This is a genomic window from Mesobacillus harenae (genome assembly GCF_013343715.1).
Classification (GTDB): domain Bacteria; phylum Bacillota; class Bacilli; order Bacillales; family Cytobacillaceae; genus Mesobacillus_A; species Mesobacillus_A harenae.
On the sequence record NZ_JABUNR010000017.1, the window covers coordinates 1 to 90,834 of the forward strand.

Here is a 90,834-nt window from a genome sequence, read left to right on the forward strand (position 1 = left end):
CGGTGGAGCATGTGGTTTAATTCGAAGCAACGCGAAGAACCTTACCAGGTCTTGACATCCTCTGACAACCCTAGAGATAGGGCGTTCCCCTTCGGGGGACAGAGTGACAGGTGGTGCATGGTTGTCGTCAGCTCGTGTCGTGAGATGTTGGGTTAAGTCCCGCAACGAGCGCAACCCTTGACCTTAGTTGCCAGCATTCAGTTGGGCACTCTAAGGTGACTGCCGGTGACAAACCGGAGGAAGGTGGGGATGACGTCAAATCATCATGCCCCTTATGACCTGGGCTACACACGTGCTACAATGGATAGAACAAAGGGTAGCGAAGCCGCGAGGTGAAGCCAATCTCATAAATCTATTCTCAGTTCGGATTGCAGGCTGCAACTCGCCTGCATGAAGCTGGAATCGCTAGTAATCGCGGATCAGCATGCCGCGGTGAATACGTTCCCGGGCCTTGTACACACCGCCCGTCACACCACGAGAGTTTGTAACACCCGAAGTCGGTGGGGTAACCTTTTGGAGCCAGCCGCCTAAGGTGGGACAGATGATTGGGGTGAAGTCGTAACAAGGTAGCCGTATCGGAAGGTGCGGCTGGATCACCTCCTTTCTAAGGATATTGTCGTAAAGACAATCGGAACACTGTCCATTTGGTCAGCGATGTTGTACGCTTGTTTGTTTAGTTTTGAGGGAGCAATTCCTCAATTCTATGTTTGCTTCTGCGCCGCAGTAGTTCGAGGAGGTTACTTCTCAGCTCGTCGCAAGGCAGCATGAAGTTAAGCCGAGATGCAAATCACGATGTGATTGAAATCAGAGGCCTTGTTCTTTGAAAACTAGATAATCGTAATGAAGAAGGCAAAAGAAAGAACCGAGTAATCGCCATTTNCCTAAGGTGGGACAGATGATTGGGGTGAAGTCGTAACAAGGTAGCCGTATCGGAAGGTGCGGCTGGATCACCTCCTTTCTAAGGATATTGTCGTAAAGACAATCGGAACACTGTCCATTTGGTCAGTGATGTTGTACGCTTGTTTGTTTAGTTTTGAGGGAGCAATTCCTCGAAAGTTTGTTCTTTGAAAACTAGATAATCGTAATGAAGAAGGCAAAAGAAAGAACCGAGTAATCGCCATTTTAGTTTTCTCTCTTATTGAATAAGAGAACAACCAGGTCAGTGATGACCACATGGTTAAGTTAGAAAGGGCGCACGGTGGATGCCTTGGCACTAGGAGCCGATGAANCGGAACACTGTCCATTTGGTCAGTGATGTTGTACGCTTGTTTGTTTAGTTTTGAGGGAGCAATTCCTCAATTCTAAGTTTGCTTCTGCGCCGCAGTAGTTCGAGGAGGTTACTTCTCAGCTCGTCGCAAGGCAGCATGAAGTTAAGCCGAGATGCAAATCACGATGTGATTTAAATCAGAGGCCTTGTTCTTTGAAAACTAGATAATCGTAATGAAGAAGGCAAAAGAAAGAACCGAGTAATCGCCATTTTAGTTTTCTCTCTTATTTAATAAGAGAACAACCAGGTCAGTGATGACCACATGGTTAAGTTAGAAAGGGCGCACGGTGGATGCCTTGGCACTAGGAGCCGATGAAGGACGGTACTAACACCGATATGCTTCGGGGAGCTGTAAGTAAGCTTTGATCCGGAGATTTCCGAATGGGGAAACCCACTGTTCGTAATGGAACAGTATCTTTACCTGAATTCATAGGNATGAAGAAGGCAAAAGAAAGAACCGAGTAATCGCCATTTTAGTTTTCTCTCTTATTGAATAAGAGAACAACCAGGTCAGTGATGACCACATGGTTAAGTTAGAAAGGGCGCACGGTGGATGCCTTGGCACTAGGAGCCGATGAAGGACGGTACTAACACCGATATGCTTCGGGGAGCTGTAAGTAAGCTTTGATCCGGAGATTTCCGAATGGGGAAACCCACTGTTCGTAATGGAACAGTATCTTTACCTGAATTCATAGGGTATTGAAGGCAGACCCGGGGAACTGAAACATCTAAGTACCCGGAGGAAGAGAAAGCAAACGCGATTCCCTGAGTAGCGGCGAGCGAAACGGGATTAGCCCAAACCAGAAGGCTTGCCTTCTGGGGTTGTAGGACACTCTATATGGAGTTACAAAGGAACGGGGTAAATGAAGAGGTCTGGAAAGGCCCGTCAAAGAAGGTAAAAACCCTGTAGTTGAAACTTCGTTCCCTCCAGNATAGGGTATTGAAGGCAGACCCGGGGAACTGAAACATCTAAGTACCCGGAGGAAGAGAAAGCAAACGCGATTCCCTGAGTAGCGGCGAGCGAAACGGGATTAGCCCAAACCAGAAGGCTTGCCTTCTGGGGTTGTAGGACACTCTATATGGAGTTACAAAGGGACGGGGTAAATGAAGAGGTCTGGAAAGGCCCGTCAAAGAAGGTAAAAACCCTGTAGTTGAAACTTCGTTCCCTCCAGAGTGGATCCTGAGTACGGCGGAACACGTGAAATTCCGTCGGAAGCAGGGAGGACCATCTCCCAAGGCTAAATACTCCCTAGTGACCGATAGTGANGGCTTGCCTTCTGGGGTTGTAGGACACTCTATATGGAGTTACAAAGGAACGGGGTAAATGAAGAGGTCTGGAAAGGCCCGTCAAAGAAGGTAAAAACCCTGTAGTTGAAACTTCGTTCCCTCCAGAGTGGATCCTGAGTACGGCGGAACACGTGAAATTCCGTCGGAAGCAGGGAGGACCATCTCCCAAGGCTAAATACTCCCTAGTGACCGATAGTGAACCAGTACCGTGAGGGAAAGGTGAAAAGCACCCCGGAAGGGGAGTGAAATAGATCCTGAAACCGTGTGCCTACAAGTAGTCAGAGCCCTGTGCATATTTCTTAGGAGATATGCCGGGTGATGGCGTGCCTTTTGTAGAATGAACCGGCGAGTTACGATCCCATGCAAGGTTAAGTTGAGAAGACGGAGCCGCAGCGAAAGCGAGTCTGAATAGGGCGTCATAGTATGTGGTCGTAGACCCGAAACCAGGTGATCTACCCATGTCCAGGGTGAAGTCCAGGTAACACTGGATGGAGGCCCGAACCCACGCACGTTGAAAAGTGCGGGGATGAGGTGTGGGTAGCGGAGAAATTCCAATCGAACCTGGAGATAGCTGGTTCTCTCCGAAATAGCTTTAGGGCTAGCCTCATGTAGAAAGAGTCTTGGAGGTAGAGCACTGTTTGGACTAGGGGCCCTCATCGGGTTACCGAATTCAGACAAACTCCGAATGCCAAAGACTTATCCATGGGAGTCAGACTGCGAGTGATAAGATCCGTAGTCGAAAGGGAAACAGCCCAGACCACCAGCTAAGGTCCCAAAGTATACGTTAAGTGGAAAAGGATGTGGAGTTGCTTAGACAACCAGGATGTTGGCTTAGAAGCAGCCACCATTTAAAGAGTGCGTAATAGCTCACTGGTCGAGTGACTCTGCGCCGAAAATGTACCGGGGCTAAACGTATCACCGAAGCTGTGGGTGGACACCATCTGGTGTCCGCGGTAGGAGAGCGTTCTAAGGGCGTTGAAGCTAGACCGTAAGGACTGGTGGAGCGCTTAGAAGTGAGAATGCCGGTATGAGTAGCGAAAGATGGGTGAGAATCCCATCCACCGAATGCCCAAGGTTTCCTGAGGAAGGCTCGTCCGCTCAGGGTTAGTCGGGACCTAAGCCGAGGCCGAAAGGCGTAGGCGATGGATAACAGGTTGATATTCCTGTACCACCTCTTTATCGTTTGAGCAATGGGGGGACGCAGGAGGATAGGGTAAGCGCGCTGTTGGATATGCGCGTCTAAGCAGTTAGGCTGGTAATGAGGCAAATCCCGTTACCGTAAAGGCTGAGCTGTGACAGCGAGGGAAATTAAGTACCGAAGTTCCTGATTCCACACTGCCAAGAAAAGCCTCTAGCGAGATAAATGGTGCCCGTACCGCAAACCGACACAGGTAGGCGAGGAGAGAATCCTAAGGTGAGCGAGAGAACTCTCGTTAAGGAACTCGGCAAAATNAGCAGTTAGGCTGGTAATGAGGCAAATCCCGTTACCGTGAAGGCTGAGCTGTGACAGCGAGGGAAATTAAGTACCGAAGTTCCTGATTCCACACTGCCAAGAAAAGCCTCTAGCGAGATAAATGGTGCCCGTACCGCAAACCGACACAGGTAGGCGAGGAGAGAATCCTAAGGTGAGCGAGAGAACTCTCGTTAAGGAACTCGGCAAAATGACCCCGTAACTTCGGGAGAAGGGGTGCTCATTTGGGTGAATAGCCTAGATGAGCCGCAGTGAATAGGCCCAGGCGACTGTTTAGCAAAAACACAGGTCTCTGCGAAGCCGCAAGGCGAAGTATAGGGGCTGACGCCTGCCCGGTGCTGGAAGGTTAAGAGGAGGGGTTAGCGCAAGCGAAGCTCTGAATCGAAGCCCCAGTAAACGGCGGCCGTAACTATAACGGTCCTAAGGTAGCGAAATTCCTTGTCGGGTAAGTTCCGACCCGCACGAAAGGCGTAACGATCTGGGCACTGTCTCAACGAGAGACTCGGTGAAATTATAGTACCTGTGAAGATGCAGGTTACCCGCGACAGGACGGAAAGACCCCGTGGAGCTTTACTGTAGCCTGATATTGAATTTTGGTACAGCTTGTACAGGATAGGTAGGAGCCTGAGAAGCCGGAGCGCTAGCTTCGGTGGAGGCGTCGGTGGGATACTACCCTGGCTGTATTGACATTCTAACCCACGCCCCTGATCGGGGCGGGAGACAGTGTCAGGTGGGCAGTTTGACTGGGGCGGTCGCCTCCTAAAGAGTAACGGAGGCGCCCAAAGGTTCCCTCAGAATGGTTGGAAATCATTCGTAGAGTGTAAAGGCAAAAGGGAGCTTGACTGCGAGACCTACAAGTCGAGCAGGGACGAAAGTCGGGCTTAGTGATCCGGTGGTTCCGCATGGAAGGGCCATCGCTCAACGGATAAAAGCTACCCCGGGGATAACAGGCTTATCTCCCCCAAGAGTCCACATCGACGGGGAGGTTTGGCACCTCGATGTCGGCTCATCGCATCCTGGGGCTGTAGTCGGTCCCAAGGGTTGGGCTGTTCGCCCATTAAAGCGGTACGCGAGCTGGGTTCAGAACGTCGTGAGACAGTTCGGTCCCTATCCGTCGTGGGCGCAGGAAATTTGAGAGGAGCTGTCCTTAGTACGAGAGGACCGGGATGGACGCACCGCTGGTGTACCAGTTGTCTTGCCAAAGGCATCGCTGGGTAGCTATGTGCGGACGGGATAAGTGCTGAAAGCATCTAAGCATGAAGCCCCCCTCGAGATGAGATTTCCCATAGCGCAAGCTAGTAAGATCCCTGAAAGATGATCAGGTAGATAGGTCTGAGGTGGAAGCGTGGTGACACGTGGAGCTGACAGATACTAATCGATCGAGGACTTAACCAAATATAAGGCGATACTCAGCTTTCTTCTTCTTTATTACATTATCTAGTTTTGAGGGAACAAACCTCAAAATAGTCTGGTGGCGATAGCGAGAAGGTCACACCCGTTCCCATACCGAACACGGAAGTTAAGCTTCTCAGCGCCGATGGTAGTTGGGGTTTTACCCCTGTGAGAGTAGGACGCTGCCAGGCATACGAAGAACAGCTAATAGAGCTGTTCTTTTTTTTGTTTCTTTGTCCGGGAGGATCAGACAATTTTTTGACTATGATAAAAATAGAATGTATGAAGATGGAAAGGTAGTAGGTCAGGGAAGCAAGTTAGAGAGGCCTGGGTATACGATGTACACTAGAACCTGATCGAAGGCGGCTGTAGAAATCCACCGCTAATTTCCGTCAAATCCAAGGCATTTGAATCCCTCCCTGTACGGGCAGGCAGATAAAATTCTTGTCAGCGTGAGAATTCATATACCAATTGATGTGCTAAAAATGATTCGACTACTAGGGGTTTTAGTTGTGGAAGATTTGGTGTTGATGTTGTTGATGGTATACAGGGAGTACGGATAAATAAACATTCTTTCTTATCCTTAATTCAGTAACCAGTAATCTGTACAATAAGCGGAGGATTTACCGTTATGCTGCAGAATAGAGAGCTCAGTTCGGGATATAAGCGGAAGTTTTCCCGTTAAGTAAGCCAAAATGATCGGTTTTCATGTTTCTGACTTAAATAGGCGGAATCTTTCCCTTTATTTAAGCTAATTTCCGTTCTTTTTTCTAAATAAGAGGAATTTCTCCGCTTATTTATTAACCATGCAGATTCCAATCGCTAGCCGTGCGAGTCCGCTCTTTTATGGTAGGGGTTAAGCAGACTATTGAAGAAGAGAATGAACCGCTATTAAACAAGGAATAAATTAGCTGAAGAATCGCTAATGGACTACCGGGATGCTGAACTCCATAATATTGGTATAAGATATGTCTCCGAGTTTTGCTAATTAACTTACCAATTTGCTTTTTAACGGTAGTGCGAATTACTATACGAATTCGTATTTTTACTTCAAAACAAAATCAGATATATATGACTTTAACAAGCTTTGTAAGCAAGGAGATCACTAACAGGTAATTTCTATATACGAGATGAAAATAAGCAGTTGGGTTTTACCCCTGTGAGAGTAGGACGCTGCCAGGCATACGAAGAACAGCTAATAGGGCTGTTCTTTTTTTTGTTCTTTGTCCGGGAGGGCAAGACGATAGTGAACAGCTAAGATAGCTGTTCTTTTTTATATTCACTTTTTTAAAGATTCATTTAAAGACTTTCAGTAAAAAATTATCAGCACAAACGAAGCGCAGACAAACTGACCTTGCCTTATTTTATTCAGTACAAGATTTATTACTTTTAGATATTATGGCCAATCCCTTGATTTCCACCGAAAAATTTTTACAGAGAGTTTTAGTTTTTTTCAGGAAAAATAAGGGTAGAAAAGATAAATACAACCTTATTGCGGGTTTTGACAATAATGTATTTGGAGAGAATAATACTGATTTGCTTTCATTGCATCATGAAAAAAAATTATGTATAATTAAAGTCAAAGATAGTCAAAGTCAGATAGGGGGAGGTTAAGTGAGAAATATATCGGATATCATAGAGAGATACTTGAAGGAAGTTCTCGAGATGAATGAACAAGAAATCGTTGAAATTAAAAGAAGCGAAATCGCCGATAAATTTCAATGCGTGCCATCCCAGATTAACTACGTAATCAATACCAGATTTACTATAGAGCGAGGCTATATTGTAGAGAGCAAACGTGGAGGCGGCGGCTACATAAGAATTATGAAGGTCCATATGCACGATCACGCCCATTTAATCGATCAGCTGTTGTCCTTAATAACACACAGGATTCCGCAAAATAGCTCGGAGGATGTAGTCATTCGCTTAGTCGAGGAAGAAGTTATAACACCAAGAGAAGCGAAAATTATGCTGAGTGTACTAGATCGGTCGGTCATTTATATAGACCTGCCACAACGTGATGAACTGCGCGCAAGAATGCTAAGAGCCATGTTAATGGCTTTAAAATATAAATAAAGTAGATAGCACGCTGGAGAGGTGAGAGGATGATCTGTCAGGAATGTAATGAAAGACCGGCAGCCTTGCATTTTACTAACTATACAAACGGTGAAAAAACGGAAATGCATTTATGTGAACGCTGTGCACAGGAAAAGGGCGAATTGTTTATGATGAATCAGGGAGATGGTTTCTCAATTAATAATTTATTAGCCGGACTTCTAAACATAGAGCCTGCTTTTCCAAAAACAAAGCAGAGCACGTTTCATCAGGAGGAAGTTATCCAGTGCCATGAGTGTTCGATGACTTTTCCCCAATTTGTGAAGATCGGAAGGTTTGGATGTGCTAATTGTTACGAAACGTTTAAAGAGCATTTAAGTCCAATTATTCGAAGGCTTCATAGCGGAAACGCCAAACATAATGGGAAAATACCAAAGCGAATTGGCGGAAACCTGCATTTAAGAAAGAAGATTGAGGAGTTAAAGCTGAATCTGAAGGATTTGATATCCCAAGAGGAGTTTGAACAAGCAGCAGAAATGCGTGATCAAATTCGTTCCTTAGAAAAAGAGTTGACCGATTACCAAGGGGGAGGGAATTAAGATTGTCTTTAGAGCGCTTTATTAGTCAGGCTGTCAGCTCATGGATGAGTGCAGACGGTCCAGACTCAGATATCGTTCTGAGTTCCCGGATTCGATTGGCGAGAAATTTAAGTGAATTTACATTTCCGACAGTTTTTAAAAATGAAGAGGCCAAACAGGTCAGTGAGACCATTGAAGAAAGATTAAATAATGAAGCCTTTTCAGATAAGAGTCAACTGGAGTTTTTAAAAATGGATGATATTCAGCCTCTGCAAAAAAGAGTGCTTGTCGAAAAGCATTTAATTAGTCCCCATCTGGCGGAAAACTCAACGCATGGAGCTTGCTTATTATCAGAGAATGAAGAGTTTAGCATCATGGTGAATGAAGAAGATCACATCAGGATCCAATGTCTGTTTCCAGGCCTTCAGCTATCAGAAGCATTGAAAGCAGCCAATAAAATTGATAACTGGCTGGAAGAACAAGTTAACTATGCGTTTGATGAGCAATACGGATATTTAACTTCCTGCCCTACGAATGTGGGGACTGGCATGAGGGCTTCTGTGATGATGCATCTCCCAGGACTTGTATTAACACAGCAAATGAACCGTATCGTTCCCGCGATTAACCAGCTCGGTCTAGTTGTAAGAGGAACATATGGAGAAGGCAGCGAAGCGCTTGGGAATATCTTTCAAATTTCAAATCAAATTACGCTAGGTAAATCGGAAAGCGATATTGTTGAGGATTTGAATAGCGTAGTCAGCCAGATCATCGCACAAGAAAGGTCTGCACGGGAAGCATTAGTAAAAACTTCAAACATACAATTAGAAGATAGAGTATACCGTTCATACGGGGTCCTCGCAAATAGCCGAGTCATTGAAACGAAGGAAGCTGCGAAATGCCTTTCCGATGTCAGGCTGGGTATTGATATGGGTTATATAAAAAATATATCCAAAACAATTTTAAGTGAATTAATGACCTTAACACAGCCCGGATTTTTACAGCAATATGCCGGCGGCCCTTTGAGGCCGAATGAAAGGGATGTTAGACGGGCTGCTTTGATAAGAGAACGAATTCAAATGGAAACTCAAAACGAATTGGGAGGATAAGCACATGATGTTTGGACGCTTTACTGAAAGAGCTCAGAAGGTATTGGCATTGGCACAGGAAGAAGCAATTAGGCTAGGACATAATAATATTGGAACGGAGCATATCCTGCTCGGTCTCGTTCGAGAGGGCGAGGGAATTGCAGCCAAAGCTCTATACGGCTTAGGTTTAGGTGCAGAAAAAATTCAAAAAGAAGTTGAAAATTTAATTGGAAGAGGCCAAGATGCCTCACAAACAATTCATTATACCCCACGTGCTAAAAAGGTAATTGAATTATCAATGGATGAGGCAAGAAAATTAGGCCATTCCTATGTGGGTACTGAGCATATCCTGCTTGGATTGATTAGAGAAGGCGAAGGAGTTGCAGCCCGTGTACTAAACAACCTCGGGGTAAGCTTAAATAAGGCACGTCAGCAAGTTCTTCAGCTTCTTGGGAGCAATGAATCTGGGGGCCATCAGGGTGGCGGGGCTGCTAATGCAAATACGCCAACGCTAGACAGTCTTGCCAGAGATTTAACAGCGATCGCAAGGGAAGGCAGTCTCGATCCTGTGATAGGACGGAGCAAGGAAATTCAAAGGGTAATTGAAGTGTTAAGCAGACGGACAAAAAACAACCCTGTGTTAATCGGTGAGCCTGGGGTCGGTAAAACAGCAATTGCTGAAGGTTTGGCCCAGCAAATCATTAACAATGAGGTTCCTGAGATTCTTCGGGATAAGAGGGTAATGACATTGGATATGGGTACCGTTGTAGCAGGTACAAAATATCGTGGTGAATTTGAAGACCGGTTGAAAAAGGTAATGGATGAAATCCGGCAGGCTGCAAATATTATCCTCTTTATAGATGAGCTCCATACATTAATCGGGGCAGGCGGGGCAGAAGGTGCAATTGATGCTTCGAATATTTTAAAGCCTTCTTTAGCTCGTGGAGAACTGCAATGTATTGGTGCAACAACTCTAGATGAGTATAGAAAATATATTGAAAAAGATGCAGCCCTTGAACGGCGTTTCCAGCCGATTACAGTAGATGAGCCTTCATCTGAAGAGTCTGTTCAAATATTAAAAGGACTTAGAGACCGGTATGAAGCCCATCACCGTGTATCAATAACAGATGAAGCAATTGATGCAGCGGTAAAACTTTCAGATCGTTATATTCCGGATAGATTCCTGCCGGACAAAGCGATAGACTTGATTGATGAGGCTGGTTCTAAGGTACGGTTAAGGTCCTATACGACTCCTCCAAACCTGAAAGAGCTCGAGGTTAAGCTGGAAGAAGTTCGAAAAGAAAAAGATGCTGCTGTCCAGAGCCAAGAGTTTGAAAAGGCGGCTTCATTAAGAGATACAGAACAGCGATTACGTGAACAGCTTGATGGCACGAAAAAAACTTGGAAAGAAAAACAAGGCCAGGAAAATAGTGAAGTAACTGTTGAAGATATTGCGAGCGTAGTCTCAAGCTGGACTGGAATTCCTGTTTCCAAGCTAGCACAGACAGAGACGGATAAGTTGTTAAAACTCGAAGAAATATTACATTCTCGAGTAATTGGGCAATCAGAAGCGGTTGTAGCTGTTTCCAAGGCTGTAAGGCGTGCGCGGGCAGGGCTTAAAGATCCGAAGCGCCCAATTGGGTCCTTTATCTTCCTCGGACCTACGGGTGTAGGTAAAACTGAATTGGCGAGGGCATTGGCAGAGTCAATGTTCGGTGATGAGGATGCAATGATTCGCGTCGACATGTCCGAGTATATGGAAAAACACTCGACCTCCCGTCTTGTTGGTTCTCCTCCCGGATATGTAGGATTTGATGAGGGCGGTCAATTAACAGAGAAAGTACGCAGAAAGCCTTACTCCGTTGTTTTACTCGATGAGATTGAAAAGGCCCATCCGGACGTTTTCAATATTCTTCTTCAAGTGCTTGAAGATGGACGTTTAACGGATTCTAAGGGCCGTACCGTTGATTTCCGGAATACAATTGTGATTATGACATCGAATGTAGGTGCCGAGGCGTTAAAGCGGAATAAATATGTAGGGTTCAATATTCAAGATGGTGCCCAGGATTATAAAGATATGAAAGGCAAAGTAATGGAGGAGCTAAAAAAATCATTCCGGCCGGAATTCCTTAACCGGATTGATGAAATAATTGTATTCCATTCACTTGAAAAGCCGCACTTAAAAGAAATTGTTACATTAATGTCTGAACAGTTGAAAAAGCGGTTGAAGGAACAAGATATTACCCTTGAATTAACAGAAGCTGCTAAAGAGAAAATTTCTGTTGAAGGCTATGATCCTGAATATGGTGCAAGGCCGCTCCGCAGAGCGATTCAAAAGCATATTGAAGATCAGCTTTCAGAAGAGCTGTTAAAGGGAACAGTCCTAACAGGGCAAAGTGTGACAGTTGATGTTGAAGGTGGAGAATTTGTGGTGAAAACTCCTAAAGAGGTTGCTAAACAATAAGCATTTTGAGTGCTAGAAAGGGGGGTATACGTGATTTAAATCCGTGTACCCCTTTTTATAGTTATGAAGAGAAGATTTTTAAACAGGCTGTTCTTAAAAGAAAGTTCCGGTGTTCAATTTTTTAAAAAAAGGATTATTATAAGGATTAACGGGAATGTTTCTTTAGGGTGTAAAATATAATGAGATTCGTGAAACTATAAGAACAGCACTACCGTATTATAGATACGTACAACTTAAGCAAATTTGTCACGCAGGTAGACCGTTCTACAGTGCTGCATTTTTGGCCTTATATCTAATCTGCTAGAAGGCTGGGATTATTAACCAGCTGTTCGCTTTTCTATATGAAAGGAAGAATATTAATGGCTAAACGAAAAACAAAATTTATGTGCCAGGAGTGCGGATATGAATCTCCGAAGTGGATGGGAAAATGTCCTGGGTGCAGCCAATGGAATAAAATGGTGGAAGAAACAGAGGTAACTGGAAAAACACGAAGAGGGGCCTTTGCTCATTCTGGGGGTACTACGGTTGCAGTCAAACCCACACCGATTACATCCATTGAAACAATAAGTGAACCACGTATTAAAACAGATTTAAATGAGTTTAATAGGGTACTTGGCGGAGGGGTGGTACAAGGATCGCTCATATTAATTGGCGGAGATCCTGGAATTGGGAAGTCAACGCTTCTGCTGCAAGTGTCTTTTCAGCTCGCAAAAAGGGAACACTCTGTCTTATATATTTCCGGGGAAGAGTCAATGAGACAGACGAAATTGAGAGCTGACAGGCTTGGAGCGACCTCAGAACATTTGCTCGTATATTCCGAGACGAATTTAGAGGAGATTAATCGCACAATTGAAAGTACAGATCCTGACTTTGTCATTGTTGACTCAATTCAAACTATTTATCATCCAGATGTAACCTCTGCTCCAGGGAGTGTATCACAGGTTCGAGAATGTACGTCAGAGCTGATGAGAATTGCGAAAACAAAAGGAATTGCAATTTTTATCGTAGGGCACGTTACAAAAGAAGGCTCAATTGCCGGGCCGCGTTTATTGGAACATATGGTGGACACGGTTCTTTATTTTGAGGGAGAACGGCACCATACATACAGAATTTTACGGGCTGTTAAAAACCGCTTTGGATCTACAAATGAGATGGGTATTTTTGAAATGAAAGAGCTAGGCCTTGAAGAAGTAGCCAATCCGTCTGAAATATTTCTGGAAGAGCGATCTCAAGGAGCAGCCGGTTCAACGGTTGTTGCTTCAATGGAGGGTACGAGGCCGGTTTTAGTTGAGATACAGGCTCTGATATCCCCGACCAGTTTCGGTAATCCAAGACGAATGGCGACAGGGATCGACCATAACCGAGTCTCCCTTCTGATGGCGGTCTTGGAAAAACGAGTTGGTTTGCTTTTACAAAATCAAGACGCCTATTTAAAAGTAGCTGGGGGTGTAAAGCTTGATGAGCCGGCAATTGATTTAGCGATTGTTGTCAGTATAGCTTCAAGTTTTAACGATAAACCAACCAGGGCTACGGACTGTATCATAGGCGAGGTTGGTCTTACTGGAGAGGTTCGAAGGGTTTCGAGGATTGAACAAAGGGTTCAGGAGGCTGCGAAGCTCGGTTTTGAACGAGTTATTTTACCGGAAAATAACCTTAGCGGCTGGAGCGGACCAAAAGGAATAGAACTGATTGGTGTTTCATCTGTCAGCCAAGCGCTAAAAGTCACACTAGGGGGATAATAGATTGGAAAATAAAGGGCTGAATGAAAAAACAATGACGGAGATACTTCGATTTATAGCCCCTGGAACACCGCTGAGAGAAGGAATTGATAATGTTCTTCGGGCCAATACAGGAGGCCTTATTGTTATAGGATATAACGATAAGGTTAAGGAAATTGTCGATGGCGGTTTTCAGATTAACTGTACGTTTAGCTCTAATTTTTTATATGAACTGGCGAAAATGGATGGAGCGATTATTTTAAACGAGACAGGGGACCGCATATTAATTGCCAATGCACAACTTGTTCCCAATTCAATCATTCCGTCCTCTGAGACCGGAATGAGGCATAGGACTGCTCAAAGAACAGCGAGACAGACAAATGCTCTGGTAATTGCAATCTCACAGCGCCGTAATGTAATTACCCTTTACCAAGGAAGTTTTCGATATGCACTAAGAGACATTGCCGTTATTTTAACTAAAGCTAATCAAGCCCTTCAAACACTTGATAAGTATAAAATGGTACTTGAGCAAAGTGTAACGAATCTGGGTATTCTTGAATATGAAGAGCTTGTTACTTATAATGATCTTCTCCAAGTCATTCATCGTTTTGAGATGGTGTTAAGGATAAAGAACGAACTAAATGGCTATTTGAGTGAGCTTGGAACTGAGGGCAGGCTTGTTCAGCTGCAAATGCAGGAGCTTTTAACGACTCTTGAAAAAGAAGCTGTCCTCATGATCAAAGATTATGCCTATGACAAAGATGTTAACCCGGCAGAAATTGTTGCTAGCTTTCAAGCAATGTCAACAAAGGAAACTATAGAGGATTCCGTCATTCTGAAACTTTTAGGTTACCAAGGATATGTCCAGCCAGAAGAGTTCATCTCTCCAAGAGGGTACCGCATACTCTCCAAGATTCCTAGACTGCCTCTTATCATAATTGAGAACTTAGTTCAGCACTTTGAGAAATTTCATTTCGTTTTAAGCGCATCTGTTCAGGAACTTGATGATGTAGAGGGTATTGGAGAGGTTAGAGCGAGAAAAATAAAGAGCGGATTAAAGAGTATTAAAGATCAGCTGATTGCGGACCAACATATGTAACGGATAGAAACAAAAGAGAGCTCTTCTTTTACCTGTAGATAGCCAAATGGGTATAATTTGACACCCCTCCCCCATGGTGCTACTTTTAAGGTAGATAGTCACATTCCCAACATAAGTATATAGAAACTCTTTTGTTACAGCTTGTTTTAAATCATTTCAGAACGGCAACAATTATTTTAAAATCTATTTAATAGTAGGTTTCAATTTTTGGAAATTGTTTATAATGATTAGAAGGAGGTGAAGGAATGCTAAGACGTATCATTCAAGCCTGCTTCCTTATTATCGGAGGTACGCTTGGTATATTCTTAATTCCTGATTTATTGTTGTTAATTGGTACAGAAGATATCGTGTTAATTAATAATCCGTATGTTTCTGCTGTCCTGGGTGCACTTATATTTTATTTTATTACGTTCTGGGCAGTTGATTATGTTACAAACTTCATAAAATGGGCAGAGGAATCCCTTATTAAAGCACCAATAACGGATGTCATCTTCGGCAGCATAGGACTGTTCTTTGGTCTGCTAGTTGCCTTTTTGATCGGCTTTGCCTTAAACGCCATTCAGGTTCCGATCGTTAATACGGTTGCACCTACATTGCTTACTCTTCTTTTTGGGTATCTTGGGTTTCAAGTTGGCTTTAAGAAAAGAGACGAACTTTTGAACTTATTTTCAAACAAGATAGGAAAGAAAAAGTCTGGTGAAGAAGAGTCCGAAGAAGAACGTGCCGGAGATCTGAAGATTTTGGATACAAGCGTTATTATTGATGGCCGAATCGCTGATATCTGTCAGACGGGTTTCTTAGAAGGCACGATGGTGATCCCGCAGTTTGTTTTAGAAGAGCTTCAGCATATTGCTGATTCATCAGATGTGTTAAAGCGAAACCGTGGACGCCGCGGCCTGGATATATTAAACCGGATTCAAAAAGAACTGGCCATTAAAGTAGAGATTTATGAAGGTGACTTTGAAGAAATTCAGGAAGTAGACAGCAAGCTTGTTAAACTTGCAAAAATAACAAGCGGAGTTGTTGTTACCAATGACTTTAACCTGAACAAAGTATGTGAACTTCAGGGAGTAGCTGTATTAAATATTAATGATCTAGCAAATGCCGTTAAACCAGTTGTTCTTCCTGGTGAGGAGCTAAATATTCAGGTCATCAAAGATGGAAAAGAGCATAATCAAGGAATCGCCTATCTTGATGATGGGACAATGATTGTTGTTGAGGAAGGCCGTGATTATATCGGCAAACGAATAGACGTGCTAGTAACAAGTGTATTGCAAACCTCTGCTGGCCGTATGATTTTTGCAAAACCAAAACTATTGGAAAAAGCTTTATAAGTAGATAGGAGTTTTTATATGGCTTATCAGGTCATTATTCCGGCGGCTGGACAGGGGAAAAGAATGGGGGCGCAGAAGAACAAGCTGCTCCTCAAATTGGATGGCATTCCGGTTCTTATCCATACCCTTAGAGTGTTCGATCGAGATCCAGAATGCGGTGGAATTATCCTTGCAATTCATCCTCATGATAAAGAGGAACTTTTAAAACTGTTGGATGAATACAGCATTCAGCAGGAAATCAGCCTTGTTGCCGGCGGAAAAGAGCGGCAGCACAGTGTATATAATGCCGCAAAAGCAGCGAAGCCTGAAGGAATAATCTTGGTTCACGACGGTGCTAGGCCGTTTATTGAAACAAACACGATTCATGAGCTTATCAATAAAGCATCCAGCATGGGTGCAGCGGTGGCGGCTGTTCAGGTGAAGGATACAATGAAAATCGCAAAGAACGGCTTAGTTACAGAAACGGTGGAGCGATCCAGCTTGTGGGCAGTCCAAACCCCACAAGCTTTTCGTGTTTCCACTCTTATAAAAGCCCATCAGGCGGCCGAACAAGAAGGTTTTTCAGGAACCGATGATGCGAGCCTTGTGGAGCGCCTCAACATAGACGTAGCCATTGTTGAAGGAACATATGACAATATTAAGCTGACTACACCTGAAGATCTTTATTTTGCGGAAGCAATAATTCAAAAGCGCCGGAGGGTGGGCAACAAAATATAATGGGGGAATTTGAATATGTTTCGAATCGGACAAGGCTTTGACGTACATCAATTAACGGAAGGCCGTCCGCTGATAATTGGCGGAATCACAATTCCGTATGAAAAGGGACTGCTCGGGCATTCAGATGCGGATGTGTTATTGCATACTATTTCTGACGCCTGTCTCGGTGCAATTGCAGCTGGAGACATTGGCAAACATTTTCCAGATACTGATCCGGAGTTCAAAGATGCTGATTCAGCTAAGCTTATGGAACTGGTATGGGAGTTGGTAACGAACAAGGGCTATGAACTAGTAAATATCGATTGTACAATAATGGCCGAAAAACCTAAGATGGCACCTTATATAGAGTCTATGCAAGCTAGGATTGCCGAGCTCCTGAAAGCGGCTCCCGAGCAGGTCAATGTAAAAGCAACCACAACCGAAAAATTAGGCTTTACGGGCCGTGGCGAGGGAATCGCAGCACAGGCAGTTGTTTTACTTAAAAAGTCCTTATAAAAGTGGAATGACCTTTATTAAGAGGTCTCGGCATGGTAAAATAACCAAGTTATATTAGTTTTTAAAGGAGGATTCCCATGTCAGAAATTCGTGTACGATATGCACCTAGTCCTACCGGGCATTTACATATAGGGAATGCGCGCACAGCGTTATTCAATTATTTATATGCAAGAAATCAAGGCGGGAAATTTATTATTCGTATTGAAGATACAGATAGGAAAAGAAACATTGCAGGCGGAGAGGAAAGTCAGCTCCGTTATTTAAAATGGCTTGGGATTGATTGGGATGAAAGCATAGATATAGAAGGCGAGTATGGTCCGTACAGACAATCCGAGCGTAATGACCTTTACGAGAAATATTATAAAGAGCTGTTGGCGAACGGCAAGGCGTACAAATGTTACTGCACGGAGGAGGAGTTAGAGGCGGAGCGTGAGGCACAATTAGCTAAAAATGAAACTCCGCAATATTCCGGGAGATGCCGTTCCTTGACTCAAAAAGAGCAGGAGGCTCTAGTACAGGAAGGACGCCAGCCAAGCATTCGGATCAAAGTCCCTCAGGGTAGATCATTTGAGTTTGAGGACATGGTTAAAGGGATGGTTTCTTTTGAATCTGAGGGAATAGGCGATTGGGTAATGGTGAAAAAAGATGGTACACCAACTTACAATTTTGCGGTTGCCGTTGATGATCACCTCATGAAAATCTCACATGTTCTGCGCGGAGATGATCATATCTCCAACACACCTAAACAGCTGATGGTTTATGAGGCTCTTAATTGGGACATACCTGTATTTGGCCATATGACATTAATAGTGAATGAGAGCAGGAAAAAGTTAAGCAAACGGGATGAATCGATTATCCAATTTATCGAGCAATACAAGGATCTCGGTTATCTTCCTGAAGCATTATTCAACTTCATTACCCTGCTTGGCTGGTCTCCGGCCGGGGAAGAGGAGATTTTTTCTAAGAACGAACTGATCGATATCTTTGATCCTGAACGTTTATCTAAATCTCCAGCATTATTCGATCAGCAAAAGCTAAGCTGGATGAACAACCAATACATGAAAAAGGTAGAGCTTGAAAGAGTGGTTGACCTTGCTCTCCCTCATCTAGAAGAGGCGGGAAGAGTGAGCCGTAGCCGTACGGAAGAGGAAAGCAGATGGGTTAAGAGCCTGATTTCTTTATTCCAGGAGAAAATGAGTTACGGTGCAGAAATTGTTGAGATGACAGATATGTTCTTTAAGGATGAGATCAGCTATGAAGCAGAAGCTGACGCTGTTTTAAAAGAAGAACAGGTTCCGGAAGTACTGGAGGCATTCCTCACCGAAATTGAAGCATTACCTGAATTTAATGCTGCAGGTATTAAAGCAGCATTAAAAGCGGTTCAAAAATCTACTGGCTATAAAGGAAAACAGCTATTTATGCCTGTTCGTGCTGCGGCTACTGGGCAGACACATGGGCCGGATCTTCCTCTAGCTATGGAGCTCCTCGGCAGAGAGAAGATAAAAAAACGTCTAAATAACTTACTTCAATAATATTATTTCGATTTTTTTGGTTAACAGATCGGAAAAAGTATAATATAGTAAGAGTAATTCATTTTTATAATTCAAAGTGTTGAAGAGGATAAGTAAAAAAACAAAGCTTTTTAGAGAGAACCATCATCGGCTGAAAGTGGTTTAAGCCCCTTGTTTTTTGAAATGCACCTCAGAGCCCCTGGCCGAAAGGAAGCTATCTTCCAAGTAGATCAGGGCGGGACCGCCCGTTACCAGGTTTAAGTTGAGGCAATGCAATAATGGCCTAAACAGAGTGGAACCGCGCATTCAGCGTCTCTGTCATTTGACGGAGGCGCTTTTTATTATGTTTAAAACTTTTAACCCAGCCATAAACCAACCTAGCCCTCGGGTCATAAGCCAAACCCCTTCAGAAGTCACAAAACGACTTCCTGCGGTGTTCGTCTTATGCCAGTCTAGTGGCGCCGCCTAGCTTCTCGAGATTGCTTCGGTCCAGCCGATGAAGTCAAAGAACGACTTTAACTTCTGGCCCTGCAGCACTTGTCGAAGCTAACCAGGCGGCTCTACATTTCGGGCAGTCGGGGCTGATCGAGGCGCTTGTGCTTTTGTTATATCTAGCTTCAGCGCCTAGCCCCTCGGGTCATAAGCCAAACCCCTTCAGAAGTCAAAAAACGACTTCCTGCGGTGTTCGTCTTATGCCTGTCAGGGCTGATCGAGGCGCTTGTGCTTTTGAGGGAGGAGGAGGAGAAGTATGTTCAAGTTGATAAAGGAAGACATTGAAGTTGTTTTTGAACAAGACCCAGCGGCTAGAACATCTCTTGAGGTCATTTTGACTTATTCGGGGCTGCATGCAATTTGGGCTCATCGGTTTGCACACGCATGTTATAAACGAAAATTCTTTTTTATAGCCCGTTTAATCTCTCAAATTAGCCGTTTTTTTACGGGTATAGAAATTCATCCAGGTGCTAAAATCGGCCGAAGGCTTTTTATCGATCATGGCATGGGAGTAGTTATTGGGGAAACATGTGAAATCGGCGATAATGTAACTATTTTTCAAGGTGTCACACTTGGAGGGACGGGCAAAGAAAAGGGCAAGCGCCATCCGACCGTAATGGATAATGCTTTGATTGCTACGGGAGCGAAAGTACTAGGTTCGATCACTATTGGGGAAAATTCGAAGGTAGGGGCAGGTTCTGTTGTGCTAAAAGATGTACCGCCAAACTCCACCGTCGTTGGAATACCTGGAGAAGTGGTAGTTCAGGACGGAGTTAGAAAGCGGATTGATTTAGATCACTGCAATCTTCCTGATCCTCGCGGCGACCGGTTTAAAGAAATCGAGGCAGAATTGCAGAAGTTAAACAAAGAACTTAATGATTTGAAGGCAGAAAGGAGTAAAGTAAATGCCAATTCAAATTTATAATACACTCACTAGAAAAAAAGAAGAATTCACTCCTCTTGAAGAGGGAAAAATCAAAATGTATGTTTGCGGGCCAACCGTATATAATTATATTCATATCGGTAACGCTCGTCCTCCTATTGTATTCGATACAGTCCGTCGTTATTTTGAATTCAGAGGGTATGATGTTCAATATATTTCTAACTTCACAGATGTGGATGATAAATTAATCCGCGTCGCTAACGAATTAGGTGAGGATGTGCCTTCCATTGCCGAACGGTTTATCAATGCCTACTTTGAAGATGTTTCGGCACTAGGCTGCAAAAAAGCAGATGTTCACCCCAGGGTAACAGAAACGATGGACATAATCATTGACTTTATTGCTGCACTCATTGAAAAAGGCTATGCATATGAATCAGGCGGAGATGTCTATTATCGGACGAGAATGTTTAATGGATACGGTAAACTTTCTCATCAATCAATAGACGAATTAAGGCTTGGCTCCCGGATTGAAGTGGGTGAGAAAAAGCAAGATGCTCTAGACTTTGCACTATGGAAAGCGGCAAAGAAAGGTGAAATATCGTGGGAAAGTCCTTGGGGAAGCGGGCGCCCAGGCTGGCACATTGAATGCTCTGCGATGGCTAGGAAATATCTCGGTGATACGATCGATATTCATGCCGGCGGCCAGGATCTAGCGTTCCCGCATCATGAAAATGAAATTGCCCAGTCGGAAGCGCTGACAGGAAAACCATTTGCGAAATATTGGATGCATAACGGTTATATTAATATTGATAATGAAAAGATGTCCAAGTCACTTGGCAACTTCGTAATGGTTCACGATATTATAAAGAATCATGATCCGCAGGTGCTAAGGTTTTTCATGCTCTCTGTTCATTACCGCAATCCGGTTAATTACAGTGAAGAGCTGCTGAGTACCACGAAGGCTGCATTTGATCGGCTGAAAACATCGTACCATAACTTAAAGCACAGGCTGGAGGCAAGTTCAGGGCTGACTGACAACAACCAGGAGTGGGGAAAAAAGATCACTGCTTTGCACGAACAGTTTATTGCTGCAATGGATGATGATTTTAATACTGCAAATGCTATTTCTGTTTTATTTGATCTTTCTAAACTGGCAAATCTGTATTTATTGGAGAAGAATACAGCTGAGTCTGTGATTAAAGAATTTATTAATGAATACGAACAGCTATTTAGTGTACTCGGTTTATCTTTAGAAACAGAAACTGAGTTGCTTGATGAAGAAATTGAGGCATTGATTGCTAAGCGAATTCAAGCTAGGAAAGAACGTAACTTTCAGCTTGCAGATGAGATCCGTGATCAATTGAAGGAAATGAATGTGATTTTGGAAGATACTCCTCAGGGCATCAGATGGAAAAGAGGCTGACCGAATGCTTCCTTATGAAAAAAATGTTGATGAAAAACAGCTGAACAGTCTGGCTCTAGCTTATATGGGCGATGCCGTGTATGAACTGCATATACGGCACCACCTACTGCAATCCGGCAGAGTCCGTCCAAATGATCTCCATCGAAAAGCAACGTTGTATGTTTCTGCAAAAGCACAATCCCGTATCCTGTTTCAGCTGATGAACAGCGGTAGATTGTCAGAGCAGGAAATAACAATCGCCAAAAGGGGCCGCAACGCCAAATCAGGTACGATTCCTAAAAATACGGATGTACAAACTTATCGGCACAGTACTGCGTTTGAAGCACTAATTGGTTATTTATATCTGGGTGAGGAACATGAACGGCTGGAGGAATTGATCACTGCTGCTATTGCTATTGTTGAAGATGAAAAGGGAGGAACAACTAGATGAATGAAGAAACTATTATTGGAAAAAACCCTGTAATCGAAGCTCTTAAATCCAGCCGGGATATTAATAAAATTTTAATCGCTGAAGGGTCCCAGCGTATGCAGCCAATCGTTGCCCTTGCAAAAGAAGCAAATGTAATTGTGCAATTCGTCCCTAAGAAAAAAATTGATCAAATGTCAGAGGGTAACCACCAGGGTGTTATAGCGCATGTTGCAGCCTATCAATATGCAGAATTAGATGACCTATTTGCAGCGGCAGAAAAGAAAAATGAGTCACCATTCTTCTTGCTTCTTGATGAGATAGAGGATCCGCATAATCTCGGCTCAATTATGAGAACGGCCGATGCCACCGGAGCTCACGGAATCATTATTCCTAAACGCAGGTCTGTTGGCTTGACCGCTTCTGTAGCGAAAGCTTCCACAGGGGCTATAGAATATATACCGGTCGTCCGGGTTACAAATATGGCCAGGACAATCGAGGATTTGAAAGAAAGAGGAGTATGGATCGCAGGAACAGATGCGTCAGGCAAAGAAGATTATCGAACCTTCGATGGGACACTTCCGCTTGGATTAATAATTGGCAGTGAAGGGAAAGGAATGGGCAGGCTTGTCAGAGATAAATGTGACTTTCTTATCAATCTGCCAATGGCTGGCAAGGTAACCTCGTTAAATGCCTCAGTTGCTGCGGCTTTGCTGATGTATGAGGTTTACCGAAAGCGTCATCCTATAGGAAAATAAAATGGATATCCTCCTTGTAGACGGATATAACATTATTGGAGCTTGGCCAGAGCTTTCCCAATTAAAAGTCAGGGATTTATCAGCGGCCAGAGATCGTCTTATTGAAAAAATGGCAGAATACCAAGCGTACACTGGTTATCGAGTCATTGTCATTTTTGATGCCCACTTTGTTACGGGTACAGAAACGAAATATAAAAATTATAAGGTTGATGTTATCTTTACTAAAGAGGGAGAAACGGCTGATGAGCGAATTGAGAAATTGGCAATTCAGCTGAATAACCGGGTGACACAGATCCATGTAGCCACTTCAGACTTCACTGAGCAATGGGCCATTTTTGGACAAGGCGCCTTAAGAAAGTCTGCCAGGGAACTGCTGACAGAAATAAATATTGTTGAAAGCAGGATTGAAAAAAGAGTTCGCCATATTCAGCAGAAACGTCCTGTTAGCAAGATTCCTCTGAGTGATAAAGTGGCAGAAACTTTTGAAAAATGGCGCAGAGGCGATAAATGAGCAGTTGACGCCTAAAAAATTCCTGCTGTATAATATTTCTATCTATGGAAGCGGCGGGGGGATCTGTTTGAATATTGACTTCAGGGCTAAAACCAATTCAAAGTACGCTGAATTAGAAGACGAGTTTATTGTGGAAGCAGTTCACAAAGGAGAAAGTGAAGCACTAGATTACTTGATACATAAATACCGTAATTTTGTGCGTGCCAAAGCAAGGTCATATTTTTTAATCGGAGCAGATAAAGAAGATATCGTTCAGGAAGGCATGATAGGATTATACAAAGCCATTCGGGATTTTAAAGAGGACAAGCTCACTTCTTTTAAAGCGTTTGCAGAACTATGTATCACTCGACAAATTATTACTGCGATTAAAACAGCCACTAGACAGAAACATATTCCGCTCAACTCCTACATCTCACTGGATAAGCCTATTTATGATGAAGAATCGGACCGAACCCTGATGGACGTACTGTCAGGAGCAAAAGTAATGGATCCTGAAGAACTAATAATTAACCAGGAAGAATTCGACCAAATCGAGGTTAAAATGGCGGAGCTTTTAAGTGATCTTGAAAGAAAAGTTTTGGCGCTTTACCTTGACGGACAATCCTATCAGGAAATTTCCGAAGAATTAAACCGGCATGTAAAATCAATTGATAATGCTCTTCAGCGAGTTAAACGAAAACTCGAAAGATACCTGGAAATAAGAGAGATCTCCATTTGATTTATGCCTAAACCCGCCATGAAACAGCCTTTTAAACAGGCTTGCTCTTATTGACACGTAATATCAGCCATGTTAAAGTTTTATAGATATAAATGATAGAATAAAGGTTAGTTATCGGCTTTTGTTTTCCGCTGCTATGCTAACTGTAAGCAGGTGTCATATGAGAGTAAAAGTTATTCTTGCTTGTGTGGAGTGCGGGTCTCGCAATTATACTTCTAATAAAGAGAATCTCGCAGAACGCTTAGAGCTTAAAAAGTTCTGCAAGACTTGCAATGCTCATACAGTCCACAAGGAAACGAAATAACAACACACCATTATAAATAGATCATTTGGTATCCCCATAAGTTGGAGGTTTGAACATGCAACGCATCACAAAGTTTTTCCCTGAAGTTGCTCGCGAAATGAGAAAAGTCAGTTGGCCGAAACGCAAGGAATTAACACGTTATACGATCATTGTTTTAATCACTGTCATTTTCGTAGCTGTATTCTTTGCTGTAATTGACCTAGGCATCTCTAATTTGATTCGTTTTATTCTTGAATAACACCTGCCATCTCATGGTATAATGGAGAATAATGCAGGAATTGTTCGTAAAGCCCGGATAACGGGTTTTTTCATTTGGTTTAAATTTACGAATTTTGTTATTTTGCGTTTGTCTTAAAGCAGGCCTATGAATGCATGACAATCCGCAAAATTAGGTCTGCTTACTGTTTAATTATCATGGAACAAAATTTGTTCCGAAGGCGCTTGCGCTTAATAACAATTGTGTAGGGAGGGAAGGACGCTTAGTCCTCTTGAATGGAAAAGAATTGGTATGTTGTTCATACGTACTCAGGTTACGAAAATAAAGTTAAGGCAAATCTTGAAAAGCGTGTAGAATCAATGGGAATGCAGGATAAAATTTTTCGGGTTATTGTACCTGAAGATGAAGAGACTGATTACAAGAATGGCAAAAAGAAGGTAGTAAAACGAAAGACATTCCCAGGGTATGTTCTAGTCGAGATCGTGATGACAGATGATTCATGGTATGTTGTCCGGAATACGCCGGGTGTAACTGGGTTTGTTGGATCCGCTGGATCAGGCTCCAAGCCAACAGCACTTCTTCCAGAGGAAGTTGCTATGATTCTGAAGAGAATGGGTGTTGAAGAAAGACGGACTGAACTCGACTTTGAATTAGGCGAGACGGTTCAGGTTAGTGAAGGACCGTTTACAAACTTTACAGGTACGATTGAAGAGATTGACAATGACAAAGCAAAACTAAAAGTTCTCGTCAATATGTTTGGCCGGGATACCCCGGTTGAACTGGAGTTTGCACAGATCAAAAAAATATAACTCGAAAAAACTTGAAATCAAATTTAAAAAGTGGTAATATTTCATAGGTCAGTATCTCTCGATAAAGAGAAGAACATTTGACTAGTTCTTTATTTCATATAAAGACTCATATGAGTGGGAGGGTAAAAACCCTATTACCACATCACGGACTTTAAGGAGGTGTGTCTCGTGGCTAAAAAAGTAATTAAGTTGGTTAAATTGCAAATTCCTGCTGGTAAAGCAAATCCAGCGCCGCCGGTTGGTCCAGCATTGGGTCAAGCAGGTGTTAACATCATGGGATTCTGTAAAGAGTTTAATGCTCGCACAGCTGATCAAGCTGGTTTAATTATTCCTGTTGAAATCACGGTATTCGAAGACCGTTCATTTACATTTATTACGAAAACTCCTCCTGCTGCCGTTCTTCTTAAGAAAGCAGCTGGTATTGAGTCTGGTTCTGGTGAACCTAACCGTAATAAGGTAGCAACAGTAAAGCGCGACAAGGTACGCGAGATTGCTGAAACAAAAATGCCTGACCTAAATGCTGCCAGCGTTGAAGCTGCTATGCTAATGGTTGAAGGTACTGCACGCAGCATGGGAATCGTTATCGAAGACTAATTGCGTGTTTCTGATGCAAGGGACTGATTGAGGTTGCGGTGCTGAATATGATTCACTCGCAACCTTTATTCTGTCCAAGGGCACGGCGCTAAAAAACGCGCCTGCACTTTTCGTATAGGTCTAGCAGCGAGGCGGTCGGTTTGTAATAAAGCCGATGGTCCTCAATGCTTTTCGTATGTCTAGCTCCGATGCCTGTACACAGGCATCTGCGCTTTACATCGTGGGAGGTTATTCCGCTAAAACCACAATCAAGGAGGAAATATCGAAATGGCGAAAAAAGGTAAGAAGTATATCGAAGCCGCTAAGCTTGTAGATAACACGAAAGCATATGCGATCAATGAGGCAATTGACCTTGCGAAAAAGACAAGCATTGTTAAATTTGACGCAACTGTTGAAGCAGCATTCCGTTTGGGCGTTGACCCTAAGAAAGCTGACCAGCAAATCCGCGGAGCAGTTGTGCTTCCAAACGGAACTGGTAAAACTCAACGTGTACTTGTATTCGCTAAAGGCGAAAAAGCAAAAGAAGCAGAGGCTGCTGGTGCAGACTATGTTGGAGATGCTGAATTTATCAATAAAATCAACCAAGGCTGGTTTGAATTTGATGTAATCGTTGCTACTCCGGACATGATGGGTGAAGTTGGTAAGCTTGGCCGTACATTAGGGCCTAAAGGCTTAATGCCAAACCCTAAAACTGGAACTGTTACATTTGATGTAACTAAAGCAGTTAACGAAATCAAAGCCGGTAAAGTTGAATACCGCGTTGATAAATCTGGTAACATCCATGTTCCAATCGGAAAAGCATCTTTCGAGGACGCTAAGCTTGTTGAAAACTTTAACACGATCTATGATACGCTGTTAAAAGTAAAACCTGCTGCAGCTAAAGGAACATACATGAAGAACGTAACAGTTGCTTCTACAATGGGCCCTGGTGTAAAAGTTGACCCATCAACAGTAACTGCGAAATAACTGATTGACACAACGATTTGCATTATGTATAATGTATCTTGTTGCTAAAATAAAATAACATTTGTACCGCAGACAGCAGGAGCATCTATGCTTAATTCCCTGCCGAGGTCATACGATAGATAACAAGTCAAATTGACTATTGTATACTGCCTCTGTGTCTGTATGGACACAGAGGTTTTTTATTGCCTGGTATGAATGAGAGAATCTACAGGAGGTGTAAGGATGAGCAGTGCTATCGAACAAAAGAAACAAATCGTAGACGAGATCTCTGAAAAACTAAAAACTAGTGTTTCAACAATTGTTGTTGATTACCGTGGTTTGAACGTTTCAGAATTGACAGAACTTCGTAAGCAGCTTCGTGAAGCTGGGATCGAGTTCAAAGTTTACAAAAACTCAATGGCTCGCCGCGCGGCTGAAGCTGCAGAGCTTGCTGGATTAAACGAATCTTTTACTGGCCCAAATGCTATTGCATTCAGTAATGATGATGTAGTTGCCCCTGCTAAAATTTTAAACGACTTCGCAAAGAAGCATGAAGCGCTTGAAATTAAAACTGGTGTAATTGAAGGAAACCTTGCAACAGTTGAGGAGATTAAGGCTCTTGCAGATCTGCCATCACGCGAAGGTTTGCTGTCTATGCTACTCAGCGTTCTTCAAGCTCCTATGCGCAACCTGGCTCTTGTTACAAAAGCCGTTGCAGAACAGAAAGAAGAACAAGGCGCGTAAGTTAAATTTATCGGTTATACAATAAATGAAAACATTATCTAAGGAGGAACATTAATCATGACTAAAGAACAAATCATTGAAGCAGTTAAAACTATGACTGTTTTAGAACTTAACGACCTAGTAAAAGCAATCGAAGAAGAATTCGGAGTAACTGCTGCTGCTCCTGTAGCAATGGGTGGAGCTGTAGCTGGCGACGCTGCTGCTGAGCAAACTGAATTTGACGTTGTTCTTGCAAGTGCAGGCGACCAAAAAATCAAAGTTATCAAAGCTGTACGTGAAATCACAGGTCTTGGTCTTAAAGAAGCAAAAGATCTTGTTGACAACACTCCAAAGGCAGTTAAAGAAGGCGTTTCTAAAGAAGAAGCTGAAGAAGTTAAAGCTAAGCTTGAAGAAGTTGGAGCAAACGTTGAAGTTAAGTAATAAATTTGTAAAAAAGCTCGCTATATAAGCGGGCTTTTTTTCACTTTTTAAAAATAGACTGTTTAATAGTGAAGGTTTTAAGCAATAAATAGAATAGCTGCATGCTATTTTTAAAACGTTGCTTGATTTTCTTTAACGGGTCATAGATTCAGCCTAATCAAAAGATTTAAAGAGCTTCCCTTGTAAAATGTCTCTGTGGAGGTGGCTTCATGCCAGACCATTACTATACCCGGAACCCAAATACCGAGAGTGATCCGCTGTATTGGGAGTTTCAACTGAAAGGTTCAAACCTTAGGTTTAAAACAGATAATGGGGTTTTTTCAAAAAAAGAAGTAGACTATGGTTCTCGTTTGCTTATCGAAACCTATGAAGCCCATAAGATGGACGGTTTGTTACTGGATGTAGGCTGCGGGTATGGACCGATCGGTCTAAGCCTGGCAAAGGCGTATCCAAACGCTAAGGTTCATATGGTAGATGTAAACAGCCGTGCATTGTCCCTTGCAAAAGAAAATGCCGAAATTAACCGTATTAATAATGTACAGGTTTACGAGAGTGACCGGTTAACCGGAATAGCTGAATCAAACTTTGATGCTATTCTCACGAATCCGCCAATCCGAGCCGGGAAACAAACAGTTCATGAGATTTTTGAACAGAGCTATGAACATCTAACAAGTGAAGGTGAACTTTGGACTGTGCTTCAAAAAAAACAAGGGGCCCCTTCTGCAGTGGATAAAATCACTGAGATTTTCGGTGATGCACAAATTGTGCTAAAAAAGAAGGGTTATTTTATCATTAGGGCTAAAAAAGTTTGACGAAGAAAATCCACTATGTTAACATTATAAAATGCCAATATATTATATTCTGGATAAATTGCTAAAAACGACGAAAGTTGTATAATTTTGGTTGTATAAGGCAATGCTAACAAAATATAGTTCGTTTAGAAAAATGTGGTTTTTGAGTTAAAAACCCTTTTTCTTTTTGTCTTATGAAATGGCAGCAATTCCATGGGTAAGGCAGATAGATGCACCAATAACGCTTGATTTGAGGGGTGAATCAGTTGACAGGTCAACTAGTTCAGTATGGACGACACCGCCAACGGAGAAGTTACGCTCGTATCAGTGAAGTTCTGGATTTACCAAACTTAATTGAAATCCAAACAGCTTCCTACCAATGGTTTCTTGATGAGGGACTTAGGGAAATGTTTCAGGATATTTCTCCAATTGAGGACTTCACTGGTAACTTATCGCTGGAATTTATCGATTACAGCCTTGGCGAACCGAAATATCCAGTTGAAGAATCGAAAGAAAGAGATGTTACTTTCTCTGCGCCTTTACGTGTAAAAGTCCGTCTTGTAAATAAAGAGACAGGCGAAGTGAAGGACCAGGATGTGTTTATGGGAGACTTCCCATTAATGACAGAAACAGGTACCTTTGTGATCAATGGTGCCGAGCGGGTCATCGTTTCACAGCTAGTACGTTCACCGAGCGTGTACTATAGCGGAAAATTGGATAAGAACGGTAAAAAAGGCTTTACTGCTACTGTGATTCCAAACCGCGGCGCCTGGCTTGAATATGAAACAGATGCCAAAGAGGTTGTATATGTAAGGATAGATCGTACGAGGAAACTGCCTGTTACGGTTCTTTTGCGTGCACTTGGGTTTGGGTCCGACCAAGAAATTATCGATCTTATTGGGGATAACGAGTACATTCGTAATACCCTTGAGAAGGATAATACCGAAAGTACGGAAAAAGCACTGCTCGAAATTTATGAGCGTTTGCGCCCTGGTGAACCGCCAACCGTTGAAAATGCGAAAAGTTTAATGCTATCAAGATTCTTTGATCCAAAAAGATATGACCTTGCTAGCGTTGGACGTTATAAAATAAACAAAAAGCTTCATATTAAAAACCGTTTATTTGGTCAGCGTCTAGCGGAAACGCTTGCTGATCCAGAAACAGGGGAAATTATCGCTGAAAAAGGCGTGACTCTTGACCGCCGTACGCTGGATAAAATCCTTCCGCATCTTGAAAAGAATGTAGGGTTTAAGAGTTTCAACCCTGCCGGCGGCGTAATTAAAGAAGATATTCCTCTTCAATCTATAAGGATTTATGCACCAGAGGGTGATGGAGAGAAAGTAATTAATGTGCTTGGAAATGCTTTTGTTCCTGAGCAGATTAAGAATATTATGCCTGCAGATATCATTTCTTCTATCAGCTATTTCTTTAACCTCCTACATGGGGTTGGAGATACAGATGATATCGACCATTTGGGTAATCGTCGCCTTCGTTCAGTAGGTGAGCTTCTCCAAAACCAATTCCGTATCGGGTTATCCCGTATGGAGCGTGTTGTACGTGAGAGAATGTCCATCCAGGATACAAACACGATTACACCACAGCAACTAATTAATATTCGCCCGGTTATTGCATCCATTAAAGAATTCTTTGGAAGCTCTCAGCTTTCTCAGTTCATGGATCAAACAAATCCGTTGGCAGAACTTACACATAAACGGCGTTTATCTGCATTAGGGCCCGGTGGACTAACACGTGAGCGTGCCGGATTTGAAGTGCGTGACGTTCATTACTCCCACTATGGCCGTATGTGTCCTATCGAAACGCCAGAGGGACCAAACATTGGTTTGATTAACTCACTTTCTACCTTTGCAAAGGTTAACAGGTTTGGTTTTATTGAAACTCCTTACCGTCGTGTTGATCCTGAAACAGGTAAAGTGACAACCCAATTCGATTACTTAACAGCTGATGAAGAGGATAACTATGTAGTTGCCCAAGCTAATGTCGTTTTATCAGAAGACGGTTCATTTGTGGATGATGAAGTTATCGCTCGTTTCCGGGGTGAAAACACCGTCGTTAGCCGCGATCGCGTTGACTACATGGATGTATCACCTAAACAGGTCGTATCAGCTGCAACAGCTTGTATCCCTTTCCTTGAAAATGATGACTCTAACCGTGCACTTATGGGCGCGAACATGCAGCGTCAGGCTGTGCCTTTATTGCAGCCGGAAGCACCTAGAGTAGGAACAGGAATGGAACATGTCTCTGCAAAGGATTCTGGAGCTGCTGTAATTTGTAAGCATGAAGGTATTGTTGAGCATGTACAAGCACGTGAAGTTAGAGTTCGCCGTATCAGTATTGTTGATGGACAAGAAGTTAAAGGTGATCTTGATCGGTATCGCTTGCTTAAATTTATTCGTTCCAACCAGGGAACTTGTTATAATCAACGCCCAATTGTCAGTGTTGGAGACCGTGTAGTTCAAGGTGAAATCCTTGCTGACGGACCTTCGATGGAAAAAGGTGAGCTTGCCCTAGGAAGAAATGTTCTTGTAGCCTTTATGACGTGGGATGGTTATAACTACGAGGATGCCATCATTATGAGTGAGCGCCTAGTCAAAGATGATGTCTATACTTCTATCCATATTGAAGAATATGAGTCTGAATCGCGCGACACTAAATTAGGGCCAGAGGAAATTACTCGAGACATTCCAAACGTTGGTGAAGATGCGCTTCGCAACCTGGATGATCGTGGAATTATCCGAGTGGGCGCAGAGGTAAAAGACGGAGATTTGCTTGTCGGTAAAGTAACCCCTAAAGGTGTAACTGAATTGACGGCTGAAGAACGTCTTTTGCATGCAATCTTCGGTGAAAAAGCGCGTGAAGTGCGTGATACTTCACTCCGTGTCCCACATGGCGGCGGCGGAATTGTTTTGGATGTAAAAGTGTTTAACCGGGAAGATGGCGATGAACTTCCGCCAGGTGTAAACCAGCTTGTCCGCGCCTATATTGTTCAGAAGCGTAAGATTTCTGAAGGAGATAAGATGGCCGGACGCCATGGTAACAAAGGGGTTATCTCTAAAATCCTTCCTGAAGAAGATATGCCGTACCTTCCAGATGGTACACCAGTTGATATCATGTTAAATCCACTGGGAGTTCCATCACGTATGAATATCGGACAGGTGCTTGAACTACACCTCGGAATGGCTGCACGTTACCTTGGCATACATGTTGCTTCACCTGTTTTTGATGGAGCAACAGAAGAAGATGTCTGGTCGACTATTGAAGAAGCAGGTATGGCAAGAGACGCTAAAACTGTTCTTTACGATGGCCGTTCAGGTGATGCCTTTGATAACCGTGTATCCGTCGGGGTAATGTATATGATCAAGCTTGCGCACATGGTAGATGATAAGCTGCATGCCCGCTCTACAGGACCGTACTCATTAGTAACGCAGCAGCCACTAGGTGGTAAAGCCCAGTTTGGCGGACAGCGTTTTGGTGAGATGGAGGTTTGGGCACTTGAGGCGTATGGAGCAGCTTACACCTTACAAGAAATCTTAACAGTGAAGTCTGATGATGTTGTTGGCCGTGTGAAGACTTATGAAGCAATTGTTAAAGGGGAAAATGTTCCGGAACCTGGTGTTCCTGAGTCCTTTAAAGTATTAATGAAAGAATTGCAGAGCCTTGGCATGGATGTAAAGATTCTATCAGGCGATGAAAAAGAAATTGAAATGCGCGACCTGGAAGATGATGAAGAACTGCAGCACGCTGAATCGTTAACTATTTCACCTGAAACAGAGGGTGCTGATTCAGAAAAGGTTGGTACAAGGGAATAACATTTAACTAGCAGTTTCTGCCCGCCCGAGAAACCGATCTTTGGTGGGCGTAACTCTAGTATTTATAGCAAGTGTTTTGCCGATAGGCAGGCGCTCTGCGCTTTAAGTATATCTAGCTCCAGCGTCAAGCCCCTCGAGTCGCTTCGGACCAGCCGAGGAAGTCAAAGAACGACTTCCCCCTCTGTTCCTCCAGCGCTTGTCGGGGCTGATCATGACGCTTGTGCTTTTAGTTTATCTAGCTCCGAGCGCCATCGGCTCGAGATCTTAAGCCAATCGCTTCTGAAGGCAAAGAACGCCTTCTGTCAGCGCTCGTCTTAAGCTTGTCGCCGATAGGCAGGCGCTCTGCGCTTTAATGGTTAGCAATAAGGGTAAAACCTGAGACGAAAAGGGAGGTAGGCCCCTTGCTGGATGTTAATAATTTTGAATACATGAAGATAGGCCTTGCTTCACCGGATAAAATCCGTTCATGGTCATTTGGTGAAGTTAAAAAGCCTGAAACAATCAACTATCGTACCTTAAAACCCGAAAAAGACGGTCTGTTCTGTGAGCGTATTTTCGGGCCGACCAAGGACTGGGAATGCCACTGCGGTAAATATAAACGAGTTCGCTATAAAGGCGTCGTTTGTGACCGCTGCGGAGTAGAAGTTACCCGTGCAAAAGTTCGCCGTGAGCGCATGGGCCACATTGAACTGGCTGCTCCTGTATCTCACATTTGGTACTTTAAAGGTATTCCGAGCCGCATGGGACTTGTTTTAGACATGTCTCCACGAGCTCTTGAAGAAATTATTTATTTCGCTTCTTACGTTGTCACTGAGACAGGCGATACTGCTCTTGAAAAGAAACAGCTTCTTTCTGAAAAAGAATTCCGTGCATATCGTGATAAGTATGGAACTAAGTTCCAGGCATCCATGGGTGCGGAAGCTATTAAAAAACTTCTTTCAGATATAGACCTAGACAAAGAGGCTGATATGCTGAAAGAGGAACTTAAAACTGCTCAAGGACAAAGACGTACCCGTGCAATTAAGCGTCTTGAAGTACTTGAAGCATTCCGTGGTTCTGGAAATGAGCCTGATTGGATGATACTAGATGTTCTTCCGGTTATCCCGCCAGAGTTGCGCCCAATGGTTCAATTAGATGGCGGCCGGTTTGCTACATCAGATTTGAATGACCTCTATAGACGTGTAATCAACCGGAACAACCGTCTAAAACGTCTTCTTGATCTTGGAGCTCCAAGCATTATTGTCCAAAATGAAAAGCGGATGCTTCAGGAAGCAGTTGATGCCCTGATAGATAACGGTCGCCGCGGCCGTCCGGTTACTGGACCTGGTAACCGTCCATTGAAATCTCTTTCTCATATGCTGAAAGGTAAGCAAGGACGTTTCCGTCAGAACCTGCTCGGAAAACGGGTTGACTATTCAGGCCGTTCGGTTATCGTCGTTGGGCCAAACCTGAAAATGTACCAGTGCGGACTTCCAAAAGAAATGGCTTTAGAGCTGTTTAAACCTTTTGTTATGAAAGAGTTAGTTCAAAAGGGACTTGCTCATAATATTAAATCTGCTAAACGTAAAATCGAGAGAGTCCAGCCGGAAGTTTGGGATGTTCTTGAGGACGTTATCAAAGAACACCCTGTACTGCTTAACCGCGCACCTACCTTGCACAGGCTAGGGATACAGGCCTTCGAACCGACTATTGTTGAAGGACGTGCAATTCGCCTTCATCCGCTTGTTTGTACAGCTTACAATGCTGACTTTGACGGTGACCAGATGGCTGTTCACGTGCCTCTTTCAGCAGAAGCACAGGCAGAAGCACGCTTGTTAATGCTTGCTGCCCAAAACATTTTAAACCCTAAAGATGGCAAGCCAGTAGTAACACCTTCACAGGATATGGTATTAGGAAACTACTACTTAACGCTTGAAAGAGAAGGTTCGGTTGGCGAGGGAATGATCTTTAAAGATACAAATGAAGCCTTGGTTGCATACCAAAATGGATATGTACACCTTCATACTAGAGTAGCTGTTCATGCTGGTTCATTGAACAACCAGACATTTACGGAAGAAATGAATAAAAAGCTGTTATTAACAACAGTAGGCAAACTCATTTTTAATGAGATTCTGCCATCTTCATTCCCGTATATTAATGAACCTACAAAAGAGAATCTTGAAATAGAAACACCTGCGAGGTACTTTGTTGAAAGTGGAACCGATGTTAAGGAACACCTTAAAACAAGTCCAATAGTAGATCCTTTTAAGAAAGGTATACTCGGAAATGTCATTGCAGAAGTGTTTAAGCGTTTCAAGATTACAGAAACATCAAGAATGCTTGACCGAATGAAGGACCTTGGATTCCGCTACTCCACCAAAGCTGGAATTACAGTAGGGGTTGCAGACATCGTAGTTCTTCGTGAAAAGAAGAAAATTATTGAAGAGGCTCAAACAAAAGTAGATAACGTTCTAAAGCAATTTAGACGTGGTCTTATCACAGAAGATGAACGTTATGATAGAGTGATTTCGATCTGGAGCGCCGCTAAGGATACTATTCAGGCTATGCTCATGAAATCATTGGATAAAACGAACCCGATCTTCATGATGAGTGATTCAGGTGCTCGTGGTAATGCATCCAACTTTACACAGCTTGCTGGTATGCGTGGACTTATGGCTAACCCGGCTGGCCGAATCATTGAATTGCCTATCAAATCTAGTTTCCGTGAAGGTTTAACTGTATTAGAATACTTTATTTCGACGCACGGTGCTCGTAAAGGTCTTGCTGATACAGCACTTAAGACTGCTGACTCAGGTTACCTGACTCGTCGTCTTGTCGATGTAGCCCAGGATGTCATTGTTCGTGATGACGATTGTGGAACAGACCGCGGCCTTAAGGTCAGGGCGCTTAAAGATGGCACTGAGGTTATAGAGGAACTGGATGAGCGTTTAATTGGACGTTATGCAAGAAGAAATATTGTGCATCCAGAAACGAATAAAGTTATCGTTCATGAAAATGACCTAATCACAGAAGATCTTGCTAATCAAGTAATGGAAGCTAATTTAGAAGAAGTATGGATTCGTTCTGCATTCACTTGTAACACTCGCCATGGTGTATGTAAAAAGTGTTACGGACGTAATCTTGCAACAGGCCAAGAGGTTGAGGTCGGCGAAGCAGTTGGAATTATCGCAGCCCAGTCGATTGGTGAGCCAGGAACCCAGCTGACAATGCGTACATTCCATACAGGTGGAGTTGCCGGGGATGATATCACTCAGGGTCTTCCACGTATTCAGGAATTGTTTGAAGCCCGTAATCCAAAAGGGCAGGCTGTAATCACTGAGGTTGAAGGCGTAGTTGTCGGAATTAACGAAGGACGTGATCGTCAGCATGAGATTATTGTTCAAGGTGAAGTAGAGAGCCGTACTTATACAGCCCCATATACAGCAAGAGTAAAAGTTGCTGTTAATGAAAAGGTAGCTCGCGGACAGGAACTGACAGAAGGTTCTATTGATCCGAAAGAACTACTGAAAGTAAAAGACGTTAATTCTGTTCAAGAGTACCTGCTGCGTGAAGTACAAAAAGTATACCGCATGCAAGGGGTAGAAATTGGCGATAAACACGTAGAAGTAATGGTACGTCAAATGCTGCGGAAAGTAAGGGTTATCGATGCGGGTGAAACGGAAGTCTTACCAGGAACTCTACTCGAAATCCATCAATTTACTGATGCCAACAGACAAGCACTGCTTGAAGGGAAACTTCCAGCAACAGGCAGATCTGTGCTGTTAGGTATTACCAAAGCGTCACTAGAAACAGATTCATTCTTGTCAGCCGCATCATTCCAGGAAACAACAAGAGTCCTTACTGATGCAGCAATCAAAGGCAAGCGCGATGAATTGCTCGGCTTGAAAGAAAATGTTATTATCGGAAAGCTTGTTCCAGCAGGAACTGGTATGCCGCGTTACCGCAGAGCTGAACCTTATTTAAAGGATGCAGAGACTGAGGAGCCAATGACAGTCGAATAAAAAGCTCAATTAAACTAAAAAGTTGCGGTACCTTCTTATGAACGCATGTTGAAGGTACCGCATTTTTAAATAATGTTGGTGCATATCTGAAATGGATTGCTAGAGATAGAAATTGTAAAATCCTTTTCTATAAAAAAATAGTTGTGTTGTTGACATTGTTTATGTGAAATGGTAATATATCAAAGGTGCTCCTATTTACCTGTTGCTTTGGAGGATATCGAAATGTCTTATGAAAAAGTATCGCAGGCACAAAATATAATAGTAGGAACAAAGCAAACGGTAAAAGCCCTAAAGGCTGGGGATATCATTGAACTGGTTATTGCGGAAGATGCTGATCCAAAGGTGACGGCGAAAGTTCTTCAAGCAGCCAAGGAAGTGAAGGTTCCTGTAACGCGTGTTGACTCGATGAAAAAACTCGGGAAAGCTTGCGGGATAGAAGTCGGGGCAGCTACTGTAGCTATAACTAAGTAAAAAACTGTTTTTGCGGAACGATCTCTGCAAGGACTTTGTTTTTATTTAAAAATGAACCACCTGGATGTGTGGGCTTACCAAAAAAGTGAAGGGAGGAAAAATCATGCCTACAATTAATCAATTAGTGCGCAAGCCTCGGAAATCTGCTGAGGAAAAGTCAAAATCACCTGCGCTTAATAAAGGTTACAACAGCTTCAAGAAAGCACAGACTAACGTTACTTCTCCACAAAAACGTGGTGTATGTACACGTGTTGGTACTATGACTCCGAAGAAGCCTAACTCGGCATTACGTAAGTATGCTCGTGTACGCTTAACTAACGGAATTGAGGTTACAGCTTACATTCCTGGTATCGGACACAACCTTCAAGAGCACAGTGTTGTTCTTATTCGTGGAGGACGTGTAAAGGACTTACCGGGTGTACGTTACCATATCGTACGTGGAGCTCTTGATACAGCTGGTGTTAACAATCGTATGCAAGGCCGTTCTAAATACGGTACTAAGAGACCAAAAGCAGCTAAGAAGTAACAATAAAACATTCAATCAGTTTTGCTGAAAGGAGGAAAAAATATGCCACGTAAAGGTCCAGTTGCAAAGAGAGACGTTTTACCTGATCCGATATATAACTCAAAGTTAGTTACTCGTTTAATTAACAAAATGATGATCGATGGTAAAAGAGGTAAGTCTCAAACCATTTTATATAATGCATTCGATATCATCCGTGAGCGTTCAGGCAAAGAGCCTATGGAAGTGTTCGAACAAGCTCTTAAGAATATCATGCCTGTTCTAGAAGTAAAAGCACGCCGTGTTGGTGGTGCAAACTATCAAGTACCAATTGAGGTGCGTCCTGATCGCCGTACCACTTTAGGTCTTCGCTGGTTGGTAAACTATGCTCGTCTTCGCGGTGAGAAGACAATGGAAGAGCGTTTAGCTAATGAAATTTTAGATGCTGCTAACAGTGCAGGAGCATCCGTTAAGAAGCGTGAAGATACACACAAAATGGCTGAAGCAAACAAAGCGTTTGCTCACTATCGTTGGTAATCTAACCTTCAACTATAAAACACTCATACTAGGAAGGAGAAAGACCCAATGGCAAGAGAGTTCTCCTTATTTAACACTCGTAATATCGGTATCATGGCACATATTGATGCTGGTAAAACAACAACTACAGAGCGTGTCCTTTATTATACTGGCCGTATCCACAAGATCGGTGAAACACATGAAGGTGCGTCTCAAATGGACTGGATGGAGCAGGAACAGGAGCGCGGAATCACTATTACATCTGCAGCGACAACTGCTTCATGGAAAGGCCATCGCGTTAACATCATCGATACTCCGGGACACGTAGACTTCACAGTAGAAGTTGAACGTTCCCTTCGTGTTCTTGATGGAGCAGTAGCTGTACTTGATGCACAGTCCGGAGTTGAGCCGCAAACTGAAACAGTTTGGCGCCAAGCAACTACTTACGGTGTACCACGTGTAGTTTTTGTAAATAAAATGGATAAAATTGGTGCAGATTTCTTGTACTCTTTGAAAACTCTTCACGATCGTCTTCAGGCAAATGCTGCTGCAATTCAATTACCGATTGGTGCTGAAGATCAATTCGAAGGCATTATTGATCTAATTGATATGACAGCTACATTCTATGGTAACGACCTTGGAACTGATATTCAGGTTGGAGAAATTCCAGAGGATTATAGAGCACAAGCTGAAGAATACCGTGAGAAGTTAATAGAAGCAGTTTCAGAGTTTGATGAAGAATTAATGGAAAAGTATCTTGGCGGAGAAGAAATCTCTAACGATGAACTGAAAGTTGCGATTCGTAAAGGTACTGTAAACGTTGAATTCTATCCAGTTATCTGTGGATCTGCTTTTAAAAACAAAGGTGTTCAAAAAATGCTTGACGCTGTTATTGATTACCTTCCATCTCCGCTGGATGTTCCTGCTATCAACGGCACACTACCAGATACAGAAGAAGCTGTAGAGCGTCATGCCGATGATTCAGAGCCATTCTCAGCACTAGCGTTTAAAGTTATGACTGACCCTTATGTCGGTAAATTAACGTTCTTCCGTGTATACTCAGGTACATTGAACTCAGGTTCTTATGTTCAAAACTCTACTAAGGGCAAGCGTGAGCGTGTAGGACGTATCCTGCAAATGCATGCAAACTCTCGTGAAGAGATTTCAGTAGTATATGCTGGGGATATCGCAGCTGCAGTTGGACTGAAGGATACAACTACTGGTGACACTTTATGTGATGAAAAGAGCCTAGTTATTCTTGAATCAATGGAATTCCCTGAACCGGTAATTTCCCTTTCGATTGAGCCTAAATCGAAAGCTGACCAAGATAAAATGACAACAGCTCTACAAAAATTACAAGAAGAAGATCCAACTTTCCGTGCACATACTGACCAGGAAACTGGACAGGTTATCATTGCAGGTATGGGTGAGCTTCACCTTGACATCCTTGTTGACCGTATGCGCCGTGAATTTAAAGTAGAAGCAAATGTAGGTGCTCCTCAGGTAGCTTACCGTGAGACTTTCCGTGGATCTGCTTCAGTTGAAGGTAAATTCGCACGCCAATCTGGTGGACGTGGACAATATGGACACGTTTGGATCGAGTTTTCTCCTAACGAAGAAGGTAAAGGATTTGAGTTTGTAAACGGCATCGTTGGTGGGGTAGTTCCTCGTGAATATATTCCTGCTGTACAAGCGGGCCTTGTAGACTCACTAGATCGCGGTGTTCTTGCTGGATACCCACTTGTTGATATCAAAGCAAGACTATTTGACGGATCTTACCATGATGTTGACTCTAGTGAAATGGCGTTCAAAATTGCTGCTTCTATGGCACTGAAAAACGCTGCCTCTAAATGTAAGCCAGTAATTCTTGAGCCTGTTATGAAGGTTGAAGTTGTCATTCCAGAGGAATACATGGGAGATATTATGGGAGACGTTACTTCCCGTCGTGGACGTGTAGAAGGTATGGAAGCACGCGGAAATGCACAGGTTGTACGCGCAATGGTTCCACTTTCTGAAATGTTTGGTTACGCTACATCCCTTCGTTCTAATACACAGGGACGCGGAACTTTCTCAATGCATTTTGATCACTACGAAGAAGTACCAAAGTCGATCTCTGAAGAAATCATCAAAAAGAATAAAGGCGAATAATTGATTTTCGTCCTTTAATCCAGTATAACTACTAATGTAAGCATGGAAGCTGTGCAGAGTGTATATCATTTTGCACAGTCCAAAATATACTTAATTTTATTTTTTTTTAAAAAAAAGGAGGAAATTCCTAATGGGTAAAGCTAAATTCGATCGTTCTAAGCCACACGTAAACATCGGTACTATTGGTCACGTTGACCATGGTAAAACAACTTTAACTGCTGCTATCACTACTGTACTTTCTAAGTCTGGTGGCGGAGAAGCACGCGGATATGATCAAATTGACGCGGCTCCAGAAGAAAAAGAGCGCGGAATCACTATCAACACTTCTCACGTTGAGTATGAAACTGCTAACCGTCACTATGCACACGTTGACTGCCCAGGACACGCTGACTATGTTAAAAACATGATCACTGGTGCTGCACAAATGGACGGCGGTATCCTAGTAGTATCTGCTGCTGATGGCCCAATGCCACAAACTCGTGAGCACATTCTTCTATCTCGCCAGGTAGGTGTACCTTTCCTTGTTGTTTTCATGAACAAGTGCGACATGGTTGACGATGAAGAGCTTCTTGAACTAGTTGAAATGGAAGTTCGCGATCTTCTTACTGAATATGAGTTCCCTGGTGATGACCTTCCAGTTATCAAAGGTTCTGCTCTTAAAGCTCTTGAAGGAGACGCTGCTTGGGAAGAAAAAATCGTTGAGCTTATGGCTGCAGTTGACGAATACATTCCAAACCCAACTCGTGACACTGACAAGCCATTCATGATGCCTGTTGAGGATGTATTCTCAATTACAGGACGTGGAACTGTTGCTACTGGCCGTGTTGAGCGTGGAAAAGTTAAAGTCGGTGACGTAATCGAAATCATCGGTTTAACTGAAGAGCCAAAATCTACTACAGTTACAGGTGTAGAAATGTTCCGTAAGCTTCTTGACTATGCAGAAGCTGGCGACAACATTGGAGCTCTACTTCGTGGTGTTGCTCGTGAAGAAATCCAGCGTGGCCAAGTTTTGGCTAAGCCAGGCTCTATCACTCCACACACTAAGTTCAAAGCTGAAGTTTATGTTTTATCTAAAGAAGAAGGTGGACGTCACACTCCATTCTTCACTAACTACCGCCCACAGTTCTACTTCCGTACAACTGACGTAACTGGTATCTGCAACCTTCCTGAAGGCGTAGAAATGGTTATGCCTGGCGATAACATCGAAATGACTGTTGAACTGATTTCTCCAATCGCTATCGAAGAAGGAACTAAGTTCTCTATTCGTGAAGGTGGCCGTACAGTAGGCGCTGGCGTTGTAGCAACTATTCAAGAGTAGTAATAATGAAAAAACGGATGGGTGACGACCCATCCGTTTTTTTTTTTGCAGAGAATTATAAAACAACTCCTGTGTAAATATAATCTAACGTTTTTTCCCCTTTCATCCACAAGTATAAAATATCTCAAAATATCTTTGTCATTTTGATATCAATCCTGTATATCAGCAAAATATTATTGAAATAAGTTGAAAATATTTACAGTAAAATTCACTAAATGTTCATATTTAACTTGACGGCTTTGCACTAGCATAATATTCTTGTATTAAATGGATAAAAAATTCTGAAAATAAAATAAAGGAACGAGGAGAGTGGCAAGCTTGATTATTTCACTCAACAGCCAAATGAACCAGCTGATCGGGCAAGCAGCTTCCATTATCCAACTGCATAAGGAAGAGATACAAAAAGAGTGGGATCAAATTTTTTTTCGATTGAAACAAAACGAGACGCTTATCGACTGTGGTCCTGAAGCGCCAGATCAGCTTCAGTTAATTTCAAACCTGTTTTGGAAACATCTTTCAAGCTTTTCCTCATCAGAATCTGATAATGCATTCAGCGGCCTCCAGGATGATTGGGCTTTACAATTAGAAGAGCCATTTAGCTCCCATAAATTAATTTTAATTTTTACCATGCTTGAGAATGCCATTCATAAAGTCATTGGCAAAAATAGCAATGTGGATTACCAAGTTCATCAATCTGTTCAGCATTTCTTCTCATTAATTGTCCAACGTTTTTTCACAAAAACCAAGCTCGAACTGTTAGATGTCGATTATTTTATATCTCAAATATTTAGTAAAGATGAAAATCTGTTTTTATGGGCTGCAAAAATTAATAACGAAGATAACAGTATATTTAAGATTTCAAGCTTTACCCCTCATCGAAAGCTAGTCATTGACCATGAATGGATAAACATGGTCAAGACTCTTCAGGGCCCCTCACTTAGTCTCTTGTCAGATGCTGTTCTACGTCTGTTAATGGATTCGCTTCCATCTGATCAACTTGATGTATTTCCCCTTAATATGGGGCCTGACACATATTTGTTTTGTATCAATAAAGAGGATGCTGAACAAATAAAGCCTTTTTTCACGTTATCCTTGGAACTGTTGAAACAAAACGAAGTAGCACAGCAAAATATGCAGGTGAAAAGTGACTGGAAGGATTCGCTGATTCTTTTTGATGAGTGGATTATGCTGGCGAGAAACTTTGAGGAAGCGGTCGACAAGGTTGTGAGCGGTTTTGTTCATTACCTCCCTTTTAAAAGGGCGGCTTTATTCTATTATACCGAAACAGAAAATGGTGATGAAGTTGGCCTTGGGGTAATGGGCCATAAAATTGATACGACGGATATACGAAACATTCGAGAGAACTTGAATAATATTCCTCAGATCAAAAAGACGATGACCAGAATCCAGCCATTATATGTGCCTAGTGCACAGAATATACTGCCCGAGAAATTTGTGGAGCAATTCGAACTAAAATCATTAGTAGTTGTACCGATTTATAGTGCATCCAATAATCAAGTATGGGGTGGTGTTTTCCTCGACCAAGGAGAAGGGAAAGCATTTGAAGTGCCTGAAATGATTTTATCAGTCATTACTAAGTTCGGACAGCATGCAGGGGAGGTATTATCTAAATATTCCCCACATATTAGTCAGTCCCTGTCCGCCCCTGATAAAGGGAAGCTAACAGCGAGAGAGATTGAAATATTAAGGCTGATGGCAGAAGGGAAAACTATTGATGAGGCTGCTGATAAACTGTTTTTAAGCAAATATACAGTAAGGGACTATATATCTTTTATCATTAAGAAGCTGGATGCCCAAAACCGTACTCAGGCAATTGCTAAAGCTATTCGGCAAGGGATTATCTAAAGGAAGCCAGAGGGGTTAACCCAATGGCTTTATATATATGATTTAATAGTTATGGATTTGTTAAAATCCCTGGCTCCTAATGATGCGGTTAGTCATTGATTCATTGTTATTTTGTGAATTATTCGCATCCTCAAGGAGGGTGACGATTTTTCCGATGTTGTTTTCCAGGTTTACTAAGCGCTGCTCCAGTTGTGCAAGTTTAATATTATCGGATACAGAGGGTTCTTTATCTGAAGTCATTTCCTCTGCTGCTGCTATTTGATCCATTGTCTTACCGACAATCAATTCCTGCCAGCGGTCACTAATGTCATATTTAGCTTTAAGCAGCCACATGACAATATCTTTAGTAGAATAATCATCAAGGAAAACCTCAAGCATTGCGTCTTTAAAGGTTTCCCTTTTTCCTGGAACACCGTGGTCCTTGCCATAAAGGAGATGTTTTTCAATGATCGTTTCGATTTGGGGATTATTTGGACCACCGCTTTGTTTATAAAAGGCTCGGATCCGTTCGTTCATTGTCTTTTTTTCTTGATCGTCTCTCATATTTTTACCTCCTTTCATGCACTATTAAAATAAGGATCGTACTTTCCTAGTCCGCCAGATCCTCCACAGTAAAAAGAAACCTAAAATACCGCCCAATGCGAGACCAGAACTAGCAATTGTTTGCTTCGTTATTCCAAAAAATTCAGTTTGTGGCATGTTGCTCATAATTAAGCCTGTTGCAATAATAATTGAAGAAACAATCATAGTTAAGGCAAGCCTGTTCATAATTTGATTGGCCATAGTTGCGGTTCGTTTATCTACTCGCATTTGTACGCTCATTCGGAAATCATTATGATAGAAGTGCTCTAGGATTTTATTTATTCGGCGTGGCACTGTACCAAATAGCTTAACTACTTCAGTAATCCACGTGGCGTTTGCCCGGTAGTTAAACCTCCGTCCGATTACCCCCTTCATTACCGAGGTATCAGCTGATTCGACGACATGATGGTAGGATACTTCTGGGCAAATCCAGCGCGCAGTCCCTTCTGTAGCTGAAAATGCTTTTGCCCAAAGGGCTAAGCCATTAGGGATCTTACAGTAGTTCAACATTCCAATGTTGATAATCTCAAGCACTAGTCTGCCCCAATTGTATTTATCCGCCTGGGTACTATTCACATAGTTTAGAAACATTGCTCTGTATTGATCCCTTAATTTTACAGTATCGGTATAGATTGTAGGAATTACGACATCAAGGGCGCATTCAGCTGCATCTTCTGCCTGGTTTAAGCGTGTGTGCATTAAGAATCGAAAGATGGCCTGGGTGTGCATTGTATCCATCTTCCCGACCATGCCCCAATCGATAGGAACTGCCTTTCTCGTATTTTTACAAATAAGAATATTGGACCCATGTGCATCAGCGTGATAATTGCCGTTCATGAAAGATTCAATATAATAGTGGGCCAGGTCCAGCATTATAGAAAGACGCTCTTCAAAGGTAAAAAAGTCAACGGGAAAATCTTTGATTGTCCAACCGTCAATAAATTCCATAACTAAAACGTTTTTAGTAGAGAGGTAGACCTCAGAACCGCGGAGCCACTCAAAGCGTTCGCCGGCTATGCTGCGATGATGCTGCATTGTCTGAGCTTCCCGTTCCAAGTTTAATTCATTCATTGAACCGCTGTAATAATCAGTAACAAGCTCAATTAGATCCAGTGACGCAGCAATCTCTACTGGAAGCTGCTTTTGTAACCGTTTAGTCCACTTTTTAATAATAGAAATGTCGGTTTGGAATAAGTTCTCCACAGTAGGGCGCAATACTTTAACGGCTACGATCTCACCCGTTTTTAATTGTGCTCTGTATACCTGGGCAAGGGAAGCTGAACCGATTGGTTTTGTATCAATCCACGCAAATGAGTTGAGGCCCTCCGGAAGTTCATTTTCCAGTGTGTATTTGATATTGTCAAAAGAAATAGGCGGAACGCTATCAAGGAGCTTTTCTAGCTCAAGGGTAATTTCTTCAGGCAGAATATCGTTTCTGGTAACAAGTACTTGGCCGAGCTTAATAAATGTTGGCCCTAGTTCCTCAAAAGCCATTCTCATGCGATTACCGATCTTTCTGAGTTTGTCACTTTCTTTGGGAGTTCGGACCTGATGGCGAAACAATTTAAATAAACTAGAATCTTTAAAGATGTAACCAAGTCCATGTTTGGCGATGGTGCCAACTATTTTTCTTTCTCGCCTCCCTTTGGTGATCTTAGCTTTTTCTTCATCTATTTTTCTTTTTATGGCTTTAAGCTCCCGGCTGGAAGACTCCAATAGATATGTTTCAGTAACAGCCATTTCAAACCTCCTTATAAACAGTTAACAGCTTCACGTATTTAGCGTGTAATTTTATGTGTTCTATGCCTGTCGGGGCTGACCAGGCGCTTCCGCTTTTTTTATCCAGCTTTGCCTCCTAGAAACTCGGAAAACTTCAGCTCCTCCGTCAGAAGCACAAAACGCTTCTTTGTCAGAGCCTCCAGTTTTCTCGTTTCTGGAAAGTCGGCTCCGCTTTTTTTATTATCCAGCTGCAGCGCCTAGCCCCTCGAGTCGCTTCGGTCCACCTGTTGAAGTCAAAGAACGACTTCACCTGGTGGCCCTCCAGCGCTTGTCGGGGCTGACAAGGCGCTTCCGCTTTTTTTATTAAAAATAGGTTAGGGGTTGTTCGTTTAGGTCTGCGATAACTGACTTTGTTTCTAGGTATGCGTCTAGAGCATTTGGACCTAGCTCGCGTCCCAGTCCACTTTGCTTATAGCCGCCAAAGGGGGCGGTCGGTGTAAGAACTTGATATGTGTTCACCCAAATGGTGCCTGCCTGAATTTCCTGAGCCATTTTTAAGCCGCGCTTAAAATCCTTTGTCCAAACGGCTGCAGCAAGTCCATATATTGTGCTATTAGCTATTTCAATTGCATCATTTTCATCCTTGAAGGAAATTATGGCTCCAACAGGGCCGAATATTTCCTCCTGTGCAATCTGCATAGTTGGCTTAACATCAGCAAAAACAGTTGGATTAATAAAATAGCCTTCCTCCCGGCTGCTTTTACCGCCAGTTATCATTCTGGCACCTTCCTTCAGTCCGCTCTCAATATACTGAAGAATTTTATCATGCTGCTCTTTGCTGATAACTGGTCCAAGGTCATTACTCATATCATCCCCTGGGCCAACTGTTAGCTGGGCTGCCTCTTTCGAAATCAGGGTGACAAACCTCTCATATACACTCTCTTGAACTAAAATTCTGGACCCGGCTTGGCATACTTGGCCAGAATTGAGGAATAAACCGAACAGGGCACTTTTAGCTGCCTGCTCCAGGTCAGCATCTTCAAAAATAATATTTGGAGACTTTCCTCCAAGCTCTAGGGTTACTCGCTTAATATATGGTGCAGCAGCAGCGAGTATCTTTCTGCCAGTAGATGTTTCTCCGGTAAATGCAATTTTAGGAATATCAGGATGACTGACAATTGCTTTTCCGGCTGCATCAGCTCCAGGTAGAACTTGCAAAACACCTTCAGGGATACCGGCTTCATGACAAATCTCAGCAAGTTTTAAAGCTGTTAGTGGTGTTTCAGGGGCAGGCTTTAAAAGCATGCTGCAGCCTGAGGCAAGAGCAGGAGCTACCTTCCATGCAGGCATAAGAAGGGGGAAGTTCCACGGGGTAATTAGCCCTGCAACACCAATTGGTTCTTTTACGGTGTAAACGAAATGGTTAGGAGGCGCTCCTGTTGCTGAGAAGGGCTGTGTCAGTCCAAGCGGCTGAGCAGCTAGAGAGGCCATATAATCAAAGCATTCGATTACCATTGGTATCTCAACAAAAAGCGCGGTATTTAGAGGCATCCCATTTTCTAACGTCATGATCTGGGCAATCTCCATCTGTTTCTCATTTATTAACATCGATACCTGCCTGAGAATTCTCCCTCTTTCAAGCGGTGACATACCTCGCCAGCGCTTATCCGCAAAAGCCTCTTTTGCACCTTCAACAGCTCTGATTATATCTCCCTCACTAGCTTCACTGACTTCAGTGATTACTTTTCCAGTAGCAGGATTATATACTTTGAAGGTATGGCCACTTTCAGAATCACACCACTCACCATTAATAAAGAGTTGTCTTCGGTTAATCCCGGAAGTAATAGTAGTCATTAATAGATACACCGCCTTAATTATAATTAGAGCGTTTCCTGCCCGTTAGCCTGGTTAGGAAACGCTTACATAAATATCAGACTGCTATTTCTTCTCGTCCTGTTTTAATGAGATATTCACGGTAAAGCGGATACCATTGCTGAAGTTGGGGAACGACCTTTAACGATTTTGATAGAGGTCCGGTGGCCTTCATTTGCTGCCGTGCAAGAGCTTGGGTCAAATCTACTTTGCCAAGCCAAAACTTATGACCGATATCAGCAGTCATTTCAAATGTTAATTCAGGGTTTAAATCAGTTTCGCCATAAATAACATCAATGCTTCCTTGATCATTAGGCACCCAAGTCATCTTCGCTTCTGGTTTATGATAAATGTATTGAACAAGTGCGTCATGCTTATCTGATTTCACATAGGATTTCATAATTGCCTTTGATTGTTCCGAATCCTTCACTTCTTGAAAAAACCCTTCAAATACCTGATATAGTTCCTCTGCGGATTGAAAATACGGCATAGATAACTCCTCCTCATTTTTTATCGGTTAAAATTCAACTACACTTCTTGCCACTTTTCCTTCCTTTATATCCTGGAATGCTTCGTTAATCCCATCGAGAGACTGGTAAGTTTTTGAGATTAGTTCATCAAGCTTTATTTTATTTACCATGTACAAATCGAGTATTTTAGGAACATCTACAATTGGATTGCTTTGTCCATACCAAGATCCAGTTATCGTTCTGCTTTGAGCAGGTATTGAAAAAGCGTTTATACTGACGTCGAGGTGGGGTGGTGCTATTCCAACAACAACAGCTGTGCCACCTTTACCTAAGCAGTTGTATGCTTGGGCAATCGTGTTAGGGTTACCGATGACTTCAAATGCGTAGTCAGCGCCTCTGCCGCCAGTTAGCTCAATGACTTGGTCAATCACGTCATCTTCGCTGGCATCTATCGTGTCAGTAGCGCCAAACTGCATTGCTAAGTCGAATTTCCTGGGTGAAAGATCAACAGCAATTATTTTTGCAGCTCCTGCAAGCTGGGCAGCTTGAATAATGTTAAGTCCGACTCCGCCGGCGCCGATTATAACAACACTGCTTCCGGGTTTAACTTTAGCAGTATTTACTACAGCACCGTAGCCAGTTAACACACCACATCCCACTAATGCTGCTTGAGCAAAGGGAACGTCTTTCCTTATTGGGATTACTCCATTCTCGGGTACAACTGTAAATTCACTAAAAGTGCCAGTCATGCTGAATTGAAAGATTTCTTCCTCATTTAAGTGAAACCTTGTTGTTCCGTCAGGCATTGTCCCTGATTGGGCAGTTGCTTGGGCTTCATCGCACATATCTTTTCTGCCGATGTTGCAGTAGTAACAAGTTCCACATTCGGGTACCCAATTCAAGACAACATGATCTCCTTGCTTAACTCTGGTAACACCTTCCCCTACATCTTCCACGATTCCAGCGCCTTCATGTCCGAGTACCATGGGGACTGGCAGTGGAAGATCAGCAGATACAACGTGAAGATCACTGTGGCATATTCCCGCTGCTTTAATCTTTACGAGAACTTCTCCTTTCTTGGGAGGTCTAAGTTCCACATCTTCAATTGTTACAGGTTGGCCATAATCTTTTAATACGGCAGCTTTCATACTGGTGGTGCCTCCTTTTCTTAGGATAGTGTATATAAACCCATTATATTATTCAGAATATTTAAACAACATACCGTATTTATTCGGTACTCATTTTCGTAATTGGAGAAACTACCCGAAGAATGTAGGTTTATTTTACCGACGATTTACGAACTTTTGTAATCGCTTTCACTTAGAGTACTGTATAGCTATTAAGTTTTTAAAAAATAGGGAGGCGGGAAGGAATGAATAGTTTACCGAAGGTGCATACCGGATTTCAATCTTCTACTGAGAAGCTGTTAGATTGGAATCACCCAATGTATAAGCTTTATGAGAAAGCGAAAAAATTTGGAGGATGGAATCCAATAGATATTGATTTTTCGGTCGATAGACAAAGTGTATTAAATTCGGGGCCAAAAGAACGAGAGTTGGTGGCTCAGCTTGTAGCATTATTTGGTGCTGGCGAGGAGGCAGTCACACTTGACTTTTTACCAGTCCTTTATACGATGGCTAACGAAGGCCGGCTCGAAGATACAATCTATTTGACTACCTTCTTATATGAAGAAGCAAAACATACCGAGTTTTTTGCGAGGTGGCGTCAAGAAGTAGGGATGACAGAGGATCTGTCAAAATACCATACTGATAATTATAAAAAGGTTTTTTATGAGATGCTGCCACAGGCTATGAATGCTCTCTATACTGACAATTCCCCGGAAGCCCAGGTACGAGCATTGACAACCTATCACATGGTCGTGGAGGGAATGCTTGCTGAATCAGGCTATCATTCTTTTAGGCTGGGGTTTCAAGCGACTGGATTACTCCCAGGAATGATCGAGGGAATTAAGAACTTAGGCCGGGATGAAGGACGTCATATAGGGTTTGGTACATACACCCTTAGGCGTCTCATATCTCAGGATCCAAAGCTGTACGATGTTTTTACTGAAACGATGGATGGCCTTCTCCCTTATGCAATTGGCCTGATCAATGACACGATTGCTATTACGGAGGGAGAAGAGATGTATGGGGTTGACTGGACTATAATGACGGACTATGCAATAAAGCAGTACAATACCAGAGAGGCAAGTATATCAAAAGCAAAGGATCATTTTGATGCCTACCTGGAAATCGAAGAGGAAGCAGAAGCAATAATTGAGTAGCTGATTTAAACCAATTTGGTTTTTATCATAAATGAAGTACCCTTTTCTCTGCTAGTTTCAAATCTCCACCCCCAATTTGGGATGGCACCTGCCATCCTTTTTTTGTTTGTGTATTATTAACCTGTAGAAAGTGGTAACATTTATCGGACCACGGTCCTGTTGTTCATAGACTACCTCACACCGGTATAAATCAGGCCGGGATGTTCAGCGATGAAGAGTCAGTATCAACAGGAAGATCTTCCGACGCTAAGATCTATCTATATATATAGAAGAAACTGGTTGAGCAGAGGGTTCCAATATAAAATTAGGCTAGTAATTAACATGTTATTTTAAGAGTTGATAAATAAGGAAGAAACAAAAAGTAAATCTTCTCTTGTAAACTGGGAGATGAGCCGCTATAATAGTAAAAGTGTGTAAAACATATATAAAGTGCAAAGAAAAGTTGCACTCCAATTATGTTTTCTGTATAATAGACAATGTTGGTCTCTGACTGCGATGATGCGGAAGGTTGCTGACACACCCGGCCGCTTTGCCATGGCGAGTGTGTGGGAAATTTCCGTTGAGAAAGTCTATTTTAAAATAGGCGAAAAGGAGGGAAAATAATGGCAAAACAAAAGATTCGTATCCGTTTAAAAGCGTATGATCACAGAATTCTTGACCAATCTGCAGAGAAAATTGTTGAAACAGCAAAGCGTTCTGGGGCGGCTGTATCTGGCCCAATCCCATTACCGACTGAAAAGACTATTTATACTATCCTGCGTGCGGTTCATAAGTACAAAGATTCGCGTGAGCAATTTGAAATGCGCACACATAAGCGTCTAATCGACATCATCAACCCAACGCCACAAACGGTTGATTCACTTATGCGTTTAGATCTGCCATCAGGTGTAGATATCGAAATTAAACTTTAATAATAAATAATACAAATCTTTAGGAGGTGTGACTGAAATGACCAAAGGAATCTTAGGAAGAAAGATCGGTATGACTCAAGTGTTTGCTGAGAACGGTGATCTTATCCCGGTAACTGTAGTTGAAGCTGCTCCAAACGTTGTTCTTCAAAAGAAAATTGGAGAAACTGATGGATATGAAGCAATTCAATTAGGTTTTGAAGACAAGCGTGAAAAGCTTTCAAACAAACCGGAAAAAGGCCATGTCGCAAAAGCTAACACTACTCCTAAGCGCTTCGTTCGTGAATTCAACGGAGTAGACTTAGCAGAGTACGAAGTTGGTCAGGAAGTCAAGGTAGATGTTTTCGCGGAAGGCGATTTAGTAGATGTAACAGGAGTATCTAAAGGTAAAGGTTTCCAGGGTGCAATCAAGCGCCACGGACAATCTCGCGGGCCAATGGCTCACGGTTCCCGTTACCACCGTCGTCCAGGTTCAATGGGACCTGTTGCTCCAAACCGTGTATTTAAAGGTAAATTATTACCTGGACGTATGGGTGGAGAGCAGATCACTGTTCAGAACCTTGAAATCGTAAAAGTGGACACAGAGCGCAACTTGCTTTTAGTTAAAGGTAACGTTCCAGGTCCTAAAAAGGCATTGCTTAAAATCAGAAGCGCTGTTAAAGCGAAGTAACTTCTAGGGAAAGGAGGAAATTGGAATGCCGAAAGTAGCATTATTCAACCAAACCGGATCTCAAGTTGGCGATATCGAACTGAATGATTCAGTGTTTGGGATTGAACCTAATAACCACGTAATGTTCGAAGCTGTCATCATGCAAAGAGCTTCATTACGTCAAGGTACTCATAAAACTAAAATTCGTTCTGAAGTAGCTGGCGGCGGACGTAAACCATGGCGTCAAAAAGGTACTGGACGCGCACGTCAGGGTTCGATTCGTTCCCCACAATGGCGCGGAGGCGGTACGGTATTTGGACCGACACCACGCAGCTACAGCTATAAATTACCTAAGAAGGTTCGTCGTTTGGCAATTAAATCGGCGTTATCATCTAAAGTGTTGGATGAAAACATCTTAGTATTGGAAAACCTTGCATTCGAAGCTCCGAGAACAAAGGAATTCGCAGGCGTATTAAAAGGCTTAGCGGTTGACTCGAAAGCACTAATCGTAACTGCAGGGGTAGACGAAAATGTAGCTTTATCAGCACGTAACCTTCCTGGTGTAACGGTTGTTGCAGCTGATGGAATTAACGTTTTAGATGTTTTAAATCATGATAAATTAATCATGACTAAAGCAGCTGTTGAAAAAGTAGAGGAGGTGCTTGCATAATGGATGCACGTGATATCATTAAGCGCCCCGTAATTACTGAACGCTCTTCTGACTTGATGGGTGAAAAGAAATACACTTTTGAAGTTGATGTTAGAGCAAACAAGACTCAAGTAAAAGACGCTATTGAACAAATTTTTAGTGTTGATGTTGAAAAAGTAAACATCATGAACTATAAAGGGAAGTTCAAGCGTATGGGCAAATTCGGCGGATACACTAACAAACGCCGCAAAGCTATCGTAACTTTAACTGAAGACAGCAAAGAAATCGAATTCTTTGAGGTTTAATCACTTTAATTAGAAGAGGAGGGAAATGAAATGGCGATTAAAAAGTACAAACCTACCTCTGCCGGTCGTCGCGGCATGACAGCTTCTGATTTCGCTGAAATCACAACTGACAAGCCGGAAAAGTCTTTACTTGCACCGTTAAAAAGAAAAGGCGGCCGTAACAACCAGGGTAAGTTAACAGTTCGTCATCAAGGTGGCGGTCATAAGCGTCAGTATCGTGTTATCGATTTTAAACGTAACAAAGATGGCATTCCTGGACGCGTTGCCACAATCGAATATGATCCAAACCGTTCAGCAAACATTGCGTTAATCAATTATGCAGACGGAGAAAAGCGTTACATCCTAGCTCCTAAAAACCTAGTAGTAGGAATGGAAGTTATGTCTGGTGCTCAAGCCGACATCAAAGTAGGAAACGCACTTCCACTTATCAACATTCCTGTTGGTACTGTGGTACACAATATCGAGTTAAAGCCTGGCAAAGGCGGTCAATTGGTCCGTTCAGCTGGTACATCAGCACAGGTTCTTGGTAAAGAAGGTAAATACGTTCTTATCCGTTTAAATTCTGGTGAAGTTCGCATGATCCTTTCTGAATGCCGCGCGACTGTTGGTCAAGTTGGAAATGAACAGCACGAACTAATCAACATTGGTAAAGCAGGACGTTCACGCTGGTTAGGCAAGCGCCCAACTGTCCGTGGTTCTGTAATGAACCCTAACGATCACCCACACGGCGGTGGTGAAGGACGTTCGCCTATCGGACGTAAATCACCAATGTCTCCATGGGGTAAACCAACTCTTGGATTCAAAACTCGCAAAAAGAAAAACAAATCAGATAAATTTATCGTGCGTCGCCGCAAAAAATAACGGGATTGAGCTACGGTTCAACAGTAGAACCGTAGGACAATCACGAAGGGAGGTTCAATCATGGGTCGCAGCTTAAAAAAAGGACCTTTTGTTGATGAGCATTTGATTAAAAAGATCGAAAAGTTAAATGAAACGGAAGGCAAGCAAGTAGTAAAAACTTGGTCACGCCGTTCTACGATCTTCCCACAATTCATCGGACACACAATCGCTGTTTACGACGGTCGTAAACATGTTCCTGTATATGTTACTGAAGACATGGTAGGTCACAAGCTTGGAGAATTTGCTCCATCTCGTACTTACAAAGGTCATGCCAGTGATGATAAGAAAACAAGACGCTAATGAGAGGAGGGCATTCATATGCAAGCTAAAGCTGTTGCAAGAACAGTTCGTATTGCTCCTCGTAAAGTTCGCTTAGTAGTAGATTTAATTCGAGGAAAGCAAGTTGGTGAAGCGGTAGCTATTTTAAAACTTACTCCAAAGGCTGCTTCTCCAGTCGTGGAAAAAGTATTAAATTCCGCATTGGCAAACGCTGAGCACAACTACGATATGGACGTGAATAATTTAGTAGTTTCTCAGGTATTTGTAGACGAAGGACCAACTTTAAAACGTTTCCGTCCCCGTGCTATGGGCCGTGCTAGTCAAATAAACAAACGCACTAGTCATATTACAATCGTGCTATCAGAAAAGAAGGAGGGATAATCAGTGGGTCAAAAAGTAAATCCAGTTGGATTGCGCGTCGGAATCATTCGTGATTGGGAATCAAAATGGTACGCAGGCAAAGACTATGCAGATCTTTTACACGAAGACCTTAGAGTTCGTGAATACATCGCAAAGCGTTTGAGTGATGCTTCTCTTTCTAAAGTAGAAATCGAACGTGCAGCAAACCGTTTAAACGTAACAATCCACACTGCTAAGCCAGGAATGGTTATTGGTAAGGGTGGTACAGAAGTTGAAGCACTTCGTAAGGCGCTTAACCAGTTAACTGGCAAACGCGTACACATTAACATTCTTGAAATTAAAAGAGCCGATATGGATGCGAAATTGGTTGCAGAAAACATTGCACGCCAATTAGAAAACCGTGTATCTTTCCGTCGTGCTCAAAAACAAGCTATTCAACGCTCAATGCGTGCTGGAGCTAAAGGGATCAAGACAATGGTTTCCGGTCGTCTAGGCGGCGCAGACATCGCTCGTTCTGAACATTACAGCGAAGGAACTGTTCCACTTCATACTCTTCGTGCTGACATTGATTATGCACATGCAGAAGCGGACACTACTTATGGTAAGCTTGGCGTAAAAGTATGGATTTACCGTGGAGAAGTCCTTCCTGCTAAGAAGAAATCTGAGGAAGGAGGCAAATAATTATGTTATTGCCTAAACGCGTTAAGTATCGTCGTGTACACCGCGGCAAAATGCGTGGAAACGCAAAAGGCGGCACTGAAGTGAACTTCGGTGAATACGGCCTTCAAGCTCTTGAAGCTTCTTGGATCACAAACCGTCAAATTGAATCTGCCCGTATTGCAATGACTCGTTACATGAAACGTGGCGGTAAAGTTTGGATTAAAATTTTCCCTCATAAGCCTTATACTGCAAAGCCTCTAGAAGTTCGGATGGGTTCCGGTAAAGGTGCTCCTGAAGGATGGGTTGCTGTAGTAAAACCAGGCAAGATCATGTTTGAACTTGCTGGCGTTTCTGAGGAAGTAGCACGCGAAGCATTACGCTTAGCTGCACACAAACTTCCAGTTAAATGCAAGTTTGTAAAACGAGAAGAAATTGGTGGTGAAACTAATGAAAGCTAATGAAATTCGTGACCTTACCACTGCCGAAATCGAACAAAAAGTTAAATCCTTAAAAGAAGAGCTATTCAACCTGCGCTTTCAATTAGCGACTGGACAACTTGAAAACACAGCTCGCATTCGTGAAGTTCGCAAAGCGATTGCTCGCATGAAAACTGTGATTCGTGAAAGAGAAATCGGCGTTAACAATCGATAATATAGGGGAGGTTCTCGCAAAATGAGTGAACGCAACCAACGCAAAGTTTATACTGGACGCGTCGTTTCAGACAAGATGGATAAAACCGTAACAGTTCTTGTTGAAACTTACAAAACGCATTCTTTATACGGCAAGCGTGTGAAATACTCTAAAAAGTTCAAAGCTCATGATGAGCAAAATGAAGCAAAAATTGGCGATGTTGTTCGCATTATGGAAACTCGCCCGCTTTCTGCAACAAAACGCTTCCGCTTACTAGAAGTGGTTGAAAAAGCAGTTATTATTTAATTGTTCGGATTAAGGTTTATTCCGAAGGGAGGTTACTCGCATGATCCAACAGGAATCACGTTTAAAAGTTGCTGATAATTCAGGTGCTCGTGAAGTGCTTACAATTAAGGTTTTAGGTGGCTCCGGACGCAAGACAGCTAACATTGGTGATGTTATCGTTTGTACAGTGAAACAAGCAACACCAGGAGGCGTTGTTAAAAAAGGTGACGTAGTTAGAGCGGTTATCGTTCGTACGAAGAGCGGCATGCGTCGTAAAGATGGTTCATATATCACTTTCGATGAGAATGCATGTGTTATCATTCGTGACGATAAGAGTCCGCGCGGAACTCGTATCTTCGGACCGGTTGCTCGTGAACTTCGCGACAACAACTTTATGAAAATCGTATCACTAGCTCCAGAAGTACTATAATTTAAATTCAATGCCTTTTAAGGAGGTGCACACAGATGCATGTAAAAAAAGGTGACAAAGTAATGGTCATCTCTGGCAAGGATAAAGGCAAGACAGGAATCATCCTTGCAGCCTACCCTAAATTAAGCAAAGTCCTTGTCGAGGGAATCAATGTTGTTAAAAAACATTCAAAGCCTTCTCAAGTTAACCCACAGGGCGGCATTATCAGCCAGGAGGCATCTATTCATGTATCAAACGTTATGCCTATCGACCCTAAATCAGGTGAGCCAACACGCGTTGGTTACAAACAAGAAGATGGGAAGAAAGTACGCGTAGCAAAAAAATCCGGTGAAGTTCTAGATAAATAGTTCATAGATGAAGGGAGGTACAATCGATGAACCGCCTAAAAGAAAAGTTCAATAAGGAAATTTCTCCTGCTCTAGTGAGCAAGTTCAACTATAAATCCGTTATGGAAGTACCAAAACTAGAGAAGATCGTAATCAATATGGGTGTTGGTGATGCAGTTGCCAACGCAAAGGCGCTCGATGTTGCTGTTGAAGAGCTTACAACTATTACTGGTCAAAAACCTGTAGTCACTCGTGCGAAAAAGTCAATCGCTGGTTTCCGTCTTCGTGAAGGTATGCCAATCGGTGCTAAAGTTACACTACGCGGAGAGCGTATGTATCAATTTCTTGATAAGTTAATTTCTGTTTCACTTCCACGTGTACGCGATTTCCGCGGTGTTTCTAAGAAGTCATTTGACGGACGTGGAAACTACACACTTGGTGTTAAAGAACAGTTAATCTTCCCAGAAATTGACTATGATAAAGTAAATAAAGTTCGTGGCATGGATATTGTAATTGTAACGACTGCTAATACTGACGAAGAGGCTCGCGAGCTACTAACACAGTTCGGCATGCCGTTCCAGAAGTAATCTCTAAATAGAGGGAGGCGAAAACGTGGCTAAAAAATCAATGATTGCGAAGCAAAAACGCACGCCCAAACACAAGGTACAAGAGTACACTCGCTGTGAACGCTGCGGCCGTCCGCACTCTGTATACCGTAAATTTAGGCTTTGCCGTATTTGTTTCCGTGAATTAGCATACAAAGGGCAAATTCCTGGTGTGAAGAAAGCTAGCTGGTAAACCCCAAGTCTGGGAAGGAGGTAAAAATAATGGTCATGACAGATCCGATTGCAGATATGCTTACACGTATTCGTAACGCGAATATGGTACGTCACGAAAAGTTAGAAGTACCTGCTTCTAACATTAAGAAGGAGATCGCAGAGATCCTTAAGCGTGAGGGCTTCGTTCGTAACGTTGAATATATCGAAGACAACAAACAAGGTACTATCCGTATCTTTCTAAAATATGGTGCGAACAATGAACGTGTTATCACTGGTCTTAAACGCATCAGCAAGCCAGGCCTTCGTGTATATGCGAAGTCTACAGATGTACCGCGTGTACTTAACGGTCTAGGTATTGCACTTGTGTCAACTTCTCAAGGTGTCTTAACAGACAAAGAAGCACGTGCGAAACAAGTGGGCGGAGAAGTTCTAGGATACGTTTGGTAATATAGCTTTTTAATGAATGGAGGTGCAACAAATGTCTCGCGTAGGTAAAAAACCAATTGAAATTCCATCTGGAGTAACAGTTACTCTTTCTGGCAGCACTGTAACGGTAAACGGACCGAAAGGCGAACTTTCCCGTACTTTTAACCCAGATATCGAAATTAAGATAGAAGACAATATCATTACCATTACTCGTCCTTCAGACGCTAAAGACCATCGTGCATTGCACGGCACAACACGTGCTGTTCTTTCCAACATGGTAGAAGGTGTATCTAAAGGATTTGAAAGATCTCTTGAGTTAATCGGTGTAGGTTACCGTGCGTCTAAACAAGGTACTAAGCTTGTTCTTAACGTAGGTTACTCTCATCCGGTTGAAATTGAGCCTGAAGAAGGCGTTGAGGTTGAGGTACCAGCTAACACAAAGGTTATTGTAAGAGGTGCTGATAAGGAACGTGTTGGAGCATTAGCTGCTAACATCCGTGACGTTCGTCCGCCTGAGCCGTATAAAGGCAAAGGGATCCGTTATGAAGGCGAATATGTACGCCGCAAAGAAGGTAAAACAGGCAAGTAATGCCTCATAGGTAAAACGAAAGGAGTGACGTAAATGATCACGAAAGCTGATAAAAACGCTGTTCGCAAAAAGAGACATGGCCGTGTGCGTGCGAAACTCAGCGGAACTGAAGCTCGTCCTCGTTTAAATGTGTTCCGTTCAAACCAACACATTTATGCTCAACTGATCGACGATGTAAATGGAGTAACTGTTGCAAGTGCTTCTACTTTAGATAAAGAGCTTACTCTTGAATCAACTACTAATGTTGATGCTGCGCAAAAAGTTGGCGAACTAATCGCAAAACGTGCAGTTGAAAAAGGCCTACAGTCTGTAGTATTCGACCGTGGGGGATACCTTTACCATGGCCGCGTAAAAGCTTTAGCTGAAGCTGCCCGCGAAAACGGATTACAATTTTAATAGGAAAAGGAGGGACACATACAGATGCGTCGTATTGATCCAAACAAACTTGAACTTGAAGAACGCGTAGTTACAGTTAACCGAGTAGCTAAAGTTGTTAAAGGCGGACGTCGTTTCCGTTTTACCGCTCTAGTAGTAGTTGGCGATAAAAACGGTAATGTAGGATTTGGTACTGGAAAAGCTCAAGAGGTTCCAGATGCTATCCGCAAAGCAATTGAAGATGCGAAGAAAAACTTAATCGAAGTACCGATGGTAGGAACAACAATTCCTCACCAGGTTATTGGACACTTCGGAGCTGGCGAGATCTTCCTTAAACCTGCATCAGAAGGTACTGGAGTAATTGCCGGTGGTCCTGTCCGTGCGGTTCTAGAGTTAGCTGGTGTTGGTGACATCCTTTCTAAATCATTAGGGTCTAACACTCCAATTAACATGGTCCGTGCTACTATGGATGGATTAAAACAATTAAAGCGTGCTGAAGACGTAGCTAGATTACGTGGCAAATCAGTAGAAGAACTGTTAGGATAAGGAGGGAAATCAAATGGCTAATAAACTAGAAATTACCCTCACACGCAGCGTGATCGGCCGTCCGGCTGATCAGCGTGAAACAGTTAAAGCCCTTGGCTTACGCAAAATGCATCAAACCGTCGAACAGCAAGACAATCCCGCTATCCGTGGAATGATCAATAAAGTGAGTCATCTTGTAACAGTTAAAGAACAGTAATCTATTCTTCTTTAAAATAAGGAGGTGCCAACATGAAACTACACGATTTGAAACCTGCTGAAGGTTCTCGTCAAGAACGCAAACGTAAAGGGCGCGGTATTGGATCCGGTACTGGTAAAACTGCCGGTAAAGGTACTAAAGGTCAAAACGCTCGTTCCGGCGGCGGTGTTCGCCTTGGATTCGAAGGTGGTCAAACACCTTTATTCCAACGTTTGCCAAAGCGCGGCTTTACAAATATCAATCGAAAAGAATATGCTGTTGTTAATCTGGACGCGTTAAACCGTTTCGAAGACGGAACAGAAGTAACTCCAGAACTTTTGATTGAAACCGGTCTTGTCAGCAATGAACGTTCAGGAGTAAAAATCCTGGCAAAAGGTAACGTAGAGAAAAAACTAACAGTTAAAGCTCATAAGTTCTCCTCTGCAGCCAAAGAAGCTATTGAAGCTGCCGGCGGCAAAACTGAGGTGATTTAATGTTTCAGACAATCTCCAACTTTATGCGCGTGGGTGAAATTAGAAGCAAAATCTTATTCACCCTTTTAATGTTGATTGTATTTCGCATTGGGGCATTTATTCCAGTCCCCAATGTAAATGCTGATGTATTAAAAGCACAGGATGACTTAAATGTGTTCGGTGTACTTAACACTTTCGGCGGAGGAGCTCTACAAAACTTCTCAATACTTGCTATGGGAATCATGCCTTATATAACTGCATCCATCATTGTGCAGCTTTTACAAATGGATGTTGTTCCTAAGTTCACTGAATGGTCCAAGCAAGGAGAAGCAGGGCGCCGTAAATTAGCTCAATTTACCCGATATTTCACGATAGTGCTAGGATTCATTCAAGCACTTGGAATGTCTTATGGGTTTAACAACATGGCCGGGGGATTGTTAATTACTGAATCCGGTATTGGTACTTACTTGCTTATAGCCGTGGTTTTAACTGCCGGAACTGCATTCTTAATGTGGTTAGGTGAGCAAATTACAGCAAAAGGTGTAGGTAATGGTATTTCGATTATTATCTTTGCTGGTATCGTTGCAGGAATGCCAACAATGGTTAATCAAATATATGCGCAGCAGTTTGAGGGAGCTGGAGATCAGCTGTTCCTGCGAATTGTTACCATTCTATTAATTGTTTTAGCTGTTATTGCCATTGTTGTTGGGGTTATTTTCATTCAACAGGCAATCAGAAAAATTCCAATTCAATATGCGAAACGCATGGCAGCCGGCCGAAATCAAGTAGGCGGGCAATCAACACATTTGCCGTTAAAGGTTAATGCTGCTGGAGTAATCCCGGTTATCTTTGCGATTTCGTTTGTTGTAACGCCACCGACAATCGCCCAGTTTTTTGGTACGAATGACGTGACGATCTGGATACAAAGGACGTTTGATTATACACAGCCGATCGGTATGATCGTTTATGTGGCATTAATCATCGCGTTTACGTATTTCTATGCGTTTATCCAGGTGAACCCTGAGCAAGTTTCTGAGAATTTAAAGAAACAAGGCGGGTATATTCCCGGTATTCGTCCGGGACAAAATACTCAGGAATATCTTACAAAAGTCCTCTACAGGTTAACTTTTGTAGGAGCAATCTTCCTGTCCGTTATATCAATTTTGCCTGTCTTTTTTATCAAATTCGCAGGACTTCCGCAGACTGTTCAAATTGGCGGAACTAGCTTGCTGATCGTTGTCGGAGTTGCACTCGAAACAATGAAGCAGCTTGAAGCACAGCTTGTTAAACGCCATTATAAAGGTTTTATTAAATAAAAGGATTGGGGAACACAGCTGTTCCCTAAATCTTAATTGGATACTGGGGGGAATTCTTGTGAATTTGGTATTAATGGGACTTCCAGGTGCAGGTAAAGGCACCCAGGCCGAAAAAATTGTTGCAAAATACAATATTCCTCATATTTCTACTGGGGATATGTTCCGTTCTGCTATAAAAGAAGGCACAGAGCTTGGCATAAAAGCCAAATCATTCATGGACAAAGGTGCACTCGTTCCTGATGAAGTTACAATCGGGATTGTCCGTGAACGTTTAAGCAAAGAGGACTGTGAAAAAGGATTTCTCCTTGATGGATTTCCGCGTACGGTTGCTCAAGCTGAAGCGCTTGAATACATGCTCGCTGACTTAGGCAAGAAAATTGATTATGTGATCAATATTGATGTCGATTCAGATATTCTGATGGAACGGTTAACAGGCCGCAGGATTTGTAAAAATTGCGGAGCGACTTATCATTTGGTGTTTAATCCACCTTCACAGGAAGGTATTTGCGACCGCTGTGGCGGAGAATTGTACCAGCGCGCAGATGATAATGCCGATACAGTCCAAAACCGCTTGGATGTTAATATCCAGCAAACAAAGCCACTGTTAAACTTCTACGAAGAAAAAGGCTACTTGCGTAACATCAATGGCCAGCAGGATATTAATATCGTGTTTACTGCTATTGATGAACTGCTTGGGGGCTTACAATAATGATCATTTGTAAAACCGCTCGTGAAATAGAAATTATGCGTGATGCGGGACGTATCGTCGCCTTGACTCATAATGAATTGAAGAAGCACATTGTTCCAGGCATAACTACTGCAGAGCTTAACGCAATAGCGGATAAGTTCATAACGGGCTCTGGAGCTATACCTTCTTTCAAAGGCTATAATGGGTTTAGTGGCAGCATCTGTGCATCCGTAAACAATGAACTAGTTCACGGGATTCCTGGTGAACGCATCCTTAATGATGGCGATATAATCAGTATTGATATTGGCGCTAAATACAACGGATATCATGGCGATTCAGCCTGGACATACGCCGTTGGTGAAATTAGTGAAGAGGCAAAGCAACTGTTAGCTGTAACAGAAGAGTCTCTATTTGAAGGCCTTAAGGAAGCTAAGCCAGGTGAACGCTTATCGAATATCTCCCATGCGATTCAAACATATGTTGAAGCAAATGGCTTTTCAATTGTTCGTGAGTATGTCGGCCATGGAATCGGGCAAGAATTACATGAGGACCCGCAAATTCCTCATTATGGACCGCCTAACAAAGGGCCTCGCTTGAAGCCTGGAATGGTGCTTTGTGTTGAACCGATGGTGAATGCAGGAAGCCGTTATGTTAAAACATTAGCCGATGACTGGACTGTAGTGACAGTCGATGGAAAAATGTGCGCCCATTTTGAGCATACGATAGCTGTTACAGAAACTGGTTTTGAGATTCTTACAAAAGCCTGAATGTAGGTGATCTAATTGATAGAATCGGATGTTATTCCGCAAATCGGTCAAATTGTAGTAGTTACCCGCGGACGCGATGCGGGCCAGTATGCTATAATTATCGGGTTAGTTGATGAACGGTATGCTCTTCTTGCAGACGGTGATAAACGAAAGTTTGACCAGCCTAAAAAGAAGAACATTCAGCATCTGCAAACAGTTGGATGTGTATCACCAGAAGTAAAAAACAGCATTGCCGATACCGGCCGGGTAACGAACGGGAAGCTTCGCTTTGCTTTAGCAAGGTATATGAATGAAAACGCACTTGATAAGAAGAAGGGAGACGATGTTGATGGCGAAAGATGATGTAATTGAAGTGGAAGGCACAGTACTTGAAACTTTGCCCAACGCTATGTTTAAGGTAGAATTAGAGAATGGTCATACAGTGCTAGCTCATGTTTCAGGTAAAATTCGAATGCACTTTATTCGTATTCTGCCAGGAGATAAAGTAACAGTTGAGCTTTCTCCATATGATTTGACTCGCGGAAGAATCACATACCGCTTTAAATAATTAGGCACTCCGTACTATCAAGGAGGTTAGTGTAATGAAAGTAAGACCATCTGTTAAGCCGATTTGCGAAAAGTGCAAAGTCATCCGCAGAAAAGGCAAAGTCATGGTGATCTGTGAAAACCCTAAACATAAACAAAAACAAGGCTAAAAACAAGGAGGTGCATTTTAGATGGCACGTATTGCTGGTGTAGATATTCCCCGCGAAAAACGCGTAGTAATCGCATTAACATATATTTTTGGAATTGGCAGCCCGACTGCTCAAAAAGTTCTAGCTGAAGCTGGAGTGTCCGAAGATACTCGTGTGCGTGATCTTACAGAAGAAGAATTAAACAAAATTCGTGATATTATCGATAAGTTAAAAGTAGAAGGTGACCTTCGTCGTGAAGTTTCCCTTAACATCAAACGTCTAATGGAAATCGGTTCATTCCGTGGTCTTCGTCACCGTCGCGGCTTGCCTGTTCGCGGTCAAAACACCAAGAACAACGCTCGTACTCGTAAAGGACCTCGTAAGACAGTAGCTAACAAGAAAAAATAATCGGTAAGGGAGGTAACCAATAAATGGCTCGTAAAACTAATACACGTAAACGCCGTGTCAAAAAGAATATTGAAGCGGGTATTGCTCATATTCGTTCAACGTTTAACAATACTATCGTAACAATTACTGACGTTCATGGTAATGCTATTTCCTGGTCAAGTGCAGGTTCACTTGGATTCAAAGGATCTCGTAAGTCTACACCATTTGCAGCTCAAATGGCAGCAGAGACAGCAGCTAAAGTTTCTATGGAACATGGCTTAAAAACTCTTGAGGTAACTGTTAAAGGACCTGGTGCAGGACGTGAAGCTGCTATTCGTGCTCTTCAAGCTGCAGGCCTTGAAGTTACAGCAATTAGAGACGTAACTCCAGTTCCACATAACGGCTGCCGCCCGCCAAAACGTCGCCGTGTTTAATTTTTCTGTATAGAATTTGTATCCATGTCTATAATGGGATATGATACAAATTTTTGATATACGGAAATAATTAGTCCAGTTGTTGTGCACATACGGGAACGTATACATGGGAAAATTTCGGTTAGGTGAGAGCCAGCCGGGGTTTCGACGTTTTGAAGGAGGGTATATTTGATGATCGAAATAGAAAAACCAAAAATCGAAACGGTTGAGATCAACGATGATGCCAAGTACGGCAAGTTTGTCGTAGAACCGCTTGAGCGTGGATATGGTACAACTTTGGGTAACTCCTTACGTCGTATCCTATTATCCTCACTCCCAGGTGCAGCTGTCACATCGATCCAAATCGATGGAGTACTTCATGAATTCTCAACAATTGAAGGCGTCGTAGAGGATGTTACATCCATTATTTTGAATGTAAAAAAACTGGCATTAAAAATTTACTCTGATGAAGAAAAAACACTAGAGATTGACACACAGGGTGAAGGTCCAGTTACAGCCGGTGACATTACTCATGACAGTGATATAGAGATTTTAAATCCTGATCTCCAAATTGCAACTCTATCCGGAAAAGGCCAGCTTCGCATGCGCCTTACTGCGAAAAGAGGTCGTGGCTATACACCTGCAGTTCAAAATAAACGGGAAGACCAGCCAATCGGTGTCATCCCAATTGATTCAATCTTTACTCCGGTATCACGTGTATCCTACCAGGTTGAAAATACACGGGTTGGTCAAATGACTAACTATGATAAACTAACTTTTGATGTTTGGACTGACGGAAGCACAGGACCGAAAGAAGCGATTGCTTTAGGAGCGAAAGTTCTAACAGAGCACTTGAATATTTTTGTCGGGCTTACGGACGAGGCTCAAAATGCAGAGATCATGGTAGAAAAAGAAGAAGATCAAAAAGAAAAAGTTCTTGAAATGACGATTGAAGAACTAGATCTTTCTGTTCGTTCATATAACTGCCTAAAGCGTGCTGGTATCAACACCGTTCAAGAGCTTGCTCATAAGACGGAAGAAGATATGATGAAGGTTCGCAATTTAGGACGCAAATCTCTTGAAGAGGTTAAAGCAAAACTAGAAGAGCTAGGCTTAGGCTTACGTAAAGATGACTAGTTAACTATTGCTTAACTAGGCATTTTACTGTCAGCTTCTTGCAGCTAAAAGAGGACTTCAACAAAGGAGGGAAACACTCATGGGATACAGAAAGTTAGGACGTACAAGTGCCCAACGCAAAGCTATGCTGCGTGACTTAACAACAGACCTGATCATCAATGAGAGAATCGAAACAACTGAAACTCGTGCGAAAGAGCTTCGTTCCGTTGTAGAAAAAATGATCACATTGGGAAAACGCGGTGATTTACATGCTCGCCGTCAGGCTGCTGCTTGGGTTCGTAATGAAGTAGCTAATGCTGAAACAAACCAAGATGCTTTACAAAAGTTATTTGCTGATATCGCTCCACGTTACCAAGAGCGCCAAGGTGGATACACTCGAATTATGAAACTTGGACCACGCCGCGGTGACGGTGCACCAATGGTCATCATCGAGCTAGTTTAATAACCTTAAACACTCAACAAGGGCGATGGACAGTTTTATACAAACTTGTTTCATCGCCCTTTTTAAAAAAATTTTTTAATACTAAAGTACCAGTACCAAGCCAAAGCGAGCGTTACGATGAGCATACAACTTTATCTTGGAAATGCATGTTCTATTAGGCAGGTTCCTTATGCGTCTGCTCAAATAGTTCCTTCCTAAGATGAAGCTTCTAACTATCATCTCTGGACCTCAGCGATTATCGTTATTACAGCGGTCTTCGCGCGCATATCTGGTATGTCTCGTCTAGCTCATGCACTTCCTCCCACTCCGTAAGGACAGATTTTTCGCGGGTCTCCCGCATGGAGGAGGTGCAGGCTTTTTTTATTATTGAAGAATTAACTGGTTTAAACATCGGATGTCTAGAGTCGAGCAGAGAGGAGATCTTCATGAATAAAGCACTTGTCAGCATTAATAACGTAAAATATAAGTATCCAGGCCAGGAAGTCTATGCATTATCAAATATTTCTTTTGATATTTTTGAAGGAGAATGGCTGGCGATTGTGGGGCACAACGGGTCAGGGAAATCTACTTTGGCAAAGCTGTTAAATGGCCTTCAGTTTCCTGAAGAAGGTACTATATTCGTAGATGATCTCAAGCTCAATGAAGATACAGTATGGGATGTTCGGAAAAAAATCGGCATGGTCTTTCAAAATCCTGATAATCAATTTGTTGGGACAACAGTAAAGGATGATGTGGCTTTTGGTTTAGAAAATCACGGCATACCAAGAGAGACAATGGTCGAGCGTGTAGAAGATTCTTTAAAAAAAGTAAAAATGGAATCCTTTCTGGATCAAGAGCCGCACCATCTGTCCGGAGGGCAAAAACAACGAGTTGCCATTGCTGGAATATTAGCGTTGCGCCCTGATATTATCATATTGGATGAGGCTACCTCTATGCTTGACCCTCGCGGAAGAGAAGAAGTACTAGAAACAGTGCGTAAGCTAAAAAATGAAGCGAGAATCACGGTAATATCTATTACACATGATCTTGAGGAGGCCGCGAAGGCGGACCGTATCATTGTCATGAATAAGGGTGAACTGTTCCGCGAAGGCATACCAGAGGAAATTTTTCAAATGGAAGAGGAACTTATCAAGCTTGGCCTTGACATACCGTTTCCCGTTAAAATGAATAAGCAGCTCAGACAAAGGGGGATTCAAGTGTCGAAGCATTATTTAACCGAAGAAGAGTTGGTGGCTGAGTTATGGACATCTTACTTAAAGACGTAGAATATCGTTACCAGGCAAATACCCCATTTGAGAGGCTCGCAATAACAGATGTTACCATTGATATCCCGGCGGGGACCTATATGGCTTTAATTGGGCATACCGGTTCTGGCAAATCAACGGTTTTGCAGCATTTAAATGCTTTGCTGAAACCAACGAGTGGTACTGTTAAAATAGGTGACCGAGAAATTATCGCCAACCGCAAGGAAAAAAATTTAAAATCAATCCGGCAAAAAGTCGGCATCGTATTTCAGTTTCCAGAGCATCAGTTATTTGAAGAGACAGTGGAAAAGGATATATGTTTTGGTCCGATGAATTTCGGTGTGTCTGAAGCTGTCTCGAAGGAACGTGCCAAGGCTTGTATTCAGCAAGTTGGCTTAACAGAAGATATTCTGCAGAAGTCACCATTTGAGCTGTCAGGCGGCCAAATGAGGCGTGTGGCTATTGCGGGTGTTTTGGCAATGGAACCAAGTGTACTTGTGTTAGATGAACCAACCGCCGGGCTTGATCCAAGAGGCCGAAAAGAAATTATGGATATGTTTTATAATCTGCATAAGGAACGAAATCTTTCCACGGTGCTTGTAACCCATAGCATGGAGGATGCATCCCAGTATGCTGACCAAATTCTTGTTATGCACCGGGGACAAGTGCTGAAGAGAGGAACAGCTGAGGAAATCTTTTCTGAACCTAAAGATTTAATAGAGTTAGGTCTAGATGTTCCTGAAGTAGTCCGTTTCCAATTGAAGTTTGAAAATACCTTCCAGACAAAGTTTAAAAAGATCTGCTTAACCACTGAACAAATTACTGATGAAGTGGCAGCCTTTCTAAAAGGGAGGGATTCATAATGATGGAGAAAATGATTTTCGGGCGGTATGTTCCCGCTGAATCGGTCATTCATCGAATGGATCCGCGCTCAAAGCTGTTGATCGTCTTTTTGTTTGTTTGTGTAGTATTTATCGCCAATAATTTTTGGACTTATACTCTTTTAGCAATTTATACATTTGGTATGGTTGGATTCTCTACAATTTCGCCGAGGTTTTTATACGCTGGATTAAAACCAGTCCTTTGGCTCGTTATATTTACGTTAATTCTCCATGTGTTTTTTACTAAGGAGGGTGAATTAATATTAGACCTTGGGCTTATTAAGATTTATGAAGAAGGACTTAGGCAGGGGATATTTATTTCCTTGAGGTTTTTTCTACTCATCCTAATGACATCTTTACTAACTCTGACCACCACCCCTATTGAGATAACAGATGGTTTGGAGAATTTGCTAAATCCATTAAAAAAGATAAAGTTTCCCGTACATGAGCTTGCCCTTATGATGTCGATTTCTTTGAGATTTATTCCTACTCTAATGCAAGAAACTGATAAAATAATGAAGGCACAAATTGCACGAGGTGTTGAGTTTTCTTCAGGACCAATAAAAGAACGTGTACAAGCAGTTGTACCTCTTCTAATCCCGCTGTTTATCAGTTCTTTTAAACGGGCAGAGGAACTTGCAATCGCCATGGAGGCTCGCGGATATCGTGGCGGAGAGGGGCGGACGAAATACAGGCAGCTAAGCTGGACCTCTCGTGACACGGTGATGATAATTGTTTTAGCTCTTATGTCTGTTCTGCTGTTCTTACTAAGGGATTAAAGAGGGTATGTTATGCAAAGGTATAAATGTACAATTGCCTATGATGGTTCAGGATTTTCTGGTTATCAAATCCAGCCAAATAAACGGACGGTTCAAAACGAGATTGAGGAAGTTCTTGCTAAGATCCATAAAGGTACATCGGTTAAGATAACTGCCTCAGGGCGTACCGACGCTGGAGTTCATGCAAAGGGCCAGGTAATTCATTTTGATTCGCCCTTGAAAATTCCTGTTAACAAATGGGAGAATGCGCTAAATTCTATGCTTCCCTCGGACATAGCATTCAACAGAATTGAAAAAGCCGAAGATGGCTTTCATGCTCGATTTGATGCAGCTGGTAAAGAGTATCGCTATTTTGTATACCCTTCAAAAAAACGTGATCCTTTTACGCGGAATTATGCTTTTCAATTTCCATACAAGCTTGATTACATCGCCATGAAGGAAGGATTAAAATTTTTGGTGGGCACTCATGATTTTACAAGCTTCTGTTCAGCGAAAACTGAAGTGGAAGACAGGGTCCGGACTATAAAGGAAATCGAGTTTTTCGAGGAAGACGAAATGTTAGTATTTCGATTTGTCGGCAACGGTTTCTTGTATAATATGGTCCGTATCCTTATGGGGACGCTTTTGGAAATTGGCGGGGGCGACCGTGATCCGTTCAGCCTGCCAGAAGTCCTTGAGAAAAAGGACCGAAGGCTGACGGGGAAAACGGCGCCTGGACAGGGTCTTTATTTATGGGAGGTATTTTACTAGTTCGCTTTTTAAATATCTTTCCGTAATTGTTCTTTAAAATAATTTTCAAATTCACTATGACAACTAATCCTGGTGTTGACAAGATGCCAATAAAGTTATATTATATCATATGGTATGTATTTTAACCCCACGATGAGCCCCGGAAAGCAACTCGTGCAAAATATATGAAACCAACATCAAAATGGATTTTTATTTTCTAGGAGGGAAACTCATGCGTACAACGTTTATGGCAAATGCCAATAATATTGAGCGTAAATGGTACGTAGTTGATGCTGCTGGAATGACTCTTGGACGTCTTTCAAGCGAAGTTGCATCAATCTTACGTGGTAAACATAAACCAACTTTTACACCACATGTGGACACTGGTGACAATGTTATCATTATCAACGCTTCTCAAATCGAATTAACAGGCAACAAGATCAATGACAAGATTTACTACCGTCACACAAATCACCCAGGCGGATTAAGACAAAGAACAGCTCTTGAAATGCGCACTAACTACCCAACAAAAATGTTAGAGCTTGCAATTAAAGGCATGCTTCCAAAAGGATCTCTTGGACGCCAAATGTTCAAAAAGTTACATGTATACGCTGGAAATGAGCATCCGCATGAAGCTCAAAAACCTGAAGTTTACGAACTTCGTGGATAATTATTAAGGAGGTTATTATCTTGGCACAGGTTCAATATATTGGTACTGGTCGTCGTAAGAGCTCCGTTGCTCGTGTTCGTTTAGTACCTGGCGATGGTCAAATTGTTATCAACGGTCGTGAAATTGAAGATTATATCCCATTCGCAGCTTTACGCGAAGTAGTAAGACAGCCACTAGTAGCAACTGAAACTTTAGGAAGCTACGATATCCATGTAAACGTATCTGGCGGTGGCTATACAGGCCAAGCTGGCGCAATCCGTCACGGAATTTCCCGTGCATTGCTGCAAGTTGACCCAGAATACCGTCCAACACTTAAGCGTGCAGGACTGTTAACTCGTGACGCTCGTATGAAAGAACGTAAAAAATACGGTCTTAAAGGCGCTCGTCGTGCACCTCAGTTCTCAAAGCGTTAATATATCTACGTTTCAAGGCTCTCAACCATTTTGGTTGGGGGTCTTTTTAATGCCTGAAAAGTGCTTTTGACCACATTTTGACCACGAAAATCTTTTTGACCACATCTGACCACACATTATAGCTCAATGTACCTTTGAGATTTTTGTACGGTTTGCTCTTTTAGCGTATCTGTTACGTGTGTATAGATGTTCATCGTCATTTGTATATCAGAGTGTTCTAGCCGCTCCTGAACCTCCTTTATACTTGCTCCTGCTTCAAATAACAGGGAAGCATGGGTATGACGTAAACCATGAATAGTAATTCTGTGAGTCTTGTGTTGCTTAATTACAATATCGAGCTTTTCATTTGGATAAGCTAAGCGGAGAGGAGTACCGTCATCCCTAGTAAAAACCATTTTATTACCATCAGCGTTATTCACATTAGCTAATTCCGCTTCTATTTGCCGTATACGCCATTGTTTGAGTAAAGATAGGGTTTTAGTATCTAAACTAATTAAACGCTTAGATTCCTTTGTTTTAGACGTTTGAAAGATAAATTTACCTTTGTTGTGAAAAAGTGTTTTTGTAAAGCGGATGGAACCTGCTTCAAAGTCTATATCATCCCATGTAAGAGCTAATATTTCACCTTTGCGTGCACCAGTATAAATTAAAAGGTGAAATAGTACATGATCACGAAACGATAATTCCTGTTTTGTTATTGTTAAGAATTTTTTTATCTCATCCTTTTTCCAGTAATTCCGCTCATCCGCTTCACTTTCGTCATTGATCAATTCCTTTTGGTGTCTAGGTATACTTACATGCTCTAATGGGTTCTTTTGTATAATATCCATTTTTAAAGCGTATTTGAAAACTTGGTTTGCTTGAATCTTTATATTGTTAACAGATGTAATTGATTGAGCTATTTCATTAATCATTTTTTGGCAATAAGCTCTTGTTATTTCTTTTATTTTTAATTTACCGAAGCGGGGCAATATATGCTTATTGAATTTTGATTCAATAGCTTTCTTTGTGCTCAGCTTAATTGTTTTGGAATGATTCAAAAACCACTGATTGAATACATCATGAAAAGTAAGGTTGTCATTCTTTATTGATATACCGCTAGCTATTTCTTGTTCAAGCTTAGCAGCTGCTATTTGAGCTTCTTTTTTGGTTTTAAATCCCCTACGTGTTGTAGTTTGTCTTTTTCCCGTCTCTGGATTTATTCCAGTGTCCAGTGTCCGTTTTAAATAACCACATTTGGCCTTGTTTCGTTGAATATTTTTGATATGATGCCATTTTTACACCTCACATATTTAATTAAATTCAGATATAAAACGAGTCTATATTAATTGAACCACTTCCTTACTTCTTCTAAAGGTCTCCCTATTGACTTAGCTACTTCCTCAATAGTCTTTTTCCTTGATAGAACAGCTTTTCTTGCACGACTTTTCATTTGATTATAGCTATTTTGACATGAACTATGCTTACCAAATTGGAGCGGTGGACAAAACTTTGCATTTGGTTTCCTGGGAACAAATAACGACCCACATTGCAAACAACGGCGAAATTGCTTTCTTTGAGTAATGGCTTCATAAAGTTGATGGTAAACAGCATCTAATAACGAAACAGAGGTATAGGAGGGTAAGTATTCGTTGTTTTCCCCCAAGTTTATACTTGGTGATACCAGCCTTAAACCTCTGTTAACAAACCTTGTAGCCCCTTTTCTGAGAGTCTTTAATTCCTCAAGTTTATTATAATCATTTGTTCTTGCATATTCTTTTTTCAAGTGAAGGTATTTCGTCAAAGAAAATTTTTATAATGTCTTGTAAGGAGGATGTATTTTCAAAAAAATAATCCACTTGGGATACATCCTACAAATATAACCATGGTAGAACGTGAACACCGCAGAGCATGGCCAAAACTGAGAAGGCAAATTGCAGAGGAACTCGGAGTTGTAGAGGATTTGTTATTTGATGAAAAAGGCAACTTGAAAAGGAGCATGATTAAAATTAACTGTTTATAACTTAAAAAAATGTACTGATTAGGGGGAGGGCTAATTGAATTTCAAATTGGAATTACCAGAAGGCACAATCCTAATTAATCGAACTGAATTGAAGGAGTAATACAAGAGATGTTTTTAGAGATTAAGGATGAAGATGAAAAGGAGGAAATTATGACCATTCGTGAAGCTGCCGATTATTTGAAAGTGAGTGTTCCCACGGTTCGTAACATGATAGCAAGTAAAGAAATTCCCTTTTTTCAAAGAGGCCAAGTCATCCGCTTAAATCGTTGGGATGTAAAGGAGTGGTTGCGAAAAAACTCCTACCAGTAAATATCCGAAGCATAAGCAGGTGAATGTGATATGGCAGGATGGGTTAAAGTTCATCGGAATTTATTGGATAAACCAATATGGTTAGAATCTACACCCGAACAAAAAACAATCTTAATTACGCTTCTTACGATGGTAAATCATCAAAATAGAGAGTGGGAATGGCAAGGAAAACCCTACAGTGTTGAGCCTGGACAAGTTATAACTAGTTTGGATTCTATTGCAAAAAAATGTGGTAAAGGTATTTCAATTTAAAATGTAAGAACTGCTTTAAATCGTTTTTAGTAAAACACTGAACCAGTTAAAACAAGAGGAAATAGAAATCAAATTTAAAGGTGAAGGCGATACACTAGAGGACTTATTAGCAGTAGCTACAAACACAGTTACATGGAAACCATAACAAGACCAAAATAAGACCAATTTTAGCCGTGCTATTAGTACGGCTGTGCTGTTTTAATCAGTAAAAGAATGTAGGGGCCGGTTTTTTGTTTTTTTATAATCATCCTGTTTTCGTTTTGAACGGTTTTTCCAGTTCCGTGAAATTAGGCTTTTGTATCAGTAACAATACCCATCTACTGGACATAATTTGTTGAGGAGTATTCGAAATATTTAATGTATCTTCTGGTACACAGTTCTTTTTCGATTTAACTCGGCTGTCCCGTTTCAAGTTTCTGGCACCCCTGGTTAATTTGTTTGAGGAGGAAAGAAAATGAATGATTTCCAAAGTGAACTTCAAATGTTGAATGTTGGCGATTTCCAAGCGACTCAGGCAGTCCCTTGGGATCAAAATCAGTACTATACCGATCAGGATCGACAATTCATTGGTTTGGGATTAGGTTTTGGCCGATGCTTTAGTTGTTTTAGCTGTTTTAGATGCTTTAGCTGTTTTAACTGCTTTAATTGCTTTAGTTGCTTTAACTGCTTTAACTGTTCTCGATGCTCACGTTGCTCACGTTGCTCCAGATGCGGTGGCGGGGGCCGTTGTGGTGGCGGCGGTCGCTGCGGCGGTGGAGGCAGCTAAGCCGGTTAATAGTTTTGTTTTTTAGGTGGGAAGGTCCCCTGCATTGTTGCAGGGGTCTTTCTCTATAATATAAGACATAACGGACAAATTGCTCTACATACGATGGTAGCAGTGACATTGAATAGTTATGGCACATGGGGTAAGGAGGAAAGAGATGGCAAATTTGAACCCTTCTATGCGTCTGAAAGTGAAAAGGGACACGTTTTATCTCCCTGAACCAAACAGAGGTGTGTATTTTCGAAACAACTTAAGTTCATTCCGTATCGAAGGCAGTGGGATCGATCAGTGGGTTGAAAAGCTGTTACCGATGTTCAATGGGGAGTATACGTTAGGGCATTTGACTAACGGATTGCCTGGCCCCTACCGGGATCGGGTATTTGAAATTGCAGAAGTGCTATATACGAATGGGTATGCTCGAGATTTAAGCCAGGACCTTCCGCATCAGTTGTCAGATAATATTCTTAAAAAGCATGCATCCCAAATTGAATTTGTGGACAATTTAGTTGGTTCTGGGGCGGCCCGTTTTCAAGTTTTTCGTCAGGCCAAAGTGCTGGCAGTTGGATCTGGTCCTATTTTAAATTCATTGGTTTCTTCGTTGATTGAATCCGGATTGACTAAGGTCCAAGTGCTAATCACAGATGAGGTTCCGACCAATAAACACAGGTTAAAAGAACTCGTGGAACATGCACGGCAAATAGACCCAGAGGTTGACTTAAAGGAGGTTCCGCAAAAGAAGGAGGGTTGGCGAGAAATAGTGAAGCCCTTTGATACGATTTTGTATGTGAGTCAGGAGGGAGAGCTAGAGGAACTTAGATATCTTCATACAGTTTGCAGAGAAGAGAAGAAAATGTTTCTCCCCGCTATATGCCTGCAGCAGGTAGGTTTAGCAGGTCCATTAGTACATCCAGATTCCGAAGTGTGTTGGGAGACAGCATGGCGCCGTTTACACCGTTCTGTCTTATTCAAAAATGAGCAATACCCTGCCTTCTCTGCCACTCCGGGATCATTGTTAGCCAATGTGATCGTATTTGAGTTGTTTAAAGAGGTTACAGGAGTAATGGGGTTGGAACAGAAGAATAGGATTTTTCTTTTAAATTTGGATACTTTGGAGGGAAACTGGCATTCATTTTTGCCTCATCCACTGGTAACAAGCGGTATATCTGCTGAATGGGTTGAAGATGTCGAAAGCCGGCTCCAAATAGGCTTAGAGAAAGTTGAATCAGGTAAATTACTTCTTTATTTCAACCAGTTTACATCAGAGGAATCAGGAATCTTCCATATTTGGGAGGAGGGAGATTTAAAGCAGCTTCCGTTAGCTCAGTGTCGCGTTCAGGCAGTCGACCCGTTGTCTGAGGGGCCAGCTGAGTTGATGCAAGACATTGTCTGTTCAGGTTTGACTCATGAGGAGGCACGAAGAGAAGCAGGACTAACTGGAATTGAAACGTATGTGTCGCGAATGGTCAGTTTGATCGTTAGTACTCTGCCACCCAATAAAAATGTTGATGGAAGTGCAGTAGTACCGGAGGAAATTGTCGGGGTTGGAGCTGGTGAATCGTTTGTGGAAGGTGTTGGCCGTGGGTTGCAAAAGTGTTTGGCAGAGGAGCTTAGCAAGCAACTACTTAATCAGAAGTATTCTGTTTCTCGAGTACAGTTGAGTTTTATAGAAGATGAGAGATGCCGGTTCTATTTAGAGGCACTAACTACGATTCAGGGAGCACCAATTATCGGAACAGGAAAGGAAGTATCCGGTTTTCCTGTAGTATGGGTAGGTACGAAAAATGGATGGTATGGCAGTGCAGATTTAAATATAACAATGGCGTTACAGAAGGCATTACAGCAGGTACTTATCAAAGTGCAAAACAAATCGGATTCCTCTAATGAACTAGCCTGTGAGGTAACGTCCGTACTTTTGGAAGAGAAGATGCCGGTTAGTCTTAGCATTCCTGCGTGTGAAGAGAGGATACAAGCGGACACCCTACAGGGAGCCATGGAAATATTGGAACGGAATGGAAAACGGGTCTTAGTATTCGAATTAGGGCTTGAACCTGTTTTTAAAGAGCAACTAGATGGAGTGTTTGGTGTTTTGCTGCGAGAGGAGGAATCACATTGAGTTCCTTCGTGTTGGTTGTCGGAGAAGGGGTGCTGGCGGACCGTGTAAGCGAAGAACTGTCAGCACACCATCTAGTTATTCGTAAGTCCAATTTTGAGGAAGGAGTTCCAAAAAATACTGATTTGGCCCTTTTTTTGGATGATGGTTGGGAACCCTCTGTTCATCAAAAGGCGGAAGAAGTGTTACGAAAGACTGGTACTCCCTGGCTCAGAGGCTTCGTTTCATTTGGAGAAGGTGTAGTTGGTCCGCTCGTACGACCAGGTGCAGCAGGTTGCTCTCAATGTGCGGACATGAGACGTCTCATGGGCGGACGTGACCGCACAGAGATGTGGGAGGTGCAACAGAGGCTGGCTGTGGCCGGAGGAATGGGAAGTGACCCGTGGGCTTCAAGTACCGGACTATTACAAATGGCTTACCTGATTGGGGTTGAGGTACAGAATTTATTACAAGGTGATCAGGCTTATTCGGAAGGTAAGGTATATCTAATTGACTTGAAAACACTGAAGAGCTCATGGCATTCTTTTCTGCCCAACCCGTTGTGCCTATTCTGTGGTGAATTACCCGACGATTCACAGACATTAGCCCGAATTTCACTGCAGCCAAGTCCGAAAATCAGTTCCAGCAGTTTCCGCTGCCGTCCGTTGGATGATATGAAAAAAGTTATTGTCAAAGACTATCTGGATAATCGTACTGGCCTTTTGAATAGTAAAATGTATGACCTAGTACCTCCATTTGCTGATGCGAGTGTCAATCTGCCTATGTTTGCCGGGGACGAGGGAACAGCTGGCCGGACTCATTCATACGCAGAAAGCGTGTTGACAGCCATTTTAGAGGGATTGGAGCGGCACTGCGGTTTAGAGCCACGTGGCAAACGGACAGTAATCCATGATAGTTTTCGTAACCTGGAAAATCAAGCGCTCAATCCATTGAAGGTAGGCGTACACGCAAAGGAACAATATGCGCAGCCTGGTTTTCCATTTAAATCGTTTGATCCTGACCGTTCTATTAATTGGGTATGGGGTTATTCGTTGATAGAAGAGCGTCCAATTCTGGTTCCAGAGCTCCTTGCCTATTACAGTGTTGGATGCGGGTCACAAGGTTTTGTCTATGAAACTTCCAATGGATGTGCGCTAGGAGGAAGTTTAGAGGAGGCCATTTTTTACGGAATTATGGAAGTGGTCGAGCGTGATTCATTCCTGATGACTTGGTACGCGAAGCTGAACCTTCCGCGACTGGATCCTTTTACAGCTGACGACCAGGAGTTGGAATTAATGGTCGAACGGATGCGAGCGGTCGCTGGGTATGATTTGTATTTGTATAACTCCACGATGGAACACGGTATTCCAAGTATTTGGGCAATGGCTAAAAACAAAAAGGAAAAGGGATTGAATCTCATCTGTGCGGCCGGAGCTCATCTGGATCCGGTACGGGCGGTGAAAAGCGCGGTTCACGAGCTTGCTGGCATGATGCTGAACCTTGATGAAAAATTTCAGGCGAACCAGGAGGAGTATGAAAGAATGCTGCATGATTCTTCCCTGGTGCGGCAGATGGATGACCACGGCATGCTGTACGGTTTGCAGCAAGCAGAAGAGCGCTTAAGCTTTTTGCTTGACGACAATGGCCCAATGCGAACTTTTAAAGAGGAGTTTAAGTGGAAGTCGAATCATACGGATCTTACCGATGATTTGCAAGACATCCTTCAGGTGTTCCGTCAGTTAAACCTTGAAGTATTTATAGTAAACCAGACGACACCGGAAACGATACGAAACGGATTGTATTGCGTAAAAGTACTGATTCCGGGGATGCTGCCGATGACATTCGGGCATCACCTTACCCGCCTGACAGGGCTTGAGAGGGTACTCCGAGTCCCTATGGAGCTTGGGTATACGAATAAACCATTGACATCAGAACAACTCAATCCACATCCGCATCCGTTTCCTTAAGCAGTGATTAGGAGGTAGAGGATGAGTCTGGAAGAATTTCTGCACAATTTGCATTTTGATATTGATAAGGCAAATCAGCCGAACTGGGAAGCGGATTGGGAGGATGCACCGCTTGCATATAAACTCTACCGTGGATTACCGGTTGTTCCATTGTCCACGGAAGTACCGCTGACGCTTACTGGAGGAGAACCTCCCGCAAGACTGGACCTTAATAGAGTCGGTCATTTTCTCTGGTATGTATTCGGTTTTACTCAATTGAGCCAATCAGTCTTTCCATTGGATTCCACAGAGCAAGATTCCTACCCTTTGCAGTCGTATCGGCGGTTTGCTCCTTCTGGTGGAGCGTTGTACCCTAACGAATTGTACGTGTATTTGAAGGTAGAGGGACTCCCTGATGGAGTCTACCATTATGATGTAGCACACCATAGCCTGGTATTGCTGCGGGAAGGGAATTTCGATTCCTATTTAGCCAGGGCTCTGGGCAATCGGTGTGACATCTCCTCGTGTTTTGGTATTGTCTTTGTGTCGACAATGGTTTGGAAAAATTTCTTTAAATACAACAACTTTGCGTACCGACTCCAAGGGTTGGATGCTGGTGTGCTGATTGGACAGTTAATGGAGGTAGCGAAACGGTTTGGCTTCGCCTCAGGGGTGTACTTTCAATTTCTTGATACCGCAATCAATCATCTGCTTGGACTATCCGAACAGGAGGAGAGCGTATATAGTGTAATCCCACTATCGGTGGAAGCCACCATCTGGTCTACTAACGGAAGGGACCTTTACGAAAATGTTAGATCGGAGGAATTGAGACAAGAGCTGCCAACGATTCAACCAGAACATTTCGAGAGGTCACTTAGTGTCAAAGAATATCCGATGATAACTGCGATGAACGAAGCTTCTAAGCTGGATTCCACATGGTCATTTCGGGTGATCGAGGGGAGGGGAATTGTGGAACGTGTGGATCCCGCGGTGGCATTGCCTCATAAAGAGCCCCTGTCGTATGATCTAGCCGAGGCCTGCGGAAACCGGTTTTCTCCCGACATGGATTTCGTTTTGGGGATGGTGAGTCAACAACAACTGGCCACCCTTTTCCTAGAAGCAACGGCTTCTTTTTCATACCGAAATGATTTGGATGAAGCATATAGGAGTAACGTCCCTCGTGTAACAATTTACAGCTGTTTATATAATGTTGAAGGTATTTCAAATGGGGCGTATTATTATGACAGCACAGAACACACGTTAAGAGAAATATGCCCAGGAGACCATCGACTCCATTTGCAGACTGGAATGTCTCTGGATAATGTGAATTTGCTCCAGGTACCACTTTGCCTGCATGTGGCTGGTGACAAGGAATTCTATAAAACAGAACTAGGATACAGGGGCTACCGAATCCAACAGATGGAAGCAGGCATGCTCGTGCAACGATTGCTTTTGGCTGCATCAGCTCTCGGGATGGGAGGGCACCCGCTTCTTGGATTTGACGCGAATTTGAGTGATGAACTTTATAAAATGGATCAACAAGGAAAGACCAGCCTAATCCAAATCCCAATTGGTCCCTATCGCCCTCGTCCTTGGCTGAGGGGAAGTTTGCACAGCTAATTAAGGTATATGGCAATATGTACTTAGTTATAGGTTAGGAAAAACTACTCTGATCATCATTCCATTAAAGTGTCCATATACTCAACATAAGATGAAATGACATCCATATTTAAAACAGCACTCCACCATCTGGCGAGTGCTGTTTCTTTTTAACTTGGTTTTAATAGGGAAAGACAGTGGAGTTATTTAGGACAAACGATTATGTCAGTAGATTTATAGGGGATTGACTAATTGTCAATGAAAAAACTGATCAGCAATCAATCCTAATTAACGGATAAAATCGAATTCTCTTAAAAATACTCTGTTAAAGTAGAATGTTGATTTCTTGTTAAACTATCGCACCCGTTTAAGTGAAATCGTTCACAATTTTCCTATCATAAGTAAAAAATGTTGCTTTTAAAAATCCCTATGTAACCTTTTATAACGAGTACCCAGTACTCAATTCATTACTGCACCAGTAAGTTGAAGAAAAAATTAAAAGGATAAACAATTGGTTTATCCTTGATGTCATTTTAATACTCTTTTTAGAAAAAAACCTAGTATTAATCCAGGCATAACACACAACATAGGAAACCACACCGACCCCAATAATATCCCAAAAACTTTCGCTTGTGCTGAATACATAATTCCTACAGTCACAAGGAATGCGGAACAAAAGAAGGGAAGATAGGAATAAGGGTTTTTTCCTCCTCCTGCATCTTTAAAGGCATCCCACATCGCAAAGAAGTATAAACAGGGATAAAACATAAGCCACTGATAATCTGTTTGTGAAACCGCACCCTCTATATCTCCAATAAAACTCATACGTATAATTTCATTAAAGTTTGCCATTACGTTGATAACAAACTCCATTCCAATAAATAAAAAGCCTTTTATAAGCCGACCATTTAATATTTGTGAAAAGCCAGGCAAGGCTATGCTCCACAAAATACTCTCAATTATTTTATCTTTTTTTTCCATCTCCTTACATCATTTATTTTTTGCCAAGTCCTCATGATCTGTTGCTAGAGGGGGCTGTTCCATCCACTCATTTTCTATTAATAGATTCATGCCGTCTTCAGCTAACAATCCAATCTCTGCAATCATTTTTGCGTAATCAGCTGCTAAATCCCTTCGTTGGCTTATTGCCATTGCCTCACCGTAATAACCAATAGCAGAAGAGAGTAGTGATGATACATGAAACATCATAAGCTTATCTGAAAAAGGCGGAATTGTTGAATCAGTCACCTCTGACTCAAATGTCCTAGGAATGTGTAAATTTTCTTCAATTAACATTGAAGATAGGATTTTAAAGTGGTCGTTGCAGAGTGACCTAGCCCTTTCCATATATTTTCTAACTTCTTTAGACTTAACCACTTGACTGAATGCTAATTCTAGAACAATCTTTGTCATTGTTTTCTGCAAATTAAGAAAGGTACCACTTATTTCTACTGCACTTATTGGTCTGCGTTTTCCTAACCAACCTACTAAAAAATTTTGTTTCTTTATAAACTCAACTTTCTGTTGATTGTTAAAACTAGGTGGTCTGCTAATAATTCCTTTATCTGTAAGGACTTTAGACGCCTTATCATACAATTCCAACGTTTCAGAAATAACTCCAATAAAGTATTTCCTCTGATCTTCCCGAATGACATTGCCTATTGCACCTGCGTATCTAGTCAATCCGTGAATAGCCATGATATGAAGGTAAACAATTATATAGGTATCAGTAAATAAAGGAGGTGCTTCTACGGTAACATCTTCATCTGTAAATCCTTTTGGTATTGGATAACCTTCTGTTGTTAAAAATTCTTCAACCTTTTGAAGGTGTATTTCAGTTAGTTCAAGGGCATATTGTAGCACCTGAATAATATCTTTATCCTGAACATGATTAAGAAAATAGCGAAACATACAACGGGCTAAGCTGTCATTAATATATTGTGTCCACAGGTTTGCGAGTTCAGATGCACTTATCTTGGTTTTATGGTCGCTGGTTTCCATATAAATACCTCCTGTAATTTGTCTAAAATAGTTTATCCAAATGGACCGTGTTTATAATTATAAATACAAGGACAGACTTTTTTTTCATAAAAAGAATTAAGGAAAGCTTTCTTTATTTCTTATCCTGCTTCGTTAGTTCAATAAAGATTTCAGCAAAAAAGTATCTTAATCCTACCCGGACTAAAGAACCCGTTAGCTTAAGTAAACTCTTGATATATTCTAATAGTTATTAACATTTTTTTTGCTGCAATAAAGCGCTAATTTACACAATTATTTTTATTTTCATTTCAATTATTTAAACTAAAAGTTCTTTAGTTACCCCACCTATACAAATCAAAATTACCTTTCATAGACTGTATTAAATACATGAAAGAAAGGTGATTGACATGCTAAAATTCTTTAAGGCAAGATTAAAAGGTGAAAACGAAGTCCCTTCTGTAGAAACTAATGCTTTTGGTTTTGCAAAATTTGTAGCTAATAAAAAAAGAACTAAGATAAAGTTTGCACTAGAAGTTGAAAACATAAAAAACTTTGTTCAAGCACATATCCACTTTGGAAGACGTGGTGAAAATGGACCTATAGTAGTATTTCTTTTTGGTGCTGACTTAGAAACGCTTGAGGAACAAAATGGTATTACGACAAGAAGAGGTGTTGTTACAGGAATTATTAAGGATGACGATATTGTAGAAAATGACGTAGGTATAGAAACTGTAGAAGATTTATTAAAATTCATGGAACAAGAATTAACTTATGTTAATGCTCATACTGAACAAAATCCCTCAGGTGAGATTAGAGGTCAAATTGTACCAATTTAAATTTCCAAACTGTTAGTTTATTAAGATGATGGCTCAAAAGGTTTCGCATCAGGAATTTTTTTAGTCATCCTTTTTTATCTATTTATTACAAATCGAGAATCCCATAGCAACATCTTTTAAATAATGTGATTTATTATAGGAAATAAGGATATTTGCTTCCTTACTATTCTGCCCCGTTAGCACAATAAGCAAAAAAGGACCGCCGAAGCGATCTCTATCTCTAACTCTTGCCCTCATTTAGTTTAATAACAGGTTCCATAGCTACAGCTTCAAATACTTTACAGTATTTTCTTCGCAGTCTATACTAACACTCAAACTTTCCCTTAACGCAAAGTTATTGATTTCGATAGTGTATTCACATTGATGAAACCTTCCAATGACTCGCTCCTCTCCTTAAGGGTCAAGAAAAATACTGAATGGAGCTTTTTCCTTAACCAATGAAAGGATGGGTGATCTATCTGAATAATCTTGTCGGTAAAAGAAAACGGGTTCTCTCTTATCTTTAAAATTTACTAACATAAGAATCCTCCTAATTTCTTACAAATTAAATTTAGGTCGCCTTTTTCTCACTTATATTCCTTGCCCTTTTTATTCAGTTATATAATTTCTAATTTTAAAAAGGCAGCCTTACCGACTTCTTAATATAGATATTCAATTCCAATGATAACCAGTTGATATTAATGATAGCCGCAGCGATCTTAACCTTCAACTATTGCATCCTTTAGTTTAAGTGAAATCCATCACAATATTTCCCAAACAAATGAAATTTAAAGTGTCACTGGGTATAATAAAAAATCAGTTATCTGTATAACAAAATTGACAGTGATTCGCAAAAGCAAATCACTGTCTTAGTTACTATCGCTTACCATTAAACAGTTCTGTTTCTTAATGCTTCTCTGTCTATATTTTGCGGAGGTTGTTCCATCCATCTGTTTTCAATCATCAATTTAACACCATTATTTGCATATTGAAGTATTTCAGCCACTAGCCTTGTGTAATGTCCACCTAAATCCTTTCTAAGACTTCCACCAATAGCTGCCCCATAACCAGCTACGCTAAGGGCAGTTAGACTATTGGCTTGAAACATCATTAACTTATCTGAAAAAGGTGCATCAGTTGATTGTGAGATTGTTGAATCCCATGTACTTGGTAATGGCATTCCATCCTCTACTAATATTTGTCTAAACACAGTTTCATGCTTAGCTGCTATTTCTGCACCTCTCTCCATATATTGTCTAACTTCAGGTGATTGAGCAGTTTGGGAAAACCCGACTATAAATGTTCTTCCAATAGAATTTGTTTCAGTATTTTTACAAATATGGGCTAGTTCAATGGCAGTTAAAGGACGATGTCTACCTATTAACCCTGATAAAAATGATTCACCCTGAAGGTATTCAGCTTTTTCCATTGGAGCTATGGTAGGTGAACGGATAAATGCACCTTTTTTTAAAAGTAAGTCACAAGTATCATTGTATAGTTTCATAAACATCTCGGAAGTTTTCGAAAAAAATTCTCTCACATCGTTTCGTGCCAATACTTCGAGGAAAGCTGCCGCCGCTGCCGTTCCAGCGGCAGCCATGTATTTAATATACCGTAAGGTAAAAAGGTCTGAATATACTCGACTCGCATTTAAGTTTACATCTTTATGTGTGAATCCAATAGGTATTGCATGATGTTCTTTTTCAAATATCTGTTTAACTTCGTTTACAACAAAATTACAATTTGTTAAAGCGGTTTGAATAATGTCCCTACTATCTGCATCTTCATTTACATTGGCAAAATGCTGAACTATACAATAGGACATTGAATTCTGCATATAAGCACTCCACAATGCTGCAATTTCTGAACATATAAGCTTTGGATTATGCTCCATTTTCACTCAAGACTCCTCTACTTTTTTCTTAGTATGTACAGAAGTAGTTTATAAAATTTATGCTACTTTCTTTGTGGAGAAGCAAAGAGGTTGTTATGATATCGAATTGTTAATCGCATTAAATCAAAAACCTTTGTTAAACTAACCTGTCCCTTTACTTTAATAAGAAGTTCTACAAAAAAGTGCTTTAAGAACATATATTCACTACTCGTTATTTTAATTGCAGTTAAATCTATTAGGTTTAATTAAATATATTACTTGCCACTATTGCTAATAGTACAATGATACCTGCCGTTAAAATAGGGACCAAAACATAAAGATTATATGCAATGAACTCTTTGAATTTTTCCACTCTTTCTCAAAAGAAGACCAACCACCTGTAATAAACATATCCCAAAATCGTTCACTTTTGCTTCTACCTATATTATTTTCTGATTGTTTCTTATCGTCATCGTTATTCATAAAATATCTCCTCCCCCTTATGGCAACCTTATATTCTCAGTTAATTCTTTACATAAACTAATTATCATACTTACGATTTATTCCAATTAAATGTTTCATTAACCGAAACTAATATTCACTAATTTCACTAACCTGCCTGGTTTGGCAGCTGATCTTAAACATAAGCACCCTTTAGTTAAACAAGCATAGGTTATTTTGACCACATTCTGACCACCAAACATATTTACCGATATTTTTTCTGATTTTCATTAAGAGGAGGTTACTCTCGTATGGCCTAATTTACTCAACGAATAGATTTTAAAATCAAACCGACTTCACCCTCAGGTCCTCAAACGCTCTTCCAATTACGCCTCCTAACTCCTAAAGTCGCTTCGACCTTGCAGATGAAGTTAAAGATCGACTTCACCTTCATATTCTCAAGAGTTTGTCGAAGTTAAACAGCCGGTTCGCAATAAAAGTTGTCGGGACTAACAAGCCGCTTCCGCTTTTATATTCATCCAGCTCAAGCGGCTAGAAGCTCGGCCAACTTCAACTCCTCTGGCAGAAGCAAAAAGCGCTTCTTTTGTCGGAGTCTCCAGTTGGCTCGTTTCTGGACAAGCCGCTTCCGTTTTTGTTTCATCCAGCTTCAGCGGCTAGCCCCTCGAGGTCGCTTCGGCCCTGTTGATGAAGTCAAAAAGCGACTTCACCCTCAGGTCCTCCGGCGCTTGTCGGGGCTGGACAAGCCACTTCCGCTTTTGTTTCAGGAAAGTGCCGGAGAAATTGGAAAATGAAACGGCGGGAATGCTTGTATTTCTCTTTCAAGAAGGTCAGAAACTACCCTTTAAGGGGTGAGAGTATATTGAATGTAATAACTACCTTTAAAGAGAAGAAAAGAGAAAAACAAATTAAATACGAGCGGTCAATTCTCCGCGAATTATCGATAAAAATACTAAAAGAACGCGTTCGTCATTACTTTGGATCCAGCAGGCTGACATCCAGTTTGGTTATGAATGAGGGCATTGAAGAGGCTTGTTATGATGTAGCAATTGAAGCCTATCTCCTAGGGGCGAAATTTAGCCGGTTCGGATATTATGGTGAGGCAATGAATGAGGCTAGAGAACGGTGCCATAAAGAGGAGAAACATATCGTGGATACACTTTATAACTTCTTCCTATATTGGGCAGGTGGAGATGAGGGCATTCAGAGTGAATCTCTTTACTATCTTTGTGAACAATACGTTGACAGCTGGTGGAGAGAGGGCTATCAAAGAGGAGAGAAGCGGTACAAATTGAAGATGCACTAATCTGTTCTAAACACCCAGCTAAGCCCATATATTGAAATAGCATAGCGGACGAGCTGGGGAGGATGAAAGGGCTGTGAGGAACAGATACAAAAAAAGTTTATTTGCCATTGGGCTAGTCATATTGTTTTTTTTGCTGCAACAAGACTTTGATGACGAAAATTCTTGGGAATCGTGGAACCTTCCTTTGACGGGGATGGTGATATACATCGACCCTGGACATGGAGGTGTTGATCCAGGAGCTGGAAATAAGGGCGGTTTTGAAAAAGATATCTCACTGAGTGTATCGCTTAAACTGCGTGATTATCTTCAGCAGCAAGGTGCGCTTGTTTTAATGACAAGGGAAACAGATATTGATCTTGCAGATGCAGGGTTGAAGGGGTATAGTCGAAGAAAAGTACAGGATTTAAAGAGGCGCCTTGAAAAACTAAATGAATCCGATGCAGATTTATTTATAACAATGCATTTAAATGCCATTCCCTCATCGAGATGGCGAGGAGCTCAGACCTTTTACTCAACCCAATTTCCAGAAAGTAAAAGGGCGGCTAAGTTCGTTCAAGACGAGCTTCGCAGGAATTTAGGAAACACAGATCGAAAAGCAAAAGCAGCTAATAACATCTACCTATTAAAAAATACAAATAAACCTGGGGTGCTGGTTGAAATCGGATTTCTTTCCAACCCGGAGGAAGAGCAGTTGTTAAAAAGAGATGACTATCAAGAAAAAGTTGCTGCCTCTGTTTATCAGGGTGTTTTGCGCTACTTCACTAATGAGCGAAAGACAGGAAGGTGAGTGTATTCACCTTCTCTTTTTTATAAGAGAACTTTCTTTCTATTGAGGTTACATTGCCGGACTTAAGGCTTGCACCTTTTATCTGTATGATTATTATGTTTATAATAAGGAGTAAATGAAAAAAGTGTGATTTGTATAACAGTGTCGTTTAAACCGGCTATGTTATACTTATGATGAATTGAACAATATAAAGGGTGGTGCTGTAATGTTAACTGAAACGCAAGTTCGAGGACTATTAAACGATCTTAAAGAGCCATTTTTACATAAAACACTTGGAGAAGTAAATGCTGTACTTGAAATCTCAATTAAAGAGGAGAAAAACCATGTAAGCGTTAAGATTGCCTTAGCTAAAACAGGTACGGCAGAACAGCTTCAGCTTCAAACACAAATTGTTAACCTGTTAAAAGAAAATGGTGCTAAATCAGTAGGATTAAGATTTTCTGAACTGCCAGCGGAAGAATTGGCCAAGCACCAAGTTGAAAAAGCAGAAGAAACAGACAGTCTGTTGTCTCCTGGCAGCAAAACAACCTTTATTGCAGTTGCTAGTGGTAAAGGCGGTGTCGGAAAGTCGACTGTTTCGGTAAACCTTGCTGTTTCTCTTGCTCGTCTTGGAAAAAAGGTAGGACTGGTTGATGCTGATATCTACGGTTTCAGCGTTCCTGATATGATGGGAATAACTCAACGCCCAGTCGTACGAGGGGAAAGGATTTTTCCAGTTGAAAGGTTTGGGGTAAAAGTTATCTCAATGGGATTCTTTGTTGAGGATAATGCTCCGATTATTTGGCGCGGACCAATGCTTGGAAAAATGCTGAACAGCTTTTTCAATGAGGTGGAGTGGGGAGAACTGGATTACCTTCTATTAGATCTGCCACCGGGGACTGGAGATGTCGCTTTAGATGTTCATACAATGCTTCCAGCTTGTAAAGAAGTCATTGTCACAACCCCGCACCCTACTGCTGCCTTCGTAGCTGCCCGTGCAGGTGCAATGGCATTGAGGACTGAACATGAAATTTTAGGTGTTATCGAAAACATGGCCTACTTTGAAAGTAAACTAACAGGTGAAAAAGAGTATGTCTTTGGAAAAGGCGGCGGAGAAAAGCTCGCTGAAGAGCTGAATACAGACCTGCTTGGCAGACTTCCATTATCCCAGCCGGATTGGAACGAAGATGATTTTGCTCCCTCTGTATATCAAGAAGATCACAAATTAGGCGCAATTTATACAAATATGGCACAGAAAATCGTTGCGATTTTAGAATAGCTAAAAAAGCCTCTCCAACCTGGAGAGGCTTTTTTGATAAGAAAGTATAAAATTTGGGGCATTGACTACTGTCTAGCTTCAGCGCCTAGCCCCTCGAGTGCTTCGGTCCAGCTGATGAAGTCAAAGAACGACTTCACCTCCTGTCCCCTCCAGCGCTTATCAGGGCTGTTCAAGGCGCTTGCGCTTTACTTAGTACCTTTTTAAACCTTTTGCTAATGTCCCTATTCTTTTTCTTTTGCTTCTTCTCCTGCTTGTATTTCTCCAGCAGCTTTCACCATTAAATCCTGTAGCTTAGCTTTAAATATAGGACTTTCAAAGGTTTCAGTAATCACGGTTTGCATATGCTCCCTATACCTTTTGCTCTCCATTAAATCAGCAAATTCTTTTTCCAATTCCGGATCCTTCAATACCTCAATGAGCATTCCTCGATATGCAGGGTCATTCATTAAATCCTTTATTAGCTTTTCATGTTCTGACTGCATGCCCTTTGCCATGCTTTCTGCAAACTTTGGGTCTTCGAATGACTTTTTCCAAAACTCTGTGCCCTTATTTGAAGTTAGTGTCTTTTGAATGGTGTCTGAAACAACAGCATTATCCATGATTAGCTGTTCTTTAACGGATGAATCTGCCATGATCTCTTCTACGGCTTTTTTTCCATCATCTGTTTTCAAAATATCGACAACCATCTTCTTTGTTTCTTCATAATCCATCTGTGGTCCGCTTGCTTCAGTTTGAGCACAGCCAGACAGTACAAACACAAGGAATACGGGGAGGAGCCAGTATGGTAGGTTCTTGTACATATTATAATCCCCTTTCGCAAACAATCCTCAATATTAGGATAAGAAAAACGGGGAAAATTATACGTTTAAAACAGAATGGCTAGATTTTTCTATTACTGGTTGGTACAATCAGAGGGGAGTTTTATTCTTAAAGAGCGCTATATGCTGCTTTATGATTCGGGGGAAAAAAGGTGAATAGCCGTAACTGGGTAAATTTATTTTTGTCTACGCTGCTTGTAGGCGGAATCACAACTAGTATCGCAGGATTTATCATTCGTTGGGACGAATTTAAACCAATCTTCGTCAACTTCAACATAATGGAGATTTTATCGGTTCTCCTATGGTTAATTGGTATCGGACTTATATTTAGTATACTAAGCCAGATGGGTTTTTTTGCTTACTTAACGATTCACCGTTTTGGATTAGGGATATTCAAATCGGTCTATCTATGGAATTGGGTTCAGGTTGTAATCATTGCATTCGTGTTGTTTGACCTTGTTTACCTTCGATTCAGTGCGTTTGCAGAACCAGGCGAGGGTATCTTTGGTTATATTGGTTTAGCTTTACTTGTTTTAGCTGTTGGCTTGATTGTCGCCTTTCTCAAAGCGAGACAGACTAATAAAGAGGCGTTTATCCCTGCTTTATTTTTTATGGTCGTCGTCACAGTTATTGAATGGGTTCCCGTTCTTAGAGTTAATGAATCAGGATGGTTATATTTGATGCTGATCCCGCTGCTCGCATGCAACGCTTATCAAATGTTAATCCTTCATAAGCTAAATAACAAGTCTGCCCTTGAACGACAGAAGATACAAAAAAAACCGTCCAAAGCTTAATGGACGGTTATTTTATTTCTTTGGATTTCGCTTCAGCATTAGCAAGCATTTCAGACACTGTTACCAAATCAAGATTTTTATTTTTTAGTTCTTTAAAAATAAGAGGCAAAGCGCTTGCTGTTTGTTTAGCTGAGTCGGAGGCATGCATTAAAATAATATCACCCTTTTTTGCATTCTTAACATTGCTGACAATCTTCTCAACACCAGGATTAGTCCAGTCTTTAGAGTCTAGGCTCCAATGTACGACTGTGTACCCGAGTCGCTCGGCGATTTTTAGGGTCTTCTGATCAAAATGTCCCGTGGGTGCCCGTAACAGTTCAATATTTTTCACATTTAATTTTTTAAAGGCATCTTGTGCCCTTAGCATATCCTGTCTAATTTTAGACTCCTCAAGTTCAGAGTAATCCTTATACTCATAACCGAGCATTCCGATTTCATATCCTTCTTTTACAATTCTGTTAACGAGATCAGGGTGTCGTTCTGCCCAAGCTCCTGCAAGGAAGAAAGTTGCTGTCTGGACTTTTTCTGCTTTTAAAACATCAAGAATCGGTTCAGCCTTTTCATCCCCCCAGCCAATATTAAAAGTTAACGCTAAGTCTTCATCTCCTTTGTATACCGCTTTTGGTCCATCTTTCGTTGAAAAAGCAGGAAGTTGTACAATATTTTCAATGTACAGATACCAGGAAGTAAAAAGTGCAGCAATAATCACAATGAAAACTTGTTTAATGGTTTTTCCATTCAGCACATAAAAAAAATTCATCTTCTCTCACCTCGTCCAATACACTCCTAGTCTAATTTCTATGTCCAATTTAAAAAGATATGCCGAATAAAATTTATAAAAGGATAGTTGTTTGGAAAGACTACGATAACTATCAACTTCAAGGAGTGTTTTTATGCTTGGAATAATGATTAATGAAAAGGAAGCAAAAGAAATTGAATACTTACTGAAGCGAGAGATGGATGAGATCTTATATGATTTAAATGATGAGAGAATTGACGGCAGAATTAAAAGAACAATGCGGGAACGTTATCAAATATTATTTTCGCTTTTTAAACGAGTGGCCCCCGCCAATGAATGTATAAAGTATATGCCATCGCAGCAAACAAAAAGCCAATGAGTTAAGCAGGGAGTTATCGTGGACTGTTTGGAAGAAATATAGTTGACATAGATTAATGAGCATGTTATATTATTAAACGTCGCTTCTACCGAGTGACTAAGAATTAAAAATGTTGTTGACTTTTAAAAAACAACATGTTATATTTATAAAGTCGCTTCTAGGCGTCGCAATAAATTAAATTGTTCTTTGAAAACTAAACAAACAAGCGTCAACAAACAATATTTATAGTGACTTCATTTATGAAGATCACTAGCCAACGTTTTAAATTATGAGCTAAACTCATACTCTTTTTTGGAGAGTTTGATCCTGGCTCAGGAC

Annotated in this window: 95 protein-coding genes, 3 rRNA genes and 2 other annotated features; of the genes, 86 read left to right on the forward strand and 12 right to left on the reverse strand. The window is 41.8% G+C overall.

Annotated features, from left to right (window positions below):
• The 35 genes from HRJ06_RS18610 to HRJ06_RS18780 form a co-directional block, all read left to right on the forward strand.
• Positions 1-604 (forward strand): 16S ribosomal RNA (locus HRJ06_RS18610); the annotation flags it as partial.
• A 1,189-nt stretch (positions 605-1,793) separates the two neighbouring features.
• Positions 1,794-5,420: ribosomal RNA gene (locus tag HRJ06_RS18615) — 23S ribosomal RNA — on the forward strand.
• 72 nt (positions 5,421-5,492) lie between these two features.
• Positions 5,493-5,608: ribosomal RNA gene (gene rrf, locus HRJ06_RS18620) — 5S ribosomal RNA — on the forward strand.
• A 1,474-nt stretch (positions 5,609-7,082) separates the two neighbouring features.
• Entirely contained in the window at positions 7,083-7,493 is a 411-nt protein-coding gene (locus HRJ06_RS18625) for a CtsR family transcriptional regulator (RefSeq protein ID WP_197970029.1), read from the forward strand.
• 29 nt (positions 7,494-7,522) lie between these two features.
• On the forward strand, positions 7,523-8,071 hold the full coding sequence (locus HRJ06_RS18630) for a protein-arginine kinase activator protein McsA (RefSeq protein WP_174734485.1): 549 nt from the start codon (positions 7,523-7,525) through the stop codon (positions 8,069-8,071).
• Between the two features lie 2 nt (positions 8,072-8,073).
• Complete coding sequence (locus HRJ06_RS18635) at positions 8,074-9,156, forward strand: protein-arginine kinase McsB (protein WP_174734486.1); 1,083 nt, start codon at positions 8,074-8,076, stop codon at positions 9,154-9,156.
• Between the two features lie 4 nt (positions 9,157-9,160).
• Positions 9,161-11,599 carry an ATP-dependent protease ATP-binding subunit ClpC gene (gene clpC, locus HRJ06_RS18640; RefSeq protein ID WP_174734487.1) on the forward strand — a complete coding sequence of 813 codons (2,439 nt, stop codon included), beginning with the start codon at positions 9,161-9,163 and terminating at the stop codon, positions 11,597-11,599.
• Between the two features lie 359 nt (positions 11,600-11,958).
• Positions 11,959-13,338 (forward strand): DNA repair protein RadA, encoded by a 1,380-nt coding sequence (gene radA, locus HRJ06_RS18645; RefSeq protein ID WP_174734488.1) that lies wholly within the window; start codon positions 11,959-11,961, stop codon positions 13,336-13,338.
• Between the two features lie 4 nt (positions 13,339-13,342).
• Positions 13,343-14,416, forward strand: coding sequence for a DNA integrity scanning diadenylate cyclase DisA (disA, locus tag HRJ06_RS18650; protein ID WP_174734489.1), 1,074 nt, complete (start codon positions 13,343-13,345; stop codon positions 14,414-14,416).
• Positions 14,417-14,661: 245 nt separating this feature from the next.
• Entirely contained in the window at positions 14,662-15,750 is a 1,089-nt protein-coding gene (locus HRJ06_RS18655) for a PIN/TRAM domain-containing protein (protein ID WP_174734490.1), read from the forward strand.
• 18 nt (positions 15,751-15,768) lie between these two features.
• Positions 15,769-16,467 carry a 2-C-methyl-D-erythritol 4-phosphate cytidylyltransferase gene (ispD, locus tag HRJ06_RS18660; protein WP_174734491.1) on the forward strand — a complete coding sequence of 233 codons (699 nt, stop codon included), beginning with the start codon at positions 15,769-15,771 and terminating at the stop codon, positions 16,465-16,467.
• Positions 16,468-16,482: 15 nt separating this feature from the next.
• Entirely contained in the window at positions 16,483-16,962 is a 480-nt protein-coding gene (ispF, locus tag HRJ06_RS18665) for a 2-C-methyl-D-erythritol 2,4-cyclodiphosphate synthase (protein ID WP_174734492.1), read from the forward strand.
• A gap of 77 nt (positions 16,963-17,039) precedes the next feature.
• Positions 17,040-18,494 carry a glutamate--tRNA ligase gene (gene gltX / locus HRJ06_RS18670; protein WP_174734493.1) on the forward strand — a complete coding sequence of 485 codons (1,455 nt, stop codon included), beginning with the start codon at positions 17,040-17,042 and terminating at the stop codon, positions 18,492-18,494.
• 70 nt (positions 18,495-18,564) lie between these two features.
• Positions 18,565-18,793: a binding site (T-box leader), on the forward strand.
• 428 nt (positions 18,794-19,221) lie between these two features.
• The gene (gene cysE / locus HRJ06_RS18675) at positions 19,222-19,890 is read left to right on the forward strand and encodes a serine O-acetyltransferase (RefSeq protein ID WP_174734494.1); all 669 of its coding nucleotides are present in this window, start codon (positions 19,222-19,224) and stop codon (positions 19,888-19,890) included.
• On the forward strand, positions 19,871-21,271 hold the full coding sequence (cysS, locus tag HRJ06_RS18680; protein ID WP_174734495.1) for a cysteine--tRNA ligase: 1,401 nt from the start codon (positions 19,871-19,873) through the stop codon (positions 21,269-21,271). The genes cysE and cysS overlap by 20 nt, the downstream gene beginning before the upstream one ends.
• Before the next feature lie 4 nt (positions 21,272-21,275).
• Entirely contained in the window at positions 21,276-21,701 is a 426-nt protein-coding gene (locus HRJ06_RS18685; RefSeq protein WP_174734496.1) for a Mini-ribonuclease 3, read from the forward strand.
• Positions 21,698-22,435 (forward strand): 23S rRNA (guanosine(2251)-2'-O)-methyltransferase RlmB, encoded by a 738-nt coding sequence (gene rlmB, locus HRJ06_RS18690; RefSeq protein WP_174734497.1) that lies wholly within the window; start codon positions 21,698-21,700, stop codon positions 22,433-22,435. The genes HRJ06_RS18685 and rlmB overlap by 4 nt, the downstream gene beginning before the upstream one ends.
• A 1-nt stretch (position 22,436) precedes the next feature.
• Positions 22,437-22,946: an NYN domain-containing protein gene (locus HRJ06_RS18695; protein WP_174734498.1), complete on the forward strand. Its 510-nt coding sequence runs from the start codon at positions 22,437-22,439 to the stop codon at positions 22,944-22,946.
• 67 nt (positions 22,947-23,013) lie between these two features.
• Positions 23,014-23,664 carry an RNA polymerase sporulation sigma factor SigH gene (sigH, locus tag HRJ06_RS18700; RefSeq protein ID WP_174734499.1) on the forward strand — a complete coding sequence of 217 codons (651 nt, stop codon included), beginning with the start codon at positions 23,014-23,016 and terminating at the stop codon, positions 23,662-23,664.
• Between the two features lie 160 nt (positions 23,665-23,824).
• Positions 23,825-23,968, forward strand: a complete 144-nt coding sequence (gene rpmG, locus HRJ06_RS18705; protein WP_174734500.1) for a 50S ribosomal protein L33 — start codon at positions 23,825-23,827, stop codon at positions 23,966-23,968.
• A gap of 55 nt (positions 23,969-24,023) precedes the next feature.
• Complete coding sequence (gene secE, locus HRJ06_RS18710) at positions 24,024-24,206, forward strand: preprotein translocase subunit SecE (protein WP_174734501.1); 183 nt, start codon at positions 24,024-24,026, stop codon at positions 24,204-24,206.
• Between the two features lie 254 nt (positions 24,207-24,460).
• Positions 24,461-24,994 carry a transcription termination/antitermination protein NusG gene (gene nusG / locus HRJ06_RS18715; RefSeq protein ID WP_174734502.1) on the forward strand — a complete coding sequence of 178 codons (534 nt, stop codon included), beginning with the start codon at positions 24,461-24,463 and terminating at the stop codon, positions 24,992-24,994.
• A gap of 168 nt (positions 24,995-25,162) precedes the next feature.
• Positions 25,163-25,588 carry a 50S ribosomal protein L11 gene (gene rplK, locus HRJ06_RS18720; RefSeq protein WP_174734503.1) on the forward strand — a complete coding sequence of 142 codons (426 nt, stop codon included), beginning with the start codon at positions 25,163-25,165 and terminating at the stop codon, positions 25,586-25,588.
• Positions 25,589-25,855: 267 nt separating this feature from the next.
• A complete protein-coding gene (gene rplA / locus HRJ06_RS18725) occupies positions 25,856-26,554 on the forward strand; it encodes a 50S ribosomal protein L1 (protein ID WP_174734504.1) in 699 nt (232 codons plus the stop codon).
• 48 nt (positions 26,555-26,602) lie between these two features.
• Positions 26,603-26,744, forward strand: a sequence feature (ribosomal protein L10 leader region).
• A 32-nt stretch (positions 26,745-26,776) separates the two neighbouring features.
• Positions 26,777-27,277 carry a 50S ribosomal protein L10 gene (gene rplJ / locus HRJ06_RS18730; protein ID WP_174734505.1) on the forward strand — a complete coding sequence of 167 codons (501 nt, stop codon included), beginning with the start codon at positions 26,777-26,779 and terminating at the stop codon, positions 27,275-27,277.
• A gap of 57 nt (positions 27,278-27,334) precedes the next feature.
• Complete coding sequence (gene rplL / locus HRJ06_RS18735) at positions 27,335-27,697, forward strand: 50S ribosomal protein L7/L12 (RefSeq protein WP_174734506.1); 363 nt, start codon at positions 27,335-27,337, stop codon at positions 27,695-27,697.
• Positions 27,698-27,906: 209 nt separating this feature from the next.
• Positions 27,907-28,509 carry a class I SAM-dependent methyltransferase gene (locus HRJ06_RS18740; protein ID WP_174734507.1) on the forward strand — a complete coding sequence of 201 codons (603 nt, stop codon included), beginning with the start codon at positions 27,907-27,909 and terminating at the stop codon, positions 28,507-28,509.
• Between the two features lie 245 nt (positions 28,510-28,754).
• Positions 28,755-32,315 (forward strand): DNA-directed RNA polymerase subunit beta, encoded by a 3,561-nt coding sequence (rpoB, locus tag HRJ06_RS18745; protein WP_174734508.1) that lies wholly within the window; start codon positions 28,755-28,757, stop codon positions 32,313-32,315.
• A 401-nt stretch (positions 32,316-32,716) separates the two neighbouring features.
• Positions 32,717-36,316, forward strand: a complete 3,600-nt coding sequence (gene rpoC, locus HRJ06_RS18750; protein ID WP_174734509.1) for a DNA-directed RNA polymerase subunit beta' — start codon at positions 32,717-32,719, stop codon at positions 36,314-36,316.
• A 222-nt stretch (positions 36,317-36,538) separates the two neighbouring features.
• Positions 36,539-36,787: a 50S ribosomal protein L7ae-like protein gene (locus tag HRJ06_RS18755; protein WP_174734510.1), complete on the forward strand. Its 249-nt coding sequence runs from the start codon at positions 36,539-36,541 to the stop codon at positions 36,785-36,787.
• Positions 36,788-36,890: 103 nt separating this feature from the next.
• Positions 36,891-37,313, forward strand: coding sequence for a 30S ribosomal protein S12 (gene rpsL, locus HRJ06_RS18760; RefSeq protein WP_174734569.1), 423 nt, complete (start codon positions 36,891-36,893; stop codon positions 37,311-37,313).
• Positions 37,314-37,355: 42 nt separating this feature from the next.
• Entirely contained in the window at positions 37,356-37,826 is a 471-nt protein-coding gene (rpsG, locus tag HRJ06_RS18765; RefSeq protein WP_174734511.1) for a 30S ribosomal protein S7, read from the forward strand.
• A gap of 48 nt (positions 37,827-37,874) precedes the next feature.
• Positions 37,875-39,953: an elongation factor G gene (gene fusA / locus HRJ06_RS18770; RefSeq protein ID WP_174734512.1), complete on the forward strand. Its 2,079-nt coding sequence runs from the start codon at positions 37,875-37,877 to the stop codon at positions 39,951-39,953.
• 130 nt (positions 39,954-40,083) lie between these two features.
• Entirely contained in the window at positions 40,084-41,271 is a 1,188-nt protein-coding gene (gene tuf / locus HRJ06_RS18775; protein ID WP_174734513.1) for an elongation factor Tu, read from the forward strand.
• Between the two features lie 318 nt (positions 41,272-41,589).
• Complete coding sequence (locus tag HRJ06_RS18780) at positions 41,590-43,137, forward strand: response regulator transcription factor (RefSeq protein WP_174734514.1); 1,548 nt, start codon at positions 41,590-41,592, stop codon at positions 43,135-43,137.
• 60 nt (positions 43,138-43,197) lie between these two features.
• On the opposite strand, the gene HRJ06_RS18785 is transcribed toward HRJ06_RS18780, so the two are convergent.
• The 5 genes from HRJ06_RS18785 to HRJ06_RS18805 form a co-directional block, all read right to left on the reverse strand.
• Positions 43,198-43,680, reverse strand: a complete 483-nt coding sequence (locus HRJ06_RS18785; protein WP_174734515.1) for a hypothetical protein — start codon at positions 43,678-43,680, stop codon at positions 43,198-43,200.
• A gap of 24 nt (positions 43,681-43,704) precedes the next feature.
• Positions 43,705-45,459, reverse strand: coding sequence for an ABC1 kinase family protein (locus tag HRJ06_RS18790; RefSeq protein ID WP_174734516.1), 1,755 nt, complete (start codon positions 45,457-45,459; stop codon positions 43,705-43,707).
• A 342-nt stretch (positions 45,460-45,801) separates the two neighbouring features.
• Positions 45,802-47,292 (reverse strand): aldehyde dehydrogenase family protein, encoded by a 1,491-nt coding sequence (locus tag HRJ06_RS18795; RefSeq protein WP_174734517.1) that lies wholly within the window; start codon positions 47,290-47,292, stop codon positions 45,802-45,804.
• Positions 47,293-47,368: 76 nt separating this feature from the next.
• Complete coding sequence (locus HRJ06_RS18800; protein ID WP_174734518.1) at positions 47,369-47,800, reverse strand: hypothetical protein; 432 nt, start codon at positions 47,798-47,800, stop codon at positions 47,369-47,371.
• A gap of 27 nt (positions 47,801-47,827) precedes the next feature.
• On the reverse strand, positions 47,828-48,928 hold the full coding sequence (locus tag HRJ06_RS18805) for a Zn-dependent alcohol dehydrogenase (protein ID WP_174734519.1): 1,101 nt from the start codon (positions 48,926-48,928) through the stop codon (positions 47,828-47,830).
• A 224-nt stretch (positions 48,929-49,152) separates the two neighbouring features.
• Between HRJ06_RS18805 and HRJ06_RS18810 the strand changes: the two genes are divergently transcribed.
• From HRJ06_RS18810 to rpsI, 38 genes are all read left to right on the forward strand, one after another.
• On the forward strand, positions 49,153-50,064 hold the full coding sequence (locus HRJ06_RS18810) for a R2-like ligand-binding oxidase (protein ID WP_174734520.1): 912 nt from the start codon (positions 49,153-49,155) through the stop codon (positions 50,062-50,064).
• Positions 50,065-50,666: 602 nt separating this feature from the next.
• Positions 50,667-50,975, forward strand: a complete 309-nt coding sequence (rpsJ, locus tag HRJ06_RS18815; RefSeq protein ID WP_027322659.1) for a 30S ribosomal protein S10 — start codon at positions 50,667-50,669, stop codon at positions 50,973-50,975.
• 37 nt (positions 50,976-51,012) lie between these two features.
• Entirely contained in the window at positions 51,013-51,642 is a 630-nt protein-coding gene (gene rplC, locus HRJ06_RS18820; protein WP_174734521.1) for a 50S ribosomal protein L3, read from the forward strand.
• A gap of 25 nt (positions 51,643-51,667) precedes the next feature.
• Positions 51,668-52,291, forward strand: coding sequence for a 50S ribosomal protein L4 (gene rplD, locus HRJ06_RS18825; protein WP_174734522.1), 624 nt, complete (start codon positions 51,668-51,670; stop codon positions 52,289-52,291).
• On the forward strand, positions 52,291-52,575 hold the full coding sequence (gene rplW, locus HRJ06_RS18830) for a 50S ribosomal protein L23 (protein WP_197970028.1): 285 nt from the start codon (positions 52,291-52,293) through the stop codon (positions 52,573-52,575). Before rplD ends, rplW begins: the two co-directional genes overlap by 1 nt.
• A gap of 30 nt (positions 52,576-52,605) precedes the next feature.
• Positions 52,606-53,436 (forward strand): 50S ribosomal protein L2, encoded by an 831-nt coding sequence (gene rplB, locus HRJ06_RS18835; RefSeq protein ID WP_174734523.1) that lies wholly within the window; start codon positions 52,606-52,608, stop codon positions 53,434-53,436.
• 60 nt (positions 53,437-53,496) lie between these two features.
• Positions 53,497-53,775: a 30S ribosomal protein S19 gene (rpsS, locus tag HRJ06_RS18840; protein ID WP_174734524.1), complete on the forward strand. Its 279-nt coding sequence runs from the start codon at positions 53,497-53,499 to the stop codon at positions 53,773-53,775.
• A gap of 18 nt (positions 53,776-53,793) precedes the next feature.
• Positions 53,794-54,135, forward strand: coding sequence for a 50S ribosomal protein L22 (gene rplV / locus HRJ06_RS18845; protein ID WP_174734525.1), 342 nt, complete (start codon positions 53,794-53,796; stop codon positions 54,133-54,135).
• 3 nt (positions 54,136-54,138) lie between these two features.
• On the forward strand, positions 54,139-54,795 hold the full coding sequence (gene rpsC / locus HRJ06_RS18850) for a 30S ribosomal protein S3 (protein WP_174734526.1): 657 nt from the start codon (positions 54,139-54,141) through the stop codon (positions 54,793-54,795).
• A gap of 2 nt (positions 54,796-54,797) precedes the next feature.
• Positions 54,798-55,232, forward strand: a complete 435-nt coding sequence (gene rplP, locus HRJ06_RS18855; RefSeq protein ID WP_174734527.1) for a 50S ribosomal protein L16 — start codon at positions 54,798-54,800, stop codon at positions 55,230-55,232.
• Positions 55,222-55,425 (forward strand): 50S ribosomal protein L29, encoded by a 204-nt coding sequence (gene rpmC / locus HRJ06_RS18860; protein WP_003351417.1) that lies wholly within the window; start codon positions 55,222-55,224, stop codon positions 55,423-55,425. The genes rplP and rpmC overlap by 11 nt, the downstream gene beginning before the upstream one ends.
• 21 nt (positions 55,426-55,446) lie before the next feature.
• Entirely contained in the window at positions 55,447-55,710 is a 264-nt protein-coding gene (rpsQ, locus tag HRJ06_RS18865; RefSeq protein WP_174734528.1) for a 30S ribosomal protein S17, read from the forward strand.
• A gap of 40 nt (positions 55,711-55,750) precedes the next feature.
• The gene (rplN, locus tag HRJ06_RS18870; protein ID WP_174734529.1) at positions 55,751-56,119 is read left to right on the forward strand and encodes a 50S ribosomal protein L14; all 369 of its coding nucleotides are present in this window, start codon (positions 55,751-55,753) and stop codon (positions 56,117-56,119) included.
• 35 nt (positions 56,120-56,154) lie between these two features.
• Entirely contained in the window at positions 56,155-56,466 is a 312-nt protein-coding gene (gene rplX / locus HRJ06_RS18875; RefSeq protein WP_174734530.1) for a 50S ribosomal protein L24, read from the forward strand.
• A 26-nt stretch (positions 56,467-56,492) separates the two neighbouring features.
• Positions 56,493-57,032, forward strand: a complete 540-nt coding sequence (gene rplE, locus HRJ06_RS18880; protein WP_174734531.1) for a 50S ribosomal protein L5 — start codon at positions 56,493-56,495, stop codon at positions 57,030-57,032.
• 25 nt (positions 57,033-57,057) lie between these two features.
• Positions 57,058-57,243 (forward strand): type Z 30S ribosomal protein S14, encoded by a 186-nt coding sequence (locus HRJ06_RS18885; protein WP_174734532.1) that lies wholly within the window; start codon positions 57,058-57,060, stop codon positions 57,241-57,243.
• A gap of 29 nt (positions 57,244-57,272) precedes the next feature.
• On the forward strand, positions 57,273-57,671 hold the full coding sequence (rpsH, locus tag HRJ06_RS18890; protein ID WP_174734533.1) for a 30S ribosomal protein S8: 399 nt from the start codon (positions 57,273-57,275) through the stop codon (positions 57,669-57,671).
• Positions 57,672-57,702: 31 nt separating this feature from the next.
• Complete coding sequence (rplF, locus tag HRJ06_RS18895) at positions 57,703-58,239, forward strand: 50S ribosomal protein L6 (RefSeq protein WP_174734534.1); 537 nt, start codon at positions 57,703-57,705, stop codon at positions 58,237-58,239.
• Between the two features lie 33 nt (positions 58,240-58,272).
• A complete protein-coding gene (rplR, locus tag HRJ06_RS18900; RefSeq protein WP_174734535.1) occupies positions 58,273-58,635 on the forward strand; it encodes a 50S ribosomal protein L18 in 363 nt (120 codons plus the stop codon).
• 24 nt (positions 58,636-58,659) lie between these two features.
• Positions 58,660-59,160 (forward strand): 30S ribosomal protein S5, encoded by a 501-nt coding sequence (gene rpsE, locus HRJ06_RS18905; protein ID WP_174734536.1) that lies wholly within the window; start codon positions 58,660-58,662, stop codon positions 59,158-59,160.
• A 13-nt stretch (positions 59,161-59,173) separates the two neighbouring features.
• Entirely contained in the window at positions 59,174-59,356 is a 183-nt protein-coding gene (gene rpmD, locus HRJ06_RS18910; RefSeq protein WP_174734537.1) for a 50S ribosomal protein L30, read from the forward strand.
• Positions 59,357-59,388: 32 nt separating this feature from the next.
• Entirely contained in the window at positions 59,389-59,829 is a 441-nt protein-coding gene (gene rplO, locus HRJ06_RS18915; protein ID WP_174734538.1) for a 50S ribosomal protein L15, read from the forward strand.
• Positions 59,829-61,124 (forward strand): preprotein translocase subunit SecY, encoded by a 1,296-nt coding sequence (gene secY / locus HRJ06_RS18920; RefSeq protein WP_174734539.1) that lies wholly within the window; start codon positions 59,829-59,831, stop codon positions 61,122-61,124. The genes rplO and secY overlap by 1 nt, the downstream gene beginning before the upstream one ends.
• Positions 61,125-61,182: 58 nt before the next feature.
• Complete coding sequence (locus HRJ06_RS18925) at positions 61,183-61,833, forward strand: adenylate kinase (protein ID WP_174734540.1); 651 nt, start codon at positions 61,183-61,185, stop codon at positions 61,831-61,833.
• The gene (map, locus tag HRJ06_RS18930; RefSeq protein ID WP_174734541.1) at positions 61,833-62,579 is read left to right on the forward strand and encodes a type I methionyl aminopeptidase; all 747 of its coding nucleotides are present in this window, start codon (positions 61,833-61,835) and stop codon (positions 62,577-62,579) included. The genes HRJ06_RS18925 and map overlap by 1 nt, the downstream gene beginning before the upstream one ends.
• A 15-nt stretch (positions 62,580-62,594) precedes the next feature.
• Positions 62,595-62,921, forward strand: coding sequence for a KOW domain-containing RNA-binding protein (locus HRJ06_RS18935; RefSeq protein WP_174734542.1), 327 nt, complete (start codon positions 62,595-62,597; stop codon positions 62,919-62,921).
• Positions 62,908-63,126, forward strand: a complete 219-nt coding sequence (gene infA, locus HRJ06_RS18940) for a translation initiation factor IF-1 (RefSeq protein ID WP_025909748.1) — start codon at positions 62,908-62,910, stop codon at positions 63,124-63,126. The genes HRJ06_RS18935 and infA overlap by 14 nt, the downstream gene beginning before the upstream one ends.
• Before the next feature lie 34 nt (positions 63,127-63,160).
• Positions 63,161-63,274 (forward strand): 50S ribosomal protein L36, encoded by a 114-nt coding sequence (gene rpmJ, locus HRJ06_RS18945; protein WP_003156543.1) that lies wholly within the window; start codon positions 63,161-63,163, stop codon positions 63,272-63,274.
• 21 nt (positions 63,275-63,295) lie between these two features.
• Positions 63,296-63,661, forward strand: coding sequence for a 30S ribosomal protein S13 (rpsM, locus tag HRJ06_RS18950; RefSeq protein WP_174734543.1), 366 nt, complete (start codon positions 63,296-63,298; stop codon positions 63,659-63,661).
• Between the two features lie 23 nt (positions 63,662-63,684).
• Positions 63,685-64,074 (forward strand): 30S ribosomal protein S11, encoded by a 390-nt coding sequence (rpsK, locus tag HRJ06_RS18955; protein WP_174734544.1) that lies wholly within the window; start codon positions 63,685-63,687, stop codon positions 64,072-64,074.
• Between the two features lie 171 nt (positions 64,075-64,245).
• Positions 64,246-65,190 (forward strand): DNA-directed RNA polymerase subunit alpha, encoded by a 945-nt coding sequence (locus HRJ06_RS18960; RefSeq protein WP_174734571.1) that lies wholly within the window; start codon positions 64,246-64,248, stop codon positions 65,188-65,190.
• 79 nt (positions 65,191-65,269) lie between these two features.
• Positions 65,270-65,632 (forward strand): 50S ribosomal protein L17, encoded by a 363-nt coding sequence (rplQ, locus tag HRJ06_RS18965; RefSeq protein ID WP_174734545.1) that lies wholly within the window; start codon positions 65,270-65,272, stop codon positions 65,630-65,632.
• Between the two features lie 425 nt (positions 65,633-66,057).
• Positions 66,058-66,897 (forward strand): energy-coupling factor ABC transporter ATP-binding protein, encoded by an 840-nt coding sequence (locus HRJ06_RS18970; RefSeq protein ID WP_174734546.1) that lies wholly within the window; start codon positions 66,058-66,060, stop codon positions 66,895-66,897.
• A complete protein-coding gene (locus HRJ06_RS18975; protein ID WP_174734547.1) occupies positions 66,873-67,739 on the forward strand; it encodes an energy-coupling factor ABC transporter ATP-binding protein in 867 nt (288 codons plus the stop codon). Before HRJ06_RS18970 ends, HRJ06_RS18975 begins: the two co-directional genes overlap by 25 nt.
• Positions 67,739-68,536 carry an energy-coupling factor transporter transmembrane component T family protein gene (locus tag HRJ06_RS18980; protein WP_174734548.1) on the forward strand — a complete coding sequence of 266 codons (798 nt, stop codon included), beginning with the start codon at positions 67,739-67,741 and terminating at the stop codon, positions 68,534-68,536. Before HRJ06_RS18975 ends, HRJ06_RS18980 begins: the two co-directional genes overlap by 1 nt.
• A gap of 12 nt (positions 68,537-68,548) precedes the next feature.
• The gene (gene truA, locus HRJ06_RS18985) at positions 68,549-69,286 is read left to right on the forward strand and encodes a tRNA pseudouridine(38-40) synthase TruA (protein ID WP_174734549.1); all 738 of its coding nucleotides are present in this window, start codon (positions 68,549-68,551) and stop codon (positions 69,284-69,286) included.
• Between the two features lie 211 nt (positions 69,287-69,497).
• Positions 69,498-69,935, forward strand: a complete 438-nt coding sequence (gene rplM, locus HRJ06_RS18990) for a 50S ribosomal protein L13 (protein WP_174734550.1) — start codon at positions 69,498-69,500, stop codon at positions 69,933-69,935.
• A 20-nt stretch (positions 69,936-69,955) separates the two neighbouring features.
• Positions 69,956-70,348 carry a 30S ribosomal protein S9 gene (gene rpsI, locus HRJ06_RS18995; RefSeq protein ID WP_174734551.1) on the forward strand — a complete coding sequence of 131 codons (393 nt, stop codon included), beginning with the start codon at positions 69,956-69,958 and terminating at the stop codon, positions 70,346-70,348.
• A 116-nt stretch (positions 70,349-70,464) separates the two neighbouring features.
• Here rpsI and HRJ06_RS19000 read toward each other — a convergent pair whose 3' ends face one another.
• Entirely contained in the window at positions 70,465-71,562 is a 1,098-nt protein-coding gene (locus HRJ06_RS19000) for a site-specific integrase (protein WP_197970035.1), read from the reverse strand.
• 599 nt (positions 71,563-72,161) lie between these two features.
• Between HRJ06_RS19000 and HRJ06_RS19005 the strand changes: the two genes are divergently transcribed.
• The 7 genes from HRJ06_RS19005 (at position 72,162) to HRJ06_RS19035 (ending at position 79,329) form a co-directional block, all read left to right on the forward strand.
• Positions 72,162-72,350 (forward strand): hypothetical protein, encoded by a 189-nt coding sequence (locus tag HRJ06_RS19005; protein ID WP_174734552.1) that lies wholly within the window; start codon positions 72,162-72,164, stop codon positions 72,348-72,350.
• A 108-nt stretch (positions 72,351-72,458) separates the two neighbouring features.
• A complete protein-coding gene (locus HRJ06_RS19010; protein ID WP_242035299.1) occupies positions 72,459-72,659 on the forward strand; it encodes a helix-turn-helix domain-containing protein in 201 nt (66 codons plus the stop codon).
• Between the two features lie 30 nt (positions 72,660-72,689).
• The gene (locus HRJ06_RS19015; RefSeq protein WP_174734553.1) at positions 72,690-72,911 is read left to right on the forward strand and encodes a hypothetical protein; all 222 of its coding nucleotides are present in this window, start codon (positions 72,690-72,692) and stop codon (positions 72,909-72,911) included.
• Between the two features lie 481 nt (positions 72,912-73,392).
• Positions 73,393-73,677 carry a heterocycloanthracin/sonorensin family bacteriocin gene (locus HRJ06_RS19020; RefSeq protein WP_338421126.1) on the forward strand — a complete coding sequence of 95 codons (285 nt, stop codon included), beginning with the start codon at positions 73,393-73,395 and terminating at the stop codon, positions 73,675-73,677.
• Positions 73,678-73,831: 154 nt separating this feature from the next.
• Positions 73,832-75,787: a putative thiazole-containing bacteriocin maturation protein gene (locus HRJ06_RS19025; RefSeq protein ID WP_174734555.1), complete on the forward strand. Its 1,956-nt coding sequence runs from the start codon at positions 73,832-73,834 to the stop codon at positions 75,785-75,787.
• A complete protein-coding gene (locus tag HRJ06_RS19030) occupies positions 75,784-77,730 on the forward strand; it encodes a TOMM precursor leader peptide-binding protein (RefSeq protein WP_174734556.1) in 1,947 nt (648 codons plus the stop codon). Before HRJ06_RS19025 ends, HRJ06_RS19030 begins: the two co-directional genes overlap by 4 nt.
• 21 nt (positions 77,731-77,751) lie before the next feature.
• Positions 77,752-79,329, forward strand: a complete 1,578-nt coding sequence (locus HRJ06_RS19035; RefSeq protein ID WP_174734557.1) for a SagB family peptide dehydrogenase — start codon at positions 77,752-77,754, stop codon at positions 79,327-79,329.
• 507 nt (positions 79,330-79,836) lie between these two features.
• Here HRJ06_RS19035 and HRJ06_RS19040 read toward each other — a convergent pair.
• Both HRJ06_RS19040 and HRJ06_RS19045 read right to left on the reverse strand, forming a co-directional pair.
• Entirely contained in the window at positions 79,837-80,289 is a 453-nt protein-coding gene (locus HRJ06_RS19040) for a hypothetical protein (protein ID WP_174734558.1), read from the reverse strand.
• 9 nt (positions 80,290-80,298) lie between these two features.
• Complete coding sequence (locus tag HRJ06_RS19045) at positions 80,299-81,309, reverse strand: DUF3231 family protein (protein WP_174734559.1); 1,011 nt, start codon at positions 81,307-81,309, stop codon at positions 80,299-80,301.
• A 386-nt stretch (positions 81,310-81,695) separates the two neighbouring features.
• Here HRJ06_RS19045 and HRJ06_RS19050 point away from each other — a divergent pair, with 386 nt between their 5' ends.
• Positions 81,696-82,124, forward strand: coding sequence for a CHRD domain-containing protein (locus tag HRJ06_RS19050; RefSeq protein WP_174734560.1), 429 nt, complete (start codon positions 81,696-81,698; stop codon positions 82,122-82,124).
• Between the two features lie 868 nt (positions 82,125-82,992).
• Here the strand turns inward: HRJ06_RS19050 and HRJ06_RS19055 are convergent.
• Entirely contained in the window at positions 82,993-83,997 is a 1,005-nt protein-coding gene (locus HRJ06_RS19055; RefSeq protein WP_174734573.1) for a DUF3231 family protein, read from the reverse strand.
• Between the two features lie 294 nt (positions 83,998-84,291).
• Positions 84,292-84,459, reverse strand: a complete 168-nt coding sequence (locus tag HRJ06_RS19060) for a hypothetical protein (protein ID WP_174734561.1) — start codon at positions 84,457-84,459, stop codon at positions 84,292-84,294.
• 838 nt (positions 84,460-85,297) lie between these two features.
• Here HRJ06_RS19060 and HRJ06_RS19065 point away from each other — a divergent pair.
• The 3 genes from HRJ06_RS19065 (at position 85,298) to HRJ06_RS19075 (ending at position 87,786) form a co-directional block, all read left to right on the forward strand.
• Positions 85,298-85,741, forward strand: a complete 444-nt coding sequence (locus tag HRJ06_RS19065) for a YbaK family protein (RefSeq protein ID WP_174734562.1) — start codon at positions 85,298-85,300, stop codon at positions 85,739-85,741.
• 73 nt (positions 85,742-85,814) lie between these two features.
• Positions 85,815-86,528: an N-acetylmuramoyl-L-alanine amidase CwlD gene (gene cwlD, locus HRJ06_RS19070; protein WP_174734563.1), complete on the forward strand. Its 714-nt coding sequence runs from the start codon at positions 85,815-85,817 to the stop codon at positions 86,526-86,528.
• A 205-nt stretch (positions 86,529-86,733) separates the two neighbouring features.
• Positions 86,734-87,786, forward strand: coding sequence for an Mrp/NBP35 family ATP-binding protein (locus tag HRJ06_RS19075; RefSeq protein WP_174734564.1), 1,053 nt, complete (start codon positions 86,734-86,736; stop codon positions 87,784-87,786).
• 221 nt (positions 87,787-88,007) lie between these two features.
• Here the strand turns inward: HRJ06_RS19075 and gerD are convergent, their stop codons facing one another.
• Complete coding sequence (gerD, locus tag HRJ06_RS19080) at positions 88,008-88,586, reverse strand: spore germination lipoprotein GerD (protein ID WP_174734565.1); 579 nt, start codon at positions 88,584-88,586, stop codon at positions 88,008-88,010.
• 170 nt (positions 88,587-88,756) lie between these two features.
• On the opposite strand from gerD, the gene HRJ06_RS19085 reads away from it, so the two are divergent.
• Complete coding sequence (locus HRJ06_RS19085; RefSeq protein WP_174734566.1) at positions 88,757-89,398, forward strand: KinB-signaling pathway activation protein; 642 nt, start codon at positions 88,757-88,759, stop codon at positions 89,396-89,398.
• A gap of 7 nt (positions 89,399-89,405) precedes the next feature.
• On the opposite strand, the gene pdaB is transcribed toward HRJ06_RS19085, so the two are convergent.
• Complete coding sequence (gene pdaB / locus HRJ06_RS19090) at positions 89,406-90,158, reverse strand: polysaccharide deacetylase family sporulation protein PdaB (protein ID WP_174734567.1); 753 nt, start codon at positions 90,156-90,158, stop codon at positions 89,406-89,408.
• Positions 90,159-90,291: 133 nt separating this feature from the next.
• Between pdaB and HRJ06_RS19095 the strand changes: the two genes are divergently transcribed.
• Positions 90,292-90,516, forward strand: coding sequence for a hypothetical protein (locus tag HRJ06_RS19095; RefSeq protein ID WP_174734568.1), 225 nt, complete (start codon positions 90,292-90,294; stop codon positions 90,514-90,516).
• Positions 90,517-90,834: the final 318 nt, after the last annotated feature.

Bases quoted from the DNA above. Each gene is read 5' to 3' on its own strand.
- rplR (WP_174734535.1), top strand. From the start codon at position 58,273: ATGATCACGAAAGCTGATAAAAACGCTGTTCGCAAAAAGAGACATGGC.
- HRJ06_RS19045 (WP_174734559.1), bottom strand. From the start codon at position 81,309: ATGGAAACCAGCGACCATAAAACCAAGATAAGTGCATCTGAACTCGCA.
- map (WP_174734541.1), top strand. From the start codon at position 61,833: ATGATCATTTGTAAAACCGCTCGTGAAATAGAAATTATGCGTGATGCG.
- rplM (WP_174734550.1), top strand. From the start codon at position 69,498: ATGCGTACAACGTTTATGGCAAATGCCAATAATATTGAGCGTAAATGG.
- nusG (WP_174734502.1), top strand. From the start codon at position 24,461: ATGGAAAAGAATTGGTATGTTGTTCATACGTACTCAGGTTACGAAAAT.
- rplQ (WP_174734545.1), top strand. From the start codon at position 65,270: ATGGGATACAGAAAGTTAGGACGTACAAGTGCCCAACGCAAAGCTATG.
- HRJ06_RS19025 (WP_174734555.1), top strand. From the start codon at position 73,832: ATGGCAAATTTGAACCCTTCTATGCGTCTGAAAGTGAAAAGGGACACG.
- clpC (WP_174734487.1), top strand. From the start codon at position 9,161: ATGATGTTTGGACGCTTTACTGAAAGAGCTCAGAAGGTATTGGCATTG.
- gerD (WP_174734565.1), bottom strand. From the start codon at position 88,586: ATGTACAAGAACCTACCATACTGGCTCCTCCCCGTATTCCTTGTGTTT.
- HRJ06_RS18975 (WP_174734547.1), top strand. From the start codon at position 66,873: ATGGACATCTTACTTAAAGACGTAGAATATCGTTACCAGGCAAATACC.
- rpsJ (WP_027322659.1), top strand. From the start codon at position 50,667: ATGGCAAAACAAAAGATTCGTATCCGTTTAAAAGCGTATGATCACAGA.
- rplN (WP_174734529.1), top strand. From the start codon at position 55,751: ATGATCCAACAGGAATCACGTTTAAAAGTTGCTGATAATTCAGGTGCT.
- cysE (WP_174734494.1), top strand. From the start codon at position 19,222: ATGTTCAAGTTGATAAAGGAAGACATTGAAGTTGTTTTTGAACAAGAC.
- gltX (WP_174734493.1), top strand. From the start codon at position 17,040: ATGTCAGAAATTCGTGTACGATATGCACCTAGTCCTACCGGGCATTTA.
- cysS (WP_174734495.1), top strand. From the start codon at position 19,871: ATGCCAATTCAAATTTATAATACACTCACTAGAAAAAAAGAAGAATTC.
- rplB (WP_174734523.1), top strand. From the start codon at position 52,606: ATGGCGATTAAAAAGTACAAACCTACCTCTGCCGGTCGTCGCGGCATG.
- HRJ06_RS19060 (WP_174734561.1), bottom strand. From the start codon at position 84,459: ATGAATAACGATGACGATAAGAAACAATCAGAAAATAATATAGGTAGA.
- rplW (WP_197970028.1), top strand. From the start codon at position 52,291: ATGGATGCACGTGATATCATTAAGCGCCCCGTAATTACTGAACGCTCT.
- rpmD (WP_174734537.1), top strand. From the start codon at position 59,174: ATGGCTAATAAACTAGAAATTACCCTCACACGCAGCGTGATCGGCCGT.
- rpmC (WP_003351417.1), top strand. From the start codon at position 55,222: ATGAAAGCTAATGAAATTCGTGACCTTACCACTGCCGAAATCGAACAA.
- truA (WP_174734549.1), top strand. From the start codon at position 68,549: ATGCAAAGGTATAAATGTACAATTGCCTATGATGGTTCAGGATTTTCT.
- HRJ06_RS18795 (WP_174734517.1), bottom strand. From the start codon at position 47,292: ATGACTACTATTACTTCCGGGATTAACCGAAGACAACTCTTTATTAAT.
- rpsG (WP_174734511.1), top strand. From the start codon at position 37,356: ATGCCACGTAAAGGTCCAGTTGCAAAGAGAGACGTTTTACCTGATCCG.
- HRJ06_RS18960 (WP_174734571.1), top strand. From the start codon at position 64,246: ATGATCGAAATAGAAAAACCAAAAATCGAAACGGTTGAGATCAACGAT.
- rplV (WP_174734525.1), top strand. From the start codon at position 53,794: ATGCAAGCTAAAGCTGTTGCAAGAACAGTTCGTATTGCTCCTCGTAAA.
- HRJ06_RS19055 (WP_174734573.1), bottom strand. From the start codon at position 83,997: ATGGAGCATAATCCAAAGCTTATATGTTCAGAAATTGCAGCATTGTGG.
- HRJ06_RS18790 (WP_174734516.1), bottom strand. From the start codon at position 45,459: ATGGCTGTTACTGAAACATATCTATTGGAGTCTTCCAGCCGGGAGCTT.
- HRJ06_RS19015 (WP_174734553.1), top strand. From the start codon at position 72,690: ATGGCAGGATGGGTTAAAGTTCATCGGAATTTATTGGATAAACCAATA.
- rplD (WP_174734522.1), top strand. From the start codon at position 51,668: ATGCCGAAAGTAGCATTATTCAACCAAACCGGATCTCAAGTTGGCGAT.
- rplF (WP_174734534.1), top strand. From the start codon at position 57,703: ATGTCTCGCGTAGGTAAAAAACCAATTGAAATTCCATCTGGAGTAACA.
- HRJ06_RS19035 (WP_174734557.1), top strand. From the start codon at position 77,752: ATGAGTCTGGAAGAATTTCTGCACAATTTGCATTTTGATATTGATAAG.
- radA (WP_174734488.1), top strand. From the start codon at position 11,959: ATGGCTAAACGAAAAACAAAATTTATGTGCCAGGAGTGCGGATATGAA.
- tuf (WP_174734513.1), top strand. From the start codon at position 40,084: ATGGGTAAAGCTAAATTCGATCGTTCTAAGCCACACGTAAACATCGGT.
- ispD (WP_174734491.1), top strand. From the start codon at position 15,769: ATGGCTTATCAGGTCATTATTCCGGCGGCTGGACAGGGGAAAAGAATG.
- HRJ06_RS18785 (WP_174734515.1), bottom strand. From the start codon at position 43,680: ATGAGAGACGATCAAGAAAAAAAGACAATGAACGAACGGATCCGAGCC.
- rpsL (WP_174734569.1), top strand. From the start codon at position 36,891: ATGCCTACAATTAATCAATTAGTGCGCAAGCCTCGGAAATCTGCTGAG.
- HRJ06_RS18685 (WP_174734496.1), top strand. From the start codon at position 21,276: ATGCTTCCTTATGAAAAAAATGTTGATGAAAAACAGCTGAACAGTCTG.
- HRJ06_RS18755 (WP_174734510.1), top strand. From the start codon at position 36,539: ATGTCTTATGAAAAAGTATCGCAGGCACAAAATATAATAGTAGGAACA.
- rplJ (WP_174734505.1), top strand. From the start codon at position 26,777: ATGAGCAGTGCTATCGAACAAAAGAAACAAATCGTAGACGAGATCTCT.
- rpsE (WP_174734536.1), top strand. From the start codon at position 58,660: ATGCGTCGTATTGATCCAAACAAACTTGAACTTGAAGAACGCGTAGTT.
- rpmG (WP_174734500.1), top strand. From the start codon at position 23,825: ATGAGAGTAAAAGTTATTCTTGCTTGTGTGGAGTGCGGGTCTCGCAAT.
- rplA (WP_174734504.1), top strand. From the start codon at position 25,856: ATGGCGAAAAAAGGTAAGAAGTATATCGAAGCCGCTAAGCTTGTAGAT.
- HRJ06_RS19020 (WP_338421126.1), top strand. From the start codon at position 73,393: ATGTTGAATGTTGGCGATTTCCAAGCGACTCAGGCAGTCCCTTGGGAT.
- rplX (WP_174734530.1), top strand. From the start codon at position 56,155: ATGCATGTAAAAAAAGGTGACAAAGTAATGGTCATCTCTGGCAAGGAT.
- rplC (WP_174734521.1), top strand. From the start codon at position 51,013: ATGACCAAAGGAATCTTAGGAAGAAAGATCGGTATGACTCAAGTGTTT.
- rlmB (WP_174734497.1), top strand. From the start codon at position 21,698: ATGAATGAAGAAACTATTATTGGAAAAAACCCTGTAATCGAAGCTCTT.
- HRJ06_RS18625 (WP_197970029.1), top strand. From the start codon at position 7,083: ATGAATGAACAAGAAATCGTTGAAATTAAAAGAAGCGAAATCGCCGAT.
- rpsS (WP_174734524.1), top strand. From the start codon at position 53,497: ATGGGTCGCAGCTTAAAAAAAGGACCTTTTGTTGATGAGCATTTGATT.
- rpmJ (WP_003156543.1), top strand. From the start codon at position 63,161: ATGAAAGTAAGACCATCTGTTAAGCCGATTTGCGAAAAGTGCAAAGTC.
- fusA (WP_174734512.1), top strand. From the start codon at position 37,875: ATGGCAAGAGAGTTCTCCTTATTTAACACTCGTAATATCGGTATCATG.
- HRJ06_RS18695 (WP_174734498.1), top strand. From the start codon at position 22,437: ATGGATATCCTCCTTGTAGACGGATATAACATTATTGGAGCTTGGCCA.
- rplE (WP_174734531.1), top strand. From the start codon at position 56,493: ATGAACCGCCTAAAAGAAAAGTTCAATAAGGAAATTTCTCCTGCTCTA.
- HRJ06_RS19005 (WP_174734552.1), top strand. From the start codon at position 72,162: ATGTATTTTCAAAAAAATAATCCACTTGGGATACATCCTACAAATATA.
- rplP (WP_174734527.1), top strand. From the start codon at position 54,798: ATGTTATTGCCTAAACGCGTTAAGTATCGTCGTGTACACCGCGGCAAA.
- HRJ06_RS18800 (WP_174734518.1), bottom strand. From the start codon at position 47,800: ATGCCGTATTTTCAATCCGCAGAGGAACTATATCAGGTATTTGAAGGG.
- HRJ06_RS18655 (WP_174734490.1), top strand. From the start codon at position 14,662: ATGCTAAGACGTATCATTCAAGCCTGCTTCCTTATTATCGGAGGTACG.
- HRJ06_RS18630 (WP_174734485.1), top strand. From the start codon at position 7,523: ATGATCTGTCAGGAATGTAATGAAAGACCGGCAGCCTTGCATTTTACT.
- HRJ06_RS18970 (WP_174734546.1), top strand. From the start codon at position 66,058: ATGAATAAAGCACTTGTCAGCATTAATAACGTAAAATATAAGTATCCA.
- pdaB (WP_174734567.1), bottom strand. From the start codon at position 90,158: ATGAATTTTTTTTATGTGCTGAATGGAAAAACCATTAAACAAGTTTTC.
- rplL (WP_174734506.1), top strand. From the start codon at position 27,335: ATGACTAAAGAACAAATCATTGAAGCAGTTAAAACTATGACTGTTTTA.
- HRJ06_RS18810 (WP_174734520.1), top strand. From the start codon at position 49,153: ATGAATAGTTTACCGAAGGTGCATACCGGATTTCAATCTTCTACTGAG.
- rpsK (WP_174734544.1), top strand. From the start codon at position 63,685: ATGGCTCGTAAAACTAATACACGTAAACGCCGTGTCAAAAAGAATATT.
- rplO (WP_174734538.1), top strand. From the start codon at position 59,389: ATGAAACTACACGATTTGAAACCTGCTGAAGGTTCTCGTCAAGAACGC.
- HRJ06_RS18740 (WP_174734507.1), top strand. From the start codon at position 27,907: ATGCCAGACCATTACTATACCCGGAACCCAAATACCGAGAGTGATCCG.
- rpsH (WP_174734533.1), top strand. From the start codon at position 57,273: ATGGTCATGACAGATCCGATTGCAGATATGCTTACACGTATTCGTAAC.
- HRJ06_RS19095 (WP_174734568.1), top strand. From the start codon at position 90,292: ATGCTTGGAATAATGATTAATGAAAAGGAAGCAAAAGAAATTGAATAC.
- infA (WP_025909748.1), top strand. From the start codon at position 62,908: ATGGCGAAAGATGATGTAATTGAAGTGGAAGGCACAGTACTTGAAACT.
- HRJ06_RS19050 (WP_174734560.1), top strand. From the start codon at position 81,696: ATGCTAAAATTCTTTAAGGCAAGATTAAAAGGTGAAAACGAAGTCCCT.
- HRJ06_RS19010 (WP_242035299.1), top strand. From the start codon at position 72,459: ATGTTTTTAGAGATTAAGGATGAAGATGAAAAGGAGGAAATTATGACC.
- HRJ06_RS19075 (WP_174734564.1), top strand. From the start codon at position 86,734: ATGTTAACTGAAACGCAAGTTCGAGGACTATTAAACGATCTTAAAGAG.
- secY (WP_174734539.1), top strand. From the start codon at position 59,829: ATGTTTCAGACAATCTCCAACTTTATGCGCGTGGGTGAAATTAGAAGC.
- secE (WP_174734501.1), top strand. From the start codon at position 24,024: ATGCAACGCATCACAAAGTTTTTCCCTGAAGTTGCTCGCGAAATGAGA.
- HRJ06_RS19040 (WP_174734558.1), bottom strand. From the start codon at position 80,289: ATGGAAAAAAAAGATAAAATAATTGAGAGTATTTTGTGGAGCATAGCC.
- rpsM (WP_174734543.1), top strand. From the start codon at position 63,296: ATGGCACGTATTGCTGGTGTAGATATTCCCCGCGAAAAACGCGTAGTA.
- HRJ06_RS18980 (WP_174734548.1), top strand. From the start codon at position 67,739: ATGATGGAGAAAATGATTTTCGGGCGGTATGTTCCCGCTGAATCGGTC.
- HRJ06_RS18805 (WP_174734519.1), bottom strand. From the start codon at position 48,928: ATGAAAGCTGCCGTATTAAAAGATTATGGCCAACCTGTAACAATTGAA.
- rpsQ (WP_174734528.1), top strand. From the start codon at position 55,447: ATGAGTGAACGCAACCAACGCAAAGTTTATACTGGACGCGTCGTTTCA.
- ispF (WP_174734492.1), top strand. From the start codon at position 16,483: ATGTTTCGAATCGGACAAGGCTTTGACGTACATCAATTAACGGAAGGC.